This window comes from Streptomyces sp. NPDC058295, assembly GCF_042880655.1.
GTDB classification, from domain to species: domain Bacteria; phylum Actinomycetota; class Actinomycetes; order Streptomycetales; family Streptomycetaceae; genus Streptomyces; species Streptomyces coriariae.
Map to the genome: position 1 here is coordinate 1 of NZ_JBHVYO010000039.1, position 82,716 is coordinate 82,716.

Annotated in this window: 80 protein-coding genes and 3 pseudogenes; 34 read left to right on the forward strand and 49 right to left on the reverse strand. The window is 72.1% G+C overall.

Annotated elements, in window-relative coordinates; translation table 11 throughout:
- Window positions 1-145: 145 nt before the first annotated feature.
- Window positions 146-1,117: an LAETG motif-containing sortase-dependent surface protein gene (locus ACFVYS_RS32540; protein ID WP_389507915.1), complete on the reverse strand. Its 972-nt coding sequence runs from the start codon at window positions 1,115-1,117 to the stop codon at window positions 146-148.
- A 268-nt stretch (window positions 1,118-1,385) separates the two neighbouring features.
- Here ACFVYS_RS32540 and ACFVYS_RS32545 point away from each other — a divergent pair, with 268 nt between their 5' ends.
- The gene (locus ACFVYS_RS32545) at window positions 1,386-3,035 is read left to right on the forward strand and encodes a glycoside hydrolase family 13 protein (RefSeq protein ID WP_389507917.1); all 1,650 of its coding nucleotides are present in this window, start codon (window positions 1,386-1,388) and stop codon (window positions 3,033-3,035) included.
- A 20-nt stretch (window positions 3,036-3,055) separates the two neighbouring features.
- Here the strand turns inward: ACFVYS_RS32545 and ACFVYS_RS32550 are convergent, their stop codons facing one another.
- Complete coding sequence (locus tag ACFVYS_RS32550) at window positions 3,056-3,781, reverse strand: DUF4142 domain-containing protein (protein WP_384115950.1); 726 nt, start codon at window positions 3,779-3,781, stop codon at window positions 3,056-3,058.
- Window positions 3,782-4,162: 381 nt separating this feature from the next.
- Here ACFVYS_RS32550 and ACFVYS_RS32555 point away from each other — a divergent pair, with 381 nt between their 5' ends.
- Entirely contained in the window at window positions 4,163-4,879 is a 717-nt protein-coding gene (locus tag ACFVYS_RS32555) for an MOSC domain-containing protein (protein ID WP_389507919.1), read from the forward strand.
- 31 nt (window positions 4,880-4,910) lie between these two features.
- Here ACFVYS_RS32555 and ACFVYS_RS32560 read toward each other — a convergent pair whose 3' ends face one another.
- From ACFVYS_RS32560 to ACFVYS_RS32570, 3 genes are read right to left on the reverse strand one after another with little or no spacing between them, the layout of a single operon-like run.
- The gene (locus ACFVYS_RS32560; protein WP_389507921.1) at window positions 4,911-5,156 is read right to left on the reverse strand and encodes a hypothetical protein; all 246 of its coding nucleotides are present in this window, start codon (window positions 5,154-5,156) and stop codon (window positions 4,911-4,913) included.
- Between the two features lie 9 nt (window positions 5,157-5,165).
- Window positions 5,166-5,396, reverse strand: a complete 231-nt coding sequence (locus tag ACFVYS_RS32565; RefSeq protein WP_389507922.1) for a DUF397 domain-containing protein — start codon at window positions 5,394-5,396, stop codon at window positions 5,166-5,168.
- An 8-nt stretch (window positions 5,397-5,404) separates the two neighbouring features.
- Window positions 5,405-6,208 carry a helix-turn-helix domain-containing protein gene (locus ACFVYS_RS32570; protein WP_389507924.1) on the reverse strand — a complete coding sequence of 268 codons (804 nt, stop codon included), beginning with the start codon at window positions 6,206-6,208 and terminating at the stop codon, window positions 5,405-5,407.
- Between the two features lie 235 nt (window positions 6,209-6,443).
- On the opposite strand from ACFVYS_RS32570, the gene ACFVYS_RS32575 reads away from it, so the two are divergent.
- Together ACFVYS_RS32575 and ACFVYS_RS32580 are read left to right on the forward strand one after the other, a co-directional pair.
- Window positions 6,444-6,869, forward strand: a complete 426-nt coding sequence (locus ACFVYS_RS32575) for an ATP-binding protein (protein WP_389507925.1) — start codon at window positions 6,444-6,446, stop codon at window positions 6,867-6,869.
- Between the two features lie 33 nt (window positions 6,870-6,902).
- Window positions 6,903-7,802, forward strand: a complete 900-nt coding sequence (locus tag ACFVYS_RS32580; protein ID WP_389507927.1) for a hypothetical protein — start codon at window positions 6,903-6,905, stop codon at window positions 7,800-7,802.
- Window positions 7,803-7,848: 46 nt separating this feature from the next.
- On the opposite strand, the gene ACFVYS_RS32585 is transcribed toward ACFVYS_RS32580, so the two are convergent.
- Window positions 7,849-9,255 carry a HupE/UreJ family protein gene (locus ACFVYS_RS32585; RefSeq protein ID WP_389507929.1) on the reverse strand — a complete coding sequence of 469 codons (1,407 nt, stop codon included), beginning with the start codon at window positions 9,253-9,255 and terminating at the stop codon, window positions 7,849-7,851.
- On the reverse strand, window positions 9,252-10,460 hold the full coding sequence (locus tag ACFVYS_RS32590) for a DUF3500 domain-containing protein (protein WP_389507931.1): 1,209 nt from the start codon (window positions 10,458-10,460) through the stop codon (window positions 9,252-9,254). The genes ACFVYS_RS32585 and ACFVYS_RS32590 overlap by 4 nt, the downstream gene beginning before the upstream one ends.
- A gap of 538 nt (window positions 10,461-10,998) precedes the next feature.
- On the opposite strand from ACFVYS_RS32590, the gene ACFVYS_RS32595 reads away from it, so the two are divergent.
- The gene (locus ACFVYS_RS32595; protein WP_389507933.1) at window positions 10,999-11,703 is read left to right on the forward strand and encodes a DUF6445 family protein; all 705 of its coding nucleotides are present in this window, start codon (window positions 10,999-11,001) and stop codon (window positions 11,701-11,703) included.
- A gap of 198 nt (window positions 11,704-11,901) precedes the next feature.
- Here ACFVYS_RS32595 and ACFVYS_RS32600 read toward each other — a convergent pair whose 3' ends face one another.
- The gene (locus ACFVYS_RS32600; RefSeq protein WP_389507934.1) at window positions 11,902-12,432 is read right to left on the reverse strand and encodes an FxLYD domain-containing protein; all 531 of its coding nucleotides are present in this window, start codon (window positions 12,430-12,432) and stop codon (window positions 11,902-11,904) included.
- 189 nt (window positions 12,433-12,621) lie between these two features.
- Between ACFVYS_RS32600 and ACFVYS_RS32605 the strand changes: the two genes are divergently transcribed.
- Window positions 12,622-13,110 (forward strand): hypothetical protein, encoded by a 489-nt coding sequence (locus ACFVYS_RS32605; protein ID WP_389507935.1) that lies wholly within the window; start codon window positions 12,622-12,624, stop codon window positions 13,108-13,110.
- Between the two features lie 27 nt (window positions 13,111-13,137).
- On the opposite strand, the gene ACFVYS_RS32610 is transcribed toward ACFVYS_RS32605, so the two are convergent.
- The 3 genes and pseudogenes from ACFVYS_RS32610 to ACFVYS_RS32620 all read right to left on the reverse strand — a co-directional run.
- Window positions 13,138-13,992 (reverse strand): M23 family metallopeptidase, encoded by an 855-nt coding sequence (locus ACFVYS_RS32610; protein WP_389507936.1) that lies wholly within the window; start codon window positions 13,990-13,992, stop codon window positions 13,138-13,140.
- Window positions 13,993-14,054: 62 nt separating this feature from the next.
- Window positions 14,055-15,047, reverse strand: a complete 993-nt coding sequence (locus ACFVYS_RS32615; RefSeq protein WP_389507938.1) for a glycoside hydrolase family 26 protein — start codon at window positions 15,045-15,047, stop codon at window positions 14,055-14,057.
- A 116-nt stretch (window positions 15,048-15,163) separates the two neighbouring features.
- Window positions 15,164-15,349 (reverse strand): annotated as a pseudogene (locus ACFVYS_RS32620) (GNAT family N-acetyltransferase); the annotation flags it as partial.
- 133 nt (window positions 15,350-15,482) lie between these two features.
- On the opposite strand from ACFVYS_RS32620, the gene ACFVYS_RS32625 reads away from it, so the two are divergent.
- From ACFVYS_RS32625 to ACFVYS_RS32640, 4 genes and pseudogenes are all read left to right on the forward strand, one after another.
- Window positions 15,483-16,385, forward strand: a complete 903-nt coding sequence (locus tag ACFVYS_RS32625) for a hypothetical protein (RefSeq protein ID WP_389507940.1) — start codon at window positions 15,483-15,485, stop codon at window positions 16,383-16,385.
- Between the two features lie 170 nt (window positions 16,386-16,555).
- Window positions 16,556-18,298 carry a lysyl oxidase family protein gene (locus ACFVYS_RS32630; RefSeq protein WP_389507942.1) on the forward strand — a complete coding sequence of 581 codons (1,743 nt, stop codon included), beginning with the start codon at window positions 16,556-16,558 and terminating at the stop codon, window positions 18,296-18,298.
- Window positions 18,299-18,659: 361 nt separating this feature from the next.
- A complete protein-coding gene (locus ACFVYS_RS32635; RefSeq protein ID WP_389508041.1) occupies window positions 18,660-19,973 on the forward strand; it encodes an LCP family protein in 1,314 nt (437 codons plus the stop codon).
- A gap of 305 nt (window positions 19,974-20,278) precedes the next feature.
- Window positions 20,279-20,422, forward strand: a pseudogene (locus ACFVYS_RS32640) (RNA polymerase subunit sigma-24); the annotation flags it as partial.
- Between the two features lie 23 nt (window positions 20,423-20,445).
- On the opposite strand, the gene ACFVYS_RS32645 reads toward ACFVYS_RS32640, so the two are convergent.
- Together ACFVYS_RS32645 and ACFVYS_RS32650 are read right to left on the reverse strand one after the other, a co-directional pair.
- A complete protein-coding gene (locus tag ACFVYS_RS32645; RefSeq protein ID WP_389507944.1) occupies window positions 20,446-20,982 on the reverse strand; it encodes a hypothetical protein in 537 nt (178 codons plus the stop codon).
- Between the two features lie 216 nt (window positions 20,983-21,198).
- Window positions 21,199-22,359 carry an NADase-type glycan-binding domain-containing protein gene (locus ACFVYS_RS32650; protein WP_389507946.1) on the reverse strand — a complete coding sequence of 387 codons (1,161 nt, stop codon included), beginning with the start codon at window positions 22,357-22,359 and terminating at the stop codon, window positions 21,199-21,201.
- Here ACFVYS_RS32650 and ACFVYS_RS32655 point away from each other — a divergent pair.
- Window positions 22,337-22,585, forward strand: a complete 249-nt coding sequence (locus tag ACFVYS_RS32655; protein WP_389507948.1) for a hypothetical protein — start codon at window positions 22,337-22,339, stop codon at window positions 22,583-22,585. The genes ACFVYS_RS32650 and ACFVYS_RS32655 overlap by 23 nt on opposite strands.
- Before the next feature lie 409 nt (window positions 22,586-22,994).
- Here the strand turns inward: ACFVYS_RS32655 and ACFVYS_RS32660 are convergent, their stop codons facing one another.
- The 7 genes from ACFVYS_RS32660 to ACFVYS_RS32690 all read right to left on the reverse strand — a co-directional run bounded on the left by ACFVYS_RS32660 (window position 22,995) and on the right by ACFVYS_RS32690 (window position 30,608).
- On the reverse strand, window positions 22,995-23,552 hold the full coding sequence (locus ACFVYS_RS32660) for a phage tail protein (protein ID WP_389507950.1): 558 nt from the start codon (window positions 23,550-23,552) through the stop codon (window positions 22,995-22,997).
- 31 nt (window positions 23,553-23,583) lie between these two features.
- Window positions 23,584-25,542, reverse strand: coding sequence for a putative baseplate assembly protein (locus ACFVYS_RS32665; RefSeq protein WP_389507952.1), 1,959 nt, complete (start codon window positions 25,540-25,542; stop codon window positions 23,584-23,586).
- Complete coding sequence (locus tag ACFVYS_RS32670) at window positions 25,542-25,985, reverse strand: GPW/gp25 family protein (RefSeq protein ID WP_389507954.1); 444 nt, start codon at window positions 25,983-25,985, stop codon at window positions 25,542-25,544. The genes ACFVYS_RS32665 and ACFVYS_RS32670 overlap by 1 nt, the downstream gene beginning before the upstream one ends.
- A 49-nt stretch (window positions 25,986-26,034) precedes the next feature.
- A complete protein-coding gene (locus ACFVYS_RS32675; RefSeq protein ID WP_389507956.1) occupies window positions 26,035-27,936 on the reverse strand; it encodes a VgrG-related protein in 1,902 nt (633 codons plus the stop codon).
- Complete coding sequence (locus ACFVYS_RS32680; RefSeq protein WP_389507958.1) at window positions 27,936-28,661, reverse strand: peptidase M23; 726 nt, start codon at window positions 28,659-28,661, stop codon at window positions 27,936-27,938. The genes ACFVYS_RS32675 and ACFVYS_RS32680 overlap by 1 nt, the downstream gene beginning before the upstream one ends.
- Window positions 28,662-28,719: 58 nt before the next feature.
- The gene (locus ACFVYS_RS32685; RefSeq protein WP_020132884.1) at window positions 28,720-29,145 is read right to left on the reverse strand and encodes a phage tail protein; all 426 of its coding nucleotides are present in this window, start codon (window positions 29,143-29,145) and stop codon (window positions 28,720-28,722) included.
- A 74-nt stretch (window positions 29,146-29,219) separates the two neighbouring features.
- The gene (locus ACFVYS_RS32690; protein ID WP_389507960.1) at window positions 29,220-30,608 is read right to left on the reverse strand and encodes a hypothetical protein; all 1,389 of its coding nucleotides are present in this window, start codon (window positions 30,606-30,608) and stop codon (window positions 29,220-29,222) included.
- Between the two features lie 178 nt (window positions 30,609-30,786).
- Here ACFVYS_RS32690 and ACFVYS_RS32695 point away from each other — a divergent pair, with 178 nt between their 5' ends.
- Window positions 30,787-32,262 (forward strand): hypothetical protein, encoded by a 1,476-nt coding sequence (locus ACFVYS_RS32695; protein WP_389507962.1) that lies wholly within the window; start codon window positions 30,787-30,789, stop codon window positions 32,260-32,262.
- Window positions 32,263-33,104: 842 nt separating this feature from the next.
- On the opposite strand, the gene ACFVYS_RS32700 is transcribed toward ACFVYS_RS32695, so the two are convergent.
- From ACFVYS_RS32700 to ACFVYS_RS32715, 4 genes are read right to left on the reverse strand one after another with little or no spacing between them, the layout of a single operon-like run.
- The gene (locus ACFVYS_RS32700) at window positions 33,105-33,263 is read right to left on the reverse strand and encodes a DUF6760 family protein (protein ID WP_020132885.1); all 159 of its coding nucleotides are present in this window, start codon (window positions 33,261-33,263) and stop codon (window positions 33,105-33,107) included.
- The gene (locus tag ACFVYS_RS32705; RefSeq protein ID WP_389507964.1) at window positions 33,260-33,784 is read right to left on the reverse strand and encodes a hypothetical protein; all 525 of its coding nucleotides are present in this window, start codon (window positions 33,782-33,784) and stop codon (window positions 33,260-33,262) included. The genes ACFVYS_RS32700 and ACFVYS_RS32705 overlap by 4 nt, the downstream gene beginning before the upstream one ends.
- Window positions 33,784-34,227 (reverse strand): phage tail protein, encoded by a 444-nt coding sequence (locus tag ACFVYS_RS32710; RefSeq protein WP_020132887.1) that lies wholly within the window; start codon window positions 34,225-34,227, stop codon window positions 33,784-33,786. The genes ACFVYS_RS32705 and ACFVYS_RS32710 overlap by 1 nt, the downstream gene beginning before the upstream one ends.
- Window positions 34,228-34,284: 57 nt before the next feature.
- Entirely contained in the window at window positions 34,285-35,877 is a 1,593-nt protein-coding gene (locus ACFVYS_RS32715; RefSeq protein ID WP_389507967.1) for a phage tail sheath family protein, read from the reverse strand.
- 313 nt (window positions 35,878-36,190) lie between these two features.
- Here ACFVYS_RS32715 and ACFVYS_RS32720 point away from each other — a divergent pair, with 313 nt between their 5' ends.
- The gene (locus ACFVYS_RS32720) at window positions 36,191-37,627 is read left to right on the forward strand and encodes a hydrolase (protein ID WP_389507969.1); all 1,437 of its coding nucleotides are present in this window, start codon (window positions 36,191-36,193) and stop codon (window positions 37,625-37,627) included.
- 109 nt (window positions 37,628-37,736) lie between these two features.
- The gene (locus ACFVYS_RS32725; protein ID WP_389507971.1) at window positions 37,737-39,116 is read left to right on the forward strand and encodes a ricin-type beta-trefoil lectin domain protein; all 1,380 of its coding nucleotides are present in this window, start codon (window positions 37,737-37,739) and stop codon (window positions 39,114-39,116) included.
- 33 nt (window positions 39,117-39,149) lie between these two features.
- On the opposite strand, the gene ACFVYS_RS32730 is transcribed toward ACFVYS_RS32725, so the two are convergent.
- The 3 genes from ACFVYS_RS32730 to ACFVYS_RS32740 all read right to left on the reverse strand — a co-directional run bounded on the left by ACFVYS_RS32730 (window position 39,150) and on the right by ACFVYS_RS32740 (window position 42,833).
- Window positions 39,150-41,201, reverse strand: a complete 2,052-nt coding sequence (locus ACFVYS_RS32730) for an ATP-binding protein (RefSeq protein ID WP_389508043.1) — start codon at window positions 41,199-41,201, stop codon at window positions 39,150-39,152.
- A gap of 107 nt (window positions 41,202-41,308) precedes the next feature.
- A complete protein-coding gene (locus ACFVYS_RS32735) occupies window positions 41,309-41,983 on the reverse strand; it encodes a DUF4255 domain-containing protein (RefSeq protein ID WP_389507973.1) in 675 nt (224 codons plus the stop codon).
- A gap of 139 nt (window positions 41,984-42,122) precedes the next feature.
- Complete coding sequence (locus tag ACFVYS_RS32740; RefSeq protein ID WP_389507975.1) at window positions 42,123-42,833, reverse strand: LuxR C-terminal-related transcriptional regulator; 711 nt, start codon at window positions 42,831-42,833, stop codon at window positions 42,123-42,125.
- A 297-nt stretch (window positions 42,834-43,130) separates the two neighbouring features.
- On the opposite strand from ACFVYS_RS32740, the gene ACFVYS_RS32745 reads away from it, so the two are divergent.
- The 4 genes from ACFVYS_RS32745 to ACFVYS_RS32760 all read left to right on the forward strand — a co-directional run bounded on the left by ACFVYS_RS32745 (window position 43,131) and on the right by ACFVYS_RS32760 (window position 47,444).
- The gene (locus ACFVYS_RS32745) at window positions 43,131-46,100 is read left to right on the forward strand and encodes an AAA family ATPase (protein WP_389507977.1); all 2,970 of its coding nucleotides are present in this window, start codon (window positions 43,131-43,133) and stop codon (window positions 46,098-46,100) included.
- A 52-nt stretch (window positions 46,101-46,152) separates the two neighbouring features.
- Window positions 46,153-46,494, forward strand: a complete 342-nt coding sequence (locus ACFVYS_RS32750; protein ID WP_389507979.1) for a VOC family protein — start codon at window positions 46,153-46,155, stop codon at window positions 46,492-46,494.
- Window positions 46,495-46,786: 292 nt separating this feature from the next.
- Complete coding sequence (locus ACFVYS_RS32755; RefSeq protein WP_389507981.1) at window positions 46,787-47,140, forward strand: hypothetical protein; 354 nt, start codon at window positions 46,787-46,789, stop codon at window positions 47,138-47,140.
- Between the two features lie 91 nt (window positions 47,141-47,231).
- Window positions 47,232-47,444 (forward strand): DUF4287 domain-containing protein, encoded by a 213-nt coding sequence (locus ACFVYS_RS32760; protein WP_028807398.1) that lies wholly within the window; start codon window positions 47,232-47,234, stop codon window positions 47,442-47,444.
- Window positions 47,445-47,469: 25 nt separating this feature from the next.
- Here ACFVYS_RS32760 and ACFVYS_RS32765 read toward each other — a convergent pair whose 3' ends face one another.
- Both ACFVYS_RS32765 and ACFVYS_RS32770 read right to left on the reverse strand, forming a co-directional pair.
- Window positions 47,470-48,978, reverse strand: a complete 1,509-nt coding sequence (locus tag ACFVYS_RS32765; RefSeq protein ID WP_389507983.1) for a DEAD/DEAH box helicase — start codon at window positions 48,976-48,978, stop codon at window positions 47,470-47,472.
- Between the two features lie 131 nt (window positions 48,979-49,109).
- Window positions 49,110-49,313 (reverse strand): cold-shock protein, encoded by a 204-nt coding sequence (locus ACFVYS_RS32770; protein ID WP_020133270.1) that lies wholly within the window; start codon window positions 49,311-49,313, stop codon window positions 49,110-49,112.
- Between the two features lie 342 nt (window positions 49,314-49,655).
- On the opposite strand from ACFVYS_RS32770, the gene ACFVYS_RS32775 reads away from it, so the two are divergent.
- Together ACFVYS_RS32775 and ACFVYS_RS32780 are read left to right on the forward strand one after the other, a co-directional pair.
- Window positions 49,656-49,985, forward strand: a complete 330-nt coding sequence (locus ACFVYS_RS32775; protein WP_389507985.1) for an SCO0607 family lipoprotein — start codon at window positions 49,656-49,658, stop codon at window positions 49,983-49,985.
- A 22-nt stretch (window positions 49,986-50,007) separates the two neighbouring features.
- Window positions 50,008-50,370, forward strand: a complete 363-nt coding sequence (locus tag ACFVYS_RS32780; protein ID WP_389508045.1) for a DUF952 domain-containing protein — start codon at window positions 50,008-50,010, stop codon at window positions 50,368-50,370.
- A 191-nt stretch (window positions 50,371-50,561) separates the two neighbouring features.
- On the opposite strand, the gene ACFVYS_RS32785 is transcribed toward ACFVYS_RS32780, so the two are convergent.
- The 3 genes and pseudogenes from ACFVYS_RS32785 to ACFVYS_RS32795 form a co-directional block, all read right to left on the reverse strand.
- Window positions 50,562-51,017 (reverse strand): tellurite resistance TerB family protein, encoded by a 456-nt coding sequence (locus ACFVYS_RS32785; RefSeq protein ID WP_020133267.1) that lies wholly within the window; start codon window positions 51,015-51,017, stop codon window positions 50,562-50,564.
- Window positions 51,018-51,128: 111 nt separating this feature from the next.
- Window positions 51,129-51,422, reverse strand: a pseudogene (locus ACFVYS_RS32790) (TauD/TfdA dioxygenase family protein); the annotation flags it as partial.
- Between the two features lie 92 nt (window positions 51,423-51,514).
- On the reverse strand, window positions 51,515-52,483 hold the full coding sequence (locus ACFVYS_RS32795; RefSeq protein WP_389507988.1) for a hypothetical protein: 969 nt from the start codon (window positions 52,481-52,483) through the stop codon (window positions 51,515-51,517).
- Window positions 52,484-52,766: 283 nt separating this feature from the next.
- Here ACFVYS_RS32795 and ACFVYS_RS32800 point away from each other — a divergent pair, with 283 nt between their 5' ends.
- On the forward strand, window positions 52,767-54,350 hold the full coding sequence (locus ACFVYS_RS32800; protein WP_389508047.1) for a carbohydrate-binding protein: 1,584 nt from the start codon (window positions 52,767-52,769) through the stop codon (window positions 54,348-54,350).
- 68 nt (window positions 54,351-54,418) lie between these two features.
- On the opposite strand, the gene ACFVYS_RS32805 is transcribed toward ACFVYS_RS32800, so the two are convergent.
- Window positions 54,419-54,877, reverse strand: a complete 459-nt coding sequence (locus ACFVYS_RS32805; RefSeq protein WP_389507990.1) for a TIGR03618 family F420-dependent PPOX class oxidoreductase — start codon at window positions 54,875-54,877, stop codon at window positions 54,419-54,421.
- Window positions 54,878-54,944: 67 nt separating this feature from the next.
- A complete protein-coding gene (locus ACFVYS_RS32810; RefSeq protein ID WP_389507992.1) occupies window positions 54,945-55,604 on the reverse strand; it encodes a TetR/AcrR family transcriptional regulator in 660 nt (219 codons plus the stop codon).
- Window positions 55,605-55,803: 199 nt separating this feature from the next.
- Between ACFVYS_RS32810 and ACFVYS_RS32815 the strand changes: the two genes are divergently transcribed.
- The 4 genes from ACFVYS_RS32815 (at window position 55,804) to ACFVYS_RS32830 (ending at window position 59,667) form a co-directional block, all read left to right on the forward strand.
- On the forward strand, window positions 55,804-56,835 hold the full coding sequence (locus ACFVYS_RS32815) for a medium chain dehydrogenase/reductase family protein (protein WP_389507994.1): 1,032 nt from the start codon (window positions 55,804-55,806) through the stop codon (window positions 56,833-56,835).
- 226 nt (window positions 56,836-57,061) lie between these two features.
- The gene (locus ACFVYS_RS32820; protein WP_389507995.1) at window positions 57,062-57,745 is read left to right on the forward strand and encodes an SRPBCC family protein; all 684 of its coding nucleotides are present in this window, start codon (window positions 57,062-57,064) and stop codon (window positions 57,743-57,745) included.
- Window positions 57,746-57,865: 120 nt separating this feature from the next.
- Entirely contained in the window at window positions 57,866-58,573 is a 708-nt protein-coding gene (locus tag ACFVYS_RS32825) for an RNA polymerase sigma factor (protein ID WP_389507997.1), read from the forward strand.
- On the forward strand, window positions 58,570-59,667 hold the full coding sequence (locus ACFVYS_RS32830; protein WP_389507998.1) for a CU044_5270 family protein: 1,098 nt from the start codon (window positions 58,570-58,572) through the stop codon (window positions 59,665-59,667). The genes ACFVYS_RS32825 and ACFVYS_RS32830 overlap by 4 nt, the downstream gene beginning before the upstream one ends.
- 13 nt (window positions 59,668-59,680) lie before the next feature.
- Here the strand turns inward: ACFVYS_RS32830 and ACFVYS_RS32835 are convergent, their stop codons facing one another.
- Window positions 59,681-60,133: a DUF5707 domain-containing protein gene (locus ACFVYS_RS32835; protein ID WP_389508000.1), complete on the reverse strand. Its 453-nt coding sequence runs from the start codon at window positions 60,131-60,133 to the stop codon at window positions 59,681-59,683.
- A 222-nt stretch (window positions 60,134-60,355) separates the two neighbouring features.
- Between ACFVYS_RS32835 and ACFVYS_RS32840 the strand changes: the two genes are divergently transcribed.
- The 3 genes from ACFVYS_RS32840 to ACFVYS_RS32850 all read left to right on the forward strand — a co-directional run bounded on the left by ACFVYS_RS32840 (window position 60,356) and on the right by ACFVYS_RS32850 (window position 63,856).
- Complete coding sequence (locus ACFVYS_RS32840) at window positions 60,356-62,710, forward strand: histidine kinase (protein ID WP_389508002.1); 2,355 nt, start codon at window positions 60,356-60,358, stop codon at window positions 62,708-62,710.
- The gene (locus tag ACFVYS_RS32845) at window positions 62,707-63,390 is read left to right on the forward strand and encodes a response regulator (protein ID WP_389508003.1); all 684 of its coding nucleotides are present in this window, start codon (window positions 62,707-62,709) and stop codon (window positions 63,388-63,390) included. Before ACFVYS_RS32840 ends, ACFVYS_RS32845 begins: the two co-directional genes overlap by 4 nt.
- Window positions 63,391-63,505: 115 nt before the next feature.
- Window positions 63,506-63,856: an SCO4225 family membrane protein gene (locus ACFVYS_RS32850; protein WP_389508004.1), complete on the forward strand. Its 351-nt coding sequence runs from the start codon at window positions 63,506-63,508 to the stop codon at window positions 63,854-63,856.
- 2 nt (window positions 63,857-63,858) lie between these two features.
- Here ACFVYS_RS32850 and ACFVYS_RS32855 read toward each other — a convergent pair whose 3' ends face one another.
- The 11 genes from ACFVYS_RS32855 to ACFVYS_RS32905 all read right to left on the reverse strand — a co-directional run bounded on the left by ACFVYS_RS32855 (window position 63,859) and on the right by ACFVYS_RS32905 (window position 73,717).
- Window positions 63,859-64,209, reverse strand: a complete 351-nt coding sequence (locus tag ACFVYS_RS32855) for a MerR family transcriptional regulator (RefSeq protein ID WP_389508005.1) — start codon at window positions 64,207-64,209, stop codon at window positions 63,859-63,861.
- A 474-nt stretch (window positions 64,210-64,683) separates the two neighbouring features.
- Window positions 64,684-64,995, reverse strand: a complete 312-nt coding sequence (locus ACFVYS_RS32860) for an SCO5918 family protein (protein WP_389508006.1) — start codon at window positions 64,993-64,995, stop codon at window positions 64,684-64,686.
- A gap of 6 nt (window positions 64,996-65,001) precedes the next feature.
- The gene (locus ACFVYS_RS32865; protein WP_389508008.1) at window positions 65,002-65,214 is read right to left on the reverse strand and encodes a CBS domain-containing protein; all 213 of its coding nucleotides are present in this window, start codon (window positions 65,212-65,214) and stop codon (window positions 65,002-65,004) included.
- Between the two features lie 130 nt (window positions 65,215-65,344).
- Window positions 65,345-66,835, reverse strand: coding sequence for a DEAD/DEAH box helicase (locus ACFVYS_RS32870; protein WP_389508009.1), 1,491 nt, complete (start codon window positions 66,833-66,835; stop codon window positions 65,345-65,347).
- 215 nt (window positions 66,836-67,050) lie between these two features.
- Window positions 67,051-67,254 (reverse strand): cold-shock protein, encoded by a 204-nt coding sequence (locus tag ACFVYS_RS32875; RefSeq protein WP_020133169.1) that lies wholly within the window; start codon window positions 67,252-67,254, stop codon window positions 67,051-67,053.
- A gap of 330 nt (window positions 67,255-67,584) precedes the next feature.
- A complete protein-coding gene (locus ACFVYS_RS32880; protein WP_389508011.1) occupies window positions 67,585-68,571 on the reverse strand; it encodes a polysaccharide deacetylase family protein in 987 nt (328 codons plus the stop codon).
- A 37-nt stretch (window positions 68,572-68,608) separates the two neighbouring features.
- Window positions 68,609-69,586 (reverse strand): glycoside hydrolase family 11 protein, encoded by a 978-nt coding sequence (locus ACFVYS_RS32885; protein WP_389508013.1) that lies wholly within the window; start codon window positions 69,584-69,586, stop codon window positions 68,609-68,611.
- Window positions 69,587-69,940: 354 nt separating this feature from the next.
- Entirely contained in the window at window positions 69,941-71,257 is a 1,317-nt protein-coding gene (locus ACFVYS_RS32890; protein WP_389508015.1) for a sugar ABC transporter permease, read from the reverse strand.
- Window positions 71,248-72,027 (reverse strand): ATP-binding cassette domain-containing protein, encoded by a 780-nt coding sequence (locus tag ACFVYS_RS32895; protein ID WP_389508017.1) that lies wholly within the window; start codon window positions 72,025-72,027, stop codon window positions 71,248-71,250. The genes ACFVYS_RS32890 and ACFVYS_RS32895 overlap by 10 nt, the downstream gene beginning before the upstream one ends.
- A gap of 33 nt (window positions 72,028-72,060) precedes the next feature.
- Window positions 72,061-73,176, reverse strand: a complete 1,116-nt coding sequence (locus ACFVYS_RS32900) for a sugar ABC transporter substrate-binding protein (RefSeq protein WP_389508019.1) — start codon at window positions 73,174-73,176, stop codon at window positions 72,061-72,063.
- A gap of 73 nt (window positions 73,177-73,249) precedes the next feature.
- Entirely contained in the window at window positions 73,250-73,717 is a 468-nt protein-coding gene (locus ACFVYS_RS32905; protein WP_389508021.1) for a DUF5990 family protein, read from the reverse strand.
- A 132-nt stretch (window positions 73,718-73,849) separates the two neighbouring features.
- Here ACFVYS_RS32905 and ACFVYS_RS32910 point away from each other — a divergent pair, with 132 nt between their 5' ends.
- Entirely contained in the window at window positions 73,850-74,704 is an 855-nt protein-coding gene (locus tag ACFVYS_RS32910; protein ID WP_389508023.1) for a polysaccharide deacetylase family protein, read from the forward strand.
- A 38-nt stretch (window positions 74,705-74,742) separates the two neighbouring features.
- On the opposite strand, the gene ACFVYS_RS32915 is transcribed toward ACFVYS_RS32910, so the two are convergent.
- Window positions 74,743-75,066, reverse strand: coding sequence for a hypothetical protein (locus tag ACFVYS_RS32915; protein ID WP_389508025.1), 324 nt, complete (start codon window positions 75,064-75,066; stop codon window positions 74,743-74,745).
- Window positions 75,067-75,279: 213 nt separating this feature from the next.
- On the opposite strand from ACFVYS_RS32915, the gene ACFVYS_RS32920 reads away from it, so the two are divergent.
- Window positions 75,280-75,936 carry a response regulator gene (locus tag ACFVYS_RS32920; RefSeq protein ID WP_389508027.1) on the forward strand — a complete coding sequence of 219 codons (657 nt, stop codon included), beginning with the start codon at window positions 75,280-75,282 and terminating at the stop codon, window positions 75,934-75,936.
- Here ACFVYS_RS32920 and ACFVYS_RS32925 read toward each other — a convergent pair.
- Together ACFVYS_RS32925 and ACFVYS_RS32930 are read right to left on the reverse strand one after the other, a co-directional pair.
- On the reverse strand, window positions 75,891-76,592 hold the full coding sequence (locus ACFVYS_RS32925) for a response regulator transcription factor (protein ID WP_389508029.1): 702 nt from the start codon (window positions 76,590-76,592) through the stop codon (window positions 75,891-75,893). The genes ACFVYS_RS32920 and ACFVYS_RS32925 overlap by 46 nt on opposite strands.
- 59 nt (window positions 76,593-76,651) lie before the next feature.
- Window positions 76,652-77,977 carry a sensor histidine kinase gene (locus ACFVYS_RS32930; protein ID WP_389508031.1) on the reverse strand — a complete coding sequence of 442 codons (1,326 nt, stop codon included), beginning with the start codon at window positions 77,975-77,977 and terminating at the stop codon, window positions 76,652-76,654.
- A 245-nt stretch (window positions 77,978-78,222) separates the two neighbouring features.
- Here ACFVYS_RS32930 and ACFVYS_RS32935 point away from each other — a divergent pair, with 245 nt between their 5' ends.
- From ACFVYS_RS32935 to ACFVYS_RS32950, 4 genes are all read left to right on the forward strand, one after another.
- Window positions 78,223-78,432 (forward strand): hypothetical protein, encoded by a 210-nt coding sequence (locus ACFVYS_RS32935; RefSeq protein ID WP_389508033.1) that lies wholly within the window; start codon window positions 78,223-78,225, stop codon window positions 78,430-78,432.
- Window positions 78,429-79,148 carry an ABC transporter ATP-binding protein gene (locus tag ACFVYS_RS32940; protein ID WP_389508035.1) on the forward strand — a complete coding sequence of 240 codons (720 nt, stop codon included), beginning with the start codon at window positions 78,429-78,431 and terminating at the stop codon, window positions 79,146-79,148. The genes ACFVYS_RS32935 and ACFVYS_RS32940 overlap by 4 nt, the downstream gene beginning before the upstream one ends.
- Before the next feature lie 3 nt (window positions 79,149-79,151).
- Entirely contained in the window at window positions 79,152-81,686 is a 2,535-nt protein-coding gene (locus tag ACFVYS_RS32945; RefSeq protein ID WP_389508037.1) for an FtsX-like permease family protein, read from the forward strand.
- A 364-nt stretch (window positions 81,687-82,050) separates the two neighbouring features.
- Window positions 82,051-82,629, forward strand: a complete 579-nt coding sequence (locus ACFVYS_RS32950) for a lamin tail domain-containing protein (protein ID WP_389508039.1) — start codon at window positions 82,051-82,053, stop codon at window positions 82,627-82,629.
- Window positions 82,630-82,716 lie beyond the last annotated feature (87 nt).

The window sequence follows — 82,716 nt, forward strand, 5'->3', positions numbered from 1 at the left end:
CCCGGGGACATGGTCCCCGGGCCCGCGTCACATCAGCCGAGTCGGCCATTCGGCCGTTCGGCCACTCATCAGGTCGGCCCGCCGAGTCGGTCGGCCGAGCCGGCCACTCAACCACTGGGCCGGCCGGCCCCCCGAGTCAGCCGAGTCAGCCGCGCAGCGACTTGCGGCGTCGCGTCGCGACGACGATCGCCGCGCCGCCCGCCAGCAGCGCGGCCGCGCCGCCCGCGATCAGCGGGGTGTTGCTGTCCGCACCGGTCTCGGCGAGGTCACCGCCGCCACCGTTCGGCGTGGGGGCCGGTGCGCTCGTCGACTCGGACGCGGACGGCGTCGGCGTGCTCGACTCCGGTGCGGACGGCGACGGAGACGTGCTCTCGGACGCCGACTCGGAAGGTTCCGACGGCTCCGAAGGCTTCGAAGGCTCCGAAGGCGTCGACGCGGAGGGCGACGGCGAGGACCCGCCCCCGGCCGGCGGGGACGCCGGCGGCTGCTCGGTGACCGTGCAGTCCTTCGAGCCGCCGTTCCAGGCCGCGATCAGCTTGTCCTTGATGACCGGGCGGTCCGGCCCCTTGGGCAGGTCCCCGTGGACGAACCCGTCCTTCGCGTCGAGCTTGCCGTCGAACTTGACCGCGCCCCGGTAGAGGTCGATCTGCGCGTAGCAGCCCGCGTCGGGCACGGCGATGTCGAGGGTGTCGGTCTGGCCGGGCTTGACCGTCACGCTGTCGAAGTCGACGAAGACCTGCTCGCCGGAGGTGCGGAAGCTGGAGCCGTGGGCGAGGTAGGAGGCGAGGGAGGCGGTGCACGTGGACGCGTCGCCGGCCGCGCGGACCTTGACGTGGATCTTGCCGTCCTCGGTCGGCCGGAGGTTCTGGTCGTCGACCCGGACCGAGTCGTAGAAGTGTGTGCCGTCGAGCGAGAACTGGCAGCGGTCGGTGCCCGTCTCGGTGCCCGCGCCCGTCCCCGGCTGGTACTGGCCGCCGGACTTCCAGCCGTCGCCACCGGGAGTGCCGGTACTGGCGAAGGCGCCGGAGGCGGCGGCGACGGAGGCGGCGCACAGGGTGAGCGAAGCGGCGCCCGTCCCCAGCAGGCGGCGCACGGTGACACGTCTCGCTATGGACATGCGTATCCCATTCTTGGCGAGTGCCAGGACTGATCGGCCAGAGCTGAATGGCCGGGGCTGATTGGTCAGATCAGAAGAAGAAACACCAGGCCCTCCGGTCACAGGGGCCACAGCGTGGGCCCATCGTCGTGTGGACCACGGACCGCTGTCAACCTGCGTCAAACCTCAGGGAGTTCAAAGTTCCGTCACATCTCCCTCACGTTCGGAATGATCCACTCCGAAGGGCTCGCACGTTCACTTTCCGGGCAAGATGGACAGACTTCCGGTCATGACCGACTTCTCCTCCCACCGCCCCGACTGGTGGCGCCAGGCCGTCGTCTACCAGGTCTATCCGCGCAGTTTCGCCGACGCGGACGGCGACGGACTCGGGGACCTGCGCGGCGTCACCGACCGGCTGTCCCATCTGGCCGGCCTCGGTGTGGACGCCCTCTGGCTCTCCCCCTTCTACCCGTCCGAGCTCGCCGACGGCGGCTACGACGTCGCCGACCACCGGGACGTGGACCCGCGCCTGGGCACCCTGGCCGACTTCGACGCGCTGGCCGCCGAGGCCCATCGTCTCGGTCTGAAGGTGATCGTCGACCTCGTCCCCAACCACACCTCCCACCAGCACCCGTGGTTCCAGGAGGCGCTGGCGGCGGGACCCGGCTCCCCGGCCCGCGAACGGTACGTGTTCCGTGACGGACGCGGCCCGAGCGGCGAACTCCCGCCCACCGACTGGCAGTCCGTCTTCGGCGGCAGCGCCTGGCAGCGCGTCCCCGACGGCCAGTGGTACCTGCACCTCTTCGCCCGTGAGCAGCCCGACCTGAACTGGGACCACGAGGAGGTCCGCGAGGACTTCCGCACCACCCTGCGCTTCTGGTCCGACCGGGGCGTCGACGGCTTCCGCGTGGACGTGGCCCACGCCCTCGCCAAGGACCTCACCGAACCCCTGCGCGACCTGGGCACACCGGAACTCGTGGGCGAGGACGCCCTCGCCCACCTGCCCCCCGGAACCCACCCCTTCTACGACCGCGACGAGGTCCACGAGATCTACCGCGACTGGCGCCGCGTCCTCGACTCCTACACCCCGCCCCGCACGGCCGTCGCCGAGGCCTGGGTGCCGGGTGCCCGCCGGGCCCTCTACGCCCGCCCCGAGGAACTGAACCAGGCGTTCAACTTCGAGTACCTCCAGGCGGGTTGGGACGCCGAGGAGATCCGTACGGTCGTCACCGACTCCCTGGCCACAGCCCGCGCCGTCGGCGCCTCGGCCACCTGGGTGCTGTCCAACCACGACGTCCTGCGGCACGGCTCCCGCCTGATGCTGCCGCCGGGCACGGACGACAACGCCTGGCTCCTCTCGGGCGGTCACGCCCCGCGCGTCGACGAGGCGGCCGGCCTGCGCCGGGCCCGCGCGGCGACGCTCCTGATGCTGGCGCTGCCGGGATCGTCGTACGTCTACCAGGGCGAGGAGCTGGGCCTGCCCGAGGTCGCCGACCTGCCCGTGGAGGTGCTCCAGGACCCGCTCTGGGAGCAGACGGGCCGTGTCCGCAAGGGCCGCGACGGCTGCCGGGTGCCGCTGCCGTGGACGACGACGGGAGCGTCGTACGGGTTCGGGGTGTCCGGGGCCTGGCTGCCGCAGCCGCCGTACTTCGCGCGGTACGCCGTCGAGGCCCAGGAGGGCGTGCAGGGCTCCACGCTGGAGTTCTACCGCACGGCCCTGCGTCTGCGCCGCAAGCTGCTCGACGGCGAGGAGCTCGGCTGGCTGCGGGACGGCACCCCGCCGGGTGTGCTGGCGTTCGCCCGCCACGACGGCTGGCGGTGCGTGGCCAACCTGTCGGACGCGGCGGTACCGCTGCCGCCCGGCGAGGTGCTGCTGAGCAGCGTTCCCCTCGACGGCGACGGGCTGCTGGGCCCGGACACGACGGTGTGGCTGGCCTAGCGAACCCGTGCCGGCCTCGGCTATCCGGCGTTGCCCCCCACGATGGCGCCGATGTCCACCGGGGTGGCCGTGGCGGTCGGCGGCGGGGTGAGGACGATCAGCGGCTGACCGGCCGGCGGGACCGGCGGGGTCATGTCCGACTTGGGCAGCTTCGGCGGGGTGGTCTGGGTGAACAGCGTGGTGTCGAAGTCGACCAGACCGGTCTGCTCCATCACCGTGATGTGGTCCAGGACGGTGTCGTTGGCCTGGTCGGCCAGCGCGCGCACCAGCGTGTTCTTCGTCGTCGAGCGGATCTTCGCCACCGTGTTGAAGATCGAACCGTGCGTCATGCGCAGGATGTTGGCGAAGTCGACGTCGAACTGCTTGCCCTGGTCCGCCTTCAGGGTGTTGACGAACCCTTCCTGCTGTGGACTGGCCACGTTGGGAAGGGTGACGTTCAGCATCGGCGCGATCTTGAGGCAGGTGGTGTCCAGCGCCGCGTGGCCGTCGATGAGGTGCTGGCTGGCGGTGATGACGCCCTTGCTCTGCCCCTTCTGGAGCCCGATCTGCCCGACCGGGTACTCCCACAGACCTGCCGCGCGCACCGCCACGACGAAGGCGCGGTCGCTTTCCGTCAGCGGACCCCACTGGGTGTTGGCGATGATCCGGTCGCCCGAAGCCGACACCGTGTCAAGTCCGAGCATCGATGGGTATGCCAGTGCGCTGAGTGTCAGGGTCAGCGCACCGCCGACGAACAGGGTTCCCATCATGTTTCGCGAAATTGGCACCGTGCCTCCTGCCCGGTCGGGGATTCCGCCGATGTGTCGATGTGCTGCGTCCGGTGGGGGCGGACGCACAGGAGTACGGACGCGGGGCCGATCGTACTCACCGTCCTCAGTGAAAAGTTGATGGACGGGTCACCCGGGCAGAGGTAAGTTCCCATAAGGAACTCACCAAGTCCGCGCAGGACACCGAAGGGACCACTGGTGCAGCAGACCTGGACCGCCGTCGACGACTACTTCGTACTGGCACTGATGACGAACTGACGAACTGACGGCTGACGGTCTGGCAGCTGATGGACAACAGACGGACTGACGGACTGACGGACTGACGGACTGACGGACGAGGGGGCGTGGGGGGACGTGGGGATGACGGTCGCGCGATTGGTCGGGATCACGTACTACCCGGTGAAGGGATGCGCGGGAACGGAGCTTTCGGAGGCGGTGCTGACGAGCTCCGGGCTGCTGCACGACCGCACGTACGCGATCGCCGACGAGAAGGGCGAGCTGCGCTGGCAGTGGGGCGATCCCAAGCTGGCCCTGATCACACCGGAGCTCACGGAGGGCGAGCTGACGTTGCGGGCGCCCGGCCGCGACCCGGTGCGAGCGGACGGCGCGGACGTGCACGACTGGCTCACGGAGGTACTGGGCACCCCGAGCACCCTGGTCCGGCCCCCGGCCGGCAACAACGGCCGCCTCCACCTCGTCTCCCGGGCCAGCCTGGACGCCCTGAACCACCGGATCACCGAACGCGGAGAGACCCCCCTCCCGATGAACCGCTTCCGGCCCAACCTGGTGGTGGACGGCTGGGACACCCCGCACACGGAGGACGGCGCCGCCCGCCTGACCATCGCCGACACCGAGCTGGTCTTCACCGAGGACACGATCCGCTGCGCCATCACGATGGTCGACCAGCGCACGGGCCGCCGCTCGGGCCCGGAACCCCTGCGCACCCTCGCGGACTACCGTCGGGCGGACGGCGGCGGAGTCGCCTTCGGCGCCTACTTCGAGGTACGGCGAGCGGGGAAGGTGTCGCTGGGCGACGAGGTGGTGGTGCCCTCGGGCGCGAGTGAGAGTTCGGCTTAGAAGGGGACGCCCCGCCGTGCCCCTGGCTCCCCTAGATGCCCTCGATGCGCTTCATGCCTTCCATGGCCTTCGCCAGGCGACGGGTCTGGAGGGCGCGCCTGATCGTGTGGATGCGGACGGCGGTGAACACGGCGACGGCGAGGCCGAGGGCGGCCCCGATCCACTCGCCGTCGCGAATGGCCGCGTAGAAGAGGAGGACGCTGAAGGGCACGCCGACGACGACGAGCAGGGGTTCGCGCACCCAGAACGGGAGGGCGCGCAGGATGAGACCGATCATCCGGTCACTTCAGCAGGCGCGGCCTGAGCGGGCTGTGATGGAGGCCACAATTCCGGGAGTTCCTGTGCGTATGGCGTGCAGAAACTGAGCGAGGGGGGCCGGGGCGGTGGCGAGGACGGCGTCGGGGGCGTCCGACTCACGGAGGTGGAGCGTGGCGGGGGTGGAGGCGAGCTCTACGCAGTCGTTGCCGTCGCCCTCGCCGGAGTACGACGACTTCTGCCAGTTGTCGGGGGCGTTCATGAAGCGCCTCAGAGCTCCTTCGCCAGCTTGTCGATGAACTCACGCGACCGTTCGGGTTCGAGCGATACGGCCTCAACCTTACGGAAGCGTGCTCGATAGGCCTTGAGCTGTGCCTCGGAGTCGATGAAGGATGATCCATGGGGCAAGTCCCGGACCACGGTGTCGAGTTTGGCCAGCGGGCCACCCACATAGGTCATGGTGCTTGAGGCCCTGGAGAAGCCGTCCAGGTCGAAAGGAATGGCGCGCAGGGTGATGTGGTCCACCTCGGAAAGCTCGATGAGGCGCGAGAGCTGAGCGCGTGATTCGCTGCGACCGCTGACCCTGATGCGTAGGGCTGCCTCGTGGATCACCACCGCGTAGGGGGTGTTCATCTCCTGACGTGTCAGTCGGTGGCGGACACGCAACTCGATCTCTTCGGGAGTAAGTTCAGGCACCCGCGATGAGAAAACGGCGCGAGCGTAGCTCTCTGTCTGGAGCAGGCCGGGCACGAAAAGGATGGCCACCTCCCGCCGGAACGAGGCGTGGTGGTCCAGCTCCGACAGATCCAGGAACGGGGTGGGCAGCAGGCCCCGATACTCCTCCCACCAGCCGCGTGTCCGGTCCGTCGCCATCGCCACCAGGGCGTCGATGAACTCGTCGTCCGTACAGGAGTAGTGGGATGCGAGACGGCGAAGCCGTGTCTCACTCACGCCCGCGAGTCCGGACTCGATGTGAGTGATCTGGGCGGGGCTCACCCCGAGCAGCGCCGCCGCCTGGCGGGCGTTGAGATCCGCCGCCTCCCGGAGTCTGCGCAGTTCGGTCGCCACGCGCATCTGACGTGCCGTTGGTTCGCGCCTCAAGGCTCGGCCGCTCCTAGGTTCAACGCGCCGGAACGCGCGACTCGTTCGGCGTCAGATTACGCGATCGGCTTGCTGCGTCTCTATATTTAGATTTACTGTCGGTGACGCAACGCACACGCTGCGGAAGTGCACCGATCCGTCGTGCCATGACGGCTGAGGCAATGCCACCGCGCACATCCCACATTCACCCCGCCTGTGGAGCTGCCCCATGCCCGAAACCGCACCCAACCCCGTCCCGGACTCCTGGGAGTACTCCCTCTACATCCCCGGCGACCCCCGCGCGGTCACCGTCTGCCGTCGCACCCTGCGCCTGATCCTCACCCTGCACGGCCTGATCCACCTGGTCGACACCGCCGAGCTGCTCGCCTCGGAGCTGGTCTCGAACGCCGTACTGCACACCAAGGGCCCGGCCTGTCTGCGTCTCCGCTTCCGGGACGGCGTTCTCCAGATCGGTGCCTGGGACGCGGACCCCGAACCCCCTGAGCCGCCCGGCCGGTTGGAGGACCTGACCGAAGCGGAGAACGGCCGGGGCATGGCCCTGGTGTGGGCCTGCTCGGACCTCTGGCACTGGCAGCCGCTGTCCCGCATGGGCCACCGGGGCAAGTTGGTGTGGTGCGAACTGAACGTGGCGTAGCTCGTTGATCACGGCATACAGAAAGGAGAGCCGATGGTCGGCTCGTCGCATGAGGCGCTGCACCGGATCTTCCAGAAGGAACCCGGACTCCTGACCAGTGCCCTGCAACAAGTGTTGTCCGTCCCCTTCCCCACGCCCCACGACTTCGCCGCCATGAACGTCGACCTCACCGAGATCGAGCCCATCGAGCGCCGCGTGGACACGCTGCTGAGGGCCGAGACCGACGAAGGGGCGTACCTCCTGGTCGTGGAGTCGCAGGGCCAGCCGGACGAGAGGAAGCGCGGCAGCTGGCCGTACTACCTCAGCTACCTCTACGAGAAGTACCGCTGCGAACCCGTGCTCGTCGTCGTCACCCAGAACAGCGCCACCGCCCGCTGGGCGGCACAGCCGATCCACCTCGGTGTGCGGGGGATGCCCTCGTTGACGGTGCGGCCCTTCGTGCTCGGTCCGGACAACGTTCCCGTCATCGCGACCCGGCAGGAGGCCGAACGGGACGTACCCCTTGCGGTGCTTTCCGCGATGACGCACGGCCGGGGGCGACAGGCTCCCGCCATACTGGAATCGCTGGTGGCCGCCCTGCGGACCATCGACCGGGACAGCGCCGCGGCGCTCGTGCAGTTCGTCGACTCGTGCCTGACCGACCCTCAGGCGCAACGGATGTGGAGGGATCTCATGACCGCGATGCAGTACTTCTGGCGACACCCCCTCGCACAGGAGGTGCGCGAACAAGGTCGTGAAGAGGGGCGTGAAGAAGGGCGGGTCGCCGATCGGGTCGATATGACCCTTCGCATCCTGGAATGGCGTGGCATCCCGGTGCCGGACGCCGTCCGTGAGCGCGTCGAAGCCTGCACCGACCTCGAACAGCTCACCGTCTGGTCGCAGCGCGCCGTCCACGCCACCACTGCCGACGACCTGTTCGCCGTCCCGCAGTGACCCCGGCAGGGCTGCCGTCCACCGGGGTTCACCGCCGCGCCACGTGCTAGCCGCCGCTCCGGGAGAGGGAGGGCTCGGCGGCGGGAGCCGTGTCCTCCTCGGCCGGGGGGAGGTCCACGTCGGGCCGGTTCCGGAGGCGGAGGGTCACTGTCCGGGCGGTCGCGGCGAGGGCCGTTGCCGTGAGGGTGGCCAGCAGGAGGGTGGTGTGGGTGCCGGCGCTGTCGGCGGCTCGGGCCACCGGGTTGGGCAGGCCCAGGCGGTCGGCCAGCCAGCCGACGGCGGCCACACCCGTGAGGACCGCGCCAGTCAGCCGTAGCGCGGGCTGCGCGCGCAGGCGGGCCAGGGCCAGCAGGGACGGCAGGGCCAGGCAGACCAGCAGGAACTGGACCAGTTCGATGCCGAGGTTGAAGCCCAGGAGGCTGGTCACCAACTGGCCGGTGGACAGGTGCATCTCGGCCAGCACGAACGAGAACGCCATGCCGTGGCCGAGACCGAAGACGCCCGCCACCAGCGCCTCCTTGCCCGGGAAGAGGGGGCGGATCGCGTGCACCGCGCCGACGAGCACGCTGAAGGCGATGAACGCCTCGACCGGGCGGCCGGGGATCGAGATGTCACCCAGCGCGGTGATGGCCAGCGCGACGGAGTGGCCGACGGTGAAGGCGAGCGTGATGCGGCCGATGCGGGCCAGGGCGGAACGGGCGCCGACAAGACCGTCCCAGCGGCGTCCACGGGCCGCCAGTGGTGCGGGCAGCAGCAGGACGAGCAGGAACAGCAGATGGTCGGTGCCGGTGAGGATGTGGTCGCCGCCGAGTTCCACCATGGCGACGAAGCCGCGCCAGGCGCTGCCCGCGCCGAGGTCGACCTTCAGGGCCGGGACGGACATGGTCCCGGTGTCGATGCGGATCGTGCCGACCTGGGTGGTGCCCCCACCGTCGACCTGACCGCTGGACCAGTCCTGGCGGACCGTCACCAGCGCGGTGTGCGTCACGACCTGGTGGACGACGACGTCGTAGTCGAAGGTGAAGTGCCGTACGTCGGCGCCGGCCGGCGGGGTGAGCTCGGCCAGGGCGACCAGCTCGCGGTACGTGCCGGTGTCGGTCTGTACGGCGCGGCTCAGGGTGAGGCGGCCGATGGCGACCTGCCAGGCCTTGCCCTGGGTGGTGGTCGGGTGGATGTGTGCGCCGAGGTAGGCGCGGATCGCCGCGGCCCGCGCGGACAGCGTGGCCGAGGTGGCCTTGGTCAGGTCGATCCCGCTGGCCCGGGAGAAGTCGTCGACGGGCAGTTCCAGCCGTGCGGAGACGGAAGTCTGGTACACGTCGAGCTGGACCACCGAGTGCGGCATCGGATGCGCGGCGGCCGGCGACGCCCCGAGCAGGAGCGTCGCCGGTACCGCGATCGCGATCCCGGCAACCCAGCGGAGCGCTGTGGTCAGCCAGTTTCGCGGTCCGGTCATGAGAAGGAGAACTCGTTGCCGTAGTCGCGGGTACGGTCCCGGTACACGGTGTGGTAGTGGATCTGGTCCCGGTAGACGACGCCGTTCTGGCAGACGAACTCGATCCAGACGCTGGGGCCGTCGATCCGGATGTAGTCGCCCTGGGTGTCCAGACCCGTGCCGCCGGAGTAGGCGATGTAGGTCTTGTTCAGCTCACGCTCGTACGTCTTCAGGAGCTGCTTCGCGGTGGCGTCGTCCACGTCGGCGACCCAGGGGTGGATGGCCTCCAGGACCAGCTTCTTCTGCTTGGCGGACAGAGAGCTGACCGGAATGCCTTCCTTGGTCGCCGGGAACTTGCCGTCCTGGGACGGGCCGAGCAGCACGTCGCTGAAGGACGTGGACAGCTTGGCGGTGGCCAGCTGCGTGTCGCTCAGGCTGCCGGTCAGCTTGAGCAGGCCGTCGCGGAACTTCGCCATCGGCGCGTACGTGGTGCCGTCCTCGGCGGTCCAGCTGGTCGGCTCGACACCGCTGAAGAACGGGCTGGCGCCCGCCACCTTGCCGTCCTTGTACGTGATGTTCACGGCGAGGTGGTGGCCGCCGAAGTGCAGCTGCCAGGTGCCGGTCGCCGACGGGGTGCCCAGGAACGCCAGGAAGTAGACGCCGCTGCCGTAGCCGCCACCGCCGGGGCCGCCGCCGGTGCCGCCGGAGGGCGGGGTACCGGTCGGGACGTCGGTCGGGACCGCGGTGGACGTGGAACTGGCGGTCGCGGACGGGTCGGCCGAGGGCGCGCTGTCCGTCGGTGCGGCGGACGAGGAACTGCTGCTCCCCGCCGAGTTGAGCACCTCGTCGGCCAGGAGGGTCTGCATGACGTGGTCGTAGCCGGTGTCCTTGCCGGACCCCAGGGCCACCTTCAACACGTTCTCAAGAGCGGTCAGTTGGTCTGCGCTCAGCGAGCCGGTCTGGATGCCGGGGCGGCAGGAGGAGCCGCACGGCAGGTTCGACCAGGCGGTGGCGTTCTCCTCGGTGAAGTCCAGCAGCGTCTCCGTCTGCTGGGTCGAGTCGAGGGTGTTGAGGAACGCGTTGGCGGCGCTGACCACGGCCGCGACGCCGGCGGCCTTCTTGTTCACCGGGTAGTGGACGCCCGCGGCCGCCTTCTGTGCGTCACCGCTCGTCGAAGCGTTGGCTACCGCAAATCCACCTCCGACGAGGATAACTCCGGCGGCCACTCCGGCCGCACCTCGCCACGCTCGTCGCCTGCGCGCCTGACTGGTTCTTTCCCTACTCACGAACACTCCCTCGAGACAAAGTCCGGGATGACGTGCCGACCATGCGGGCAGCACCCGTCGACTGGCTGTGGGATCGCGAAGTCCATGTCCAACAAGGGAGTTGGACGCGGACGGATCAGATGGCGGGCCGGATTCGGCCTGCCCGCGATTGATAAGGAAATTATCAGCGACATTGTTGACATCTCAATGCCCAAGTCTCGGGGGAGGCCCGTTTTGGGTGCCGTACGTCGCATATCCAAGGCGTTTGCTAAGTCAATTGACAGGTTTCGCTCAGCGCCGCTTCAGCCGACCTGCGGCAGTCCTGCGCCCTCGTGCGGCGGTCGTGTGGCACCGGTTCGAGTGGGGCCCGGGTCCACGGCGACCGGCTCTCGCGGTTGACGAACCGTTGACCGCCTCGATGAAACGTTGACCACTTCGCGGCGGAGTGCGGACGAACGGAAGGGCGAGTCATGAGGATCACCCGACCTAGATTCCCTTCATGTCCATGCCACAGCGGCCCCACCAGCCCGTACGGGCTGCCGCCACGCTCCCCGCGCTCCCCTACCGCAAGCCCACCAAGGGCCGCGACTACTGGGTCATCGACGACGTCTTCCCCGAGGCCGACATCACCGCGATCCGCGATCGGTGCCTCGCCAAGGACGACTGGGTCAAGGGCCACCCGTACACCTCGGAGAGCTGGCCCGGACTGCGCACCATGCCCGGTCTGGAGCCCGGTGAACTCGGGCGCGTGGAGCGGCTGGTGAGGAACGCGACGGGGGCCGGGAAGCTGTGGGTGCAGCGGGCGCCCGGCGGCGGGACCCTCAACCACAACTGCATCCAGGTGGTGGGGGAGGGCGAGAGCGCCCCCCGCCCGCACTCCGACTCCCGGGCGCTCTGCCGGTACGCGGCCGTCCTGTACCTCAACCCGGCCGTGCCCAAGGACTGCGGCACCAGCTTCTACCGGCAGTCGCTGCCCGGCGGGCGGCTCGGCGGGAACGTCGTCCAGGCCCCGCACAACAACCTCGTCGAGGCGCTCGGCACCCGGTTCGTCGCGCCGGACGCCTTCGAGGAGGACGTACGGGTGCCCCACCGGCACAACCGGCTGCTCCTCTACAACGCCAACCTCGTGCACAGCGCGACCGGTTACTCCGGTACGACCCTGGAGGAGAAGCGGATGACGGCCGTCTTCTTCTGGATGGCCTGAGAACCTCGGTGACCGTGGCGCGGCGGCGCCGGGACAGCAACCGGGCGCGGGCGGGCGGGGGTTCCTCCGAGGTCGTGCGGTGCGCCACCGGGCCCAGGTGGCGTACCGCGAACAGGGCCAGATGCTCGGGGAGACGGTGTGGATCGGTGACGATCTCCCGCAGCAGCCGACCCGCCACGGACGTCCCCGCGGTCCGCGTCAGTACCGCACCGCCCGGGCCACCTCCGCCTTCACCTCGCCGGACAGCGTGCGATTGCTGCGTGCCGTCGCCTTGCCGGTCTTGCCCGACGCCACGTCGGAGACGGTGGTGACGACCGTGTCGAGCCGGTTGCCGGCGGAATCGGTGAAGTCGACCTGGACGGAGAAGGACTTCGACCCGTCGGTGGTGTTGGAGACGGTCACGTCCACGGTGGCCCGGTCGTCCTTGTCGGTGTCCGGGGTGCCGAGTTTCACGTCGGACTTCACGTCGACGCCGTCCTTGATCTCGTCCAGCTCGCGGCTCGCCGACGCCGAGGCCGACGCGAAGGCCGAGGAGGCCTCGGAGGCGAAACCGGAGGCGAGGGAGGACGCGGCCGCGGTGGCCTCCCGGCCCAGCGACTCGGCCGCCGAGGCGGCCTTGCTCGCCGCGGACGACACCGACGAGGGGGTGTCGTCGTCCGAGCAGCCGGTGAGCACGGTGGCGCAGCAGATCACCGTCGCCGTCAGCAGCACGCCCTTGGTGCGTGGCATCTTGTTCTCCTCCTGAGGGGGTCCCGCGGGCCTTCCTCCAGTGAAGGGGCGGTCCCGCCCGTCCGCATGCCGGGTCACCCGTACGGCGCACCCCCCGTGGTGGCGACCCCCGTCCGGACGGATGGTCGGTGCAGTGCAGCGCAGCAGTGCACTCAGTCCAGAACACCGACACAGAGACGGGGTGGCGCCATGAGCGATCAGCCGCACTCCCAGCCGTCGCAGGGGCCCCGGGTGTGGGACCCGTCCCACCAGGGCACCGGTTCGCCGGGCCTGGGCTCGCCGCCGCCGTCGGGGGGTGGACTGGTCGCCGGCGGGGTCGTCTTCGGCGGAGTGCTCATGTTCGTCAGCGGCTTCCTCGCCGTGTTCCAGGGCATCGCCGCGATCGCCGAGAACGACGTGTACGCCCGGGTCGCCGAGTACGCCTACGAGATGAACCTCACCGCCTGGGGCTGGATCCTGGTGATCGTGGGCGTCGTGGCCGTGCTGACCGGCTACGGGCTGCTCAGCGGGGGCGAGTGGGCCGGGTGGGCCCGGATCAGCGGCCTCGCGCTGGCCTCCCTGAGCCTGATCCTCCAGTTCCTGTTCCTGCCGTACGCGCCGTTCTGGGCGGTCATCCAGATCGCCATCGACGTGTTCGTGATCTGGGCGCTGGCCGCCTACCGCCCCCAGCAGGCGTAGTACCTCCTCCCCGGCCACCGTCCGCGTTCAGGGCAGCGTGGACGCTCCGGTCACCTGCACGTCCTTGCGGCGCAGCCAGGGCAGGGGCGGCACCGCGGATCCGACGTAGGGGGTGATCCGCACCTCGAAGTGCAGATGCGGTCCGGTGACGTTGCCGGTCGCGCCGGACAGGCCGATGCGCTGACCGGCCGTCACGCGCCCGCCCTTGCGCACGTCGATGCGCGAGAGGTGGGCGTACTGCGTGAAGTAGCCGTCGCGGTGGCGGATCACGACCTGGTTGCCGAAGCCGTCGCCGCAGGTCGTGGCGCGGACGGTGCCGGAGCCGACGGCGTACACGGGGGTGCCGGAGTCCACGGCGAAGTCCTGGCCGGTGTGCCGGTGGGCCCAGCGGGAGCCCTTGGCGGCGTAGCCCGCGGAGAGCCAGTAGCGGCGGGTCGGGGCCGTCCAGGCCTGGGCGCGCCGCTCGGGCGGGCGGCTCCGGTCGCCGAACGGACAGCGGCTGTCCTGTCCGGACGGGTCGACGGCCACCGGATCGCCGGAGTGCCTCCCGGTGGCCCACAGCAGGTCCCACAGCCCGGCGCGGACGGCCTTGCGGCGGCGTTCGGCGTCCTTGACCTCCGTGGGAGAGGCGTCCGAATCGCGCAGCCGGTCGACCCGCTCGCGAGCCCGCTCGTGCGCACGGACGGCACGGGCGGCCTCCTTGCGGAACCCGTCGCTGACGAACCCGTCACCGCGGAAGCCCTTGCCGCGGAGGCCGTCGGCACCGGCGCCCGCGGGCACGGCGGCGAGCGCGAGCAGCAGGAGGGCGAACAGGGCCGTCCCGGTCGCGCCACGGAAGCGCGCCCGCGTTCGTGGGAGGCGCGCGTGGTGTTCTCGTCCCATCTTGGGATCATCAGACCGGTGAGGCGGTCGGGAGCGGCACGCGGCCCGCGTGGCGGCCGGGTTCAGCCGAACGGCCCCCCGACCAGCGCCCGGTACACGGCCGACGACCGTGGATTGCCGGAGCACCGCCACACGCCGTGCGGGCAGTAGTCGCTGATGGTCTGGTACAGCGGCCGGTGCTCGGCGAACCAGGTGAGCATGCCCCGCACGTACTCCGGGTTGTCGCCGTTGCGGTACAGCCCCCACTCCGGATACGAGACCGGCTTGCCGTGCACCCGAGCGAACCGCACATGCGCGGCGAGGCCGTACGGCTCGGCGACCTGTTCCTCGAAGGACATGCCGTGGGGCTGGTCGTAGGCGTCCATACCGATGACGTCGACGTACCGGTCGCCGGGATAGCACTCGTTCCAGGGGACGGCGTCCAGCCCGCGACTGGGCGTGAACTCGAACCGGAACCGCTGCCCTCCGTCCACGGACCGCATGGCGTCGACGATCCGCGCCCAGTACCGCTTCCAGGCCTCCGGGTCGGGCCCGCACCGGTGCGTGTAGGTGATCCCGTTCATCTCCCACCCCACCACCAGCACGGCATCGGGCACCCCGAGCGCGACGAGCCGCCGGGCCAGCACCCGGAAGTGCTCGTCGTAGTCCCCGCGCGCCCCAGCGCGCAGCTCCTCCCGCACGACCTGGTCGGGCACATGCTCCTCGGTGCGCTCGAGCATCGGCACGTTGAGTACGAACATCCGGTCGGCGCGCTCCTGCCGCCACCGCGCCCAGTACTCCAGATACCCGGACGCCCCCTCGATGTTGCTCCACCGGTCGCCCGGCAGATACGCGTGCCCGACCCGGGGCGTGGCCGCACCGAGCCACCCGTCGAGCGCCGCGATCCGCCGCACACCGGCGTCGTCGTACCCGACGTACGCCCCGAAGGCCCCGGGCGGCGCACCGACCCCCCGCCCGACGGGTACGGAGGCGGGCCCGGCGAGCAGGGCACAGGCGACGAGAAGCGCGGTCAGCGGCGCCCGAAGGGAGCGAAGGAAGCGAAGGAAGCGAAACACCGGCTCATGATGGAGCCCCCGCCGCCTCCCCCACCCCGAACCCGCCACGGAACCACCCGGACCGGGGACGGGGACGGGAACGGGAACGGGAACGGAGAGGGAACGGTGACGGGAAGGAAGCCGGGAACGGTCTCGATGATCGGGGTGTGCGCGGGCACGAACCCGTCGCGCAGCCGCTGCCGTACCCGGTGCTCGTCGTAGCGCCCGAGCCGCTCCAGATCGGCCCGCATCGCCACCGCCCGCACCTCCGCGACGGCCTCGACGTCGTCCGCCGTGGCCGGTCGGATCACCCAGTCCGCCATGGCGCAGATGCTGCGGCCGGAATGCGGCAACCCGCCGCGGGCCCGGCGGCGACTACCCACGCACGAAGCACGACCGCACGGCCGCACGACCCCACAGGCAAGTGAATCCCGTTCCCCACACGAGGAGTTCACCATGCGCAAACAGCCCGCACGGCACCCGGCACGGCATCCCGCACGCCATCCCGCAAGGCCCCTCGCCCGCCTGCTCACCGTCCTCGCGGCACTCACCGCGCTCCTCTTCCACGCGACCGGCGTCGCGGCCCCCCGAGCCGCGGCCGCCGACGAGTGGAATCCGCCGAGCAACCTGGTCCAGCCCCTCAACGAGGTCTGGAACCACGTCTCGACGACCTACCCAGACCTCTACGGTTTCCGGAACTACGGCTGGGACCAGGTCATGGCCAACAAGGGCAGCATCAACTACTGCGTCCGCTGGGAGTCCGACGCCCCCGTCAGCACCGCCCTGCGCGACCAGATCCACGCGGCCCTGAAGAAGCAGTTCGCCAAGTGGATGGCGGCGCAGGTGGAGAACGGCCGGGCCTACAACAACTGGCCCTACACCACCGTCCCGGTCAACATCGTCGGCTGGGCCGTGAAGAACCGTTCCACCCTCCAGTGGACCGACAACTCCGTCGACATCTACTCCGGCGTCCTCGACGGCGCCGGCGCCCCCCAGTGCGCCCCTGACTGCGGCCGCTTCTTCCACCAGGACGCCAACTACTCCAAGTGTCCCGGCGGCACCGCCCGCCACTACGACCAGTCCCTCTGGCTCACCAAGGGCTTCCAGGGCGGCGCAGGCGGCGACTGGGGCCAGCGCGTCGGCCAGGAGTACTTCACCGGCGTCCTGAACCAGGAGGACATCCACATCTATCTGCACGAGGTCGGCCACACCTTCGGCCTCGACGACTTCTACGACTGGACCCCGACCGGCCAGTGCTGCTTCCTGATGAACGCGGGCAGCGCCACCCGGATCACCGACTTCGACAAATGGATGCTCCGAGACTTCTGGCGCCACCTGAAGCCCCGCTACAACCTCTGACGCTCTTCGATCGGTTTCTCGCCCAACAAGCAACCCTGGCACACCATTTACCTCTCTCACAGGTTGCTCAAAGCTTTGGCCGGCGTCCGTGGGGGTGTGTCGGACCCGGCCGGAGATCTGGGCTGTCCAGTCCGATGCCACTGACCATGGCACTCGCAGACGAGGAACCGATGACCAGATCGCAAGACCGTAAGGGCCTCAAGCGCGCGGCGTTCGCCGCGGGGGCCGCGCTCACCGTCGTGGCCGCCGTCGCCGGGTCCGCTCCCGGCGCCGGGGCCGCGCCCGCGAGCCCGGCCGGGACGCCGAAGCTCAAGCTCGTCGCCGCGTCGAAGGCCGTGATCGCCGACCGGTACGAGGGGAACTCCGGGGTCTACCTCGACCTCGGCACGTACGTCACCGTCGACAACGCTCCGCTGGAGCTGAAGGTGACCCGTAAGTCGTACAAGGACCCGATCGTCGCCCAGCAGATCCTGCGCAACGGGTCGAAGGTGACGACGAAGACGCTGCCCGCCGGGCTCGTCAAGGACTTCGGCGGCCTGCCGGACTTCCTGGAGGTCTCCATCAAGAACGCGGCCGGGGTGGAGGTGCAGAAGAGCACGAGCAACTTCTGCCTGAACAACGCCTCCGGCCGGCTGCGTCCGGACGCCCCGGCCACCTCGCACTATCCGGAGAGCTGCTCCACCAACCCCTTCACGCTCGGCTCCGTCTGGGGTGTGGAGAAGGGCTGGGCGGCCAACACCTCCGCCTTCGACTACGACAGGCCGGTCGACCTGGCCGCGGGTGAGTACACCGTCAAGGTCGGGGTGGCGAAGAAGTACCGCGACCTGTTCGGCATCCCCGACGACCGGCCGACGATCGCGCTGACCGTCCGGGAGATCAGCGACGGCGGGGAAGGCACAGCCGGAGGGGGCGGCGGGGTCGGTCTCACCGCCCAGAGTGCCCATGGCGCCGGCGGCGGCCATGGCGCGTCGCACGACATGGCGGGCATGGAAGGCATGGCCGGCATGGAAGGCATGGCCGGCATGGAGGGCGGTCATCACTACGGGCCCCGTGGCGCCGACGCGCCCACGCCCTCCGCGCTCTCGCACGCCCTGGAGGCCCGCGGTCTCGCCCACCACCTGGGCGACGGCTCCGGTCACACCGACGGCTCCCGGGTCGCGCCCGCGCTGAAGTCCGCCACCAAGCGGCCCACCGGGCGCGCGGGCGTACCGGCCAACGTGCCCAAGCCGGATCTGCGTTCGCTGCCGGCCTGGGACATCGCGGTCACCGACGGCGAGGACGGCGACGTGGCCGGCAAGGACTACCTCGCCTTCAGCGCCAACGTCTGGAACGCGGGCCCCGCGCCGCTCGTCGTGGACGGCTTCCGCAAGCCGGGCGCGGACCTGATGGACTCGTACCAGTACTTCTACGACGCCAACGGCAAGCAGGTCGGTTACGCCCCCGCCGGAACCATGGAGTGGGACCCGCGCATCGGCCACGAGCACTGGCACTTCACCGACTTCGCCAGCTACCGGCTGCTCGCCGCCGACCAGAAGGAGATCGTCAAGAGCGGCAAGGAGGCGTTCTGCCTCGCCAACACCGACGCCATCGACTACACGGTGAAGAACGCCAACTGGCACCCGTACAACACCGATCTGTCGACCGCCTGCGGTCAGCAGAACTCGATCTCCGTGCGGGAGGTCCTCGACGTCGGCTCCGGTGACACGTACACCCAGTACCGTCCCGGCCAGTCCTTCGACATCACCGGCCTGGCGAACGGCACCTACTACATCCAGGTCATCGCCAACCCGGCGAACCGCCTCCAGGAGACCGACACGAAGAACAACGTCTCCCTGCGCAAGGTCGTCCTGGGTGGCACCGACGGCGCCCGAACGGTCTCGGTCCCGCCGGTCGACCTGATCAACGCGCCGTAGCCGTCTGCCCGGTCATCCGGCCATCCGGCCATCGGGTCGTCCGGTCGTCCGGTCGTCCGGCCGGGTCTGTTGCCCCCGCGGTGATCAACCGCGGGGGCAACCCTTGGGTGGCTCCGTGAGTCTCCTGAGTCATCTGTGCTTTTCAGACGTATTCCTGCACGCGTGTAGGGTTCCGACGTTCGGCGGTGACCAACGCCGACGATCCGAGCACGGTGTACGGGGTGAAACAGCCGAGGCGGAGGAGCGAGCGCCGGTGAGCGGGACGAGGAGGCGTGGGCGTACTCCGGTGGAGGCGGCCGGCCGCGGCAGCAAGGGCAGGACGGGCGGAACCGGCAGGACGCGGCTCACCCGGCGGGGGCGGATCCTCGCGTGGGGCGCGGGCGTGACAGCCGTCGTCGTCCTCGGCGTGGGCGGGGTAGGGGCCTGGGTCTACAACGACCTGAACAACAACATCAACTCCGCCGACGTGGACGACAAGCTGGGCGAGAACCGGCCCGAGAACCTCAGTCCCGGCTCGAAGAACATCATGATCGTCGGATCCGACAGCCGCGACGGCGCCAACGCCAAGTACGGCAAGGACCTGACCACCATGCAGTCCGACACGCTGATGGTGCTGCACATCCCCGCCGACCGTAAGTGGGCCTCGGTCGTCTCCTTCCCGCGCGACTCGTGGGTGGAGATACCCAGTTGCCAGAAGAGCGACGGCAGTTCGTCCTCCCCGCACCACTTCAAGATCAACGAGGCGTTCGCGCTCGGCGGCAGCGACGGCAAGGTCGCCGAGGCCGCCGCCTGCAGCATCAAGACCGTCGAGTCCAACACGGGTCTGCGCATCGACCACTTCATGACGGTCGACTTCTCCGGCTTCAAGGGCATGGTAGACGCGCTGGAGGGCATCGAGGTCTGCCCGAAGCAGGCCATCCACGACGAGAAGGCCCACCTGGACCTGGAGGCGGGCTGCCAGACCGTCAAGGGCGAGAAGGCGCTCGGATACGTCCGCACCCGCTACAGCGTGGGCGACGGCTCCGACATCGGACGCATCGGCCGCCAGCAGGAGTTCATGGACGCGCTGGCCAAGAAGGCCAAGTCCAAGCTCACGAGCCCCGACGCCATGTACGGCTTCCTCCAGTCGATCACCAAGTCCCTCACCACCGACCCCGACATGGCCGGGATCAAGCCGCTGTACGGGCTGGCCAACGAGCTCAAGGGGATACCGAGCGACCGCCTGAGCTTCCTCACCGTGCCCAACTACGGGCGCGAGGCGGACCAGCCCACCGACAAGGCCAACATCGTCTGGCAGTACCCGCAGGCCGCCGACCTGTTCACCTCCCTGGCCAAGGACAAGGAGGTGACCAAGCCGCAGTTGGAGGCGGCGAAGAAGAACGTGGTGTACGCCTCCAGCGTGCGGGTCCAGGTCCTCAACGGCACCGGGGTCTCCGGACGCGCCGCCGCCGTCGCGGAGAGGCTGAAGGACGCGGGCTACACCGTCACCGGCACGGGCAACGCCGACAAGACGGTGGCCAAGACGACCGTCACCTATCCGGCGGGCCTCGACAGCCAGGCCGCCGTCCTCGCCTCCCGGCTGCCCGGCCGGACGGCCACCGCCGACGCTTCGGCCGCCCCGGGCGTCGTCACCCTGGTCGTCGGACCCGAGTTGAAGATCGGCGACGTCGCCTGACGGGGCGTCCGGCCTGACGATGTACATGGTCAAGAGCACCCTGGAAATGGGGTAAGCTTGATCTTGAGCCGGTCACCGGAGAACAAACGGTGAACGAACTCTTGCGTTGGTCGTCTAAGGAAAGATGCCCCGCTTCCTGCGGGGAGATGCAGGTGCAAGGCCTGCCCGGCGCTCCAGGTGAAACGAGTCCCATCCCGTGTCAGACGGGGTGGGACTCGTTCGTTTTCCGTGTGTCCTGGGGCAGTTCGGCGACGACCTCGAAACCCGCCGAGCCGATGCCCCGTACGGACCCGCCCATCCGCCAACACCTGGCGCTCGACGTGGTTCACGGGCGGATCCAGGCGGTCCGGCTGGTGATCAACCCCGACAAGCTCGGGCACCTGGGCCCGGTGGCGGACGCCTGGGCGGTCGATCGCGAAGCGCGGAAGGTGCGGCGGCCCGCGCGGTGAGGACGCGCGGCCCCGCGCCTCGGTCAGCTCGGGCCGAGGGCCACCGTGAGCCCGCCGGTGGGGATGACCGGCGTGCGCCGGGGACGCGGGATCGTCGTCGTCGGCTTGACGGCCGGCAGGTTCGTGTCGGTCGTCTTCGGCGTGTTCGCCGTGTTCGCCGTCTCGTGGTCGGTGGCTGTCGCGAAGACGAACAGGCGCAGGATCACGAAGCGGCCTGTGCCCGCGAGGCCCGAGGCCGAGAGGTAGACCAGCTGCTCGGTGAGCATGCCGGGGGCGGGCTGGACCGCGTGGAGGGCGAACACGGCCACGGAGGTCGCCCCGTAGGCGGCCGCCGCCGAGCCCGCCGCCTGACAGTGCCGGCGCAGGCCCGCACGGCGGCCGGTGCGGAACGTGTACCGGGCGTGGAGCTCGGTGCACAGGACCGTCGAGGCGATGGTGATCAGCGCGTTCGACAGGGCCCACGGCATCAGCGCCGCCAGTAGTGGGACGGCCAGGCTGGAGAGGACCCCGGTGCCGCCGCCGAAGGCCACGAAGCGGGCGAAGGAGGTCAGCGACTTCACGGCGGTTCCTTCCGCAGCGGACTAGCTTGCTTAACTCAGGCAACTATAAATAGCTTGCTTGACTTACGCAAGTACGCACTGGAAGGGGAGGCCCCGGGTGGCCGGGAGGAGTGCTTCCCTCCCGGCCACCCGGGGCCTTGAACCGGCAGGTAAGGCCTCAGGTCATGCCGTCAGCCGTCAGCCGTCAGCCGTCGGAGCCGTCAAGCCGTCGCACGGTCACGTGGAGTTGGCGCTCGACCGGCCGAAGAACTCGATCTCGGCTATCGACACCTGCTTGCTCCCGGACGCCATGTACGACGACTCGATCGTGAAACGGACCTTGGTGACGTCGCCCACGCGGAAGGCGCGCCGCTGGGCGCCCGAGCTCTGGTCCAGGGTGATCTCCCGGGTCGTCGTCTTGCCGTCCTTCAGGGTGATCGTCGCCTTGATGCGGTGGGGGAGGGCCGACTGGTTGAGCTGGTCGGGGCGGACCGACGTGCCCGAGGTGATGATCAGGTCCAGCAGGCGGGTCGGCTCGTCGAAGCGGGCCTCGATCCACTCGCCCTCGCCCGACTGCGAGACACCGGGACCCCACCAGCTGTTGTTGATCTTGTCGAAGGCCAGCTCCGGCTTGTGCCCCGGGTAGGAGCGCGAGGCCGCGAACGAGTCCGGGGCGACCGGCGCGCGCTTGGCGAAGTGGTCGCGGGTGGCCTGGATCGCCTCCGGTGTGTTCATCGCCGCGATGATCACGAGGGTGAGGACGACCGCCCCCACCACCCAGCTGAGGATGCGGTCGAACGTACGGCGCAGGCGCGGGCGGTCGCCGGCCCAGGGGGACGCGCCGTTGCGGTTGAACAGGCGGCGCCACCAGGGGAGGCGGACCGAGGAGCGGTCCTCCAGCGTCATGGGCATCGCGCAGCGGACGCAGAAGTGCCGGTCGGGGTTGTTGGGGGTGGCGCACCAGGGGCACGCGACGCCGTACTGCTCACCCTGGACGGGTCCTGGCGCGCGTACCTGCGGCCGGTCCGCGACCGGCCTGCCCGGCAGGACCGGGGCCACGGACGGGGGCTCGGCGGGGCGCGGCTCCGCGTCGGCGACGGGGACCAGGAGGGAGCGGGCGCGGGCGGCCATCGTGTCGCCGAGGGCGGGCGCGGGGGCGGCCGCCGGTACGGGGGTGGTGGGGGCGGTGTGGTCGGGGGCGTGGGCGGGTGCTGGCGCGGAGGCCGGTGCTGTGCCTGACGGAGCGGCGGTGCCGTCCTCCGGCGGGATGACCGGCAGGGGAGTTTCCGTGGTGTCCTCGTCGTCCGGGTCGTGGTCGTCGTCGGCGGCCGGGGCGGCGGCCTGGGTCGAAGGCTCGGGTGTGGCGTGGGGCGAGGTGGGTGCCGACGCGCTCGCCACCGCCGTACCCAAGACGGCGCCGGAGGCGGGGGCCGGAACGGGAGCGGTGGAGGCGGAAGCGGAGGCCGTGCGGGAGACCGCGCCGGCCTCCGGCCCCGCGGCGCCCGCCGGCTCCCGCGTGCCCTCCGCGGAGCGGTACCCGGTCCCGGAGCCGCCACCGACGGCCCCGGAGTCGGCTCCGGCCGCGGCTCCGGACCCGTACGCCGAGCCCGATCCGGATCCGTGAGCGGGCGCCGCTCCGGACCCGGAACCCGTCCCGGACCCGTGCGCGGGTCCGGGAGCGGACGCCGTCCCGGACCCGTAGGGCGCCCCCGCCCCTGCCCCGTCACCCGTCGCGGAACCGGAACCGGAACCGGAACCGGAACCGGAACCTGTCCTGGTACCTGTTCCCGAGCTCGAGCCCGGGTCCGTCCCGGCAGCGACGCCCGACCCGGACCCGGAGTCCGACCCGGATCCGGTACCGGGGTGCGATCCCGAGCCCGCGCCGGTGGTCGACCCGGTGCCCGAGCCCGACCCGGTGCCCGCGCCGGTGCGGGCCGGGGGGCGGTCCGTCCAGCTCAGTACGGCGCCGCAGGCGTCGCAGAACGACTGGCCGGGCTCGGCCCGCGTGCCGCACTCGGCGCAGTTCTGGGTGGTCATCTCTCCGGGGTCCTTTCGGCGGCGGTCACCTTGACCGTGTACGGCATGTGGGCAGGGCGGGCGGCGGCCACGAGGGTGTCCAGGCGGTGCTCGTCCGCCGGGCCGGGGTCGGGCAGCCGGATCGTGACGTGCAGGTGCGGCCGGGGTTCGCCGGGGACCGGGCCGAGCGGCCGGGCGCTCCACTCGGCGCCGCCGCTCTCGGAGATCTCCGGATCCACGCCGAAGGCCAGCCGGACCGTCTCCGACAGGCCGCGCCGGGTGCCGCGCACCCGGTGCAGGTACGCGGCCGCCGCGACCGCGGCCCGCAGTCTCGGTTCCGGTTCCGTGCCGTCGGTCTCCGCGCCGACCCAGGACGCCAGCCAGCGGGTGAAGTCGACCGGGGCGAGGGCCGGGTCGAAGTAGGCGGGCAGGCAGTCGAGGACGTTGAGGATGGGGGCGATCACCTCGTCCAGGCCCCCGACGAAGCGCTGGGCCAGGTCGTCGTCGGCGAAGACGGCCGGCAGCATCGCGCCGATCGGCACGGAGGAGCCGAGTCCGTCCACCGAGCCTCTCAACGTCCTGTTCCCTTCGGTGAGTTCGTGCCGGTCATGCGCCGTCCCCGATCACTCGCACCCGGTGGTCGTAGGAGAACACCAGGGCCGGGGCGGCCAGGTCGATGCGGTCGGTGGCCTCGCCGCGCTTGCCCGTCAGCGGGTCGGCGGGGTGCAGCATGACCTGGTCGACCAGCTCCACTCCCGGGACGCGTTGGAGGACGGCGAAGACCTCGCCCGACTGCACCGGGCGGCCGAAGGGCCACCCCTTGCCGTCCGCGCCGCCGATCAGCGGGTCGAGGTGGCGGTAGAGGGCGTCGTGGGCCTGGCGGCGGACGCGGTCGGTGTCGACGCCCCTGAAGGCGTGCACCGTCGCCACCACCGTCACACCCTGGTAGTACGGCGGGCCGACGGCCAGCCTGGTGCCGATCAGGCGGCGTTCGTCGAGGTGGCGGGTGATGCGGTCCAGCAGGGAGTCGCCGGGCACCAGTTGCTCGAAGCGGAGGCGTCCGCCGGGGTCAGGTACGGCCTGCGGGACCACCAGCACCCGTACCGCGTAGGAGCCGTGCTCGTCGGGCTGCCCCTCCAGGCAGGTGATGCGGGCGGTCTCGGGGGCGGCGCGGCGGGCGAGCTCCTCGTAGTCGCGCAGGGTCACGGCCCGCTCCTGGGCACGCAGGGTGATCGGCGCGCGGAGTTTCGCCTCCTCCACCGTCTCGCCGTCCACTCCGCCGCGCGCGGCCTCCCGGTTGACGACCTCCGAGACGTACGGGACGGAGGTGCGGAGCACCTGGACCGCGCCCCGGGCCACGTTGCCGGCCCGGCCGCCGCCCGTGCGGTAGCGGCGGGCGCGGATGACCGAGCCCTTGGGGGCGACGGCGCCGTACTGGCGGAGTCTGCCGTCGGGTTCGCGGACGGACGGGCCGAAGGCGATCTCGCCGGTGGCCGCGTCGAGGGTGACATGGCGGTCGTCGGGGCCGGAGGCGGCGAAGTGCGGGACGACCTGCCAGTCGGACCAGCCCTCGTGCTGGGCGGTCTGGAGCAGGAGCGGCGGGTCGTCGCCGACGACGGGCGCGTGCGCGAGGGCGACGTGCTGGCCGGGGAGGCCCGTGGACTCGCCGAGGGCCTCGTCGTAGACGGTCTCGGCGTGCACGGCGGGGGCGGTGCCGCCGACCGTGAACACCTCGGCGGACCGCACGGTCGGGGAGGTCGTGTAGAAGGGCTGACCGGGCAGGGGCTCGGTGACACGGCAGCGCAGCCAGCCGGCCTCCTGGCCGCCGGACCGGGACAGGACGTGGCCGCCGGTGATGTGCAGGACGACCTCGCCGGGGCGGTTGAGGCCGCCGGTGCCGTCGCGGTCGATCTCGCACTCCTGCCAGCCGTCCTCGGTCCACGCCTCCCAGACCAGCGGGGGCTGGCGCGGGTCGACGCCGACGCCGTCGACGCGGCTGTCGAGTTCCAGGACCACCGCGCAGTGCGGGACGGCCGCGCTCAGGCCGAACAGCATGCAGTCGCCGGGCTGCGGCGCCTCGGCGAAGCAGAGCAGGTCCTTGCCCTCGGCGAGGTCGGTGGTCCGGTCGGTGACCGGCTCGCCCCGGTGCTGCACGACGAGGTGGCTCAACTGGCTCGGCACGACGGTGAGTTCGCGTTCCGTCGCGAAGACGACGGCTTCCTCGCTCTCCGTGCGGACCGTCGCCACCTCGGTGCCCACCGGCAGCAGGACCGGCTCGTCCTGCGGCGCGGACAGCCAGAAGGTGACCTCCGTGCGGGCGGCGGACGGCGGGAAGAGGCGGATGCCGACCAGGTCCAGGAAGGCGAGGTGGTTCTTGTCGGGGACGCGGTTGAGGCGGTAGACGATCTGGTCGGCCATGTGGGCGACCGTCTCGACGAGCGTCACGCCCGGGTCGGAGACGTTGTGGTCGGTCCACTCCGGTGCGCGCTGCTGGATGTAGCGCTTGGCGTCGTCGACGAACTGCTGGAAGCGGCGGTCGTCCAGGTTCGGGGAGGGCAGGGCCATCAGCGGTCGCTTTCGGAAGCCGTACCGGACGGACCGGGGGGACCCGGCTCGTCGTGGGACGGAATGACGTAGAAGGGGAAGACGAGACTGCGCGGATTGTTGGTGCCGCGGATCGCGTACTGGACGTCGATGAAGAGCACGCCCTGTTCGGCGCCGGCGGTGACCTCGACATCGGTGACCTCGATGCGCGGCTCCCAGCGGTCCAGGCTGGTGTACACCTCGTGCTGGATGCGCCCGGCCGTCGCCTCGTTGACCGGGGCGAAGACCAGGTCGTGGATGGCGCAGCCGTACTCCGGGCGCATGGGGCGTTCGCCCGGCGCGGTGGCGAGGATCAGCCGGATGGCCTCCTCGATCTCGCGCTCCCCGCTGACCAGGGCGATACCCCCGGTGGGGCCGATGCGGAGCGGGAACGCCCAGCCCGATCCGACGAATTGCTCGGCCATCAGAGGGCCACCTGCCTTTTCCTGGTTCTCACGGCGTGCCGTCCGCGCGTCACGGCAGCGGGTACGGCTTTGCGTTGACCATGACCACGCCCTGGAGCATGAGCGTGGCGGCCCGGATGCCCACGTTGGCGGTGGAGTTGATCTGGACGGCGGCGCCCGCGCTGAACGTGGCGGCACCGCCCGCCTTGAGGTTGAGCAGGCCCGCCGCGTCCACCGACACCATGCCCGTCATCGACCTGATGTTGATCAGGTTGCCCCGGAGGGTGATGGAGCCGCCGCTTCGGATGGCGATGTTGCGGCCCGCGGTGAGGGTGAGGTCGGTGCCCGCCTTGACGGTCACCGAGCGGCTGCCCGTGATGCTGACGGTGCCCTTGCTGTCCACGGTGATCTCGGTCTGCGCCCGGTCCAGGTTGATGACGAGTTTGTCGTCGCCGCTGGTCAGCCGCACGCCCTGCTTGCCGCCGGTCCGCTGGCTGAGCAGGTCCACCCGGTTGCCCTCGCGGTCGGACAGGGTGTGCCGGGAGGCCCGCTGCCGGGCGCCGTCGTGCAGGGGCACGTCCTTGACGGGGGTCGGCTTGTCCTTGCCGTTGTACAGGCCGCCGATGACGTAGGGGTGGTCCAGGGCGCCCCGGTCGAAGCCGACCAGCACCTCGTCGCCGACGTCGAGGGGGAAGATCGAGCCGCCGCGCTTGCCGCCCCACTGCACCACGCGCGTCCAGTCGCTGACGTAGGCGTCGTCGAGCCAGGGGAACTGGAGCTTGACGCGGCCCTGCTTGAGCGGGTCGCCGACGTCGGTGACCAGGGCGTTGGCGGTGCCGGGGAGGTTCAGGCCGTTGGAGGCGTTGCCGCCGCCGGAGGCGAGTCCGTACAGGGACCGCCACTGCCGTCCGCTGACCGTCACCCAGGCCTCGTAGTGCTTGCCGTCGCCGAAGACGTGCCGTACGGAGGTGGCGGTGTACTTGCCCTCGAAGGGAGCGCCGACGTCGGCGAGGGTGACGGGCAGCCCGGGGCGGAGCTTCGGGGTGCCGCGCGCGATGACCTCCAGCTCGGCGAAGGAGCCGGTGACGTCGTCGGCGAGGGCCTCGGCGGCGAACTTCACCTCCGACTGCCGGTCGTACGGCGTCTGCGCGTCGACCAGCTTGGCCGGCTTGAACTTGGCGGCGGCCTCACCGGGGGTCGTGCCGATGCTGATGCCGGGGTTGGTCTTGGCGGGCGCGGTCGCGGTGAGCTTCTTCTTCGTCGTCACGTCCCAGCCGCGCGCCTCGACGGATCCGACCTGCTCGGCGGCGGTGACGGCGGCCCGCAGGCGGAGGATGTCGGTGCCGGCCTCGAGGACGAAGGGGCTCTTGTCGCCGGGGGTGGAGGTGGGCGGCGCACCGGATGCCGGGTCGGGCTTGACGAACTGGAACTTGCCCTCGGAGTCCACCGACATGACCATCTCGTTCTCGTCGGCCAGCCGGGCGAGGAAGTCCCAGTCGGTGACGTTGGCCTGGCTGATGAACTCGTAGACGGTCTTGGTGGACTGGATCTTCCCGACCGGGACGCCGTCCTGGGCGGCCAGCTTGCGGGCGATGTCGGAGGCGCTCTGGTTGCGGTAGGCGGCGACGCGGCGCTGGCGCATCAGACGGTGGCCGAAGTCGTAGCCACGGATGACGGTGAAGGTGCCGGTGCCGTCGTAGTCCGCCTCCAGGCCGCAGACCTCGCCGGTGAGGAGCGGGTCGGAGGCGCCCTTGCCGTCGGCGATCGGGGCGAGGACGACGGGGGTGCCGAACTTGACCTTCAGCTTGCCCAGGACCTGACGGCCGGGGTCGCGGAAGGTGAGCCGGAACGCGGCCGGCACACCGAGCCCCTGGTCGACCCAGCCATCGACGAGGAGCGGCGCGATGTCGACGGGGAGGGGGTCGCCACCCAGGGTGACCTGGATGACGCTGGAGAACGCGGACTGGACCACTAGTGGCGCACCTCCTCGGCGGCCGGCAGGACCAGCTCGATGCCGGTCGGCAGCCGGGAGGGGTCGTCGATGCCGTTGACCTCGGCGATCGACCGCCAGGCGGAGGCGTCGCCGTACTCGCGCCAGGCCAGGGACTGGAGGGAGTCACCGGCGACGACCCGGTGCACCCGCCGCGCGGTGAGGGCGCCGGAGGTCGGGTTCTGGCCCTTCGTCTTGCTGGGGATCTCGTTCAGGCGCACCTGGCAGGTGGCGCGGATCGGGACGCCGGTCGTGCCGAAGAGCGAGTACGTGACGTCGATGCTGCTGACGTAGGCGGTGAAGCGGGCCGTGGAGAACGAGCCCCACTGGAACACCACCCACGGTGGCGAGGGCTGCTTGGCGGCGATGCTCTTGGTCGTGACCTCGCAGCACTCCAGCAGCGACTCGACCTTCTTCAGGACGGTGTTGCTGCCGGGCTGGTCCGAGGTGTCGAGGAAGATCTCGACGGTCATCTCGCGGGGCTCCGGGCCCATGAACTCCGGTACGGAGCCGTCCCGGATGGCCGCCGTGGGGGTGACCTTCCACTGGGCCCGGCGGCCGAGCTGGAGCTGCGACGGGTTGAAGTCGAACCCGAAGGATTTGATGAGCCCGCCGGGGGTCGTGCTCGTGCCCACCGGCGGTTCGTGGATCGCGAGGGTGGCACGGACCAGGCTCTTGCCGGCGCCGCCTTTGCTTCCCTTGGCCATGGCTTGTACTCCCTGCCTCGTCCTGGTCCTGGTCCTGGTCCGGTGCTCGTCCCGGTCCTCAGTCCGTGAAGCCGTGGTGGGTGATCTCCAGGACCTCCGTGGCCACACCCGGGCTGTCCGGGCTGAGGGACGGCCCCTGCCAGCTGACCGGCAGTACGTCGATGAGCCCCCACCGGGCGACCTCCGAACCGTCCGCGCGCAGTGCCGCGATCTGCGCGGTCGGCCGGGTCACGCCCGTGGTGACCGACGAGATCCACTTGGCGACCTTGGTGGTGTCCGGGGTGAGCGGCCGGGTCAGCCGGATCGTGGAGAACGTGACCCGGGAGGGCAGTTGCCAGACGAAGCCGTTGTTGCCGCCCTCCTGGCGGTGCTCGATCTCCACCTGGGACGAGAGCCCCTCACACCCGTTGAAGAAGCCGAGGCTCTCGCCGTCGATGGTCAGGGTGAAGAAGATGGTGGAGCCCGGGTCGAGATCGGAGGGCATCGGGGCCTGGCCTTTCTGGGAGAGGGGGCGTCGGGAGCGGCGGGGCTTCGGGCGCTTCGGGGTCGGTGGCGCGATCAGTGGCGGGGGTCGCGGAGTCTGCCGATCCGTTCGCGGTCGAGCCGCAGTTCGGTGCGGAGCAGACGGGTGATGCGACCGGTGAGGCGGTGCGTCAGCTCGTCGAGCTGGAAGTCGGTGAGCGCGCGCGGATCGAAACCGGGGCGCACCTGCGCGTGAGCGTGAGCGTGAGCCGGATCCGCCGCACCCTGGTCGGCGCCCGGCGGAGGCCCGCCGGTGCCGCGGGGCGGCTTCGGCAGCGTGGGGGGCGGTGCGGCCTGGCGCCGCTGGACCACCGGGGCGGGGGGCGTGGGCGCCGCGGGCAGCGGGGCGGGGGTCGGGACCGGCCTGGGGGCCGGCACCGGGATGGGCGACGCCTGGGCCGGCGGTGCGAGGGGTGACGGTGGTGCGGCGGGGCGTACGGGGGCGCCGGCCGCCGTTCCCGGAACGGGCAGCGCCCGACGCTGAACGACCGGAGCCGGCGGGGCAGACGAAGTCGCGGATGCCGGTGCCGGTCCCGGCGCCGGAGCGGACATGGGGGTGAGGCCGGGGGTGGGGTACGGACGCGCCACGGGCCCGCCCGCGGTCGCGCCGGGCGTGGAGCGGCGCAACGGTACGGGCGCCTTGGCCGCGTGACGCTGCACGGAAGCCGGGGACACCAGGGGGACCGGGGCCACCGGGGGCCTGCCGGTGAGGGCGACGGGGTGTGCGGGGTGGTGCTGTCCGGTCGTCGTCGTGGGACGGACCGTGGGGAGGGCACCCGTGGGGCCGGTGACGGTGTCCTGGGGCAGCGGGGCCGGACGGGGCGTCGGCGTGCCGGTGCCGGGGGCGGACGAGAGTACGGGCAGCGGGAGTTCGGGGGCGCCGGGCATCGCGGTGCTGCGCTGTACGACGGGGGGCGTGAACGGGGCCAGCGCCGAGGAGGTGCCGCCGGGCCCTGTCGCCGCACGGGGGGCGTCGCCCTGAGGCCCGATCGCCGGGATGCCGCTCGGTGCGTTCAGCGGTGCGTTCAGTGGTGCGGCGTCGGCGGGGCGGGTGGGGAGGGGGGCGCCCAGCGCGGGGCGCGATGACGTGGGCTGCGCGGGCTGCGCGACGGCGGTGACCGGTAGGGCCGCACGCTGTACGGGGGCGCCGAGAGGCGTGGAGCGTCGCAGCGGGGGCAGCGGTTCGGTCCGCGCACCCGGGGCGCCGGTGCCGTGGGCGGACGCGCCTGCGGAGGGCGTGCCGACGGCGGCCGGAGTCGCGGGAGGCGTCGGCGAGGCCACGGGCGGGCCGAGCGGCGTCGCCGGGCCCGGTCCGCCCGAGGGAAGGCTCGTGGGGGCGCCGAGGCCCGCGCGACGCCGAGGGGCGGCCGCACCGGAGGCCGCCCGCTGGACGCTCGTCGCGGCAGAGGACACGGGCGCGGACACCGGTGCGGGCGTGGTCGCGGAACCTGTGCCGGGCGCCGGGGAGTTGGCGGCCGAGCGCGCCGGAAGCGCCGGGCCGGTGCGCGCCGGGACCGAACCGCTCACGCCGTTGGGAGCGGACGTGGCGGGTAGCGCGGGCGGGGTGACCGCAACGGGAGCTGATACGGCACGTTGCACGTCGGTGGCTGCCGTACGAGGGCCGACGGGTGTGGGCGTGGTCGCGGACGTGAGCGCGGGCGCGGGTGTGGTCGTCGGCCGGGACGGCGTCGAGGCCGGTGCGGGTGCCGTCGCGGCGCGTTGCACGCCGGGGATCGATGCGCGGCCGGCGTCGCCGGAACCCGAGGCGGGCTCGGGCACCGAGGCGGGGCCCGAGCCCGGAGCCGGGGTCGAGGCCGGTGCCGTCGCGGCGCGTTGCACGCTCGGGGTCGGTGCGCGGCCACCGTCGTGCGAGGTCGCGGTGGGGCGGGGTGCCGAGGCAGGGCCCGCACCGGAGGTCGCACTCGACCCGGGACCGGGGCCGGGGCTGGTGGCAGAGGTCGAGGTCGGGGCCGTCGCGGCGCGTTGCACGCCGGGCGTCGATGTGCGGCTGCCGTCACGTGAGGTCGCGGTGGGGCCCGAGGCCGAGCCCGGAGCCGCTGCCGCCCGCTGCACGCCGGGGGATGCCGTACGACCACCGTCACCGGAGGCCGAGCCGGGACGCACGGGCGAACCCGGGCCGGTGCTCGGGCCGGAGCCCGACGCGGGCCCGGATCCTCGCGCAGGACCCGAAGCGGCGCCGGAAGCGGAACCGGAGGGAGAAGCGGCGCTTGAAGCGGAGGTGGAGGCCGGTCCGGAGGATGACACGGAACCGGAGCCGGAGCCGGGCATGCGTCCGGCGGAACCGGAACCGGAGCCGGAACCGAACCCGGGACCCGAACTGCGGGTGGCCGACGACCCGGTGGGCACGTCGGCGGTGGGGCTGGAGCTCGCGCCGGTGGCAGCACGTCTGCTCACGGTGACCGGCGCGACCGTTCCGGAGGGCGTGGAGGTGGTCGGGGAGGTCGGGGCGGAGCGTGGAGGGGTCGGCGGGGGCGGCCCCGGGGTGGACGTCGGCGACGGGCCACGTTCTGTTCCGCCCGGCCGAGGTGCGGCGGCGCTGCCCGGGGAGCGCAGGCCGGCGCCCCCGGGTGCCCCACCGGGGGAGGACGGCGCCGCAGGCGCCGGAACGGCACGCTGCACGCTGGGGCCGGCGCTCGCCGAAGGGGACCCTGCGGAGCCGGCCGACGCAGCGGCCGCCGTCCCCGACGTACCTGCGGAACCCGAACCGGCCGACGTGGAGGACGGCTTCGGCGACGACGGCGGAGCCGTGCCGGTCCGCGCGGCGGGCGTGACGCCGCCCACCGCCGACGGACCGGGAACAGCCGCACCGACGCCACCCGCGCCCGGAACCGCGCGCTGCACCCGCACCGGGGCGCCGCTGGGCGCCGAGCCCGCGGGACGGGGCACGGCCCGCTGGAGCCCGACGGGCGGGAGGGCAGCCGTACCGGCCTCCCCCGAACCGGAGTTGCTTCCCGCCGCCGGTGAACCCGGGGTGGCGGCTCCTCGCGGACCCGGTGCGGGTTCCTTGCCGCTCGCCGGGCTTCCGCCGTCGGTGTCCGCACCCCGGCCGGACGTCTGAGCCGAGCCGCCACCGCCGGACGAAGCCGGGGCGGGGGCCGGTGCCGGTGCCGGGGAGGGGGACGGGGACGCCGGTCGGGCGGGCAGGCTGCGCCGCTGTACCGGCGCCGACAGGGACCTCGTCAACGGGGCCGGACCCGTCGAGGGGGCCGGGCTCGCCGGGGACACCCGGATGCCCCGCGCCGGGAAGGCGGCGGGAGCGGACGGCTCCGTCGGCCGGGACGGCACCACGGGCACCGCCGGGGAAGCCGGAGCCGCAGCCGTAACCCCCGTAGTGCTCGCCCCACTTGCCCCACTTGCCCCACGCGATGCACCCGAAGCGCGCGGAGCACTCGCCGCACCCGGGCCGGCCGTCGAGCCCGGACCGGCCGTCGAGCCCGGACCGGCCGTCGAGCCCGGACCGGCCGAAGCCGGGCGGGGAGCGGCAGGCGAGGACGCGGGAACGGCACGCTGAAGGGGGATCGGCCGGGGCGGCGCGGCCACCCGCTCCGGTTCGGCGACCGGTGGAGCCGTCCGCAGGCTGCTCATCAGGCCGCCCGGTGCCGCGTCCAGCACCGCGTGGAAGCCGGTGCCGGTGAAGGAGGGGTTCTGCCAGGTGGCCAGCCGACCGCCGAACCCGGCGTCGGCGACGCCCGACGTCCCTCCGGCGGCCGCGCGCTGGATGGGCGGGAGCGTCGGCCAGGCGGCCGCGACGACGCGGGGCGCCGCACCCGCGTCGCTCACCGGGTCGGTACTACCGCCGGTCGTGGCCGGCGCACCGGTGCCGGCGGTCGGCGACGCGCCCGAGCCGTCCCCGCGACCGCTCCCGCGGCCACCCCGGAACCGTTCCAGGAACCCCATGCCTCAGCCCTCCGCCCCGCCCCGGGTCACCAGGGACGCGATCTGGTCGGCGTAGCGGCGCCGGTCGTGGTGTTCCAGGTCCAGGATCTCGTCCTGGCCCCAGTGGAAGTGGTAGGCGACGTACGCGATCTCCTCGTGCAGCCGGTCGGTCGCGTACGTCACGATTCCCCCAGGCGGCTCCCGCCGAGTTCCACCTCGAAGGGCTCCGAGCAATGGGGGCACCGCACCGAGGCGCGGGTGTGCCCCTCGGCGTTGACCTGGCGGTAGAAGTCCTGGAGGAACGCCAGGTCGGAGGCGAACATGTTCTCCACGACGCCGTCGTGTACCAGCGGGAGGCTGCCGAGCCGGGTGATGACCCGGCCCAGCAGCACCACCGACAGGTACGCCGGGTTCTCCTGGACGCGGATGTCGCGGAGCGGGACCAGTTCGTCCCGCGCCGTCGCCAGCCGCATCACACCGTCGCGGTGGACCGTGCCCGCCTCGTCGACGTACCCGCGCGGCAGCTCGAAGGGGAACTCCGTCTGGAGCCGGTACGGCGCGGGGGCCGGGGCGGCGGCCGCGCCCGGCGCGGAGAACGCGGACGCGGGGCCGGACAGGGATTCGGACTCGGGCACGGCGGTGGCCGGGAGCGCCTCCTGCGGCTCCCCGCCCGCCGCCGCTGCCCGGACAGCCGTGCGCCGCATTACTCGATGACCAGTTCTTCGAACGTGATCGTCACGGTCTCGGTCAGCGCGGAGGCCTCGCCGGCCTTCACCGAGCTGGTGTCGATCTTGCTGCACCAGGCGTTGCGCATGTTGTACCGCTTGACCGGGTTGTTCTGGTAGTCCATCACCATGATCGTGGCGTTCTTACGGGCGGTGCCCATCACGCCGTTGATCGACTCGGTGATCCACTGGTTGAACGCCGCGGACTGGGTCATACCGCGCACGACCGTGCAGGTGCCCGCCTTCTTCACGCCGGGCAGCTTCTTGGTGACGGGCTTGCCCTGCGCGGAGACCTGCTGGTACTCGATGACGTCCTGTTCGAGGCTGAGGCCGCTGACCTCGGCGAGGTACTCGACCATCACGCCGTCGATCTGGAGGCCGAAATTGTGTGAAGTAAGGGCGTCACCCGGCTGGAGACTCATCTGGCTTTCCTTCTAAGTGTGGTGAAGCGGGCGGTACGACGGAGGGCCTGCTGCGGCCTACTCCTCCAGCTCTCCGTTGCCGCTGGAGAACTGGGCCAGCCGGAAGATCACGAACTCGGCGGGCTTGACCGGCGCGATGCCGATCTCGCAGATCACACGGCCGAGGTCGACCGACTCCGGCGGGTTGGACTCCTCGTCACACTTGACGTAGAACGCCTCTTCGGGACGGGCGCCGAACAGCGCGCCGCCGCGCCACTCGTTCACGAGGAACGCCGAGACGTTGCGCCGGATCCGGGCCCACAGGGCGTGGTCGTTCGGCTCGAACACCACCCACTGGGTGCCGATCAGGATCGACTCCTCCAGGTAGTTGAAGTACCGGCGGACGTTCAGGTAGCGCCAGGCCGGGTCGGAGGAGAGGGTGCGGGCACCCCAGATGCGGATGCCGCGGCCCGGGAACGCCCGGATGCAGTTCACGCCGATCGGGTTCAGCAGGTCCTGCTCGCCGCGGGTGATCTGGATCTCCAGGTCCACCGCGCCGCGCACGACCTCGTTCGCGGGAGCCTTGTGGACGCCGCGCTCGGAGTCGTTGCGGGCCCACACACCGGCCACGTGACCGCTCGGCGGGATCAGCCGCGCCTTGCCGGCGGACGGGTCGAAGGACTTGATCCACGGGTAGTACAGGGCCGCGTACTTGGAGTCGTAGCCGGCCGTCTCCTGGCGCCACACCCGGATCTGGCGGGCGTTCAGGCCGGGCGGCGGGTCGATGATGGCGACGCGGTCGCCCATCAGCTCGCAGTGGGCGATCAGGCCCAGCTGGACGGCCTTGACCGACTCCAGGTCGATCGCGCCGCGCTGGTAGGCGGCCATCAGGTCGGGCACCGCGACCATGGACACCTCGTCGACGGCCTCCAGGCCACCGAAGCCGGTGCGGTCGGAGCTGTCGCCCAGGTACTGCGCCGGGCCGACGGGCTGCGCGGCCTCGACCGCACCGGCCGGCGCGCCGGCGGGCGGCGCGGCCAGCGCGACCGTCTGGTTCTCCGGACGGGCCAGCTGCGCGGCGGGCGCCGCCTCGGCCACGGTGATGAGCTTGGAGCGTTCCTTGACCTGGGTGACGACGTAGGAGCGGTTGCCCTTCTTCGCCGACACGTCGAACGTCTCGACGGCCTTGTCGCCGTCCTTGACGATCAGCTTGAAGCGCTCGGCGGGGCCTTCGCCCTCCGCGTCCGCGACCTCGACGCTGAGCGGGCCGCCGGTCTCGCCCGGCGCCACGGCCGTCACCGTGAACGTGCCGAGCTGCTTGGGCTCACCGGCCGGGAGCGCGGCCGGCGCGGAGCCGGAACCGGACACCGCGGCGGGCGACTTGGCGTCTCCGGCGGCACCCGCCGAGGTACCGCCGACGCGGACGACGTACGCCGCCGAGCCACCGTTGTTGAAGAACCCGTAGACGGAGTGCGCCAGGTAGTAGCCGTCGGTGAAGTCACCGAAGGCGGCCACGTACTGGGTCCAGTTGGTCACCAGGGTCGGCTCGTTGAGGGGGCCGGTCGGGGCGAGCCCGACGAAGGCCGCCACCGAGGTGCCCACCCCTTCGATCGGGCGGGAGCCGCTGGCCACCTCCTCGACGTATACGCCGGGCGACAGGTAGGACGGCATGCTGTGCTCTCCTCGGGGTACGCGTCAGGACGTCTTTCACCGTCACGCGCGAAGCGCGTTTGTCGAAACGGCTTCCGGTGCACGGTCCGGGGCACGGCTGTTGCCCTCGCGGGCAGCGCGGGCCACCGGGACCCGCCCGCGCCGCCGTCGCCGCCGCCGGTGCGCCGGGGTCCCCGGCGGGAGCACGCGGGCGGCCCCGGGGGCGGTGACGGCCCGTCGGGTCCCCGCGGGCAGCCGGTCGCGGCCCGGCAGGGCACGCACCCTGCCCCGTCGCCTCTGACCCCGGCAGCAGCCCTCCCCGTAGCGTCGGCATGTGAGCCTGTGGACATCCCTCGAACCCGCCTCCGTCACCGTCGACCCCGGCAGCCGGGCGACCGTCCGACTGCGGGTGCGCAACACCGGTGACGTCGTCGACGAGTACCGCTTCGAGCCGGTCGGCCCGACCGCACCCTGGACGGCGGTGGAGCCGCAGACGCTGCGGTTGTATCCGGGGACGACGGGCACGGTCGAGCTGACCTTCGCCCCGCCGCGCACCCCGGACGCGACGGCCGGCCCCAACCCGTACGCGGTGCGCATCACGCCGACCGAGCATCCGGAGGCGGTGACGGTTCCCGAGGGGAACCTGACGATCACGCCGTTCACCGAGGTGCGGGCGGAACTCGTGCCGCCCACGGTGAAGGGGCGGTTCCGCGGCCGGCCGCGCCTCGCGATCGACAACCTCGGCAACACCAAACTGACCGCCTCGCTGAGCGGCAGCGACCACGGTGACCGGCTGGCGTACGAGCTCCAGCCGGCCAATGTGCAGATCGAACCGGGCCGGGCGGTGTTCGTGAACACGACGCTGCGCCCGCGCCAGATCATCTGGTTCGGCTCGAAGGAGGAGCAGCGCTACAACCTGGCGGTGCGCCGGTCGGGTGCGCAGGCGCTGGAGGTGGAGGGCACCTTCGTGCAGCGCGGGTTCCTGCCGCGCTGGCTGGCGACGGCGCTCAGCCTGTCGCTGGCTCTGGCGATCGCGTTCGTGATGATCTGGCTGGCGTACAAGCCCCGGGTGGCCTCCAGCGCCAACGAGAAGCTCGCGGAGGCCGGTGTCAGCACCCTCGCGCCCAGTCCCTCGGCCGAGCCCAGCGCCCCGGCCCTGGTGCCCACCCCGACGGCGGCCGTCGTACCCGAGGCCCCGGCCACCAGCGCGGCCCCGGCCGCCGGCGGTGGCAGCGACGGTGGCAGCGACGGTGACAGCGGCGGCGGCGGCGGGGCGGAGTCGAAGGCCCCCGCGAAGCCCAAGCAGGAGACGGCGGCCGACGCCGTGAACAAGCTGGCGGCCCGCAGCGACGGGCGGCACATCTGCTACCGCGCCTACATCGAGGACAAGGGGTGGCAGGACCCGGTCTGCGACGGCGCGATCGCGGGCACGACCGGCAAGAACCTCCCCATCAAGGCCCTCAACATCGCCACGGCGCGGACCGGCGGTGTCACGGGCAACGCCGCCCATGTGGACGGGGGCTGGCTGACCGGCGACAAGTGGTCGAAGGCGACCGACGGCGTCAACATGTGGATGGGCTCCAGCAAGCCGGCGGTCGCCGTGATGGAGGGGTTCACGATCAAGACCATCGAGGGCTCCGTCTGCCAGAACGCGCACGTCAAGGACCGGGGCTGGCTGGGCAACGGCTGCACCAAGGCGGGCGACTGGATCTACGGCGGCAGCCCCATGGAACAGAAACTCCAACTGGAAGCCGTCCGCTTCACCGTCTGACACACGGTCCGCAACCGGGTGAACGGGCACGACCCATCGTCCCTTTCGGGCAGCGGTCGTGCCCCGCGGCCTCCTGACGGGCCCTCGCCCCGCGGCATAGCGTCGACAGGTGACTCTGTGGACTTCTCTGGAACCGGCCGCGGCGACCGTCGACCCCGGCGGCACTACGACCGTACGGCTGCGGGTGCGCAACACCGGTGACGTCGTCGACGAGTACCGCTTCGAGCCGGTGGGCGCGGTGGCTCCCTGGACGGCGGTGGAGCCGCAGACGCTGCGGTTGTATCCGGGGACGACGGGCACGGTCGAGCTGACCTTCGCCCCGCCGCGCACCCCGGACGCGACGGCCGGCCCCAACCCGTACGCGGTGCGCATCACGCCGACCGAGCATCCGGAGGCGGTGACCGTTCCCGAGGGGAACCTGACGGTCACGCCGTTCACCGAGGTGCGGGCGGAACTCGTGCCGCCGACGGTGAAGGGGCGGTTCCGCGGCCGGCCGCGCCTCGCGATCGACAACATCGGCAACACCCGGCTGACGGCGTCCGTCACCGGTACCGACATGGGTGACCACCTCGGTTACGAGTTCCGGCCGGGCAGTGTGCAGATCGAGCCGGGCCGGGCGGTGTTCGTCGACACGACGCTGCGCCCGCGCCAGATCATCTGGTTCGGCTCGAAGGAACAGCGGCCGTACGCGCTGAACGTGCAGCGGTCGGGGGCGGTGCCGCTCTCGGTGGACGGCACGTTCGTGCAGCGCGGGTTCCTGCCGCGCTGGCTGGCGACGGCGCTCAGCCTGTCGCTGGCTCTGGCGATCGCGTTCGTGATGATCTGGCTGGCGTACAAGCCGCAGGTCAACACCAGCGCCAGTGAGAAGCTCGCGGAGGCCGGCAGCACGGCGCTGCCCAGTCCCTCCGTGTCCGCGCCGTCGGCGCCGAAGGTGGACGCTTCGGCGGCACCGTTGCCCGAGCAGCAGACCTCCTCCGCCCCGGCCGAGGAGGAGGACGGCAGCGGCGGTTCCACGTCCGGTGGTTCCTCGGGATCGGGCAGCGGGAGCGGCAGCGGAACCGGTGGCTCGGGCGGCACGAAGACGACGGCCCCGGTGCCCGGCGCCGTGATCATCGGCCAGGCCTCGGACCGGTGCATCGACATCACCGGCGCCCAGAACGGCAAGGGCAAGGACGGCACCCCGCTCCAGCTGTGGGACTGCGCCGGGTCGGCCAATCAGAAGTGGGTGTTCAAGAGTGACGGCACCGTGCGCGCGCTCGGTCTGTGCATGGACGTCGCCTGGGGGTCGAAGGACGACGGCGCGGTCATCCAGGTGGCCAACTGCTCCGGCAACCCGGCCCAGCAGTGGGTGCTGAGCCAGGCCGGCGACCTGGTCAACCCGCAGGCCGACAAGTGCATCGACGCCAAGGACAACGGCACCGGCAACGGCACCAAGCTCCAGCTGTGGACGTGCTCGGGGACGCCCAACCAGAAGTGGCGCGCGCAGTAGCGGCCGACGGGAGCGGCCGGGGGAGGAGCCGACCTACCAGTTGGCTTCGCCCGGCACCAGGCGGCCCGCCTTGCGGTACTCGCGGCGGGCCCCCTCCAGCAGGTCGTCGTCGCCGACCTGCTCGTCGCGTCCGGCGGCGAGGTAGGCGGCGGTGACGACGGCGCTGCGGATCGAACCGCCGGCCAGCTCGAAGTCCTTGGCCAGCTGCCCGGGATCGACGTCGGGGGCGCACGGCACGTGAGTCAGCCCGTGCCGCCACAGCGCGAGCCGTTGCCCGGCGTCGGGGAACGGGAAGTCGACCACCAGGTCCAGGCGCCGGGTGAACGCCTCGTCGATGTTGGCGCGCAGGTTGGTGGTGAGCAGCGCGATGCCGTCGAAGGACTCCAGCCGCTGGAGCAGGTAGGCGCTCTCCATGTTGGCGTACTTGTCGTGCGCGTCCTTGACCTCCGACCGCTTCCCGAAGACGGCGTCGGCCTCGTCGAAGAGCAGCACGGCGTCGGTGCGGTCGGCCTCGGAGAAGATGCGCTCCAGGTTCTTCTCGGTCTCGCCGACGTACTTGTCGACGATCGATGAGAGCTGGACGACGTAGAGATCGAGGCCGAGTTCGGCGGCGACGACCTCGGCGGAGAGCGTCTTGCCGGTACCGGACTCGCCCGCGAACAGTCCGAGCACCCCTCGGCCGCGTCCGCCGCCGGCGCTGAGCCGCCAGTCGCCGAGCACCCGGTCGCGGTGCCGGGCCCGCAGGGCGAGTTCGCGCAGCTGGGTCAACGGCCGCTCGGGCAGCACGAGGTCCTGCCAGCCGACGTCCGGCCGGATCCGCCGCGCGTGCCGTTCGAGGCCGGACGCCGACTGCTGCCGCGCGGCCAGCCGCACATGGTCGGCGGTGAGCGGCCCGCCCTCGAAGGCGGCGAGGACGGAGGCGGCCCGCGCGGCCCGGGCGACCCGCTCGCCGCCGAGGCGGTAGGGGGCGACGGTGGCGGCGAGGTCGAAGCCGGGCGCGGTGTCGAGGGGGCCGGCGGAGTCCAGCGCGGCCGCCCAGGCGGCCGTCCCGCCGGCCCGGCGGCGCGGCGCCTCCAGGACCAGCGGATCGTGGGTGGACCAGTGCGGGTCGTAGGGGCGCGGGTCCGTGAGCAGGACGGTGACGTCCTGCGCGTCGGCCAGCGCGCCGATCAGCGGCCCCGGCTGTTCCGGCAGCCCGGACAGTACGACCGCCCGGCCGCCGAGCCGTGCCTCGCGCAGCAGGCCGGGCACGCGGTCCTCGGGCCCGGTGAAGCGGAGGGCGTCGACTCCGGCGGCGCGCAGGGCGGAGGTGATCGCGGCGAGGCCGTCGCCCTCGCGATGTTCGCGCAGATAGGCGGTGAGCGGGCCGCCCTCCCGCATCCGGCGCGCGAGCAGCCGGACGAAGTCCTCGTCGTCGGCGGGCAGCGGCGGCGGCAGCGGGTGCAGGTGTCCGTGCAGGGCGGCGTCCGGGGTGTCGTCGCCCAGCAGATGGGCGAGCAGCCGGTCCGGTACGCGCAACGAGCGGGACAGGAAGGGACGTTCGGGCTCCTCGACGTCCAGCAGCCCGTACGCGCGCAGCGGCGCCGAGGAGTGGAAACGGGCGCGGGCCGCGGCCAGGTGGGCGGGCGCCCCGCACAGTTCGAGGGCGAGCCCCACGGTGGCGCGCCGTCTGCTCACGTCGTCGTTGAGGTAGCCGTAGAGCGGCTCGAAGCCGCGGTCCAGATCGGGCGCGAGGGCGATGAGGAGGATCGTGGCGTCGAGCTCGGTGAGCCGGAGCCGGGCGGCGAGGTCCCTGAGCGAGTCGGTCGGGTCCGCTTCCCGGGGCGGGGTCGCGACGGGACCGGCGGCGGCCTGACCACCGCCGAGCAGGTGCCGTACCGCCTCCTCGGACAGGTACAGGCCGCGCAGCGGATCGGCGGCCGTCGGGTCGACGGCGGCCCGGCGGTCGACCAGATCACCGACCCGATCCCGCAGAACCCCGACCCGCACGAGCAACGCGCCGGCCCCGTCGTCCCGGGTATCGAGGCCCCCGTGCCGCTCGTGCTCCCCGTGCCCTCCGTGCCCCGCAGGGCCGGCCTCGGCCATGAACACGTCGGCGTCGGTGGCGAACGAGCCGTCCTCGGCCGCGGGCGGGTCGGTGTCGGGCGCCGGTACGTCGGCGTCGGCCTCGGCTGCCTCGGTGTACGCGTCGTTCACCGCTGGTCCGGGCGGTGGGTGCCGGCCTCGCGGGCGGCGCGGGCCGCGGCCACCTGGTGGGGACGGTGGGCGCGTTCGGCGGACTCCGGGGGGTCGCCGTCCATCCCGCGCAGGCGGACCGCCGCGCCCTCCGTGACCGGCGGCCCGGCGTCGTACTCCGGGTAGGCCGGGAAGGGGGCCGTGACCACCAGGTCCAGCGACGGCTTCAGCTCACCGCCCAGGGCGGACCAGATCTCGGCGAGGGAACGCGACTCGGTCTGGATGCCGGCCACCGTCACCGGCATCGCGAGCCCCAACGCGCGCAGCGAGCCCGGTAGCTCGTCGGCCGCCAGCATCTCGCGCGGCAGCAGCGTCGCCAACACGGCCGACAGCAGCCGGTGTTCGTCCTGCGGGGTCCGGGTCCAGGCGGTCACCAGGTACGACAGCCGGAACCAGCGCGGTGGTTGACGGCGCTTCACGACGATGTCCCGCTCGTCCCGCACCGCCATCTGGCCGCGCTGGCGACGGGTCACGTCCTCACGGATGTCGTACAAGTAGGTGTTGATCACAGGGGCGTTGCGCCGGGCCGCCCAGTCCCGGGTCGGAGCCTCGAAGGAGACGTCGATGCCGGAGCCCGCGAGCGCGCCGCTTCCGAGCAGCTCTTTGAGGACCTCGTCCACCTCGTGGATCACCGTCGTGCTCCTCAACTTGCCGTGCCACACCCACTGTCCGACGATCGTGCCCCGGACGGCCGCGGATCCGCAGGCACGACAGGGTCGGCGGCCGGGCAGGGCATGCTGCCCGCGTGTCCGCCTTCGATTGCCCGTTCGGTCAGATGTAGCCTTCCCGCAGGGCATATGCCACCGCGTGCGCCCGGTTGCGCAGATGCAACCGCGTCGTGAGTCCGTGCATGACGTTCTTGACAGTTCGTTCGGAGTAGGACAGCTTGCTGGCGATCTCTCCGGTGTCCAGGCCCTCGGCGACCAGCCGCAGGACGTCCACCTCCCGTGGCGCGAGCCCCAGGGAGGGGGCGCCGGGCCGGCCCGCCGCACCGCGGTGCAGCGTGCCCACCTGGCTGATGAGCCTGCCGAGCAGATCGGCCGGCAGGTCGCCGTCGCCGCGGTGGGCGGCCAGCACCGCCTGCACCAGCCGGTGCGCGGTGGCCTCGCGGCGCCAGACGATGGCCCCGACCCCGCACTCGATGACGTCCAGGAGTTCGGTCTCGCGGATCGTGCCCACGACGAGCACCGCCCGCGCCCCCTCGCTGCGCACGATCCGCCGCAGCCGGCCCAGCGCCCCCTCGTCGAGGGTGTCCTCGATCAGCAGCGCCACCGTGCCGGCGGCGGCCGAGACCTCCTCGCGGACCTCGACCTCGGGACGCCCGCGCAACTGGCTGACGGCGCCCTCGCGGGAGATCGGATCGGGTGCCTGGACGGCCACCGGAATCCGCCGCCGGGTGCCGAGGGCGACGCCTGGAACGGCGGCGCCTGTCGCGGCGATGACCGTGGCGCCGGTCTCTGATGTCCGTGGTGAGCTGAGCAACCGTTTCCCCCAAGTTCACGGGCCCGCCGTCCGATGGGGACCGGTGACGGGTGGGTACGGTCCAGACTTCTGTGACCTCCGGGGCGCGCGCAATCGTGGAGCACCACGAGGCGGACCACGAGAGCAAGCCCCCCACCACCACGGTTCACCTGCATCGGCGCAGGTCAGAGCCTTTTCGGCCGCTGCGTGCCAGGGCACCGTGAGCCTCGCCACAACGGCCGCGCGGACCCGTACCGAACCGCACGACCTCTACGTGTACATGGACAAGTCCGATGTGCCCGACAGCAGGAGGCAGGGATGACCGGACCGTTGCGGGAACGCGAGGACGCGCACGCGCTGCTCACGGCGGAGGCGGAGCGGGCCCGAGCCGGCGCAGGCCGTCTCGTTCTGCTGCGCGGGGCCACGGGCACCGGCCGGTCCGCCGTCCTGGAGGCCGCCGCCGCGCACGCCACCCACCTGGGCCTGCGGGTGCTGCGCGCCCGCTGCTCGCCCGACGACATCGCGCTGCCCTTCTCCTCGGTGCTCCATCTCCTCGGCTCCGTGCCCGAGTTCGCGGACGTCGGGCCGGGCGACGACGACCGGGGGAGCGCGGCGCGGCTGTGGCGGCTGCTGCGTTCGTACGCCGACGAGTCGCCGCTCATGGTGGCCGTGGACGACGTCCATCTCGCCGACGAGGCCTCACGCCGCTGGTTCGTGGAGGCGGCCCGCCATATCGACCGATTACCGGTACTCCTGGTGGCCACCGAGCGCAGTCAGTACGACATCGACCCGCGGCCCGCCGGTCTCACCCACGCCCTGTCCCCGTCCGTGGTCCGCACCCACACCCTCGCCCCGCTCACCGACAACGCCTCGGCCGACCTGGTCCGGGCCGCCTTCCCGACGGCCTCCGACCGGTGGACGGCGGACTGTGTGCGGGCCGGCGCGGGCAGCCCGCTGCTTCTGCACGCCCTCCTCGACGACCTCGACGGCGCCCCGCCGCCGACGGCCGTCCCAAGGACGTGCGCCGCGCTGTACCCGGGTTCCTACCCGGCGGCCGTCTCCTGGTGGCTGGACAGCGCGGGCCCGGCGACGGCGGAGGTGGCCCGGACCCTCGCGGCCCTGGAACAGGCGGAACGAACGGAACAGACGGAACGCGCCGTACGGGCCGAGCGGGCGGCGGAGCGTGAGGCGAGCGCCGAACGGGCCGAGCGGGCGGAGAACGTCGGGCGGGCGGTGAGCGCCGGGCCGGCGGAGGGTTCCGTCGCCCGCAACGCCGTACCCGGCCCCTTCCCCGGCCCTGCTCCCGCCACCGAAGCCGAAGCCGACACCGACACCGAAGCCGCCCATGAAGCCCTGCCCGCCGCCGAAGCAGCCACCGACACCCTCGCCGCGCTCGTCGCCGACGCCTCCGGCGCCGACCCGGCCCGGGTCTCCGGGTGGTTCACCGCGATGACGCGGCTCGGCGTGCTGCGCCCGGACCGGGCCGGCCGCCCCCGCTACGCGCACCCGCTCCTGCGGGACGCCGTCCTCGGCGGGTGGTCCCCCGCCCGCCGTCAGGACGCGCACCGGGCGGTCGCCCAGGCGATGCTGCGCCGGGGCGACCACCTCGACGCCGTGGCACGGCAGTTGCTGGGCAGCGCGCCCACCGGCCTGCCCTGGGCGCTGCGCGTGCTGCGCGACGCCGCCACCGTGGCCGCGCGCGACGCCCGCCCCGACGACGCCGTCCGCTACCTGCGCCGAGCCCTCCAGGAACCGTTGCCCGACGACCTGCGCCAGCGGCTGCTCACCGAACTCGGCTCCCTGGAGTACGCCTCCGCGGACACCCCGGCGGGCATCCCACGGCTGGCCGAGGCGCTCGACCTGCCCGCCGAACCCCGTGACCAGGTCCGTACCGCCATCGCGCTGGGCACCGCGCTCGTGGGCCGGGGGGAGGTCCGTACGGCGGTGGAGGTGCTGCGCCGGCTGGAGACCCGGCTGGCCGGTCACCCCGACCTGGCGCGGGCCCTCCAGACCGCGTCCGCGCTGCTCTCCGACCAGGACCAGACGGTCCGCCGGGAGGCCTACCGCTGGCTCACCGACACCGCCGAACGCTCCCCGGAACTCGTCGGCGCGTCCGGGCAGGCCCTGCTCGTGCGGTACGCGGCGACCGCGGGCGACCTCCCGGCGCGGGAGGCGATGCGGCGGCTGCGCACCCTCCTGACGGAACCCGCCGATCCCCTCGCCGAGCCGTTCCTGCTGGGCACGGCCGCGGCGGTGGCCCAGTGGGCCGACGAACTCGACGAAGCCGAACGCCTGGTGGAACGCGGCCTGGCCGGCCAGCATCCGAGCCTCCTGCACCCGATGGAACAGGCCCTGCTGGACACCAGGTGGGACATCGCGGCGGCGCGGGGCGCGTACGGCACGCTGCTCGCCGCCCTCCCCGAGGCGGGCCGCGCGCGGCGCACCGGCGGCAGCCCGGTCAACGCCGACGCGCACACCCTGCTCGCGCTGGTGGAGACGGGCCGTACGCCCCAGGCCCGCCGGCTGGCCGACACCTTCGACCTCCGCGACACCCCCGACTCCTGGGAGCTGAACCGGTTCCTGTACGCGCGGGGCGTGCTGCGGTTCACCGAGGGGGATGTCGCGGGCGCCCTGCACGACTTCCTGGAGTGCGGCCGGCGTCAGTCCGCCCGCGCCGTGCACAGTCCGGTCGTCACACCGTGGCGGACGGCGGCCGCGGAGTGCCGGCTGGCGCTGGGCAACTCGCAGGAGGCACTGGCCCTGGCGACGGAGGAACTGAGGCTGGCCCGGGTGTGGAACACCCCGCGCACGACGGGACGGGCGTTGCGGGTCCTGGGCCGGGCGACCCGGGGCCGGCGGGGCCTGGAACTGGGCGCGGAGGCGGTGGCCGTCCTCCGGGACTCCCCGGCCGAGGCGGAACTCGTGGCCTCCCTCCTCGCCCACGGCCGCCAGTTGACCGCCGCAGGTGAACGCGGGCGGGGCCGCGACCATCTGCGGGAGGGCGCCGAACGCGCCGAACGGCTGGGCAGCGTCCGCCTGCTGACCTACGCCGAACAGGCCCTCCGTACCGCGGGCGGCCGCCGCACCACACCCGCGCACACCGGCTCCGGGTCCCTCACGGGCAGCGAGCGCCGGATCGCGGAACTCGCGGCGGACGGCCGCACCAACACCGAGATAGCGGACCTCCTGCATGTGGCCCGCCGGACCGTGGAGACCCATCTGACCAGCTCCTACCGGAAGTTGGGCATTCGGCGCCGGGGCGAGTTGCGGGGGGTGCTGGACGACTGAGGCGGCTGCGTGGCACCGGGTCGCCGCGCGCCGCCGGACCTACGATGAGGAGATGGCCGTCGATCTCTTCGCAGGCATCCCCGTCAACGACTTCCCAGCGGCCCTCGCCTGGTACGAGCGGCTGCTCGGCGCCCCGCCGGCGTTCCTCCCGAACGACGCGGAGGCCGTCTGGGAGCTCGCCGAACACCGCTACCTGTACATCGAGCACCGCCCGGGTCACGAGGGCCACGCCCTGAACACCCTCTTCGTCGACGACCTCGACACCCGGGTCGCCACCATCACCGACCGCGGTCTGACCCCGACCCGCCGCGAGACCTACTCCAACGGCGTACGCAAGGTCACCTTCCACGACCCGGACGGCAACGAGATCGGCTTCGGCGGCGCCCCCGTATGACCGCCCGACGCCCCTGAGGCGCCCGGCTGGACGTCACGGTCGTCGACGACGGCCGCGGCGGCACCCAGCTGCCCGCCGAGGCCCGCGGCGGCGGCTTCGGTCTCGTCGGTCTGCGGGAGCGGTCACGGCCCAGGGCGGCGAGCTGCGCACCGGGCCGGTACCGGCGGGTCACGGCCAGGGGTGGGAGGTCAGGGCCCGGTTCCCGGCGCGCTGAGGCCACTGTGACGGGCCTGTGACCGGAGGAGTGGCTTCCGCCACAGCCCGCCCCGCCCCGCCCTGGTGGGGTGACCGGATGCGTACCGCACTCTCCGTACTGCGCGGCCTTCTGCCGCCGCTCCTGGTACACCTGCTGATCGGCCTTCCGACGGCCGTCGTCCTGCTGTGCGCGCGCTGGTACCTCCGCTACGGGCACTGCACCTACGAGGACCTCGGCCGCCGCGACCTGGACCAGTGCACGTACGACCAGATCGAGGACGGCGGTTTCGTGCGGATCACGCTCGTCCTGTTCGCGGTGTTCGTCGCGCTGCTGCTCGTCCTCTTCGACGGACTGCGCCCCCTGAAGAAGGGCCGCCCGCTCAAGCCCCGGCTGCTGACCCTCCCCGCGATCCTGCTGCCCTACGCCGGGTACGCCGCCGCCGGCGGGTGAGCGGGGGCCGGCCACGCGACGGCCGGAGGCAGGTGACGCGGATCACTTCCCCGCGCCGATCACTTCTCCCTTCGGCGCCGGTCATACGGACATGACTGAAGCTGTGAAGGGCCCCGCGAGTTACTTCCCGTCGATCGAGAAGAAGTACGGACGTCCGATCGCCGAGTGGAAGACCCTGATCCGGGCCTCGCCGCTCACCCGGCACATGGAGCTCGTCGCCTGGCTGAAGACCGAGCACGGGCTGGGGCACGGCCACGCCAACGCGCTGGTCGCGCACACGCTGGCGGAGGACACCGGCATGTGAGCCCCCACCGGCCCCCGGCCCGGCCTCAGCGGCCGTTCGCGGTGTTGCCGTTGCCCTTGGCGGGGGAGCGGCGACGGCCCTGGGAGGTGGGTCGTCCGCCCTGGGAGGTGGGACGGCCGTTGCCCTGGGCCGCGGGACGGCCACGGCGCGAGCGCGCGGTGGACGCTGAACGCGCGGGACGCTCCTCGGTGACCGCCGGAGCGAGGACGACGGGCACGCCGGAGGGCGCCTGCGCGCCGGTGATACGGCTCAGCTCGGTCTCGCCCGAGCGGACCCGGGTGGTCTGCGGGGTGATGCCGGCGTCGGCCATCAGCCGCGTCATCTCCCGGCGCTGATGGGGCAGGACCAGCGTGACGACGGTTCCGGACTCGCCGGCGCGTGCCGTACGGCCGCCGCGGTGCAGGTAGTCCTTGTGGTCGGCGGGCGGGTCGACGTTGACGACCAGGTCGAGGTTGTCGACGTGGATGCCACGGGCCGCGACGTTGGTCGCCACCAGCACCGTGACATGGCCGTCCTTGAACTGGGCCAGCGTCCGGGTCCGCTGGTTCTGGGACTTGCCGCCGTGCAGGGACGCGGCGCGCACCCCGACCGCCAGCAGCTTCTTCGTCAGCCGGTCCGCCGCGTGCTTGGTGTCCAGGAACATGATCACGCGGCCGTCGCGGGCGGCGATCTCCGTCGTCGTGGCGTGCTTGTCCTCGTCCTCCACGTGCAGCACGTGGTGCTCCATCGTGGTGACGGCGCCCGCCGACGGGTCGACCGAGTGGACGACGGGGTCGTGCAGGTAGTTCCGCACCAGCCGGTCGACGTTGCGGTCCAGGGTGGCCGAGAACAGCATCCGCTGGCCGTCGGGAAGCACCTGGTCGAGCAGCTGCGTCACCTGCGGCATGAAGCCCATGTCGGCCATCTGGTCGGCCTCGTCGAGGACGGTGATCGCGACCCGGTCCAGCCGGCAGTCGCCCCGGTCGATGAGGTCCTTGAGGCGGCCGGGCGTGGCCACGACGACCTCGGCACCGCCGCGCAGGGCGCTCGCCTGCCGGCCGATCGACAGACCGCCGACCACCGTGGCGAGCCGCAGCCGCAGCGCGCGGGCGTAGGGGGTGAGGGCGTCGGTGACCTGCTGGGCCAGTTCCCGGGTGGGGACGAGGACCAGGGCCAGCGGCTGCCGGGGCTCGGCCCGCTGTCCGGCCGTGCGGGCCAGCAGCGCGAGTCCGAAGGCGAGGGTCTTGCCGGAACCGGTGCGGCCACGGCCCAGGACGTCCCGGCCGGCCAGCGAGTTCGGCAGCGTCGCGGCCTGGATCGGGAACGGTGTGGTCACACCCTCGGCACCGAGGGCGGTCAGCAGGTGCTCGGGCATGTCGAGTTCGGCGAACGACTCGACGGCCGGCAGTCCCGGGGTGAGGGTCACGGGCAGCGCGAATTCACCGCCGGACGCGGCGGGACGACTTCCGCGTCCACTCCGCCCGGGCTTGGCCGAACGGGAGGGGGCGCCCTGGCGCCGGTCCGTACGGGAGCGGACGGAGCTGTTGCGGTTCATCCGATACCTTCCTCGAAAGGGGAAAATGCCATGGGCCGGGGCCCGCACTCAGGAGTGCGGGCCCCGGCCACGTAGTCCGCGTGATGCGCAGCCGATCGCGTCAGCGTCAGCGTCAGGCGGCGTCAGGCGGTTCAGGCGGGCTGGATGTTCTCCGCCTGCGGGCCCTTCTGGCCCTGAGTGACGTCGAAGGTAACCTTCTGGCCTTCCTGAAGCTCACGGAAGCCGGACGTGGCGATGTTCGAGTAGTGGGCGAACACGTCAGCGCCGCCACCGTCCTGCTCGATGAAGCCGAAGCCCTTTTCCGAGTTGAACCACTTCACGGTGCCAGATGCCATGTTGAATCTCCCTATGGGGCAATGCCCGGACTCCGCACCTTGCGGACCCGGGTGCGGCAGGATCGGGAAAGCACCACAAACAAAAAGAGTGCCCGTCGACGGATGGTCGAAGAGCACTCAAAAGCCTCTGGTAACCGAAACTGCCACTTTTATCACGGTAGCACAGGTCCGGATGAGGGGCCGGGGACCGAGAGCGGCGTCACTCAGCCGTGTTGAGGACGTCGTCCCAGGCGTATGAGTACCCGTACTCAAGAAGAACACTCCCGCCGCTCGGCAGGCTGATCGCATCACCGGTGCAGCCGTCGGGCTGGCCGGCCGTCGAGCCGTGCGGAGGAGCCGACCATGCGTAGGACCAGGAGCCGAGGGAGAGCGCGCAGCGCGGTGGCCGGTGTGGTCGGTGCGGCCGTGGCGGTGGCCGTGGCCGTCGCCACCCTGACCGGCTGCGGCCTCCAGATCGAGGAGGCGAGCTGCGGCGGCGGCGAGTACCCGGTGCTGGCGGTGAACAGCGGCGGCGGCGACTGTGTGCCGGACGGCGAGGAGCCGGCGCAGGGCTGGGCCCGCTATCCGGAGGGCAAGGTCCCCGAGAAGGTCGGCGACAAGTGGGACACCTACTGGAGCACCCACACCCTCGACGAGAAGGGCGAGATCATCGAGCTCCCCGAGGGGGAGTGAACGCCCGTTGTATAACGGGATGATGATTTATCACGTCGTACCGCTCGAAGACTGGAGCACCGCCCCCGAGCGGCCCTACGCGCCGGCCTCGCTCGCGGCGGACGGGTTCGTCCACTGCTCGCCCGACGAGGCGACCACGCTCGCCGTCGTCAACGCGTTCTACCGGACCGGCCCCCGGCCGCTGCTGGCGCTCGTGCTCGACGAGGAGCGGCTCACCGCGACCTGCGCATGGGAGGCGGCCGCGCCCGCTCCGCCGCCCGGGGTCGCCGAAGGCACCCTGTTCCCGCACGTGTTCGGGCCGATCGACCGGGACGCCGTGACCCGCGTCCTGGAGGTCCGCTGGGACGAGAACGGCCTGGCGACCGGCCTGACGGACATCGGCTGACGGGTATCGGCTGGCGGGTATCGGCGCTGACCGCCCGGCGATGCTGACCGCCCGGCGGTGCTCGGACGGGGGTGCGGGAGAACCCCTACGGTGTCCCGCACCGCCCTTCCGTACCACCCTCCGGCGGGCCGCCTCAGTGACGCGGCTTCATCTCGCCGAGCGCGGCGACGCCGACCGGGGCGAGGGCGTGCTCAGAGGTCGAACTCGTGCGGCGGCAGGTCGAGGGTGAAGCACGCCTCCCGTACGACGGCCTGCTCGGTCTTGTCGAAGTCGCCGTCGGCGCCGCCGATCACGATGCCGATCTGGATGACGGCCCGTGCCTCGGCCGGCTTCTTCTTCGCCTTGGCGATCTCCTGCAGAACACTGACCTTGCCGAAGTCGAAGTCGGTGGTCAGCTTGTTGAGGTTGTCGTCGAAGCGCCGCTGGAGGTCCGTGGCGTCGAAGTTCTGCAGCACCTCGTTGGAGGCGATCAGCTGCGCCACCCGGCGCCGCTCCGCGGGGTCGATGGTGCCGTCCGCCGCCGCGACCAGGGCACACATCGCCATGCTCGCGTCGCGGAAGGCGCCGCTCTTGAGGTCGTTCTTTTTCGACACGAGCTGGGTCTGCATCGTCGACGCGGACTCCTTGATGCGGTCCCACAGGGCCATGAGAACTCCAGAAGGTCGGGGCGGAGCAGGTGACTGCGACTGCACAAGATCTACAGCAACGTAGAAACTAACAGCCGCCCCGATAAGTTCCCTGGGTCCTCCTCAGCCTCTTCAGTCCCCTCGGTCTCCTTGGGCCCCCGTGCCCCGGGGCCGGTCGCCGCGCAGGGTGATGCGGTGCATGACGCGGTGCCGGTCGCCGTAGTCGCGGTTGGCGTAGTGAGCGGTGCTGCGGTTGTCCCAGAGGGCCACGTCGCCCGGCCGCCAGCGGTGGCGCACGAGGTGCTCGGGCTTGGTGAGATGGGCGTACAGGATGTCGAGCAGACCCCGGCTCTCGTACTCCGAGACACCGACGACGTGCGAGGTGAAACCCGGGTTCAGGAACAGTCCCCTGCGGCAACCAAGAGGTGTCTTACTTCCCGGAACGGGACCCGTCGCGCGTGCGCTCCCGATGGGCCCGGCGCACGTTCGTGAGCTGGGGCCGAGTACGGCCGGCCCGGTCAGCCGAGGCAGATCAGGCCCAGCAGACAGACGTCCGAAGGCGAGGTCCCCGCGGGGGCGGTGCTCGTCGAGGAGGACGACGAGGAGTTCGACGAAGAGGACGACGAGGATGACGACGACGAAGATGACGTCGAAGTCGAGGAGTTCGAGGCGGAGTTCGAGTTCGAGGTCGACGACTCCGTGCCGTCGGACGCGGTGGCGGCGGACGACTGCTGCCCGCTCGCGCCACTCGCGCCACTCGCGCCGTTCGCACCGCTCGTGCCGGTCGTGTCCGTGATGCCGGCCGTGCCGGTGGCGGCGTTGGCCGTTCCGCCGTCGGACGAGGTTCCGGTCCGCTGCCGGGGGACCGACGGCACCGTTGCGGGGGCAGAGGCCAGCGAGTCCGGGTGGGTGTTCGTCGACGACCGCGGGGTGCTGGACGAGGGCATGGTCCGGTGCGCGCCGGAGCGGCTCACCGACGGCAGGGTGTGCTCCAGGGTCGGTTCCTCACCGCCCGCCGTGGTCGGGGTCTCCGGCGCCGCGGCCGCCTGTGCCTGGTCGCCGGTCTGGCGGTCCAGCGCGGCGAAGGTCAGACCGCCTCCGACGAGGGCGACGGCCGTCGCGACCACGGCTCGGCGCTGGTTCTTCTTCCAGCGGGCCAGCTGCCGCCGACGGGCCGCCCGCCCCTGTCGCGCGTAGGGAACGGCCGTCGCGGTCGGCGCGCTCTCGGAGTCGGGCGACGGGGTGGTCGACGGGGCGGCCGACGACGCGGTGTCGGCGTACGTCGTCGACGGAGGCGTGAGCCTCGGAGGCGTCGGATCCGGCACCGGGGTCGATATCCGGGTCGTCGTCCGTGTCGTCATCGCGACCCGGGCCGGGGCGATGCCGCGGTCGACCGCGACCGGCGCGATGTCCGGAGCGTAGGCGCCGCATCCAGGGCACACCAGGGCGCCGTTGAGATGCCGGCGGCACGTGGAGCAGTAGTCCATCTGCGGTCTTCCTACGCGGGGGTCCGATGGTGGGGCCGATGGCCGGAAACGCTAACGAGTCGTTCGAAAGACTGTGTGCAGTCTGTGTGACGCTCCTGCACGGATCCCTTGAGGAGATCGAGTGCAGGCGAGCACACACCACGCTTCCGTCCACAGATGTGAACAGAGAACAGGTACCCGACTCTTGACGCGCTCACGCCACGCCCCTAACTTCCGGGAGAAAGCGCTTTCTGGTCCGGCCGACCCGCACTCGTTCCGTTCCTGGAGATGACCCATGCGAACCATGCAGCTGAGATCCGTCACGGCCTGCGTCAGTCTGGTGGCAGGAGCGCTCGTCGCGCTGTCCGGCACCGCGGCCCAGGCGGCCACCACCACCCGCTACGAGGCGGAGACCTCCCCGGCGGTCTGCGCCGGCACCATCGACTCCGACTGGACCGGCTACTCCGGCAGCGGATTCTGCAACGGAACCAACGCGACCAGTGGATACGCCCAGTTCACCGTGAACGCGGCCACGGCCGGCACGGCGACGCTGAACGTCCGATTCGCCAACGGCGCCGGTACGGCTCGCCCGGCCTCCCTGGCCGTCAACGGCACGACCGTGCAGACGCCGTCCTTCGAGGCCACCGCCGCCTGGTCGACCTGGGTCACCAAGACGCTCACGGTGTCCCTCAACGCGGGCAGCAACACCGTCCGGCTCACCCCGACCACCGCGGCCGGCCTGCCCAACGTCGACTACTTGGAGGCGACGACCGCCGACAGCACCACACCCCCGGCCGGCGGCGCGCTCTACGTCTCACCGAGCGGCACGGACAGCGCGGCCGGCACCCAGTCGGCCCCGACCACCCTCACCTCGGCGATCGGCCGGGTCACCGCGGGCGGCACGATCTACCTGCGCGGCGGGACCTACGCCCAGGCGTCGACGGTCACCGTCCCGGCGACCAGCAGCGGCACGGCGGGCGCGCTGACCACCCTGTCCGCCTACCCGGGTGAGACGCCGGTCCTCAACTTCTCGGCACAGAGCGAGAGTTCGACGAACCGCGGGCTCCAGCTGTTCGGCTCGTACTGGCATGTCTACGGGGTCGTCGTCGAACACGCCGGTGACAACGGGATCTACGTCGGCGGCAGCCACAACGTCATCGAGCGCACCATCACCCGCTACAACCACGACACCGGGCTCCAGCTCGGCCGGATCGCCTCCAGCACGCCCGCCGCGCAGTGGCCGTCCGACAACCTGATCCTCTCCGCCGAGTCGCACGACAACGCCGACTCCGACGGCGAGGACGCCGACGGCTTCGCCGCGAAGCTCACCACCGGAACCGGCAACGTCTTCCGGTACGCCGTCTCGCACCACAACATCGACGACGGCTGGGATCTCTACACCAAGACCGACACCGGAGCCATCGGCCCGGTGACCGTCGAGGACTCCCTCTCCTACAACAACGGCACCCTCTCCGACGGCACCGTGAACACCAACGGCGACCGCAACGGCTACAAGCTCGGCGGCGACGACATCGCCGTCAATCACGTCGTACGGCGCAGCATCGCCTACCGCAACGGCCATCACGGGTTCACGTACAACAGCAACCCGGGCTCCATGGCCGTGTCGAACAACCTGAGCGTCGACAACGCCGAGCGCAACTACTCCTGGGACGCGGGGACCTCGGTGTTCCGCACCAACACGTCCTGCCGGTACAACGTCAGCGGCTCCAACGACAAGACGGTCGGTGACGCCGACAGCACCAACCAGTTCTGGACCGGCACCAACGGCTCCCGCTGCGCCTCCTCCTACGGCGGCGCCCTCGCCTGGTCCTTCGCCTCGAACGGCCAGCTGGTGGTGACGCTGGGCGGCACCAAGGTGACGCTCTAGCCGAGCGTCCGGTACGGGTGCGGGGGCCTTCCCTCGCGCCCGTACACGGTGTCCGCCCGCGACGGCGCCTAGCCGTCGATGTCGAGCGCCGTCCCGTACAGCCGGTCCACCTTCAGCCGGACGACCACCCGGCGCTCGGCGACCTGCTGCTCCAGGAACCCGTCCTCGTCCTCGGGCCGCGCGTCCGCCGGGATCATCCCGAGCAGCTCCCGTCCCACCGCGTCACCGGCCACGGCCGTGACCCCGGAAACCTCGGCCTCGCCCTCGGCGACGGCGAACGACCAGACGTCGTCGCCCGGTACGTGCAGGGCGGCATGCGGGTCGCGGCGCAGATGCCGGAGCTTGATGCGGTCGGCCGTCGTCGAGAACCGAACGATCCGGGCGTCGGCGTCCCAGCTGTAGAGCATCGTGGTCAGGTGCGGATGCCCGGTACGCCGGACGGTCGCTAGCGTGCCGAACCGCTGCCGCCCGAGCAACTCGGAGAGCGCCTCGTCGGACAGTGTGCGAGGTGCGGGACCTTGAGTCATGCCGTGACCAACTCCGTTGGGGGCGCGGGTATTTCACGGCGGGGTGCGGATCTGCGGACCGGGGCGGTCAGTTCGCCGAAGGGCCGAGCAAAGCGTCGAGTTCGGCTGTGAAGAGCAACGTGGGGTCGAAGCCCATTCCGTTGAAGTGGCCCGCCAGTTCGAGGGACAGGACTCCGTGCAGGCGGGTCCAGCAGGTCAGGGCCCGGTGGAGGGCTGCGGGTGGGGCGGGGTGGCCGTTCGTCCACTGGTCGCCGAGGCCTTCGAGGCGGGTGGCGAGCGGGGTCGGCGGGCCGTCGGCGGGCAGGTCGGCGCAGGCGTCGAGCAGGGCCGTCATGATCTCGGACGCGATCGTGGTGACGTCGTCGGGCGCGTGGTAGCCCGGGACGGGCGTGCCGTAGACGAGGAAGTACCGCTGGGGATCGTCCAGCGCCCACTCGCGCAGGGTGTGTGCCAGTCCGGTCAGGCCGCCGCCCGCGGCCGAGGTGGTGCGGAAGGCGTCGGCGAGGCTTCGATAGGCGTCCCGGACGAGCTCGGTGATCAGCTCGTCGCGGCCGGCGAAGTACCGGTACAGCGCGGGTCCGCTCATCCCCATCTGCTTGGCGATCGCGTTGAGGGAGAGCGCGGACGCCCCCGCCGTGGCGATCTGCTCCCACGCGCGCTCCTTGACCTCCGCCCGCACCTGGGCGCGATAGCGCTCGCGCGGGGTCGTCGTACCCGTCTCCGCCATGGCCTGCCGCCACCTCTCCGATCCACAAGGCTCGAGGTCACAAGGTCACAAGGTCTTGGGGGCCGTGCCGGCATGCGCTTGTGATCTATAGCCTCACGATTTCGTTAGAGGCTATCACGGAGGTTATTGACACTTTCCTTCAATCTGCGTTACAACTTCTAACGAACGCAAGCAGAGGTAACGCTCACTGGAGGCTGTCATGAACGCCGAGGGACTCGTCGAGGTCGTCCTGCCGGGCAAGGTCGAGCCGGAAGGGCTGCGGATCCGGCACGGAGCCGTCCCCACCCCGGGCGCCGGGCAGGTGCTGATCCGGATGGAGGCGACCGGGGTCTCCTTCGCCGAGCAGCAGATGCGCCGCGGCCGCTACTACGACCAGCCGCCGTTCCCCTTCGTCCCCGGCTACGACCTGGTCGGCACGGTGCTGACGACCGGCGACGGCGTCGAGCCCGGCCTCGCCGGCACCCGGGTGGCCGCCCTGCTCAAGGTCGGCGGCTGGGCCAGTCATGTCCTCGTCGACGCCGCCGACGTGGTGCCGGTGCCCGCCGGGATCGACGCGGCGGAGGCGGAGACCCTGGTGGTCAACGGCATCACCGCCTGGCAGATGCTGCACCGCAAGGCGCGGGTCCGCGCGGGCGGCACCGTCGTCGTGCACGGTGCCAACGGTGGCGTCGGCTCGGTCCTCGTCCAGCTGGCCCGCGCCGCCGGCGTCCGGGTGATCGGCACGGCGTCCACCCGCCACCACGACGCCCTGCGGGACCAGGGAGTCACCCCCGTCGACTACCGCACCGGCGACCTGGCCGCGCGGATCCGCGAACTCGCCCCCGGCGGCGTGGACGCCGTCTTCGACCACGTCGGCGGCCGGGGCATCGTCGACTCCTGGCGCCTCCTCGCCCCCGGCGGCACGCTCGTCTCGTACGGCACCGCCTCCACCCGGGACGACGAGGGGTCCAAGCAGTGGCCCGTGCTGAAGCTGCTCGGCCGGCTGTGGCTGTGGAACGCGCTGCCGAACCGCCGCCGCGCCTACTTCTTCAACGTCTGGGCCGGCCGCGCCCTGGCCAAGAGCCGCTTCCGGGCCCGGCTGCGGACCGACCTCACCGAGCTGTTCGCCGCCCTCCAGCGCGGTGACGTGACGCCCCGGATCGCGGCCCGGCTCCCGCTCACCGACGTCGCCGACGCTCTCCGTCTGGCGGAGTCCGGAACGGTCGCGGGCAAGGTCGTCCTCCACCCGTAGGTGTGCTTCACCCGTAGGCGTCCTCCACCGGTAGGTGTTCCTCACCGGCAGGTGCTCTTCGCCGGTGCATGTCCTACCCGTGCACGGCCTTCACCCGTAAGCGGGGGCTCGCACCCGCACCCGTACCCGCACCCCGTACTCCTCGCCCGCCCCGCCAACTCGCCAACCAGCCAATCCGCCAACCGGCGCACCAGGCCCACCAGGCCTTCAGACCAAGGGAATCCTCATGCCCGGCACCAGGACCAGGACGCTGACGTTCGCCCTCCCGCTCGCACTCGCCGTCGTCGGCACCCTCGCCACCGCGATCCCCGCCGCCCAGGCCGCGCCCGCCCAGGCCGCGCCCGCGCAGGCCGCGCCCGCGCAGGCCGCGCCCGCGCAGGCCGGCGCCCACCACGGCCGTACGGCCCAGTGCCGAGGGCAGGGCGTGGACGCCTCCGCCCGTATCCGCTACCACTCCGACGTGGTGATCAAGGCGCCGTTGAGTACCGTCTGGAAGCTCCAGACCGACGTCGAACGCTGGCCGTCCTGGCAGCAGCCCGTCCTCACCGCCGAACGCCTCGACACCGGCCGGCTCGGTAAGGGCTCGCGGTTCCGCTGGACCACCCCGGCGCCCGCCACGCCGACCACCCCCGCCACCACCCTCGACATCACCTCCACCGTCCGGCAACTCCGGCACGGGGCCTGCGTCCTGTGGAGCGGACCCGCGATCGGTCAGGGCCTGCGTATCGACGAGGGCGTTCACCTGTGGACCTTCACCGAGGTCGAGGGCGGCGTCCGCGTCCACACCGAGGAGACCTGGACCGGCGCCCAGGTCGAAGCCGACGTCCCTACGGCGACCGCCGCACTCGGCGCGGGCCTCGAAGCCTGGCTCCACGACCTGAAGACCACCGCCGAGCACCGTCGGAAGTGACGGCGCCCGCGTGCGAACCTCTACGCCGGAATCCGGTACGAGCGCCGGTGGGGCGAGTGTGGCGCAGGTCACGGGAAGTCGGTGTCGTGTGCCGGACAGCTCATTGAGGTGAGCACTCATATGCGTACCCGGGTACGGGCCGGGGAGTCGAGCGCGTTCGCGGAGTTGTTCGACGACTACGCCCGCGCCGTCTACAACCATGCCTTCCGGCTGACCGCCGACTGGTCGACGGCCGAGGACGTGATGGCCGCGACCTTCATGGAGGCCTGGCGGCTGCGCGACCGGGTCGATCCCGAGGGCGGTTCGCTGCGGCCCTGGCTGCTGGGCATCGCCACCAACACCGCCCGCAACCAGTACCGCAGCAACCGGCGGTACCGGGCGGCGGCCGGCGCCGCCGCGGCCGCCGAACTGTCCGTGCCCGACCACGCCGACGAGGTCGCCGACCGGATCGACGACCGGCAGCGGCTCGCGACGGCCCTCACCGCCCTGGCCGGCCTGCGCAGACCGGAGCGCGAGGTCGTGGCGCTCTGTCTGGGGGAGGGGCTGGACTACGAGGCCGCGGCCGAAGCCCTGGGAATCCCGGTCGGCACCGTCGCCTCCCGTCTCTCCCGGGCCCGGAAGAAACTGCGTGCCCTCGCCGCGGACGAACCGGCCCGCCGCCCGGCCTATCGCCCGGCCCGCCACCCCGCGCCCGACCGGACGCCTGACCGGATGCCCGACCGGATTTCCGAGAAAGTCCGCGGAAATCGGGAAGGCGGCCGCACCGGTCGACAGACAAGAGGCGATCACACCAACGTGGTCCGGCCCGCGCAGGGAGGAAACCGATGAACGCGAACACGTCCCGGCAGAGTCCGGCCGAGGGGGAGGAGAGCACACAGCTCTTCACCCGGACGGCGCGTGACCTGCCGTCGGGCCGTCACCAGTTCCACAAGGAGCGTCTGATGGCCCAGATCCACGAAGCGCGACAGGAAGAGCGTACGACGGCGGCCGCCCCGGGCGGCACTCGGCGGCTGCGGCTGCCGCGCCCGGCGATCACGTTGCCCGTGCTGGCCGCCGCACTGGCCGGGGTGGTCGTCGCCGGAGTGGCGACGACGGGGGGCGACGGGGTCAGGGACGGCGGTGTCGCCACCGGACCGGCCCTCACCACGACCGTCGGCGTAGCCACCACCAAGGGCGTGCCGCAACTGCTCGACCAGATCTCGCTGGCGGCCGCCGAAGACGACCACCCGGTGGTCCGGCCCGGTCAGTACATCTACATCGAGTCCAAGTCGGCCGACACCTTCCTGAAGACCGTCGACGACAAGACGACCCTGGCCAGTCACCAGCTGCACACCCGTCAGCTGTGGGAGTCCCCGGACGGCACCAAGGGCTGGCTGATCGACCCCGCTGTCAACGACAGCCCCGAGGGCGAGACCCTGAGCCTCCCCGACGAGCTGGGCAACACCCCGAAGGCGCACCTGGGCGCTCCGTCGTACGACTACCTGTCCAAGCTGAGCACCGACCCCGACGTGCTGCTCGCCAAGATCTACAAGGAGACCAAGGGGCAGGGGAACACCCCGGACCAGCAGGCCTTCACCACCATCGGTGACCTGCTCACCGAGAGCTACCCGCCGGCGGAGCTGTACTCGGCGCTGTTCAAGACCGCCGCGAAGATCCCCGGTGTCGTGGTCGTGAACGACGCGGTGGACGCGGTCGGCCGGCACGGGGTGGCGGTGGCCCGGCTGGACGAGACCAGCGGCCAGCGCGAGGAGTGGATCTTCGACGCGAAGACCCACGTCTTCCTCGGTGAGCGCTCGGTCCAGGTGAAGCGGCTCAGCGGGACGGAGGCCCTGATCAAGCCCGGCACGGTCACCTACACCAGCGCCATCCTGAACCGGGCGATCGTCGACGGCATCAAGCAGGCGCCGTCCCAGGCGGGCTGAGCCGGGTACGCGGTCAGCCGGTGACGTCGAAGACGGCGGCGCGGGACACGAACGCCGTGCCCCCGTCCTTGGCGGTCGCCAGCGCCGAGACGTGCCAGCTGCCCCGGGACAGCTCGGCCGCCTCCGCCTGGCTGACCTTCAGCGTGTAGGTGCAGCGCGCCCGCTCGGCCGAAACGCTCCGGCACACGGCACCGTCCACGTCCTTCCGCAGGTCGTCCTCGGTCGGGCCGAGCTTCGAACTCACGGGCCAGGCAACGACCTTGAGGCCCCGGACGCCGGAGTCGTCGCTCACCTCCGCGGTGAAGGTGAGGGTGCCCGCACGGCCGTCGGACGGGGCGACATAGCGGGCTGAGCCGTTCGCCACGGTCGGCTCGGTGGCGCCGTAGGCCATGGCGAGGCCACCGGCGGCCACTCCGCCGAGGACGACGACACCGACGACCGACGGGACGAGAACGCGCTTGGACATGGGAGATCCCCCTGGATTCGCTGGATTCGGTGCGGAGAAGCGGTGGTCGACCGCTTTCTCGATGTGATCGAGGCTAGGGCCGGCGGCCGGGGGCTGTCCTCGCGCTGCGGGACGATCGCGGTGTCGAACCGCAGGTAGAGGAACTGCAACCCAGGTAAGAGACCGAGATCCGCCTTCAGCCGGACGGGGACCCGCTCACCTGCGGCCTAGCCTGGACCGGCCATGAATCGAACCGACGACCGGTTGCTCCCGGTCCTGCTGATCTGCGCCCAGGCCGCCGTGTGGCCGGGCGCGGAGCTGGTGCGCGGGGCCGTGCCGCCCGCGTCCGCCCTGCTCGTGGCGGCTCTGGTGGCCGGTCCGGTGACGGCCGCGCTCGCCCTGCGCCGCGCCCGCCCGGTGGCGGCCCTCGTCGTGGTCGCCGCGGCCTGCGCGCTGGGTGCGGGGCCGCTGCCCACCGGGGCGATGGCGGTACTCGGGACCGCGGGGGTCGCGCTGGCCCTGTTCACCGTGGCGACCGAACGCGACACCTTCACCACCGTGCTGTGCGGGACGGCACTCGCCGTCTGGCAGCTGCTGCAGAACATCAGCCTGCACGGGATCGGTGACCGCGACGGCCTCGACCTCGTCCTGACCGCGATGCTGTACGCGGCCGCGTGCGGCGCCGGACTGCTGGTGCGGCGGACCCGACGCGCCCGCCGGGCGGCCGAACGGACCCTGAACCGGGCCGAGGCCGAACGGCACCGGCTCCCGGAGGCCGAACGGCGCCGTATGGAACGGGAGTTGCACGACGTCAGCGCCCACCATCTGACGGCCGTCGTGGTCACGGCGGGAGCGGCCCTCGGGCTGCGCGACCGTCGTCCCGAACTCGCCGACGAGGCGCTGGAGTTCGCGGCCGAGACCGGCCGGGAGGTCAGCCGGGCGCTCGGCGCGGTGCGGGCGCCGACACCCTCTCGGGAGGAACTGCCGTCGCCGGAGGAACGGTTGCGGGCCCTGGTGGAGGGGTTCCGTCGACTGGATCTGCCGGTCGACTGCGAGATCGACGCCCTGCCGGACGGCGTGGTCGCGGACGCGGCGTACGGGATCGTGCGTGAGGCGCTGACCAACGTGGCACGGCACGCACCCGGAGCGCGCACGACCGTGCGGTGCCGGTACGGCGACACCCGCACGGAGGTCGTGGTCACGAGCGCGGCACCGACGGCCGGTTCGGCGGCGCACGGGGCGGACCTGGGGGGCGGCCGCGGCCAGGGCTTCCTGCGGTCCCGGGCCCGGGAGGCGGGCGGCGGCCTGACCAGCGGCCCGACGGCGGAGAACGGCTGGGAGGTCCGTGCGGTGCTGCCCGGCCGGGCCGCCGCCCCGGCGGAACGGTCGGTGCCGCGGAAGTACCGCGTGGCGCAGCTGACGGCCGCCGCCGGTCTCGTCCTCCAGCCCCTGCTTCCCGTCCTGGTCGTGCACGCGCAGCCCACGCCGACCGGGACACAGGTGTCCGCCGGTGTGCTCTTCGCCCTGTTGGCGGCGGCACAGACGGTCGCGCTGCTGTGGCTGCGCCGGGCGCCCCGCACCGCCCAGGGCGTTCTGCTCGCGCTGGCCCCGCTGTGGCCGGTGGCGATGGCCGCGGGCGACTACACCGGCCCGCTCGTCCTGCCCCCGGTGCTGAGCATCCTCGCCACCTGCGCGGCGATCGCGGCGGACGCGGCGCGTACGGGGGCGCGGGTGCCGGTCCCGGCCGCGGATGCGTCCGGTGCGGCAGCCGTCCCGCCTCCCGCGGTCCGGGCCTGGCTGCTTCCGGCGGCGGCCGTGGTCGTGCACGCGGCGGCCGCGGTGGTCGCCGTTCTGGACCGGGGGACGACGGTGCCCCTCTGGGCGGTGGTCGGCTGGGCGGTGGCCGGGGCGTCCCTGGCGGTCGGGGCGGCCCGTCGGGGCGGGACCCTGCGGGCGCGGCGCGAGCTGGCCGCCCGCGGCAGCCGGGACGAGCGCCTCGCCGCCTGGACCGAGGAGGCCGTCCGGGACGCGTGGGCCGAACGCCGTCGGATCGCCACCGGGCTGGAGACCACCGTGCTGGCGCGCACCGCCGACATGGTCACCGAGGCGGAGGCGGGCCGGCTCGACGCGACCGCCGAACGTGCCCGCGAGGCCCTGGCCGCGATGCGCGCCCTGCTCGACACGGTCCGGCAGGGGGCGACGGGGCCCGAACTGCGGCCACAGCCCACCCTCCAGGCGCTCGATCTGCTCGCCCGCCAGTGCCGGGCCACCGGCCGCGACGTCGAGATACGGTTGACCGACCGGGTGCCGGAGCGGCTGCCCACGGCGGTCGACCTGGCCGCCTACCATGCCGCCGAGACGGTGCTGGCGGCCGGCGGCGAGGAGCCCGCGGTGCTCGAACTCGACGCGGACGGCGCTATGTTGACCCTCACGGCCACCGGTGTGCCGCGCGCCGCCCGCCCCGCGGTACGGGAGCGGCTGGCGGCCCGGGTCGCGGCACTCGGCGGCACCCTGACCACCGGCCGGCCGGACACGGTCGGTCTCCGGTTGCCACTCGCGCCGGTTCCGCAGCAGGGCGACGGGGAGAGGGAGCGATGAGCCTCAGGGTGCTGGTCGTCGACGACCAGGGCATCGTACGGGCGGGTTTCGCCGCCGTGATCGACGCCGAGGAGGACCTGACGGTCGTGGGCGAGGCCGCCGACGGCGTCGCCGCGGTGCGTCTCGCCGAGGAGCTGGCGCCGGACGTGGTCGTCATGGACGTCCGGATGCCCGAACTGGACGGCATTGCCGCCACCCGGATCATCACCGGCCGGGAGAACGCGCCCCGGGTCCTGGTGCTGACCACCTTCGACCTCGACGCGTACGTCTTCGACGCGCTGCGCGCCGGCGCCTCCGGGTTCCTGCTGAAGGACGTGCACCCCGCCGAACTGCTGCACGGCATCCGGGTGGTGGCGGCCGGTGAGAGCGTGCTCGCCCCCTCCGCCACCCGCCGTCTCATCGGCCACTACGCGTCCGGAGCGGGCCCCGGGCAGCCGGCGGGAGGCGGCTCCCGCGAGCTGGAAAGCCTGACCGCCCGCGAACGGTACGTCCTGACACTGATCGCGACGGGGCTCACCAACGCGGAGGTCGCCGAGGAGCTCGGGATCACCGTGGGCACCGTCAAGTCCCATGTGAACGCGCTGCTGCGCAAGCTGGGTCTGCGCGACCGGGTACAGGCGACGATCCTCGCGTACGACCTCGGCCTCGCCCGTCCGAACCCGCCCGGCACCCACCTCTGACGGCACCCCACCGGCCCCGGCGCCCCCGTCCGCCCGATGCCCCGTCCGTTCGACGCCCCGTCCGTCCGACGCCCCCGACCACCGCGACGATCAACGCAACCGAGGAGTCCACCCCGTGACCGGTACCGGTTCCGGCCGAACCTTTCCACGACGTCCGCGTCTGCGGCTGTTCCACCGTGTGGGCCAGGCCCTCGGTGATGTCTTCGCCCTGGTCTACCTGGCGCTCTGCGCGGGCCTGCTGGTGTGGGCGATCGTGGTGAGCGCCGTCGACAGCTCGGACGAGTCCATGGCGGGTGTCATCCCGCTGTTCGCCTCCGCTCCGGCCAGCTTCGTGTTGATCGTGCTGCCGGACGGCATCGCGATGTTCGTCCTCGCCGTCGTGTTCGGGGCGCTGGTCAACGCCACGGTCATCGGCTGGTGCGCCCGCGCCCTGCGCCGCGGCGAGCGCCCGGATCCGACACCCTGAACTCAGCTGGAGCTGGAGCTGGAACTGTCGGACGTGTCGTTCGCGGCGCGGCGGTACGCGGCGTTGATGCGCTGAGCCTCCTCGAGCTGGTCCTCGAGGATGACGATGCGGCACGCGGCCTCGATCGGGGTGCCCTTGTCGACGAGCTCGCGGGCGCGGGCGGCGACCCGGAGCTGGTAGCGGGAGTAGCGGCGGTGTCCGCCCTCCGAGCGCAGGGGCGTGATCAGCCGGGCCTCGCCGATGGCGCGGAGGAAGCCCGGAGTGGTGCCGAGCATCTCTGCGGCCCGACCCATCGTGTACGCGGGATAGTCGTCGTCTTCCAGACGACCACCGAGCGGGGTATCTGCTGTCATTTCACCTCGTTGAGCAACGCGTCGAGGGGCCCTGGTGCCGTACGGCACCAGGGCCCCGAGGGAAATTCAACACCATCGGCCGGCTGTAGTGCTGTGCCGACCTTCTGTTTTCGCTACCCGGGCCCGTCGTAGGGGCGGGGGCGCTTGGATCGCGGCTGCGTGACCGGGGACCACCTTCCCATCCATGGCCTTGCGGTACCCGGACCCGGAGGCTTCCTCGGGCCGGGCGATCCTGATGGCGTATGCGTTTCCGTCCTTCCTCTGAACCGACCAGTGCCTGGTCGTGCGTACGCAAGAAACGTTACCCAAGCCGCATGCCAATGTCTACTCTGTCAAGAGTAGATTTCAGATCTCCGAGGGTGTAGATACCTCTCGCGCTCGCACAACGCAGTGAGGGCCCTGCCGACGTGTGTCGGCAGGGCCCTCACTGTGCTTCCGGGGTGCTTCCGGAGTACTTCCGGGTTTTTCGGCCCGTCAGTCCTGCCAGGTCCCGGGCGCGCCGAGCAGCGCCGAGGCGCTCTGGAGCGGCGTCAGGACCTGTACGGGTTCGGCGGGGTGGTCGTGGCAGGTGAAGCCGAGGCGGACCATGGCCCGGACGACCTCGCCACTGGTGAAGTCACGGCGGTCCTGGCGGGTGATGATCTCCCCCACCTGCTTGACGGGGTAGCGGCGGCGGCCGATGGTCACGGACTCACCCGTGACGGGCTCGGCCGCGATGCCCTTCATCGAGTCCATGACGCCGTCCTTGGTGAGGTCGAACGGGTACCGGGCGATGACACAGCGCATGTTGCCTCACAGAGAGAAGGAGCAGGGCCTCGAAGAGAGCCGGACCGGGGTGTCGAGCACGTCCCGCAGGCGGAGCCGGTCCGTGTACGTCGCCCCGGCGCGCAGGACGGCAAGCTGGGCGTGGGTGACCGAGCCCGTGCACTGGTCGTCGCCGTCGCAGAGGATCAGCTGGTCGACCTGGGCACCGGCCATGACGGACAGGGCCACCTCGACGGTCATGTCGTCACGGACCCGCGGTCCGGAATCGTCGTGATGCCACCGCGTCCGTACCGGGTGCGTCTGGACCGATGTCACTGGTGCCTCCTGCGGAGATGGGGGAGCCTTCCGGCCGCGTGAACCGGGTCCGGCATCAGGCCGCCGGGTTGACGGCGGGCCGGTTCCGGCTCGGCCGCCCGCGGCGGCCCCGGGACGAGGAGGACCGGGACGAGGAGGACGCGGACGAGGGCGACGCGGACGACTGCGTGCGGCGACGAGGCGTGGCGGCGACCGGCGCGGTGATGACGACCGGGACACCGGAGGGGGTCCGGGCGCCGGTGACACGGCTGAGCTCCGCCTCACCCGAGCGGACCTGGGTGACCTCCGGGGTGATGCCGGCCGAGACCATCAGCCGGCTCATGCCGCGCCGCTGGTCGGGGGTCACCAGGGTGACGACGCTGCCGGACTCGCCGGCGCGTGCCGTACGGCCGCCGCGGTGCAGGTAGTCCTTGGGGTCGCTCGGCGGATCCACGTTGACGACCAGGTCGAGGTTGTCGACGTGGATGCCGCGGGCCGCGACGTTGGTCGCCACCAGCACCGTGACGTGGCCGTCCTTGAACTGGGCGAGGGTCCGGGTGCGCTGCGGCTGGGACTTGCCGCCGTGCAGGGACGCGGCGCGGACGCCGTTGTGCAGCAGGTGCTTGGTCAGCTGGTCGACCGCGTGCTTGGTGTCCAGGAACATGATCACCCGGCCGTCCCGTGCCGCGATTTCGGTGGTCGCCTGCTGCTTGTCCGTGCCGTGCACGTGGAGGACGTGGTGCTCCATCGTGGTGACGGCACCCGCGACCGGGTCCACGGAGTGGACCACCGGGTCGACCAGGTACCGGCGGACCAACAGGTCCACGTTGCGGTCCAGGGTGGCCGAGAAGAGCATCCGCTGGCCGTCGGCCCGCACCTGGTCGAGCAGCGCGGTGACCTGGGGCATGAAGCCCATGTCGGCCATCTGGTCGGCCTCGTCGAGGACCGTGATGTCGACGGCGTCCAGTCGGCAGGCGCCCCGGTCGATCAGGTCCTTGAGCCGGCCCGGGGTGGCCACGACGACCTCCGCGCCGTTGCGCAGCGCGCCGGCCTGCCGGCCGATCGACATCCCGCCGACCACGGTGGCCAGTCGCAGCCCCACGGATCGGGCGTACGGGGCAAGCGCGTCGGTGACCTGCTGGGCGAGTTCGCGGGTGGGCACGAGGACCAGCGCGAGCGGCTGTCGCGGTTCGGCGCGTCGGCCCGCCGTACGGGCGAGCACCGCGAGACCGAAGGCGAGGGTCTTGCCCGAGCCGGTGCGGCCGCGGCCGAGCACGTCGCGGCCGGCCAGCGAGTTCGGCAGGGTCGCGGCCTGGATCGGGAACGGTATGGCCACGCCCTGGTGACCCAGCGCGGCGAGCAGCCCCTCCGGCATGGCCAGCTCGGCGAACGCCTCGACGGCGGGCAGCGCCGGAGTGATCGTCTTCGGCGGCGCGAACTCGCCCTGGGGCGAGATCCGTCGGCGTCCGCCGTCGTTGCCGCGGCGGGGAGCGCCGGAGCGGTCGGGCCGGGAGCGGTGATCGGCGAAGCGATCGTTCCTGCGGGTGTGCGTGCGTGCGTAGTTCATGGGACCTTCCTTGATGCGTCGGCGCGTATCAAGGAATTCCCGCGGCACTGGTGCGGCGCTGAGAATCGCGAGAACGGGCCAAAGGCGATGCGTCGAATCGGGTCGACGACGAAAAATGCGCCGCGGGTTTTATCCGCGTGAAAGCAGCAAGCTGGGGCCCGCACCCCAAGGTGCGGGCCCCAGCTGCGAAATTATTGTGTCCGCGTCAGCGTGGGTCAGGCGGGGACGATGTTCTCGGCCGTCGGGCCCTTCTGGCCCTGGGCGATGTCGAACGTCACCTTCTGGCCCTCCTGGAGCTCGCGGAAGCCCTGGGCGGCGATGTTCGAGTAGTGGGCGAAGACGTCGGGGCCGCCGCCGTCCTGCTCGATGAAGCCGAAGCCCTTTTCAGCGTTGAACCACTTCACGGTGCCAGCAGCCATTTTGAATCTCCTTCGGGAACGGTGTCGGAATCCACCCTGTGCGGATCCCGGTCGCCGTGATGATCACCCCGTCGGAAAAAACCTTCTGGAGACCACAACTGCAACTGCTAAAGACAGTAGCATGCCGCGATCGACGTTGCGTGACCGATAATTACGCTCCGTCTGTCGGCCGAGAAATACTCATCGCGTGTCCCGTCCATTTCTCACTTTGCGACAACAGATAATGCCTCACCGGCAACGCCGGGCCGTGCTGTGGCGCGGCGGCCGGGGGTCGCCGCGCCATGGGTGCGGTGTTACGGGTGCGGTGTGCGGTGTGACGTGCCGGCCGGGTCAGGTCGCGGTGCAGGTGACCGTCGGCCAGGTCCAGGAGCCGTTGGTCTGGACGGTGACCCCCCAGTTGTTGCCACTGCCGTTGGGCTTGGCGGTGAGCACCTGGGTGCTGGGGTAGGTGGCGCTGATGTTCCAGGTGGCGATGATCTTCTCGGGGGAGGGGACGTTCATCGTGACGGTCCAGTTGCTGGAGCCGGTGACCGCGACGTTGAGGTTGTAGCGGTCGCTCCACTGCTGTCCGGCGGTCAGGGTCGCGGTACAGCCGCCGGTGCCGCCGCCGCCACCGCCGCTGTCGTCGGGGGCCACGGCCCGCCCGGTCTGCGCGGAGATCTTGCCGGCGCACAGGCCGCGCGCGGCCAGACCCTGCGCGATGCGCGGGATCGCGGCGAGGGTGTTGGCGGGCCAGTCGTGCATGAGGATGACCTGGCCGTTGGTGAGCCGGCCGGCGGCCTGCACGATCGCGTCGGTGCTCGCGTTGTTCCAGTCCTGCGAGTCGACGTCCCAGATGATCTCGGTCAGTCCGTACTTGGCCTCGACCGCTTTCAGGGTCGCGTTGGTCTCGCCGTAGGGCGGGCGGAACAGCACCGGGGTGCCGCCGCCCGCTCCGGAGACGGCCGCTTGGGTCCGGGAGATCTCCGAGTCGATCTGCGACTGGCCGAGCTGGGTCAGATGCGGGTGGGTGTAGCTGTGGTTGCCGACCCACATGCCGGCGTTCACCTGGGCCCGGACCAGGGACGGGTTGGCGGCGGCGTACTGGCCCTGGTTGAACATCGTGGCCCGCAGCCCGTTCTGGGTGAGGGCGTTGAGCAGGGCCGTCGTGGTGCCGCCCGGGCCGTCGTCGAAGGTGAGCCCGACGTACCCGTTGCAGGTGGCGGCCTGTGCCGGGGCGGCGGCGCCCTGGACGGTGAGGGTGCACGCGGCGGCCGTCGTGACGACGACCAGCCTCGTGACCAGGGCGCGTGAGGAGAGATGTGGTCTGGTGCTCATGCGGGGTGGTCCTCCAGCCTGGTGCGGGGTGTGGGGGTCAGCTCGCGGTGCAGGAGACCGTCGGCCAGCTCCAGTTGCCGTTGGGCTGGACGGTGACGCCGAAGTTGTTGCCGCTGCCGTTGGGTTTGGCGGTCAGCACCTGGGCGCTGGGGTAACTGGCGCTGGTGTTCCAGGTGGAGAGGACCTTCGCCGGGGAGGGGACGTTCATCGTGACGGTCCAGTTGCTGGAGCCGGTGACCGCGACATTGAGGTTGTACCGGTCGCTCCATTGCTGGCCCGCCGACAGGGTCGCGCTGCAGCCGCTGCTCCCGCCGCCGGTGCCGCCGCCCGAACCGGTGCCGTCCACCGTGATGTTGGAGTTGCCGCTGCTCTGGTATCCCTCGGTGGCGAGGATCATGTAGTAGTTGAAGCTGCCCAGGGTCATTCCGGCGCGGGCCCAGGCGTCGAAGTGGTTGCCGGTGGTGATGGTGCCGCCCGTCCGCTTCGACTGCCGGACGCTCCAGTACTGGTCGAAGGTCTTGGTGCCCTCGACGGACGGGGCGTTGTAGCGCGTCGTCTTGTAGATGTCGTAGGTGCCGCCGTCGCTGGTGACGGTGCCCATGTGGGTGCCCGTGGGCCGGTAGGTGCCCCAGTTGTCGACGATGTAGTACTCGACGAGCGGGTTCGACGTCCACCCGTAGAGGGCCAGGTAGGCGTTGCCGGACGGGTTGAAGGTGCCCGAGTAGGTGACGCTCCGGCGGCCACCGTTGCTCCAGCCCTTGCCGGCGACGAAGTTCCCGGTGTTGCTCCAGGAGGTGCTGTAGTTGCCGCCGGAGCCCAGGTTCATGGAGACCGTGCCCTGCGAGTCCGTCCAGAACGAGTAGTAGTACCCGTTGTTGGTGCCGGTCTGGTTCGTGGTGACGACCGTGTCGGCGTGCGCGGTGCCGGGCAGGGTGAGCGCGGCCACGGCGACCAGCAGCATGGTGCAGACACCGCTGATGAGCAGCCTGAGTCGCTGTGCGGGTGCGGTTTTCATGTGCGTGCTTCCTCCTCGTCCTCATACGGCCGATGACGGCGCCAGTGTTGGCCGGGGCACGACAACTGTCAATACTTTCGGTTTTCACTTCGAAACATTCGAAGCGCAAAAATGGTGCCCCTGTGATTGTCTTTGCTGCTCAGTAGCTGTATCTGCTCGAATTCATCAATTCACCGGAGCAAGATCGGTAAAGGCAAGATCAAGAGACGTCGGGTCAATTCTTCGAATGTTTCGAAACTTCGCCGATCTTTCCAGACCCTTCCGATGCCCGGAAGCGGAGCGGTCGGAGGCCGGGTGGAGGCTACGCTCGCCCCTGTGTTCGAGGCGATGACGGCATCGCCGTCATCACGGCCTTCAGAACCGTCCGCGCGACTCCGCGGAGCGCCGCGTCAGCGAGTCGAAGACGACCGCGGTGAACAGGACCCCGCCCGTGATCATGAACTGCACCGGGGGCTCGACCCCCAGCAGTGCCATGCCCGAGCCGATCGACTGGATGATGAGCACCCCCAGCAGCGCGGACCAGGTCGAGCCGCGTCCGCCGAACAGGCTGGTGCCGCCGATGACGGCCGCGGCGATGGCGTTGATCAGCAGCACACCGGAGCCGGAGATCTGACTCGCCGAGGTGAGCCGCGACGTGATGAACAGGCCGCCGACCGCGGCCAGGGTCCCCGACACCATGAACACCGAGATCCGCACGCGCGCCACGTCGACGCCGGACCGGCGGGCCGCCTCCGCCCCGCCGCCCAGCGCGAGGACCTGCCGGCCGTAGGGCGTGCGGCGCAGCAGGAGGTCCGAGGCGACGACGACCGCCAGGAAGATCAGCAGCGCCAGCGGCAGCCCCTCGAACCGGCCCAGCACGTAGACGACGGAGAACGAGACCAGCGCGAGCAGGGCCGTACGCGCCCAGATCCCGCCCATCGGCCGGCACGGCATCCCGGCGGCGGCGCGGCGCCCGCGGTCGTGGAGGGAGACGAGGAGGTACGCGGCCGTGCAGAGCGCCGCCAGCCCGTAGACGGCGACGGCGGAGTCGAAGTAGCGGCTGGTCAGGGTGGCGACCAGCCCGTCCTCGCTGAAGGTGATGGAGCTGTCGGGACCCAGCAGGTAGAGCATCACGCCGTTCCAGACCAGCAGGCCGGCGAGGGTCACGACGAACGCGGGTACGCCGATCCTGGCGAAGGAGAACCCGTGGACGGCCCCGGCGGCCGTGCCGCACAGCACCGCGACGAGCACGGCGAGCCACTCCGGCATCCCGAGGTTCACGTTCAGGGACGCGAACACGGCGCCCGCCAGGCCGGCGAGCGAGCCCACCGCCAGGTCGATCTCGCCGATCAGCAGGACGAAGACGATGCCGACGGCGACCATGCCGGTCCCGACGATGTCCACGCTGAGGACGGACAGGTTGCGCGGCGAGAGGAAGTTGTCGTTGAGGGCCTGGAAGACGATCCAGGTCACGGCGAGGGCGAGCAGGACCGGGACGGGGCCGGTCCCCCTTTCCCGCAGCCTGCGGCGCACCGCTTCGGCGGGCGCTCCGAGAGGTCCGGCAGGCGCTCCGAGGCGACCGGCGTACGCCCCGAGGCGTCCGGCGTGGCCCCGGTGGCCGTCGTCCTCCCCCTCGGTGGCGGGCGGGGCATCGGTGGCGCGGGTCCGGTTCCTCCTCCCCCTCAGGGCCATGCTTCCTCCGGGCGGCTCGTGCGGTGCGCCACGGCGTTGTCCGACGCGCCCGTGATCGAGGAGATGATCTGTTCCTGGGAGGTGGTGTTCACGTCGAAGAAGCCGTTGTTGCGGCCGAGGCGCAGGACGGCGACCCGGTCGGCGACGGCCTTGATGTCCCCCATGTTGTGGCTGATGAGGAGCACCCCGAGGCCCTGGTCGCGCAGCTCCTCGATGAGGTCCAGGAGCTGGCTGGTCTGCTCGATGCCCAGGGAGGCGGTGGGCTCGTCGAGCAGGACGAGCCGGGGCTCGCCGAGGAACGAGCGGGTGATCGCGACGACCTGCCGCTGGCCGCCGGACAGCGTGGCGAGCGGCACGCGCACGTCGGGGATGCGGATGGACAGGGTCTTGAGCAGCTCACGGGTGCGGCGCTCCATCTCCACCTCGTCGAGGATGCCGAGCCGGTGGATCTCCCGGCCGAGGAAGAGGTTGGCGACGACATCGAGATTGCCGCACATCGCGAGGTCCTGGTAGACGGTCGCGATCCCCAGCACCTGGGCGTCCTGGGGACGCCTGATCTGGACGGCACCGCCCTGCCACTCGATGAGGCCCTTGTCCGCGGGCCCGACTCCCGAGATCACCTTGACCAGGGTGGACTTGCCGGCGGCGTTGTCGCCCATCAGGGCGACCACCTCCCCGGCCCTGATCTCCAGCTCGACGTCCTCCAGCGCCTGGACGGCGGCGAACCGCTTGGAGACACCGCGCAACGCCAGCAGGGGCTGAGCCGCCACGGGGTCACCTCCTTCCGCTTCGGGGAAGACGCGTCAAGTGAGTCCGGCCTGGTCGCAGGCGGACCTGAGCTCGGGGGTACAGATCTGGTCGATGGTGTACATACCGTCCTTGACCACAGTGTCCTTGATGTTGCCGACGGTCACCGGGACCGAGGGGAGCAGAACCGCCGGGATGTCCTCGGTGGTGGCGTTGTCGACGGTGCCCGAGGCGAGGGAGTCCACCGACTCGCCGCGCCCCAGGGCGACGGCCATCTTCGCGGCGGCGCCGGCCGCGGGCCCGAACGGCTTGTAGACGGTCATGTACTGGTCGCCCCGGACGATGCGCCGCACGCCCGCGAGGTCGGCGTCCTGACCGGTGATCGGGGGCAGCGGTCTGACCTCGGCGGCGTTGAGGGCGGCGACCACGGCTCCGGCGAGGCTGTCGTTGGCAGCCAGGACGCCGTCGATGTCGTCCGCGCCCAGGGCGGCGATGGCGTTCTTCATGTTCACGAAGGCGTTCTCCGGGCGCCAGCCGACGGTGTCGTACGACTTGCCGATCTCGACCTTGCCCTCGAGGACGGAGAGCGCGCCCCGCTTGAACCAGCCGGCGTTGGGGTCGGTCGTGGCGCCGTTCATCATGACGATCCGGTCGCCGCGCGCCTCGCCGTCCATGGCCTTCAGCAGGGCCTCGCCCTGGAGCCTGCCGACCGTCGCGCCGTCGAAGGTGACGTAACCGGAGATCGGGCCCTGGGCGAGCCGGTCGTAGGCGACGACCGGGATGTCGGCCCGGTGGGCGGCCTCGACCGACGGGCGCAGCAGCTGGGGGTCGACGGCGGCGAGGATCAGGACGTCGATCCGTCGCGTGATCATGGACTCGATCTGCTGCCGCTGGACGGCCGGGTCGGACGTGGCGGCGACGGTCGGCGCCGGGCAGTCCGGGCAGAGCCGCTTCAGCTGCTGCACGAGCAGGGGCCGGTCGAACTGTCCGAAACGCGAGGCCCCGCCCCCCGGGAGCAGCACCCCGACGGCGAGACCTCCGTCGCCGTCGTCGTCTCCGTCGCCTCCGCCGCAGGCCCCGCCCAGGGCCAGACCGGCGGCGGCCGCGACCGCCACGGACGCGCGGGTGAGGGACCTGCGCTTCAAGGCCCGAAGGCCGGCACCGAGACCCATCTTCGGTTCCTTAGGACATTTGTCCGCCATTGCCCCGCAATAGGCGCTTAACGCCAAGCGTAGCGATGCCGCTCTACTCGGCGCGTTCGGCGGTCCAGGTGATGCGCGGGGGCTCGACGCGGGCGCAGAGGGGTCCGCCCTGCGCGTCGGTCAGCCCGAGGCGTCCGACCAGCAGTCCGTCCCGCGCGGCGGCGGCGAGCACGTCGGCGGGGACGGCGTCGAGCATGAGCTTGGCGCGGCGGAACATCGTGAAGACGCCCGCCTCGTCGACCGTGCCCCACGACAGGTAGACGAACCGCCGGCCCAGACGGTCCTGGACATAGGGCCCTCTGACCTCGATGCCGGTCGCCGAGGCGCTGGTGGTGCACTCCAGCGTCCAGGTCGCGGACGGCGCGTCGCCGGGCTGCGGTTCGAGCAGTTCGGCCGGACGGTCGCGGCGCTGCACGGCGACGTGCAGGTTGCCGTACGCGGGGACCCTCCCGTCGGCGGAGGCCGGTCCGGTGAGGCCGGGCAGGTCGACGGCGTCGATGCGGATGCGCATGCCGGCCATCATCCCGTGTCCGCCCGCGCCGGGAGCCGCGGCACCCGGTCCGCTCCGGGGCGGAACCTCGGACGTCCGTTCGACATCAAGCAGTGGACGGGCGAGGCGTACGGACGACATGGGGTGCACACGATGGACAGGCGGATCAGAGGGGCGGCGCTGGCCTGCGTCCTTCTCGCGACGAGCGTGGCGACGGGCTGCACGGCCGAGACCCCGGCGGAGTCCCGCCGTCCCGCCGAGCCGTCCCGCTCCGCACCGCCCGCCCAGGCGCCCGGCGGCGAGGCGGGCGCGCGTGCGGGCGTCGAGGCCGCGTACGCCAAGTGGGGCATCGAGCCGCTGGCCGCCCCGCCCGCCCCGCCCGACGCCAAGCCGGTCGGGCTGCCGGCCGCCGGCGGCCGGGTGCCGGTGATCAGTGAGATACCCACCCAGGAGAAGATCGTCTTTCTCACCTTCGACGACGGGGCGGAGAAGGACCCGGAGTTCGTGACGATGATGCGGGAGCTGAAGATCCCCTTCACGATGTTCCTGACGGACTCCGCCATCCGCGCCGACTACGGCTATTTCGGCAAGCTCCAGGCCCTCGGCGACGGCGTCCAGAACCACACGCTGAACCACCCGAACCTCCGCACCCTGGACGCGGCCGCGCAGAAGCAGGAGATCTGCGGCCAGCAGACCAAGCTGAAGGATCGATACGGCACCCTGCCGCGCCTGTTCCGGCCGCCCTACGGCAACTGGAACGAGGACACCCGGGCCGCCGCCGCGTCCTGCGGTGTCGAGGCGATCGTCCTGTGGCGCGAGTCCATGCAGATCAAGAACATGCAGTACCAGCGCGGCGACAAGAAGCTCCACCCGGGCGACATAGTGCTGGCCCACTTCCGCGGGCCGTCCGAGCTCAAGGGCACGACCATGACCGAGATGACCGCCAACCTGCTGCGGCACATCCAGGAACAGGGCTTCACGGTCGGCCGCCTCGAGGACTACCTCTAGGCCGGGTCCGCGAGGTCCCGCCCGGCGCGCGATCCCGCTCAGGCCGTTGCACGGGAGGACGGGGAGCCGTCGGTAACGCGGTCCTCGTCCTCGGCGCGCCCGCGGCCGTCCCCGCCGACGAAGAAGCTCAACGCGGCCGTGAGGGTGCCGATGACGGCGAGCCGCACGACCCACGGGGCGACGCCGCTGTCCCCGACGGTGGAGCTGAGGTAGCGCGTGCCGAGCAGGACGTGGCTCAGGGGCAGGGAGACGGCGCCGGTCAGCAGGTAGACCCACAGCGGGGGTTCGTTGGAGGCGGTGAGGACCGAGGCCGCGACGATCACGACCACGCTGAGTACGACGGTGAGCGAGGTGATGTCCATGGCCTTCAGCATTCCGTCGGCCGGACGGCGAATCGTCGGCGCGGCGGAGGAACGGAGCCTCTACCGCAGGGTAGAGACGACCCGCCGGGGAAGGTTCTGCCGCGTTCGAACCGGCCGGTACGGTGAGGGCGTCGCTGCCGCTGCCGCTGCCGCTGCCGGCCGGACCGGGTCCGGCCCCGGACCAGGAGGTGTGTCCCCGTCGCCCTACGCGTGATGGTCGTCGACGACCAGGCAGTGGTCCGTGCCGGGTTCGCCGCCATCGTCGACGCCGAACCCGACCTGACCGTGGTCGGCGAGGCCGGGGACGGCGCGAGCGCCGTGGAACTCGCCGGCCGCGAGGCACCCGACCTGGTCCTGATGGACATCCGGATGCCCGGCATGGACGGCCTGACCGCCACCCGTCTCATCACCGCGCCGGAGTCGGGACCCCGCGTCCTGGTGCTCACCACCTTCGACCTCGACGCCTATGTGTACGAGGCGCTGCGCGCCGGCGCCTCGGGCTTCCTGCTCAAGGACGCCCAGCCGGAGGAACTCCTGACCGCGCTGCGTGTCGTCGCGTCCGGCGACGGGATCCTCGCCCCGGCCGTCACCCGCCGTCTGATCGACACCTTCGCCCAGGGCGCGCCCCCGCCGCCCGTCGTCACCGGCGCCCTCGGCGGCATCACCCCACGCGAACGGGAAGTGCTGCTGCACATCGCCTCGGGCCTGGCCAACGCGGAGATCGCGGCCGCCCTGGGCGTCACCACCGGAACGGTCAAGACCCACGTCAACGCGCTGCTCACCAAGCTGGGGCTACGGGACCGGGTGCAGGCGACCATCCTGGCCTACGAGAGCGGGCTGATCCGGCCCCGTGGCGCACCGGCCGACTGACCTCCCGCGCCGACCGCCTCCAGATACCGCAGGACGGCCGCGACCCGCCGGTCCACCTGGTCCGTCGGGGCCAGGTCGAGCTTGGCGAAGATGCTGCGGATGTGTTTGTGGACGGCGCCGTCCGTGACGACGAGCCGCTCGGCGACGGCCGAGTTGCCCAACCCCTCGGCCATCAGGGCCAGCACGTCCCGCTCACGGGGGCTGAGCCGCTCCAGCCGGGTGTCCTGGCGCGAGCGGGTGAACAACTGGGCGACGACCTCGGGGTCGATGGCGGTGCCGCCCGCCGCGACCCGCCGCAGCGCGTCCAGGAACTCCTCGACCCGGCCGACCCGCTCCTTGAGCAGATAGCCGAGCCCCTGCACACCGCCGCCGAGCAGTTCGGTGGCGAAGCTCTGCTCGACGTACGCGGACAGCACGAGCACGGCCAGACCGGGCCGCCGGCGCCGGGCCTCGACCGCCGCGACGATCCCCTCGTCGGTGTGGGTCGGCGGCATCCGGACGTCGAGGATGGCGACGTCCGGCTCGTGCACGTCGATGGCGTCCAGCGCCTCGTCGGCGGTGCCGGCGGTGGCCACCACGTCGAGGGACTCGGCGCGCAGCAGCAGGGCGAGCCCCTCGCGCAGCAACGGGTCGTCCTCGGCGATCACGATCCGCATCTCACGCTCCACAACTCATGCTCCACAACTCACATGCTCCACAGCTCACGATGCACGGCTCACGATCCACAGGGCAGGTCCACTTCCAGGACGGTCGGGCCGCCGGGCGGGCTCGCCAGCGAGAGGCGGCCGTCGTGCGCCGCGACCCGGCGGCGGATGCCGGTGAGTCCGGTCCCGCCGTCCGCTGCGGCGCCGCCCCGGCCGTCGTCCTCGACGCGGAGCAGGAGGCGGCCGTCCCGCCCGCGGGCCGTGACGACGGCGTGTCCGGCGCCGCTGTGCTTGGCGATGTTGGTCAGGGCCTCGGCGACCACGAAGTAGGCGCTCGCCTCGACGGAGGCGGCACAGCGTTCGGGCACGTCCACGTCGATCCGGCAGGGCACCGCGCAGTCCGCGGCGAGACCGGAGAGGGCGCCCGCGAGCCCCCGGTCGGCCAGCACCGGCGGCAGGATGCCGCGCGCGACCGTACGCAGTTCGGCCAGCGCCTGTTCGGCCGCGGACTGGGCGCGCTCCAGGAGCTCGTCGGCGCCGGCCGGGTCACGGGCCACCATCCGGCGGGCCGCCCCGACCAGCACGGTGACGGAGACCAGCCGGTTCTGGGCGCCGTCGTGCAGGGAGCGCTCGATGCGGCGCAGTTCGGTGGCGTGGGCGTCGAGGGCGGCGGCGCGGGTGGCGGTGAGTTCGGCGACCCGGAGCGACAGATCCGTTTCCGGACCGGCCGCGAGGAGCCCGCGTCCAGGCCGGGCCTGGAGCCGGGCCATACCGGGGGCCAGCCCCAGGATGATGGCGATCCAGCCCACGCCCAGCAGCGCCACGGCGAGGGCGGCCGGCCAGGAGTGCGCGCTGCCGACCGCCAGGGAGGTGGCGGTCGCGCCCTTGGGCAGGAACGTCCAGTACAGCGGGAAGGTGGTGTCGCGCACGGCGGCGATCGGCAGGTAGACGCCGAGCAGCCCGAGCGGGATCCCCAGCGTGGCGTGCCGGACCAGCCAGCGCAGTTCGCGGCGGGTGGTGGCGTCGACGAGGGCGAGCCGCAGCCGGGTGGGCGGGGGCTGCGGGGCCACGACCTCGGGGCCCCAGCGGCCGAGCCGGTCGCGTTCCCGGCCGGCCACGGCATGCAGGGCGCGCAGCAGGACGGGCACCGTCAGCAGTCCCACCCCGACCACGCTCGTCACGGCGGTGACGGCCAGCCAGAGCAGGACGAGCAGGGCGAGCATTGCCGTGTTCAGCCCGGAGGCGAGCTGGGCGATCGCGGCGCCCGCGGCACCGAGGGTGCGGACGACGATGTCCTTGAGACTCTCGTCCCCGAGGCCCACCGACCGGTCGGCGGCAACCGGGTCGGCAACCGGGTCGGCAACCGGGTCGACCGCCGCGTCCCGCTGGACCGCCATCGCGCCCTCCCTCCTGCTCCGCGTCCCGTTTCCTGTTTCCCGCGTCCCGTTTCCCGCGTCCCGAACGACCTTATGCCGCAGGCTGGTTCGCCGTCATGCGTGTGCCGCGCGTGGGGTGGGCGGCGGGAGAGGTACAGCCTGCTGTACCTCGAACCGGGCGGGCTGCGGGATCGGCCGCGAGGGGTGCCGATCCATAGCGTCGGTGACGACAGCACGAACGGCACAGGACCCGGGAGAAGGCCCCCATGACGAAGACGACGACCACCGATCCGGAGCGGCTGACCCGTGGGGAGATCGCCCGCACGCTGCTCTGGGCCGTGGTGGTGACCAGCGCGGTCACCAACATGGCGGCCTCCTTCGGCGGGGCCGACACCTGGGTGCACCTGGTCTGCGGCGCGATCACCGTCCTGTGCGCGGGCACCCTCGTCGTACGCAACGTGCGGGGCCGTCGATGACCGCCGCCATCGCCCTGACCGGCGTCAGCAAGGCCTACCCGGGCGGCGTACGGGCCCTGGACGACGTGTCGTTGACCGTGGAACGCGGCACCTTCCTCGCCGTGATGGGGCCGTCGGGCTCCGGCAAGAGCACGCTGATGCACTGTGCCGCCGGGCTGGACTCCCCGACCTCGGGCAGCGTCCGCATCGACGGCCACGAGATCGCCGGGCTGAACGAGACCCGGCGCACCGAACTGCGCCGGGAACGCGTCGGCTTCGTGTTCCAGGCGTACAACCTGATCCCCTCGCTCAGCATCGAGGACAACATCACGCTGCCACTGCGGCTGGCGGGACGCCGCCCGGACCACGACTGGCTGCGGACGCTGGTGGAACGGGTCGGACTGGCCGACCGGCTGACCCACCGCCCCGCCGAACTCTCCGGCGGTCAGCAGCAACGTGCGGCCGTGGTGCGGGCGTTGGTGACCAGGCCGGCCGTCGTGTTCGCCGACGAGCCGACCGGCGCGCTCGACCTGCGCAGCGCCCACGAGGTCCTTGACCTGCTGCGCGACCTGGTCGCCGACCTGAGCCAGACGGTGGTGATGGTCACCCACGATCCCGCCGCCGCGGCCCGCGCGCACCACGTCCTGGTGATGGCCGACGGCCGGGTGGTCGAGGCCGTCGAGGCGCCGACCGCCCCCGAACTGGCAGGCCGCCTCGTCGCGTTGGGAGAGGTCTGAGTCATGTTCCGTCTCGCGATACGGATGGTCGGACACCGGATCACCGCGCTGATCGCCGTGGCCTGCGCGGTCCTCGGCGGTGCGGCACTGGTCACCGCCACCGGCGTGCTGGCCGAGTCCGGCCTCCGTTCCCATCTGCCGGCCGGCCGGCTCGACGGCGCCGACGTCGTGGTCACGGCCGACCAGGAGTTCCGTCCGCCCGGTGACCTGCCGCTCGCGCTCCCGGAGCGGCGCAGGATCCCGTCCCGCCTGGTCGGCCAACTGGCCGGGCTGCCCGGTGTCACGGCGGCGGTGGGCGACCTCAGCTTCCCCGCGGCGCTCCTCGACGCCCGCGGCCAGGTCGTACCGGTCCAGAACCCCCAGGCGGCGGGGCACGGCTGGTCCTCGACGAAGCTGGCGAAGCCGCCGGCCGGCGCGCATCCCGACGGCGGCGCGCCGACCGGTTCCGGCGAGGTCGCCGTGGACAGCGCCACCGCCGCCGCGGCGGGGATCGAGGCGGGCGACAGCGTGCGGGTCGTCGTCGACGGCCGGCCCGCCGCCGGCTACCGCGTCTCGGCGGTCGTCGGCACGCCTGATGCGGGCCTCTTCTTCGCCGACGCGACTGCCGCCCGCCTGGCCGGTCACGCGGACCGCGTCGACCTGGTGGGTCTGCGCACCGAGCCCGGCGCCGAGCGGCGCGTCGCCGCCGAGGTCCGGACGAGGCTGCAGGGCACCGGGCTGCTGACCGTCACCGGAGCCGACCGGGGCGACACGGCCGCACCCGGCGCCGGCGCGTCCCGCTCGCTGCTGGTCCTCCTCGCCGGTTCGCTCTCCGGGATCGTCCTGCTGATCACCGGGTTCGTGATGGCGAGCGCGCTGGCCGTGTCGATCGGCGGACAGCGCCGCGACCTGGCGCTGATGCGGGCCGTCGGCGCGACCCCGAAGCAGATCCGCCGCCTGGCCGCCGCCCAGTCCACCGTCGTTGCGGCCGTGGCCCTGGTGCCCGGCGTGGGACTCGGCTATGTGCTGGCCGGGCAGTTCCGGCGACTGCTCGCGGACCGCGCGGTCGTGCCGTCCGAACTCCCCCTGACCTACAGCCCGTTGCCCGCGCTCGCGGCGATCCTCCTGCTGGTCCTGGCGGTCCAGGTGTCGGCCCGCTGCTCGGCCTGGCGCACCTCGCGGATGCCGGCCACCGAAGCGGTCGCGGAATCGCGCAGCGAGCCGCGCGAGCCGTCGCGGACCCGGACACGCGTCGGTGTGCTGGTCATCGTCGCGGCGAGCGTCATGTCGGCGCTGCCGCTCTTCTCCCGCACGGTCATCGGCGCGACGGCCACGTCCATCGCGGGCATCCTCGGGGCGATCGGCCTGGCGCTGGCCGGCCCGGCGCTGGTCCGGGGTGTCGGCGGCGCCGCGGCCCGGGTGACGGGGGCGGGTGCCTCCGCCCCCACCTGGCTGGCGATGGCCAACCTGCGCGCGTACGCCCTGCGCAACGCGGGGATCGTCAGCACCCTGGCCATGGCGGTCGTGTTCGTGCTGACGTACACCCTCACCCAGACCACCGTGCTGGCCGCCACCGCCGACGACACCCGCACCGCCACCCTCGCCCAGCAGCGCCTGACCGCTCCCGGCCTGGGCGGACTGCCCACCGGCACGCTCGCCGCCGTACGGAACACGGCCGGCGTACGGGCCGCGGCCCCGGTCGGCACGACCACCGTGGTGTGGCAGTACCGGGAGTTCGGCGACACGGTGAGCGAGTCGGGTCCCGCGACGGTCCTCACCCCGGACGCCTCCGACGTCCTCGATCTCGACGTACGCGACGGCAGCCTGGGCCGCCTGCGCGGGGCCACCGTCGCCGTCAGCAGCGACGCCGCCCGCACCCGCTCCGCGACGGTGGGCCGCCGGGTGAGCCTGGTGCTGGGCGACGGCGCGCGGGTCGACGCCGAGGTGGTCGCCGTGTACGGCCGCGGCCTCGGCTTCGGCGCGGTGGTGCTCTCCCACGACCTGGCCGCCGGACACATCACGACGACGCTGGACCAGTCCCTGCTGATCCGTACGGACGGCACGGCGACGGCCCGGCAGAGCCTCACGGCCCTCGCGGCGTCCCGCCCCGGTTTGGCGCTCCAGCCCGCGAACCTGCCGGCCGCCGACGGCCTGGAGGACGCCCCGCCCGAGGTGTGGATCAACCTGGCCACCATCGTGGTCCTGCTCGTCTACCTGCTGCTCAGCATCGCCAACAAGCTCGTCGCGGCCACCGCCCAGCGCCGGGTCGAGCTGGGCGCCCTCCGGCTGAACGGCACCACGCCCCGGCAGATCCGGTCGATGATGCGCCGCGAGGCCGCGGTGACCGCCGCCACCGCACTCGTCACCGCCCTGCTGCTCTCCGCGCTCCCCCTCGCCCTGCTGGGCCAGGGCTTCCTCGGCCGCCCCTGGCCCGCGGGCCCCGTCTGGCTCCTGCCGGGCCTCGCCCTCATGGTCACCGTCACGGCCTTCCTCACCATCGAACTCCCCACCCGCCAGGCACTGCGCACCGCGCCGGCCGACGCCGTCCGCGCCCACTGAGCGACGGCACCCGGCGACGGGAGCGTGACAGCGGACAGTCGGCCGTTACTCACTTTCGGGTGACGGCCCGTCTCCCGGTGGGGTGGCGCGCCATGGCGTCCGGGCCGCAGAGGCCAACTCCCGCAAGGGGTCATCAGCTGTCGGAACGTCAACTTCAGTACTTAGTCACCTAAATGGACGTTGCAGCCGAGAGTCACAGAGATATGGACAACAGGTAACACACGCCACGTTTCCTACCCATCTCCCGCACTCCGTGGACAGAGTGTGTCTGCGGCCAGCCGACCGCACCCGCACATCGCACCAACCCCCACGGCGTCCGCAAGGGCCGCTGTGGGAGGGTGCCCGCACATCCCAGGGGAACTCTTTGTCCACTTCCGCTTCTGTCACCGCTCGTCGCCTGACCGCCGCCGCCCTCTCGGCCGGCGCCCTGGTCGGCGCGATGGCACTGCCGGCGTCCGCGTCCGACCACGCTCGTCCCGACCGCCCGGAGGTGCGGATCAGCGCCGTCCAGTACGACGCCCCGGGACGTGACGACCGCTCCCGGAGCTCGCTGAACAGGGAGTGGGTGGAACTCACCAACACCACGCGTCACACGGTCAACCTCGACGGCTGGACCCTCAGGAACGAGGACGGTCGCACCTACACCTTCCACCACTACCGCCTGGAGGGCCGCTCCACGGTCCGCGTCCACACCGGCGAGGGCCGCGACACCCGTCGGGACCTCTTCCAGGACCGTAACAAGGAGGTGTGGGACAACCGCTCCGACACCGCCACCCTGCGCAACGACCGCGGCCGCTTCGTGGACGACGAGTCCTGGGGCCGCGACCGCCACCACGGCGACAACCGCCACCACGGCGACAACCGCCACCACGGCGACAACCGCGGTCACGGCGACAACCGCGGTCACGGCGACGACCGCGGTCACGGCGACGGACGCCACTGACCGACCCGCACCCGGTGAGCCGGTGAACACCTGACTCGGCACACCGGCGCGCGACAGGCGGCGCGCCCAGGCCCTCCAGGGCCTGGG

Bases quoted from the DNA above. Each gene is read 5' to 3' on its own strand.
- ACFVYS_RS32665 (WP_389507952.1), bottom strand. From the start codon at position 25,542: ATGGCCCTGCCCTCCCCGAACCTGGACGACCGCCGCTTCCAGCAGTTC.
- ACFVYS_RS32600 (WP_389507934.1), bottom strand. From the start codon at position 12,432: ATGCCACGCACCAAGGGCGTGCTGCTGACGGCGACGGTGATCTGCTGC.
- ACFVYS_RS32765 (WP_389507983.1), bottom strand. From the start codon at position 48,978: ATGAACCGCAACAGCTCCGTCCGCTCCCGTACGGACCGGCGCCAGGGC.
- ACFVYS_RS32860 (WP_389508006.1), bottom strand. From the start codon at position 64,995: ATGCGCTGTGTCATCGCCCGGTACCCGTTCGACCTCACCAAGGACGGC.
- ACFVYS_RS32875 (WP_020133169.1), bottom strand. From the start codon at position 67,254: ATGGCTGCTGGCACCGTGAAGTGGTTCAACGCTGAAAAGGGCTTCGGC.
- ACFVYS_RS32685 (WP_020132884.1), bottom strand. From the start codon at position 29,145: ATGCCCTCCGATCTCGACCCGGGCTCCACCATCTTCTTCACCCTGACC.
- ACFVYS_RS32825 (WP_389507997.1), top strand. From the start codon at position 57,866: ATGCGTACCCGGGTACGGGCCGGGGAGTCGAGCGCGTTCGCGGAGTTG.
- ACFVYS_RS32830 (WP_389507998.1), top strand. From the start codon at position 58,570: ATGAACGCGAACACGTCCCGGCAGAGTCCGGCCGAGGGGGAGGAGAGC.
- ACFVYS_RS32760 (WP_028807398.1), top strand. From the start codon at position 47,232: ATGACTGAAGCTGTGAAGGGCCCCGCGAGTTACTTCCCGTCGATCGAG.
- ACFVYS_RS32560 (WP_389507921.1), bottom strand. From the start codon at position 5,156: ATGATCGGTCTCATCCTGCGCGCCCTCCCGTTCTGGGTGCGCGAACCC.
- ACFVYS_RS32900 (WP_389508019.1), bottom strand. From the start codon at position 73,176: ATGGGTCTCGGTGCCGGCCTTCGGGCCTTGAAGCGCAGGTCCCTCACC.
- ACFVYS_RS32540 (WP_389507915.1), bottom strand. From the start codon at position 1,117: ATGTCCATAGCGAGACGTGTCACCGTGCGCCGCCTGCTGGGGACGGGC.
- ACFVYS_RS32565 (WP_389507922.1), bottom strand. From the start codon at position 5,396: ATGAACGCCCCCGACAACTGGCAGAAGTCGTCGTACTCCGGCGAGGGC.
- ACFVYS_RS32840 (WP_389508002.1), top strand. From the start codon at position 60,356: ATGAATCGAACCGACGACCGGTTGCTCCCGGTCCTGCTGATCTGCGCC.
- ACFVYS_RS32930 (WP_389508031.1), bottom strand. From the start codon at position 77,977: ATGGCGGTCCAGCGGGACGCGGCGGTCGACCCGGTTGCCGACCCGGTT.
- ACFVYS_RS32750 (WP_389507979.1), top strand. From the start codon at position 46,153: ATGGCCGTCGATCTCTTCGCAGGCATCCCCGTCAACGACTTCCCAGCG.
- ACFVYS_RS32550 (WP_384115950.1), bottom strand. From the start codon at position 3,781: ATGGGAACCCTGTTCGTCGGCGGTGCGCTGACCCTGACACTCAGCGCA.
- ACFVYS_RS32865 (WP_389508008.1), bottom strand. From the start codon at position 65,214: ATGACCGTCGAGGTGGCCCTGTCCGTCATGGCCGGTGCCCAGGTCGAC.
- ACFVYS_RS32780 (WP_389508045.1), top strand. From the start codon at position 50,008: ATGATTTATCACGTCGTACCGCTCGAAGACTGGAGCACCGCCCCCGAG.
- ACFVYS_RS32730 (WP_389508043.1), bottom strand. From the start codon at position 41,201: ATGGCCGAGGCCGGCCCTGCGGGGCACGGAGGGCACGGGGAGCACGAG.
- ACFVYS_RS32595 (WP_389507933.1), top strand. From the start codon at position 10,999: ATGTCCATGCCACAGCGGCCCCACCAGCCCGTACGGGCTGCCGCCACG.
- ACFVYS_RS32810 (WP_389507992.1), bottom strand. From the start codon at position 55,604: ATGGCGGAGACGGGTACGACGACCCCGCGCGAGCGCTATCGCGCCCAG.
- ACFVYS_RS32555 (WP_389507919.1), top strand. From the start codon at position 4,163: ATGACGGTCGCGCGATTGGTCGGGATCACGTACTACCCGGTGAAGGGA.
- ACFVYS_RS32585 (WP_389507929.1), bottom strand. From the start codon at position 9,255: ATGACCGGACCGCGAAACTGGCTGACCACAGCGCTCCGCTGGGTTGCC.
- ACFVYS_RS32820 (WP_389507995.1), top strand. From the start codon at position 57,062: ATGCCCGGCACCAGGACCAGGACGCTGACGTTCGCCCTCCCGCTCGCA.
- ACFVYS_RS32745 (WP_389507977.1), top strand. From the start codon at position 43,131: ATGACCGGACCGTTGCGGGAACGCGAGGACGCGCACGCGCTGCTCACG.
- ACFVYS_RS32670 (WP_389507954.1), bottom strand. From the start codon at position 25,985: ATGGCCGAGCAATTCGTCGGATCGGGCTGGGCGTTCCCGCTCCGCATC.
- ACFVYS_RS32870 (WP_389508009.1), bottom strand. From the start codon at position 66,835: ATGAACTACGCACGCACGCACACCCGCAGGAACGATCGCTTCGCCGAT.
- ACFVYS_RS32580 (WP_389507927.1), top strand. From the start codon at position 6,903: ATGGTCGGCTCGTCGCATGAGGCGCTGCACCGGATCTTCCAGAAGGAA.
- ACFVYS_RS32705 (WP_389507964.1), bottom strand. From the start codon at position 33,784: ATGCGGCGCACGGCTGTCCGGGCAGCGGCGGCGGGCGGGGAGCCGCAG.
- ACFVYS_RS32845 (WP_389508003.1), top strand. From the start codon at position 62,707: ATGAGCCTCAGGGTGCTGGTCGTCGACGACCAGGGCATCGTACGGGCG.
- ACFVYS_RS32935 (WP_389508033.1), top strand. From the start codon at position 78,223: ATGACGAAGACGACGACCACCGATCCGGAGCGGCTGACCCGTGGGGAG.
- ACFVYS_RS32915 (WP_389508025.1), bottom strand. From the start codon at position 75,066: ATGGACATCACCTCGCTCACCGTCGTACTCAGCGTGGTCGTGATCGTC.
- ACFVYS_RS32710 (WP_020132887.1), bottom strand. From the start codon at position 34,227: ATGAGTCTCCAGCCGGGTGACGCCCTTACTTCACACAATTTCGGCCTC.
- ACFVYS_RS32610 (WP_389507936.1), bottom strand. From the start codon at position 13,992: ATGGGACGAGAACACCACGCGCGCCTCCCACGAACGCGGGCGCGCTTC.
- ACFVYS_RS32545 (WP_389507917.1), top strand. From the start codon at position 1,386: ATGACCGACTTCTCCTCCCACCGCCCCGACTGGTGGCGCCAGGCCGTC.
- ACFVYS_RS32755 (WP_389507981.1), top strand. From the start codon at position 46,787: ATGCGTACCGCACTCTCCGTACTGCGCGGCCTTCTGCCGCCGCTCCTG.
- ACFVYS_RS32575 (WP_389507925.1), top strand. From the start codon at position 6,444: ATGCCCGAAACCGCACCCAACCCCGTCCCGGACTCCTGGGAGTACTCC.
- ACFVYS_RS32715 (WP_389507967.1), bottom strand. From the start codon at position 35,877: ATGCCGTCCTACCTGTCGCCCGGCGTATACGTCGAGGAGGTGGCCAGC.
- ACFVYS_RS32940 (WP_389508035.1), top strand. From the start codon at position 78,429: ATGACCGCCGCCATCGCCCTGACCGGCGTCAGCAAGGCCTACCCGGGC.
- ACFVYS_RS32890 (WP_389508015.1), bottom strand. From the start codon at position 71,257: ATGGCCCTGAGGGGGAGGAGGAACCGGACCCGCGCCACCGATGCCCCG.
- ACFVYS_RS32925 (WP_389508029.1), bottom strand. From the start codon at position 76,592: ATGCGGATCGTGATCGCCGAGGACGACCCGTTGCTGCGCGAGGGGCTC.
- ACFVYS_RS32855 (WP_389508005.1), bottom strand. From the start codon at position 64,209: ATGACAGCAGATACCCCGCTCGGTGGTCGTCTGGAAGACGACGACTAT.
- ACFVYS_RS32800 (WP_389508047.1), top strand. From the start codon at position 52,767: ATGCAGCTGAGATCCGTCACGGCCTGCGTCAGTCTGGTGGCAGGAGCG.
- ACFVYS_RS32775 (WP_389507985.1), top strand. From the start codon at position 49,656: ATGCGTAGGACCAGGAGCCGAGGGAGAGCGCGCAGCGCGGTGGCCGGT.
- ACFVYS_RS32835 (WP_389508000.1), bottom strand. From the start codon at position 60,133: ATGTCCAAGCGCGTTCTCGTCCCGTCGGTCGTCGGTGTCGTCGTCCTC.
- ACFVYS_RS32630 (WP_389507942.1), top strand. From the start codon at position 16,556: ATGACCAGATCGCAAGACCGTAAGGGCCTCAAGCGCGCGGCGTTCGCC.
- ACFVYS_RS32680 (WP_389507958.1), bottom strand. From the start codon at position 28,661: ATGGCCAAGGGAAGCAAAGGCGGCGCCGGCAAGAGCCTGGTCCGTGCC.
- ACFVYS_RS32770 (WP_020133270.1), bottom strand. From the start codon at position 49,313: ATGGCATCTGGCACCGTGAAGTGGTTCAACTCGGAAAAGGGCTTCGGC.
- ACFVYS_RS32570 (WP_389507924.1), bottom strand. From the start codon at position 6,208: ATGCGCGTGGCGACCGAACTGCGCAGACTCCGGGAGGCGGCGGATCTC.
- ACFVYS_RS32885 (WP_389508013.1), bottom strand. From the start codon at position 69,586: ATGAAAACCGCACCCGCACAGCGACTCAGGCTGCTCATCAGCGGTGTC.
- ACFVYS_RS32880 (WP_389508011.1), bottom strand. From the start codon at position 68,571: ATGAGCACCAGACCACATCTCTCCTCACGCGCCCTGGTCACGAGGCTG.
- ACFVYS_RS32805 (WP_389507990.1), bottom strand. From the start codon at position 54,877: ATGACTCAAGGTCCCGCACCTCGCACACTGTCCGACGAGGCGCTCTCC.
- ACFVYS_RS32815 (WP_389507994.1), top strand. From the start codon at position 55,804: ATGAACGCCGAGGGACTCGTCGAGGTCGTCCTGCCGGGCAAGGTCGAG.
- ACFVYS_RS32905 (WP_389508021.1), bottom strand. From the start codon at position 73,717: ATGCGCATCCGCATCGACGCCGTCGACCTGCCCGGCCTCACCGGACCG.
- ACFVYS_RS32945 (WP_389508037.1), top strand. From the start codon at position 79,152: ATGTTCCGTCTCGCGATACGGATGGTCGGACACCGGATCACCGCGCTG.
- ACFVYS_RS32625 (WP_389507940.1), top strand. From the start codon at position 15,483: ATGCGCAAACAGCCCGCACGGCACCCGGCACGGCATCCCGCACGCCAT.
- ACFVYS_RS32920 (WP_389508027.1), top strand. From the start codon at position 75,280: ATGGTCGTCGACGACCAGGCAGTGGTCCGTGCCGGGTTCGCCGCCATC.
- ACFVYS_RS32795 (WP_389507988.1), bottom strand. From the start codon at position 52,483: ATGGACTACTGCTCCACGTGCCGCCGGCATCTCAACGGCGCCCTGGTG.
- ACFVYS_RS32910 (WP_389508023.1), top strand. From the start codon at position 73,850: ATGGACAGGCGGATCAGAGGGGCGGCGCTGGCCTGCGTCCTTCTCGCG.
- ACFVYS_RS32785 (WP_020133267.1), bottom strand. From the start codon at position 51,017: ATGGCCCTGTGGGACCGCATCAAGGAGTCCGCGTCGACGATGCAGACC.
- ACFVYS_RS32605 (WP_389507935.1), top strand. From the start codon at position 12,622: ATGAGCGATCAGCCGCACTCCCAGCCGTCGCAGGGGCCCCGGGTGTGG.